The sequence below is a fragment of the Litchfieldia salsa genome, assembly GCF_900104555.1.
Lineage (GTDB): Bacteria > Bacillota > Bacilli > Bacillales > Bacillaceae_L > Litchfieldia > Litchfieldia salsa.
In genome coordinates this window covers 40,513-137,236 of the sequence record NZ_FNJU01000008.1, presented here as the reverse complement: position 1 = coordinate 137,236, position 96,724 = coordinate 40,513, and the positions used below count along the sequence as shown (strand labels likewise).

General features: G+C 36.2%; 72 protein-coding genes, 1 pseudogene and 1 riboswitch. Of the genes and pseudogenes, 54 read left to right on the top strand and 19 right to left on the bottom strand.

The features are described from left to right. Window positions 1-172: 172 nt before the first annotated feature. Window positions 173-2,170 (bottom strand): S9 family peptidase, encoded by a 1,998-nt coding sequence (locus BLQ56_RS15645; RefSeq protein WP_090856317.1) that lies wholly within the window; start codon window positions 2,168-2,170, stop codon window positions 173-175. 224 nt (window positions 2,171-2,394) lie between these two features. On the opposite strand from BLQ56_RS15645, the gene BLQ56_RS15640 reads away from it, so the two are divergent. The 3 genes from BLQ56_RS15640 (at window position 2,395) to sstT (ending at window position 5,250) form a co-directional block, all read left to right on the top strand. Beyond that, the gene (locus tag BLQ56_RS15640) at window positions 2,395-2,910 is read left to right on the top strand and encodes a YehS family protein (RefSeq protein WP_090856314.1); all 516 of its coding nucleotides are present in this window, start codon (window positions 2,395-2,397) and stop codon (window positions 2,908-2,910) included. Window positions 2,911-2,939: 29 nt separating this feature from the next. Next, window positions 2,940-3,647: a M48 family metallopeptidase gene (locus BLQ56_RS15635; RefSeq protein ID WP_090856312.1), complete on the top strand. Its 708-nt coding sequence runs from the start codon at window positions 2,940-2,942 to the stop codon at window positions 3,645-3,647. A 364-nt stretch (window positions 3,648-4,011) separates the two neighbouring features. Further along, window positions 4,012-5,250: a serine/threonine transporter SstT gene (sstT, locus tag BLQ56_RS15630; protein ID WP_090856309.1), complete on the top strand. Its 1,239-nt coding sequence runs from the start codon at window positions 4,012-4,014 to the stop codon at window positions 5,248-5,250. A gap of 204 nt (window positions 5,251-5,454) precedes the next feature. On the opposite strand, the gene BLQ56_RS15625 is transcribed toward sstT, so the two are convergent. Together BLQ56_RS15625 and BLQ56_RS15620 are read right to left on the bottom strand one after the other, a co-directional pair. Then, window positions 5,455-7,641, bottom strand: a complete 2,187-nt coding sequence (locus tag BLQ56_RS15625; RefSeq protein WP_090856306.1) for an N-acetylmuramoyl-L-alanine amidase — start codon at window positions 7,639-7,641, stop codon at window positions 5,455-5,457. 152 nt (window positions 7,642-7,793) lie between these two features. Further along, window positions 7,794-8,711 (bottom strand): phosphatidate cytidylyltransferase, encoded by a 918-nt coding sequence (locus BLQ56_RS15620; protein ID WP_090856303.1) that lies wholly within the window; start codon window positions 8,709-8,711, stop codon window positions 7,794-7,796. Between the two features lie 91 nt (window positions 8,712-8,802). Between BLQ56_RS15620 and BLQ56_RS15615 the strand changes: the two genes are divergently transcribed. Then, a complete protein-coding gene (locus BLQ56_RS15615; protein WP_090856301.1) occupies window positions 8,803-9,357 on the top strand; it encodes a C40 family peptidase in 555 nt (184 codons plus the stop codon). 141 nt (window positions 9,358-9,498) lie between these two features. After that, complete coding sequence (locus BLQ56_RS15610) at window positions 9,499-10,803, top strand: sensor histidine kinase (RefSeq protein ID WP_090856298.1); 1,305 nt, start codon at window positions 9,499-9,501, stop codon at window positions 10,801-10,803. 333 nt (window positions 10,804-11,136) lie between these two features. Here the strand turns inward: BLQ56_RS15610 and BLQ56_RS15605 are convergent, their stop codons facing one another. Further along, complete coding sequence (locus BLQ56_RS15605; protein WP_090856295.1) at window positions 11,137-12,546, bottom strand: sodium/glutamate symporter; 1,410 nt, start codon at window positions 12,544-12,546, stop codon at window positions 11,137-11,139. Window positions 12,547-12,758: 212 nt separating this feature from the next. Between BLQ56_RS15605 and BLQ56_RS15600 the strand changes: the two genes are divergently transcribed. The 4 genes from BLQ56_RS15600 (at window position 12,759) to BLQ56_RS15585 (ending at window position 18,032) form a co-directional block, all read left to right on the top strand. Then, window positions 12,759-13,814, top strand: a complete 1,056-nt coding sequence (locus tag BLQ56_RS15600; RefSeq protein ID WP_090856292.1) for an LLM class flavin-dependent oxidoreductase — start codon at window positions 12,759-12,761, stop codon at window positions 13,812-13,814. A 375-nt stretch (window positions 13,815-14,189) separates the two neighbouring features. Next, window positions 14,190-15,563, top strand: coding sequence for an MATE family efflux transporter (locus BLQ56_RS15595; RefSeq protein ID WP_090856289.1), 1,374 nt, complete (start codon window positions 14,190-14,192; stop codon window positions 15,561-15,563). Between the two features lie 346 nt (window positions 15,564-15,909). Further along, the gene (locus BLQ56_RS15590; protein ID WP_090856286.1) at window positions 15,910-17,376 is read left to right on the top strand and encodes a protein adenylyltransferase SelO; all 1,467 of its coding nucleotides are present in this window, start codon (window positions 15,910-15,912) and stop codon (window positions 17,374-17,376) included. 263 nt (window positions 17,377-17,639) lie between these two features. Next, on the top strand, window positions 17,640-18,032 hold the full coding sequence (locus BLQ56_RS15585) for a hypothetical protein (protein WP_090856283.1): 393 nt from the start codon (window positions 17,640-17,642) through the stop codon (window positions 18,030-18,032). Between the two features lie 157 nt (window positions 18,033-18,189). On the opposite strand, the gene thiC is transcribed toward BLQ56_RS15585, so the two are convergent. Continuing rightward, on the bottom strand, window positions 18,190-19,980 hold the full coding sequence (thiC, locus tag BLQ56_RS15580) for a phosphomethylpyrimidine synthase ThiC (protein ID WP_090856280.1): 1,791 nt from the start codon (window positions 19,978-19,980) through the stop codon (window positions 18,190-18,192). A gap of 136 nt (window positions 19,981-20,116) precedes the next feature. Continuing rightward, window positions 20,117-20,231: riboswitch (TPP riboswitch) on the bottom strand. A gap of 265 nt (window positions 20,232-20,496) precedes the next feature. Between thiC and BLQ56_RS15575 the strand changes: the two genes are divergently transcribed. The 4 genes from BLQ56_RS15575 to truA all read left to right on the top strand — a co-directional run bounded on the left by BLQ56_RS15575 (window position 20,497) and on the right by truA (window position 26,718). Next, a complete protein-coding gene (locus BLQ56_RS15575; protein ID WP_090856277.1) occupies window positions 20,497-22,866 on the top strand; it encodes a polyprenyl synthetase family protein in 2,370 nt (789 codons plus the stop codon). A gap of 248 nt (window positions 22,867-23,114) precedes the next feature. Next, entirely contained in the window at window positions 23,115-24,074 is a 960-nt protein-coding gene (locus BLQ56_RS15570) for a phosphoglycerate dehydrogenase (RefSeq protein ID WP_090856274.1), read from the top strand. Between the two features lie 364 nt (window positions 24,075-24,438). Continuing rightward, complete coding sequence (locus tag BLQ56_RS15565) at window positions 24,439-25,866, top strand: sensor histidine kinase (RefSeq protein ID WP_090856271.1); 1,428 nt, start codon at window positions 24,439-24,441, stop codon at window positions 25,864-25,866. Between the two features lie 114 nt (window positions 25,867-25,980). Next, window positions 25,981-26,718 (top strand): tRNA pseudouridine(38-40) synthase TruA, encoded by a 738-nt coding sequence (truA, locus tag BLQ56_RS15560; protein WP_090856268.1) that lies wholly within the window; start codon window positions 25,981-25,983, stop codon window positions 26,716-26,718. 133 nt (window positions 26,719-26,851) lie between these two features. Here truA and BLQ56_RS15555 read toward each other — a convergent pair whose 3' ends face one another. Beyond that, window positions 26,852-27,364 (bottom strand): acyl-CoA thioesterase, encoded by a 513-nt coding sequence (locus tag BLQ56_RS15555; RefSeq protein WP_090856265.1) that lies wholly within the window; start codon window positions 27,362-27,364, stop codon window positions 26,852-26,854. Between the two features lie 170 nt (window positions 27,365-27,534). Here BLQ56_RS15555 and BLQ56_RS15550 point away from each other — a divergent pair, with 170 nt between their 5' ends. From BLQ56_RS15550 to BLQ56_RS15500, 13 genes are all read left to right on the top strand, one after another. Next, window positions 27,535-29,085, top strand: a complete 1,551-nt coding sequence (locus BLQ56_RS15550; RefSeq protein WP_338011855.1) for a spore germination protein — start codon at window positions 27,535-27,537, stop codon at window positions 29,083-29,085. Between the two features lie 4 nt (window positions 29,086-29,089). Beyond that, complete coding sequence (locus tag BLQ56_RS15545) at window positions 29,090-30,199, top strand: GerAB/ArcD/ProY family transporter (RefSeq protein WP_090856263.1); 1,110 nt, start codon at window positions 29,090-29,092, stop codon at window positions 30,197-30,199. Then, window positions 30,186-31,358: a Ger(x)C family spore germination protein gene (locus BLQ56_RS15540; RefSeq protein ID WP_090856260.1), complete on the top strand. Its 1,173-nt coding sequence runs from the start codon at window positions 30,186-30,188 to the stop codon at window positions 31,356-31,358. Before BLQ56_RS15545 ends, BLQ56_RS15540 begins: the two co-directional genes overlap by 14 nt. Window positions 31,359-31,373: 15 nt before the next feature. Then, window positions 31,374-31,535 (top strand): hypothetical protein, encoded by a 162-nt coding sequence (locus tag BLQ56_RS23605; RefSeq protein WP_175490329.1) that lies wholly within the window; start codon window positions 31,374-31,376, stop codon window positions 31,533-31,535. 94 nt (window positions 31,536-31,629) lie between these two features. Beyond that, window positions 31,630-31,779, top strand: coding sequence for a hypothetical protein (locus BLQ56_RS23600; RefSeq protein WP_175490328.1), 150 nt, complete (start codon window positions 31,630-31,632; stop codon window positions 31,777-31,779). Window positions 31,780-31,934: 155 nt separating this feature from the next. After that, window positions 31,935-32,315 carry a YbaN family protein gene (locus BLQ56_RS15535; RefSeq protein WP_204381085.1) on the top strand — a complete coding sequence of 127 codons (381 nt, stop codon included), beginning with the start codon at window positions 31,935-31,937 and terminating at the stop codon, window positions 32,313-32,315. A gap of 73 nt (window positions 32,316-32,388) precedes the next feature. Next, window positions 32,389-33,174: a Cof-type HAD-IIB family hydrolase gene (locus tag BLQ56_RS15530; protein ID WP_090856479.1), complete on the top strand. Its 786-nt coding sequence runs from the start codon at window positions 32,389-32,391 to the stop codon at window positions 33,172-33,174. Window positions 33,175-33,701: 527 nt separating this feature from the next. Then, entirely contained in the window at window positions 33,702-35,039 is a 1,338-nt protein-coding gene (locus tag BLQ56_RS15525; RefSeq protein WP_090856257.1) for a glycoside hydrolase family 68 protein, read from the top strand. A gap of 26 nt (window positions 35,040-35,065) precedes the next feature. Next, window positions 35,066-36,403: a glycoside hydrolase family 68 protein gene (locus BLQ56_RS15520; RefSeq protein ID WP_090856254.1), complete on the top strand. Its 1,338-nt coding sequence runs from the start codon at window positions 35,066-35,068 to the stop codon at window positions 36,401-36,403. A gap of 178 nt (window positions 36,404-36,581) precedes the next feature. Next, on the top strand, window positions 36,582-37,901 hold the full coding sequence (locus tag BLQ56_RS15515) for a glycoside hydrolase family 68 protein (RefSeq protein WP_090856251.1): 1,320 nt from the start codon (window positions 36,582-36,584) through the stop codon (window positions 37,899-37,901). A gap of 245 nt (window positions 37,902-38,146) precedes the next feature. Further along, entirely contained in the window at window positions 38,147-39,529 is a 1,383-nt protein-coding gene (locus BLQ56_RS15510) for a sucrose-specific PTS transporter subunit IIBC (protein ID WP_090856476.1), read from the top strand. A gap of 171 nt (window positions 39,530-39,700) precedes the next feature. After that, window positions 39,701-40,543, top strand: coding sequence for a PRD domain-containing protein (locus BLQ56_RS15505; RefSeq protein ID WP_090856248.1), 843 nt, complete (start codon window positions 39,701-39,703; stop codon window positions 40,541-40,543). 266 nt (window positions 40,544-40,809) lie between these two features. Beyond that, on the top strand, window positions 40,810-43,194 hold the full coding sequence (locus tag BLQ56_RS15500; RefSeq protein ID WP_090856245.1) for a GH32 C-terminal domain-containing protein: 2,385 nt from the start codon (window positions 40,810-40,812) through the stop codon (window positions 43,192-43,194). 146 nt (window positions 43,195-43,340) lie between these two features. On the opposite strand, the gene BLQ56_RS23905 is transcribed toward BLQ56_RS15500, so the two are convergent. Together BLQ56_RS23905 and BLQ56_RS15495 are read right to left on the bottom strand one after the other, a co-directional pair. Beyond that, window positions 43,341-43,784, bottom strand: a complete 444-nt coding sequence (locus BLQ56_RS23905) for an RICIN domain-containing protein (protein WP_238457289.1) — start codon at window positions 43,782-43,784, stop codon at window positions 43,341-43,343. Between the two features lie 3 nt (window positions 43,785-43,787). Then, a pseudogene (locus tag BLQ56_RS15495) lies at window positions 43,788-44,720 on the bottom strand (glycoside hydrolase family 43 protein); the annotation flags it as partial. Window positions 44,721-45,072: 352 nt separating this feature from the next. On the opposite strand from BLQ56_RS15495, the gene BLQ56_RS15490 reads away from it, so the two are divergent. The 6 genes from BLQ56_RS15490 (at window position 45,073) to BLQ56_RS15465 (ending at window position 52,207) form a co-directional block, all read left to right on the top strand. Continuing rightward, window positions 45,073-46,968 (top strand): anaerobic ribonucleoside triphosphate reductase, encoded by a 1,896-nt coding sequence (locus BLQ56_RS15490; protein ID WP_090856240.1) that lies wholly within the window; start codon window positions 45,073-45,075, stop codon window positions 46,966-46,968. Beyond that, window positions 46,965-47,411 carry an anaerobic ribonucleoside-triphosphate reductase activating protein gene (gene nrdG, locus BLQ56_RS15485; RefSeq protein ID WP_090856237.1) on the top strand — a complete coding sequence of 149 codons (447 nt, stop codon included), beginning with the start codon at window positions 46,965-46,967 and terminating at the stop codon, window positions 47,409-47,411. The genes BLQ56_RS15490 and nrdG overlap by 4 nt, the downstream gene beginning before the upstream one ends. A gap of 173 nt (window positions 47,412-47,584) precedes the next feature. Beyond that, a complete protein-coding gene (locus BLQ56_RS15480; RefSeq protein ID WP_238457286.1) occupies window positions 47,585-47,959 on the top strand; it encodes a hypothetical protein in 375 nt (124 codons plus the stop codon). Window positions 47,960-48,181: 222 nt separating this feature from the next. Next, on the top strand, window positions 48,182-48,382 hold the full coding sequence (locus BLQ56_RS15475) for a cold-shock protein (protein ID WP_064094055.1): 201 nt from the start codon (window positions 48,182-48,184) through the stop codon (window positions 48,380-48,382). 125 nt (window positions 48,383-48,507) lie between these two features. Further along, a complete protein-coding gene (locus BLQ56_RS15470; protein WP_090856234.1) occupies window positions 48,508-49,953 on the top strand; it encodes a DEAD/DEAH box helicase in 1,446 nt (481 codons plus the stop codon). A gap of 184 nt (window positions 49,954-50,137) precedes the next feature. Further along, window positions 50,138-52,207 (top strand): beta-galactosidase, encoded by a 2,070-nt coding sequence (locus BLQ56_RS15465; RefSeq protein ID WP_090856231.1) that lies wholly within the window; start codon window positions 50,138-50,140, stop codon window positions 52,205-52,207. Between the two features lie 72 nt (window positions 52,208-52,279). Here BLQ56_RS15465 and BLQ56_RS15460 read toward each other — a convergent pair whose 3' ends face one another. Next, entirely contained in the window at window positions 52,280-52,801 is a 522-nt protein-coding gene (locus tag BLQ56_RS15460; RefSeq protein ID WP_090856229.1) for a DoxX family membrane protein, read from the bottom strand. Between the two features lie 322 nt (window positions 52,802-53,123). On the opposite strand from BLQ56_RS15460, the gene BLQ56_RS15455 reads away from it, so the two are divergent. From BLQ56_RS15455 to BLQ56_RS15445, 3 genes are all read left to right on the top strand, one after another. After that, complete coding sequence (locus tag BLQ56_RS15455; RefSeq protein WP_338011854.1) at window positions 53,124-54,101, top strand: TRM11 family SAM-dependent methyltransferase; 978 nt, start codon at window positions 53,124-53,126, stop codon at window positions 54,099-54,101. 59 nt (window positions 54,102-54,160) lie between these two features. Beyond that, window positions 54,161-55,357, top strand: a complete 1,197-nt coding sequence (locus BLQ56_RS15450) for a class I SAM-dependent rRNA methyltransferase (protein WP_090856226.1) — start codon at window positions 54,161-54,163, stop codon at window positions 55,355-55,357. A gap of 236 nt (window positions 55,358-55,593) precedes the next feature. Next, window positions 55,594-56,136: a hypothetical protein gene (locus BLQ56_RS15445; RefSeq protein WP_090856223.1), complete on the top strand. Its 543-nt coding sequence runs from the start codon at window positions 55,594-55,596 to the stop codon at window positions 56,134-56,136. A gap of 236 nt (window positions 56,137-56,372) precedes the next feature. Here the strand turns inward: BLQ56_RS15445 and BLQ56_RS15440 are convergent, their stop codons facing one another. Further along, entirely contained in the window at window positions 56,373-58,484 is a 2,112-nt protein-coding gene (locus tag BLQ56_RS15440) for an RNA degradosome polyphosphate kinase (protein WP_090856220.1), read from the bottom strand. A gap of 170 nt (window positions 58,485-58,654) precedes the next feature. Next, on the bottom strand, window positions 58,655-60,187 hold the full coding sequence (locus tag BLQ56_RS15435; RefSeq protein ID WP_238457285.1) for a Ppx/GppA family phosphatase: 1,533 nt from the start codon (window positions 60,185-60,187) through the stop codon (window positions 58,655-58,657). Between the two features lie 161 nt (window positions 60,188-60,348). Between BLQ56_RS15435 and BLQ56_RS15430 the strand changes: the two genes are divergently transcribed. Continuing rightward, window positions 60,349-61,116 (top strand): NAD-dependent epimerase/dehydratase family protein, encoded by a 768-nt coding sequence (locus BLQ56_RS15430; RefSeq protein ID WP_090856217.1) that lies wholly within the window; start codon window positions 60,349-60,351, stop codon window positions 61,114-61,116. Between the two features lie 195 nt (window positions 61,117-61,311). After that, window positions 61,312-64,659, top strand: a complete 3,348-nt coding sequence (gene pelA / locus BLQ56_RS15425) for a pectate lyase (RefSeq protein WP_090856214.1) — start codon at window positions 61,312-61,314, stop codon at window positions 64,657-64,659. 53 nt (window positions 64,660-64,712) lie between these two features. Here the strand turns inward: pelA and BLQ56_RS15420 are convergent, their stop codons facing one another. Further along, window positions 64,713-65,492, bottom strand: coding sequence for an alpha/beta hydrolase (locus tag BLQ56_RS15420; protein WP_090856211.1), 780 nt, complete (start codon window positions 65,490-65,492; stop codon window positions 64,713-64,715). 235 nt (window positions 65,493-65,727) lie between these two features. On the opposite strand from BLQ56_RS15420, the gene BLQ56_RS15415 reads away from it, so the two are divergent. Further along, entirely contained in the window at window positions 65,728-67,992 is a 2,265-nt protein-coding gene (locus BLQ56_RS15415) for a helix-turn-helix domain-containing protein (protein WP_090856208.1), read from the top strand. 76 nt (window positions 67,993-68,068) lie between these two features. Here BLQ56_RS15415 and BLQ56_RS15410 read toward each other — a convergent pair whose 3' ends face one another. Further along, window positions 68,069-68,938: a carbohydrate ABC transporter permease gene (locus BLQ56_RS15410; protein ID WP_090856205.1), complete on the bottom strand. Its 870-nt coding sequence runs from the start codon at window positions 68,936-68,938 to the stop codon at window positions 68,069-68,071. Window positions 68,939-69,355: 417 nt separating this feature from the next. Between BLQ56_RS15410 and BLQ56_RS15405 the strand changes: the two genes are divergently transcribed. From BLQ56_RS15405 to BLQ56_RS23900, 8 genes are all read left to right on the top strand, one after another. Further along, a complete protein-coding gene (locus tag BLQ56_RS15405; RefSeq protein WP_090856465.1) occupies window positions 69,356-70,249 on the top strand; it encodes an ABC transporter permease in 894 nt (297 codons plus the stop codon). 39 nt (window positions 70,250-70,288) lie between these two features. Next, window positions 70,289-70,942: a YesL family protein gene (locus BLQ56_RS15400; protein ID WP_090856202.1), complete on the top strand. Its 654-nt coding sequence runs from the start codon at window positions 70,289-70,291 to the stop codon at window positions 70,940-70,942. Window positions 70,943-71,000: 58 nt separating this feature from the next. Beyond that, window positions 71,001-72,515, top strand: a complete 1,515-nt coding sequence (locus BLQ56_RS15395) for an extracellular solute-binding protein (protein WP_090856199.1) — start codon at window positions 71,001-71,003, stop codon at window positions 72,513-72,515. 112 nt (window positions 72,516-72,627) lie between these two features. Next, a complete protein-coding gene (locus BLQ56_RS15390) occupies window positions 72,628-74,196 on the top strand; it encodes a glycoside hydrolase family 43 protein (RefSeq protein ID WP_090856196.1) in 1,569 nt (522 codons plus the stop codon). 15 nt (window positions 74,197-74,211) lie between these two features. Further along, window positions 74,212-75,342, top strand: coding sequence for a glycoside hydrolase family 88/105 protein (locus tag BLQ56_RS15385; RefSeq protein WP_090856193.1), 1,131 nt, complete (start codon window positions 74,212-74,214; stop codon window positions 75,340-75,342). A 3-nt stretch (window positions 75,343-75,345) separates the two neighbouring features. Next, window positions 75,346-76,707 (top strand): glycoside hydrolase family 28 protein, encoded by a 1,362-nt coding sequence (locus BLQ56_RS15380; protein WP_090856188.1) that lies wholly within the window; start codon window positions 75,346-75,348, stop codon window positions 76,705-76,707. Between the two features lie 30 nt (window positions 76,708-76,737). After that, the gene (locus tag BLQ56_RS15375) at window positions 76,738-77,646 is read left to right on the top strand and encodes a dienelactone hydrolase family protein (RefSeq protein ID WP_090856187.1); all 909 of its coding nucleotides are present in this window, start codon (window positions 76,738-76,740) and stop codon (window positions 77,644-77,646) included. 11 nt (window positions 77,647-77,657) lie between these two features. Continuing rightward, the gene (locus BLQ56_RS23900) at window positions 77,658-79,349 is read left to right on the top strand and encodes a pectinesterase family protein (protein ID WP_090856185.1); all 1,692 of its coding nucleotides are present in this window, start codon (window positions 77,658-77,660) and stop codon (window positions 79,347-79,349) included. Between the two features lie 51 nt (window positions 79,350-79,400). Here BLQ56_RS23900 and BLQ56_RS15365 read toward each other — a convergent pair whose 3' ends face one another. Then, window positions 79,401-80,306, bottom strand: a complete 906-nt coding sequence (locus BLQ56_RS15365; protein ID WP_090856184.1) for a TetR/AcrR family transcriptional regulator — start codon at window positions 80,304-80,306, stop codon at window positions 79,401-79,403. Between the two features lie 183 nt (window positions 80,307-80,489). Here BLQ56_RS15365 and BLQ56_RS15360 point away from each other — a divergent pair, with 183 nt between their 5' ends. Next, window positions 80,490-82,028, top strand: coding sequence for a DHA2 family efflux MFS transporter permease subunit (locus BLQ56_RS15360; protein ID WP_090856183.1), 1,539 nt, complete (start codon window positions 80,490-80,492; stop codon window positions 82,026-82,028). Between the two features lie 48 nt (window positions 82,029-82,076). Here BLQ56_RS15360 and BLQ56_RS15355 read toward each other — a convergent pair whose 3' ends face one another. From BLQ56_RS15355 to BLQ56_RS15345, 3 genes are all read right to left on the bottom strand, one after another. Beyond that, a complete protein-coding gene (locus BLQ56_RS15355; RefSeq protein ID WP_090856463.1) occupies window positions 82,077-82,508 on the bottom strand; it encodes a MarR family winged helix-turn-helix transcriptional regulator in 432 nt (143 codons plus the stop codon). Window positions 82,509-82,519: 11 nt separating this feature from the next. Then, entirely contained in the window at window positions 82,520-83,008 is a 489-nt protein-coding gene (locus tag BLQ56_RS15350) for a glutathione peroxidase (protein ID WP_090856181.1), read from the bottom strand. Window positions 83,009-83,124: 116 nt separating this feature from the next. Continuing rightward, window positions 83,125-84,297, bottom strand: a complete 1,173-nt coding sequence (locus BLQ56_RS15345; RefSeq protein WP_090856179.1) for an MFS transporter — start codon at window positions 84,295-84,297, stop codon at window positions 83,125-83,127. A gap of 384 nt (window positions 84,298-84,681) precedes the next feature. Between BLQ56_RS15345 and BLQ56_RS15340 the strand changes: the two genes are divergently transcribed. The 5 genes from BLQ56_RS15340 (at window position 84,682) to BLQ56_RS15320 (ending at window position 92,964) form a co-directional block, all read left to right on the top strand. After that, window positions 84,682-86,586 (top strand): beta-glucoside-specific PTS transporter subunit IIABC, encoded by a 1,905-nt coding sequence (locus tag BLQ56_RS15340; RefSeq protein ID WP_090856176.1) that lies wholly within the window; start codon window positions 84,682-84,684, stop codon window positions 86,584-86,586. A gap of 68 nt (window positions 86,587-86,654) precedes the next feature. Then, window positions 86,655-88,082 (top strand): 6-phospho-beta-glucosidase, encoded by a 1,428-nt coding sequence (locus BLQ56_RS15335; RefSeq protein WP_090856173.1) that lies wholly within the window; start codon window positions 86,655-86,657, stop codon window positions 88,080-88,082. Between the two features lie 52 nt (window positions 88,083-88,134). Next, entirely contained in the window at window positions 88,135-89,547 is a 1,413-nt protein-coding gene (locus BLQ56_RS15330) for an aryl-phospho-beta-d-glucosidase (RefSeq protein ID WP_175490327.1), read from the top strand. A 642-nt stretch (window positions 89,548-90,189) separates the two neighbouring features. Further along, window positions 90,190-91,896 (top strand): methyl-accepting chemotaxis protein, encoded by a 1,707-nt coding sequence (locus BLQ56_RS15325; RefSeq protein ID WP_238457284.1) that lies wholly within the window; start codon window positions 90,190-90,192, stop codon window positions 91,894-91,896. Between the two features lie 45 nt (window positions 91,897-91,941). Next, complete coding sequence (locus BLQ56_RS15320; RefSeq protein ID WP_090856455.1) at window positions 91,942-92,964, top strand: sugar ABC transporter substrate-binding protein; 1,023 nt, start codon at window positions 91,942-91,944, stop codon at window positions 92,962-92,964. 51 nt (window positions 92,965-93,015) lie between these two features. Here the strand turns inward: BLQ56_RS15320 and BLQ56_RS15315 are convergent, their stop codons facing one another. Further along, window positions 93,016-93,303: a YxcD family protein gene (locus tag BLQ56_RS15315; protein WP_090856169.1), complete on the bottom strand. Its 288-nt coding sequence runs from the start codon at window positions 93,301-93,303 to the stop codon at window positions 93,016-93,018. Beyond that, window positions 93,291-93,734: a hypothetical protein gene (locus tag BLQ56_RS15310; protein WP_090856166.1), complete on the bottom strand. Its 444-nt coding sequence runs from the start codon at window positions 93,732-93,734 to the stop codon at window positions 93,291-93,293. Before BLQ56_RS15310 ends, BLQ56_RS15315 begins: the two co-directional genes overlap by 13 nt. Before the next feature lie 614 nt (window positions 93,735-94,348). On the opposite strand from BLQ56_RS15310, the gene BLQ56_RS15305 reads away from it, so the two are divergent. Together BLQ56_RS15305 and BLQ56_RS15300 are read left to right on the top strand one after the other, a co-directional pair. Further along, a complete protein-coding gene (locus BLQ56_RS15305; RefSeq protein ID WP_090856165.1) occupies window positions 94,349-94,957 on the top strand; it encodes a class I SAM-dependent methyltransferase in 609 nt (202 codons plus the stop codon). Window positions 94,958-95,088: 131 nt separating this feature from the next. Further along, window positions 95,089-96,525 (top strand): carbon starvation CstA family protein, encoded by a 1,437-nt coding sequence (locus tag BLQ56_RS15300; RefSeq protein WP_090856164.1) that lies wholly within the window; start codon window positions 95,089-95,091, stop codon window positions 96,523-96,525. Window positions 96,526-96,724: the final 199 nt, after the last annotated feature.

Genomic DNA, 96,724 nt, shown 5'->3' with positions numbered 1-96,724 from the left:
TGGACAAAACGGTCGGATTGGGAAAAGAGTTTGTTCGATAGGAGGTCTCTATTAGACAAAACATCTGGATCAAATTACATATATCAACATCATTCAAAGAACAGCCAAATGATTAAAAAAAGAGTAAGAATTCATTAGAATTCTTACTCCCATCAATCTATCTACTTGCCTCTTACTTACGTCGATCCTCAAACCAATCAATCAAATGCTTTAAACGTTCTAAGCGGTGTTTAGGTTTACCAGAACGAGAGAGGTCATGATTTTCGTCCGGAAAACGAACAAACTTGGTCTCCACTCCAAGGCGCTTAAGGGCAATATACCATTGCTCTGCTTGCTCCATTGGACAACGTAAATCTTGCTCGCTGTGCAGAATAAGTGTTGGTGTTTTCACATTACGTGCATAAGTTAATGGAGAAATCTTTAATAGCTTTTCAACATCGTCCCAAAGGTCAGCATGTCCATGCTGCCATTCAGTAAAGAAGAAGCCAATATCACTAGTTCCGTAGAAACTATGCCAGTTACAAATACTTCGTTGAGTTACGGCTGCTTTAAATCGGTTAGTACGAGTCACGATCACATTGGTCATATATCCACCATAGCTTCCACCAGTGACAAATAGTTGATCATGATCAATATAGTTATAGTTAGCTAGGGCATGATCTAAGCCGGCCATAATATCCTCATAATCCATACCACCATAATCACCAATAACAGCATTTACAAAATCATGTCCATATCCATGGCTTCCTCTAGGGTTTGTGTAAAGGACAACGTACCCTTTAGAGGCCATTAATTGCATTTCATGGTGTAGACCATTTCCATAAGCTGTAGCCGGACCACCATGAATTTGAAGAATTAGTGGATATTTTTCACCTTCTTGATAACCATAAGGCTTCATAATCCATCCCTCAATATCCAAGCCATCTGTGCTTTTATAATGGAAATTTTCCGGAGAGCTTAAATGAACCTCACTATATAACTCTTTGTTCCAATCAGTTAGCTTAACAACGTTCTTCACGTTATTAAGATCTTGAGTTAGTAAATCTCCAGTAGAATATGGAGTAGCTAGAACAAGGACCGCTTGATCATCATTAACAAGATCATAAGAAGTGATAGAAGCGTCTGAAGGTGATAAGGATTTGGAAACTTCACCTTCTATACTCACTGTAAAGAGCTGACAATCTCCACCAATAGTTGCGCTGAAATAAATAGTAGAACTAGTAGAGTTCCATATTAATTGAAGCTCTGCAGGATCATACTTTGCATCAACACCTACAAGGTTTCCAACTGTGTAATCAAAGCTTTCGGTTAAGTTTGTTAGTTTTCCTGATTCTATAGAAAACAGGAGAACATTGGCATTACCTTGACTTCTTTCACCACGTGTATGACCTGCAACTGCTAACCATTTCCCATCTGGGGAAATTGAAGGTGACATCATATATCCATTTCCTTGATAAAACAGGCTTTCTGATTTTGAAGCTAGATCGAATTTCCAAATTGCAGGGAGATAGCCCCACTCTTTATCTTCTGCCTTTGTCCCAAGATAGAATAATGTTTTCCCATCTGGTGTAAAACGAGGCTGAGAAAAGTCATGCTCCCCTTCAGTAATTTGCGTATATGACTTTGTCTCAAGGTCATATAAATACACATGCTTACGATGATCATTATAAATACCAACTCCATCACCTTTATAACGAAGTCTTGTAATCACCTTTACATCACTTTTATCTTCTGTTTCTTCAGTTTCTTTTTCAGAAGTAAGCTTGAATTCACCACTAATCGTAAGAGCAAGCTGTTTTCCATCTGGGGACCAAACGAAATCACTAATTCCTTGCTTTACGTCTGTTAATTGAACTGCTTCACCACCATCTATATGTAAAAGCCAAACTTGGTTTTTTCCGGTGCGATTTGAACGAAATGCGAGTGTGTTTCCATCAGGTGACCAATTTGGTGAAGTGTCTTTTATTAAAAGGTCTTTTGAATAATGAGAAGTAAACTGTCGCCCCTCTCCTTTTAAATCAGTTATAAAAATTGAAGAATAGTAGCCATCTTTCTCTTTATCCATGTGTGTTAAGACATAGGCTGCTTTATCTTTCGTAGGTGAAACGGTAGGATCACCTACAAACTTAAACCTACATAAATCTTCTGCTGTAATAGGACGTTTCGTCATTTTAATAACCCCTCCATGATAATATTTCTATAAAGTCTATCTTAACATTTCGAAAAACGAAATAAAATAAAATTTTCTGTATTTTACTTAATATAGAAGACATTACTTTTTTGTGCTGCTTTTTTGAGGATTATTGGCGTGAACCTTTTTAATGTTTTATAATAATTGATATTGTAGAGAAAAACTAACTACAAATTCTTCGCAGAAAAGATAGGAGATTTTAAATGACGAATAACGATATACTAATTCGGTTGAGATATGCTTTAGATATAAAAAACAATGATATGGTTGAAATATTTAAGCTTGGTGGTGTTGAGGTAACAAAGGAAGATGTTTTAAAAATTCTTTCCAAGCCAACTGAAGATTATGATGATGAAGATGATTTCGATGATATTGTTGAAGATGAAAACCATATCAAATGTAATAATGCGATGTTAGAGAAATTTTTGAATGGCTTTATTATTTTTAAAAGAGGAAAACAAGAACCAAAACCTGGGCAACCAGAAATTCCAGCTCTATCAAATGAAAGTGTGAATAATCTTGTTCTAAAGAAATTAAAGATTGCCTTATCATTAACAAGTGATGATATGCTAGTACTATTAGATGAAGCGGGAGTAAGCGTAACAAAAGGTGAGATAAGTGCGATACTAAGGAAAAAAGGGCATAAGAATTATAAAGTGTGTGGGGATAGATATGCGAGAAATTTCTTAAAAGGATTAGCATTAAAATACAGAGGGTAAGGTTTTGAACCCATAATACAGGTGATTGTATGATACATACTTATTCAGGTGAAACAATCAATTATGAAATTCATTATAGAAAAAAATCATCACATGGAATTGCAATCGATACCTATGGAAATCTTGTAGTTCAGGTTCCTAAGGGGACAACTGATGAAAGTGTGATGTCATTATTAGAGGGTAACTGGGGCTTGATTCAGCAAAAGATTAAAGAAATGAAGGATCGGTTAGATGGTCCACAGGAAAAGGTATATGAACATGGTGAGAGTTTTTTATACTTAGGGAACAGCTATCCGATCCAAATCCACCAAGACAAAAGTAGAGAGCAAGACCATGTTGTTTTTGAAAAGGATATCTTACATATTTATGTGAGGCAACTAGAAGATGAAAAAATCAAGCAAGCTTTAAAGCGATTTTACTATAAGCAATGTAAGGCTTTAGTAGAAAAAAGTATTAAATCTCATCAAAGTTACTTTAAAGTGAAACCACGCTCGATTCGTATTACAGATAACAACACCAATTGGGGAACTTGTGACTCCAACCTTCAATTAACCTTTAACTGGAAGCTAGCAATGGCACCACTTCAGGTGATAGACTATGTAGTCGTTCATGAGATGTGCCATATGGTTCATCTGAATCATGATCGATCTTTCTGGCGCCTTGTAGGGAAGATTATGCCTGATTACAAGGAAAAGGAAAATTGGCTAGCTTATTCAAATTGGAAAATGAGTGTTTAGCAATTGGTAACATTGATATAGAAGGGAGTACTTTGAATGTTAAAGTACTCCCTTTTTTGTGTGTCACTAAATCTATTAATTTGAAAAGTTTTAATATTTGAAAAAAACAATAATATTGAAAAATAACAATAAAACATTATAATGGTATTTATCGAGAGGACATTTGTTTATTTGAGGTGGAATTTTACAGAAATATCTATGATTTAGTAGGATTTATATCTTAAATAGAGGAATTTAGAAGGATTCTTTTAAAAATATGCTATTCATAAACGAATTAATTCTATTAAAAGTGTCTATTGTTTGAACGTTACTATTGAGGCTTGAATGTTTTTGTAATATATCTTGAATAAGTGGGGGAAATTGTATGAAAAGTATACTGAAAAAGTGGAATCAATTAAGTTTAGTAAAACAAATCGTAATAGGCTTAGTTCTTGGTATTATACTAGCTTTGACAATTCCAAAAACAGCAGCTTTTGTTGTGATTTTTGGATCATTGTTTGTAGGAGCCTTGAAAGCTATCGCGCCTGTGTTGGTGCTATTCTTGGTTATGTCGGCTATCGCTCAACATAAAAAAGGTCATCAAACGAATATGAGATCGGTTATCTCTCTCTATTTAATAGGAACTTTTTTAGCTAGTTTGATTGCTGTTGTTGTTAGTTTCATTTTCCCGGTAAATATAGCACTTGTAAAGGGTGCTGAGGATTTGGTCGCTCCTGGTGGTGTGGTAGAGGTTCTTAAGTCATTGCTCTTAAATGTTGTTGATAACCCATTTAAAGCGATATATAATGCGAACTACATTGGGATATTAGCTTGGGCGGTTGTGCTTGGGCTTGCTTTAAGAAATGCTAGTGATGTAACAAAGACAGTGATTTCTAACTTTTCAGATGCTATTAGTAAACTGGTTAGTTGGGTGATTAAATTTGCTCCATTAGGCATTATGGGACTAGTGTTTGAATCTATTAGCACAAATGGAATTGAGTCTTTATTAAGCTATGGGAAGCTACTTGCAGTATTGCTTGGATGTATGATCTTTGTAGCTTTAGTAGTAAACCCGTTAATCGTGTATGGAGCAATTAGGCAAAATCCATATCCACTTGTCATTAAGTGTATTAAAGAAAGTGGGATGACAGCATTTTTTACACGTAGTTCAGCGTCAAATATTCCAGTAAATATGAATCTATGTGAAAAGTTAGGCTTAAATAAGGATAGTTATTCAGTATCAATTCCGTTAGGTGCAACAATAAATATGGCTGGTGCAGCCGTTACAATCTCTGTTCTGACACTTGCAACAGTTCATACCCTTGGTATTCAAGTGGACGTCCCAACAGCTATTATTCTAAGTGTATTGGCAGCGGTTAGTGCTTGTGGTGCTTCTGGTGTTGCTGGAGGATCTTTATTATTAATTCCTTTAGCTTGTAACTTGTTTGGAATCCCAGCTGATGTTGCAATGCAGGTTGTTGGTGTAGGCTTCATTATTGGTGTATTACAAGACTCGTTTGAAACAGCACTTAATTCTTCAACTGATGTCATCTTTACAGCTGCGGCTGAGTTTAAAGAATGGCGTAAAGAAGGGAAAGTAATAAACATTAATAAAGTAGCATAAGAAAGGATTGTCTTATGTGAAATTCAAATACACCCCAAAATTATTGGGGTGTATTTTTATAAGAAAAACAGTGGAGAGGTCTTCTGTTGATGGGGAATGAAAAGAGAATGAGAATGCTCTTTCAAGGTCCTTTAAATTGTTCAATTTGTAGGCATGAATGAAACATAAGAACCGTCCCTGTGTACAGGGACGGTTCTTATGTGATTATTTAGTATAGTAGGAAGTTATTCCGTCTGCAATTGCTTTGGCTAAACGATTTTGATATGAGTCTGTTGTGACTTTTTTGAGTTCACTTGAATTGTTCATATAGCCAAGCTCCAGTAATGTTGCAGGCATTTTCACTTCACGTATAACTGAGAAGGATTGTCCGGCAGTACCACGGTCTTTTGCACCGGTATAAGTAACCATATTTTTGTGAATTAAGTTTGTTAGTTTAACACTCTTAAGAATTCTATCAGGGTTATTGTGCATCTCACTATTAATTTTAGATGGATGATTTGGATTGTATTTATAATAGTATGATTCAATTCCATGAACGGAACTCATATTTGTTCCTGAGGAATTGTGATGTATACTGATAAAAATATCTGGATTTAATTGGTTGGCCATTTTAGAACGGTCCAACAGCGAAATATAAGAATCACCTTGACGAGACATATGGACCTTATAGCCTTGTTTTAATAGTAATGTTTTAACTTTGTTTGCAATAGTTAAGTTTAAGTTAGATTCTTTATGGCCACCAAACGTTGCTCCCGGATCATATCCTCCGTGCCCTGGATCTAAAAATACGACTAATGGTTCTTTATAGGCTGCTTTCTCGTTCACTGCTTCTCCTAGTCCTTTAGGTACTAGTTTGATTTCTATCGCTTCTAAACGTTTTGAAAGGCCTTCTGATCCAGCCCTCATTCCATTTTTTGCCCAACCTAACCAGCCAAAGGATTGCGTATGGACGCGATAATAAACATCGTAATAAAGTGCTATTTCACCAGTTAAACTAATCTTTATCGCTTCTAACCTTTTACTTTGACCATACGTTCCAGATAGGGCGCCATCTGATGCATTACTTAGCCAGCCGTAACTTTGTACATGTGTGGAGTAGGTAATACCACCACTATAACCTACATTAGGTAACTGGATTTTAATCGCTTCTAGTCTCTTTGCTTCACCTTGTGTTCCGCTTTGTACTCCATCTTTAACAAAACCTAACCAGCCATAGGTTTCAACGTGTGTTGAATAAGTGACAGAGGGCTTCGTAAGAAACGCTGATTTTTCTGAATTAGGAGCTTGTCCGCCTTTTTTGACTAACACAATTTCTATGGCTTCCAATCTCTTAGAAAGACCTTCTGTTCCAGCAGATTCTCCATTTTTTGCCCATCCTAACCATCCAAAAGTTTCGGAGTGAACTCGATAATAAACATCAAAGTAATTTGCTATCTCTCCACTTAGTGCTATTTTAATAGCTTCCAATCTTTTACTTTGTCCTGATGTACCTGACTGTGCTCCATTTGATACGTTATTTAACCAGCCATAACTTTGTACATGGGTCGTATAAGTAATACCTCCACTAAAAGTTGAGTTTGGAAGGTTGATTGTAATGGCTTCTAAACGTTTTGATTGTCCATGTGTTCCACTAACCGCTCCATCAGTAACAAGGCCCATCCAACCATAGGATTGAACATGAGTTGAATAAGCAACAGATGGCTTTTTAAGAAGTGGTTTATCTGTAGCACCAGGAGGTTGTCCATTTTTTTGGACTAATACCATTTCAACTGCTTCTAAAGGTTCAGATAATCCTTCCGTCCCAGCAGATTGTCCATTTTTTGCCCAGCTTAACCAACCATATTGTTGTGAATGTACACGATAATAAACATCATAATGGTTTAACATTTCCCCATAAAGGTTGATTTGTATGGCTTCAATAAAGCCTTCACCAATTTTACCGCTAGGTTCACCATCTGAAACAAAGGGCAACCAATTATTTTGTACAAGGGACTTGTATGAAATTCCCCCTGTATGTGGTGCGTTTTCTAAGGAAATCTGTATCGCTTCTAGTGGTTTCTGTTGTCCGATGATTCCAGCTGTTGCTCCATTAGAAACACTATCTTGCAATCCAATCCCGTTAGAATAGACGGAATACTTAATAGAAGGCGTAGTAAGTGAAAGTGAGTTTACTTCATTTACCTGGACCTCTTGATCTATAGATTGATCTATAGGGTTTTCGGAAGTCGCTGCCTCAGGGGTACTCTCACTATGCTCAGTTGTTGTAGTATCTTCGGTGGATTCTGTGTTAATTGTAGCAGTTGTTTCTACTTCGTTAGCAAAACTGACCTTTAATGGTAAAGCGAAACTCAACAAAAGTAACCCTATTACTAAAAACCTTATTTTTTTCATGATGATAGCTCCCTGTAGATAAAATTATCACTACTATTAAAAAATTGAAATCCGTATTTATTCTAGCATAAAAATAGATAGATAGTTTGATAAAATTATGTGGTTATTTTTGGGTGTGAACAAGCCACTAAGAATAGCCTTAGTGGCCTAGTTTACATAAAGTCATAAAAGTACCGAATGACATGGAAAAAGATTGGTGCGGTATAGGTTAGGCTATCAACACGACTAAGGTAACTTTCTTTCATATTAGTTGATTTTTCATCATCTCCAATTAGTAAGTCTCGTTTGAGGACTGATATCGTAAGGGCTCCACAAAAACCTCCAATTGCAATAAGTAATCCTGATATTATGCCAAATGTTACATCAAAAGGTGTTAAATATGGATAAACTAGGTATGCAACCAGTGTGGTTATAAGGATTGAGCCTAAAAAGCCTTCCCAAGAGATATTCGGGTTTGATGTAGGAGCCACTTTTCTTTTTCCGAAATAAAGAGAAATTAAAAAGTGGATGACGTCATTAAGTTGTGTTAGCAATACTAGGAATAATACGAGATTGGGGCCGTATTTTGGGCTGGCAAATTGGAAGTATGCAAGATGACTTAACCCAAAGACCATGAGCATTAATCCCCATTGTGTAGAGCTTACAGATCTTAAAAATCCAACTGTCCCTTTTTTTCCAAGAATTCGAGGTAAGGGTAAGAATAGGAATACATAAATAGGAATAAAGACAATAAACATCCCATACCATTCAATATAAATCCAGTAAAATTGGACAGGAATTGATAGATAGGCCCACAAAAAAGCCCTTCGATCAACCTTTCTCGTTTTGATCATTGAATAATATTCTTTTAATGCAAAAAAGCATAGAATCATTAACGAGAGGAGGGATACAATTGGATTGAATAGTGTCGCAAATGCAAAAATGACAAACATTCCCCACCACGTTTTTACACGAAATGAAAGAGAAGAGAAGTCCTTGTTTGGCTGAGTTCTTTTCACAAGAAAAACTAATAAACTAGCAGTTAGAAGGCTGATGAAAATGACTAACTGTGTCCAAAGTGCGCTGTTCAATCTTTACACCAACTTTTTATCGATATTTTTTTTTAGAGTCATGTATAATTAATATAGGTTAAAAATGTCAATTTTAAAAGAGGGTAAACGAATGGAATTGAATAGAAGTGTCTATATTATGCTAACCGACACAGGAACCTTATTTACAAAATCGATACAAAAATATACAAAAGCTCCCTATAACCATGCCTCAATTGCCTTTGACCAAGATTTAAAAGAATTATATAGTTTCGGTCGAAAAAAACCAAATAACCCTATCAATGGTGGTTTTGTGAAGGAAGATATATTTAAAGGAACCTATAGTAAGTACCCAAATACAACATGTGTTATTTATAGGTTGGAAGTTTCTGAGCGTGATGTTGAAAAGATGAAGCGAGTGCTAAACGTTTTCCAAAAAAATCAACGAAAATTCCTATATAACATACTTGGACTTATCGGAGTTTCATTAAATGCACCAGTTGAATTTAGCAATTCTTATTTCTGTTCACAGTTTGTTGCTGAAATCCTCCATCGCTCGGGAATTAGGCTGTGGGATAAATTACCGGCTCTCGTAACCCCGGATGACTTCCGCAATAATCCTAGACTTCACCAAGAATATGAAGGGAAATTATTTGAATATGAGCCAATTAAGAGAAGGTTTGTCTAACATAAGATCATAGTTATTCTATGATAACCCCCTGTTTTAGAGGAAAAAACTTAGTGTATCCTATATAATGAGAGGGTGATAGGATGGGATATGGAAAGCTAGTTCTTTAATTCTAAAGTAGGAAGGTACGTAGGATTTAAAATGAAGAGAAGTAAATTAAAGTTAATATTTGTGTTATCTATCCTTTTGTTGTTGTTTTTAACAAGTTTAAATGTTTTTACTTCATATATAAAAATTGAAAAGACAGTTGAGGAATCAATTGCAAATCAAAGTATACAGTCAGCAATGTCCATTGCATCTTCTATTGACACGGAACAATACAAGAGTTTTTTAGCTAATCCTGTAAAAAGCGAAGACTACTGGGAAATCAGAAATTACTTAAATGACGCACGAGAAAAGATTGGTGCTTTATATGTATATACTTTGAAGGTTGATAATCCAAAAGTATCTAGAGGTATGATTATTGGAATGCCAGAGGATGATGAGATGGATTATCCAATAGGGGAGATTTGTACTGTTCCTGAAGAGCAAGTGAGAAAAGCGTATGAGGGACAGACCTATAAAACAGGCGTGCTTAATGATACATTTTTAAAAACTAGTTATATTTCAGTGGGTGCGCCAATTATTGATAATGAAGGTACAATTATTGGGTATATAGGAATCGACATAGGAACAGATATGGTCAATGAGGTTGGGAGTAAAATTTTGAAAGATAGTGTGTCTATGTTTGTTTTTAATATTCTGTTTGTATTTCTTGTTCTGATCTCTTTCATTATAATACAAAGGTGGTATGTAAAAGAAAGGAAGAGGGAGCTTGAGGATACAGAGGATACGTACCAAACAGAATTTAAATCTCTAATAAGTTCTGTTCAGTCGTTAAGACATGATTTTACAAACCATCTCCAAGTAATACATGGCCTTCTGAAGTTGGGAGAGCAAGGCAAAGCCCTTGAGTATTCATCCTCATTAGTTAACGAAGTCCGGACTGTTTCAGATGTAAAGCTTAGGATTGACAATCCAGGGCTATCAGTTTTATTACAGACCAAGAAGCTTGCTGCTCTGAACCATAGCATTGATTTATCGTTTGATGTATCCAATGGTTCTTTTAATAAATTGAAGACTATAGACTTAATTAAAATATTATCAAATTTAATTGATAATGCGATTGAAGCAGCGATAGAATTGCCTGAGGGTCAACGGAAGATGAGCATTGTCATTAAAGAAGATATTGATCATTATCTGTTTGAAATATCAAATACAGGAACGAAAATCGAAGATACTGACACTGTTTTTAAAAGGGGTTTCACAACGAAAAAGACAGAAATGGGTAAGATTAGGGGACAGGGATTATTTATTGTAAAGGACGTAACGAAAAAGTATGGTGGTAAAATCACAATAAGATCGACCAAAAAAGAAACCACAGTACTTGTGGTCATACCTTTGTGAAACAGGGGACGGTTCTCATCTCTCATTTGAGAAGTTATACTGTCTCCTTAAATTTTACATAAATCACATATTGATCACCTTACCATATGGTTGGTCTTCTTTCGCAAATATTTATTAGGGATGCGTACTTAAACACAGCGGTAAATCTTCCACTCACCGCTGTATCTTTATTGCATATAGGTAATGTCTTTCATTTCAAAGATTTTATCAGTTATTCCGAATCTCTGTGATGGGTTTGATTTACTTTATCTTTCGTTGTTAAGGCAGACAAAAGTTAAAGGTTCCTTTATTTTTGAATGTGGGTGTGACACGAGAACCGTCCCCGCGCACCACTTATTTTTTTCCAAAGTAGAATATGCCAATTCCCATCCAGCTGAGCATGATGATTAGGCAAAGTAATAGGATTGGGAGAGGTCCAAATTGGTAGATTAGTGGTACAGAAGCGGCGGTGAACAATCCACCTCCAACGAATGGTTCAAACATGAGTTGTTTATAGCCAAATGCTTCGAGTGCTCGAGTGTCTCCTTTTGAGTCTGTGATGCGAATTAACATTAAACCTGCGGCAGTCATCCCCATGGATTGTCCAAAGTCACCAATTCCTCGTTCAAACCAATCTTTTGGAATCATTCGTGGTGCTAAAAATATAAATGCGACAAGATTCCAAGCGATGCCTGTTAATGCTAAAAGTAAAAATGGTAAGAAGTTCTCAGCAATAACGGTTAAAGATAAAGTGGCTATAGCACTTACGATTAGAAAATCTAGAGCTAGACCTTGAATACGTAAAATCATTTTTCTATTCACTAGTTTGAATTTATCCATTTTATCAAGGAAAATTTGCAATAAAACCCCCCCGACCATAGCTAAGGGGAATAATGGAACATGGGTAATAATATGTATATCAGTCCAGTTCCCCCAAGTAATTTTTTCTAAGTATGTAAATGCTTCTAATACACCCTTTCCAATTAGAATAGCTATACCTACGAATGCTATGTGAAACGCAAGTGGTTCTATTGACTCAGGTTCAGTTGTCATTGTTCCTGCTGACGGTCGGTCCTCAGGTTCAATAATTCCTCGTAGTTTATTTTTCGGTAGGTTAGAAGGATCTTTTAGTATAGTTGTCTTCTTTTGTTTAACACCCCAATTAATTAAAATAATTCCAAGTAGAACCCCAGAAACGACACCTACAGTTGCAAGGCCAATGGCCAAATCTGCTCCGTCCGCAAATCCCAATTTATGAAATGTCTCACTTAATCCAGCGCTTGTACCGTGGCCTCCTTCAAAGCCTATTTCAATTAGCGCCCCAGCCATGGGATTTAGTCCGAAAAGTGGTGTCAAAATAATGATTGTTAATAGAAGGCCAACAACATATTGTCCCCATGCAACTGATTGACCAAATGAAACTTGTGGCCCTGCTGTTAACCAAATATCTTTTATATTGGGAATCTTTTTGCCTAAAAATAGAGTAGCAAAGATGACACTGATTAATAGTCCCGGTAGTGTTGTCCAAACGTTAAGAACGTCCTGGTGTATAACGCCGTTTGAGATAATTGAGTTTTCACCTTGAAATCTAGTAAACAATGAACCTACAATTTCTGGTCCTAATATTAATGCAATAAAGCCAGCAATGATTGAGCTTGGAAGGAAGTATTTTTGAAAGATCGAAAATTTAACCCGAATAAATTTTCCGATTAATAGGAGTATTCCAATTAAAATTATGCTTAATCCAACCATTTCAGCATTCATAGTTATCCCCCTTTTTAAGTTAACAAAAGTGGATATCCACTCTTAAAATATGTATATTAACTTATTCCCTACGGCGAAAATATTAAACTAGTGTGATACAGGGACGGTTCTCGTGTCTCAAGTGATAAATCCAATTTATTGAGAAAAGATTGTCTGTTCGTTTATGATTAGGTTTATGAAAGATGAGAACCGTCTCTAGAAAGGTGTTGGATATGGAAAAGTATCGGATTGATCAAAGTAAAGGATTAGAGTTTGGAATTTATACATTAGGTGACCATTTACCTAATCCATTATCAGGCGAGAGAATGTCTGTGGGTGATCGCATACATGAAATTATAGATTATGCAAGGCTAGCGGAGCAGGCAGGCGTTGATTTCTTTAGTGTAGGGGAAAGCCATCAGGAGTATTTTGCGACACAGGCACATACAGTCGTGTTGTCGGCTATCGCTCAGGCTACGAGCAAAATGAAAATTGCAAGCTCATCAACAATTATTAGTACATCTGATCCAGTACGTGTATACGAGGATTTTGCAACAATTGATTTAATTTCAAAAGGGCGTGCGGAGATAGTAGCAGGACGTGCATCGAGAATTGGATTATTTGAATTATTAGGGTATGACGTTAACAATTATGAAGAGTTATTTGAAGAAAAATTCGACCTGTTACGTCTAATTAACGAGCAGGAGGTTGTTAATTGGAATGGTAAGTTCCGTGCTCCATTAAAAAATGCAACAATTCTACCCCGTCCCCAAAACGGTTCAATGCCAATTTGGCGGGCTGTTGGAGGTTCGCCAGATAGTGCAATTAAGGCAGGTTTTGCAGGTGTACCGATGTTCCTTGCCCATTTGGGTGGTCATGTACTAAGCTTTAAACGGTCAATTGATGCTTATCGCGAAGCAGCGAAACAAGGAGGTTTTGACCCGAAGCAGCTTCCAGTAGCAACCGCTGGATTCTTTTACGCAGCAGAAACATCACAGCAGGCGATTGAAGACACATATCCTCATATAAATGAAGGAATGAAACGAACGAATGGTCGTGGTTTCCCTAAGGAAGCTTATGAACAAGGTATCGATCCGCAAAATGTAATGAATATTGGAAGTCCACAAGAAATTATCGAAAAAATACTCTATCAGCATGAAGTTTATGGTCATCAACGTTATATTGCTCAAATTGATTTCGGGGGTGTTCCTTTTAAAAGACTACAGAAGAATCTTGAGTTAATCGGAACAGAAATCCTCCCTGCCATAAAAAAATATACAGCAAAATAGAGACAAGAGGCTATGCCAAAAGCAATGTGTCACTTACCCTTATCTGAGATCTGGTTATTGTTAATACCTTTGTTATCATTAACAAGATTTTGAGAGCTTGGGTAAGTGTCAGATGCCTTTTAGCAAGGCCTCTTTTTAATTTCCAGTAGTTTTTCTTTATTTTTTAAAGTAAGTTTAGTAATATATTAATTATATTATTCATATTTATTAACTATTTAATAAAAACATTAACTAATATTAACCAATTGTATTCTGATATGGTTGATGGTGAAATTAAATTTTATTTATATGGAATTGTTTATTAGAGAAAAGAGTGATCATAAATAGAGATCTCTCTTTCTTTTTTTCAAAATTCTTAAGTTTGGATGGGATTTTATGTCGATATCACCTGAGGTAAAGAAGTTATCACTTATTGCAGTGACATGGCCTATTTTTATTGAATCACTTTTACATTTTTCGTTAAGAACAGCTGACGTATTTATGTTAAGTAAGGTTTCTGATGAAGCAGTTGCATCAGTTGGAGTGGCAAATCAATTGATTATGTTTATGTTTTTTTTGTTTCAATTTGTAGCCACTGGCACTTCTGTTGTCGTCGCCCAATATTTAGGGGCAAGAAAGTATGATGAAATCAAAAAGTACACAGGGAATGGGATTCTAATTAATTTCCTATTTGGGCTTGTAGTAGCAACGGTAATTATTGTATTTAGTAGACAGTTATTGGGCTTATTTGATTTAGAGCCAGAATTATTTAACCAAGCGAGAAGCTTTCTAATAATTGTAGGTGGGGCGCTTGTTTTTCAAGCGATGAGTATAACGATGTCTGTCATTATTCAAACGCACGGTTTTACAAAAGAGACCATGTTTGTCAGTGGCGGTATGAATATTATAAACATAATCGGGAACTTTCTGTTTATCTATGGTGCGTTTGGTTTTCCGAAATTAGGAGTCACAGGTGTAGCAATTTCTACTGCATTTAGTCAATTTGTAGCGCTTATTGCGTTTGCACTTGTTCTGTACTACCGAGTAAATCTTAAATTAACATGGAATGATTTTTTTGATATACAGAAAGATCGTCTGAAGAAGGTTTTAGGTATTGGTATTCCATCATCAATGACGATCATTTCATATTCTAGTAGTCAGATTGTTACTACATCGATTATTACAATGTTAGGGACTCAAATGCTGGCTACGAGAATTTATACAATTAATGTTCTGTTTTTTATTATGATATTAGGAATTTCTCTTGGTAGAGGATCACAAATTATGACTGGTCATTTAATCGGAGCCGGTAAAATGGAGGAAGCTTTCAAGCAAGGAGTGCGTAACGTACGTTGGAGTATTGTTATGGCTTTAGTGATGACTGCTATTATTGTTTTAGTAAGAGAACCCTTACTTGGGTTATTTACTAATGATCCAGAGATTATTCAAATGGGAGCTACATTACTCATCATGGGCTTTTTATTAGAACCGGGTAGGTGTTTAAATCTTGTTTATGGTGCTACTTTGCAGGCTGCAGGTGATGCAAGGTATATGATGATTATTTCAGTTTTAACGATTTGGGGCTTTAGTGTTCCATTGTATTATCTATTAGGTATTCACTTTGGCTTGGGGCTAATTGGGATTTGGATTGCCTTCATTGCAGATGAGTGGGTTCGTGGAATTGCTTTATGGATTAGATGGAATAGTAGGAAATGGGAGCAGAAGGCACTTGTTAAAAGTGAGAAATCAGTGAGTGTAGAATCGGCGTAGGAATTTGAACACTTAGTGAGTAGATATAAAATTTAATGGAACAGTCACTAAGCGTTATGAGTGACTGTTTTTTTGTATTCAAGCCGTATTCTACAACCTTCTTTGTGAATAATAGTATAATTAAGAGAAGGAAATAAATACTAAAATCAAGCTGATAATCTTAAGGTTACCGAGACAACACAGCCGTAGGGGAAGAATGATAACTTATCCGAAGGTAGGTGCCTGTGTTCGATTTGGTTGCGGTAGAAATGGTAATCAATCCGGAGATAAGTGACCGAACCGCACAGCCAGAGGGTATGAAACGAAAAACAAGGCTACATAAATTTATAAAAGAAAAGGTGTAAAGATGAAGACTGAAAAAACAGGAACAGGCTGGAATATGGATAACAGTTATACGCGTCTACCAGAGAAGTTTTTCTCTAATAACAGCCCAAACCCGGTGAACTCGCCGAAGTTGGTTGTGTTAAATGAAGCGGTTGCAGATCTTCTTGGGTTAGATGCTAAAAAATTAGAAGATGATGATAATGTCGCTGTGTTTGGAGGAAATCAAATTCCTGAAGGATCTACTCCTATTGCCCAAGCATATGCGGGACATCAATTCGGACATTTTAATATGCTAGGGGATGGAAGGGCCGTGCTCCTTGGAGAGCAAATTACACCTGAAGAAGAAAGGTTAGATATTCAACTTAAGGGTTCAGGGCGAACAGCGTATTCTAGAGGTGGCGATGGTCGAGCTGCACTAGGACCAATGCTACGTGAATATATCATCAGTGAGGCCATGCACGCCCTTAAGATTCCTACAACTCGAAGTTTGGCGGTGGTCACCACAGGGGAATCCATTCTGCGTGAAACGGAATTACCAGGAGCGATATTAACCCGAGTAGCAGCAAGTCATATACGTGTGGGGACATTCGAGTATGCTGCAGAATTTGCATCTGTTGAGGAATTAAAAGGACTTGCAGACTATACCATCAAACGTCATTATCCAGAAAATGAATCTAGTGAAAATCCATATCTTTCATTATTAAAGGAAGTCATCAAGCGGCAGGCAGATCTTATTGCAAAATGGCAACTGGTCGGTTTTATTCACGGTGTAATGAACACTGATAACATGACGATAAGTGGGGAAACCATTGATTATGGTCCTTGTGCTTTTATGAATGAATATGATCCATCAACTGTATTCAGTTCTATTGATAGGCAAGGGCGTTATGCTTATGGAAATCAACCATATATCGGTGGGTGGAATCTCGCGAGATTAGCTGAAGCACTATTGCCTCTTTTGCATGAAGACCAAGAAAAAGCACTTGAACTTGCTCAAGATGCAGTTGCCGAATACTCTAATTTGTATAAGAGTAGATGGTTTTCAGGTATGAGAGCAAAGCTTGGAATCATCAATGAAGAAGAAGAGGATGAAACGCTAATTGAGGATCTCCTAAGCATCATGCAAAAACATAAAGCGGACTTCACTAACACGTTTCGTTCATTAACTTATGATGCCACTAAAATCACGAATTTATCTGGAACTCCAGAGTTTTCTCCTTGGCTAGAGCGGTGGGAAAAGAGAATTGAAGGGCAAAAAGAATCAAGGGAATCTTCCTATGAGTTAATGAGAAGTAGTAATCCTGTGGTAATCCCTCGAAACCATAAGGTAGAAGAGGCTCTTAAGGCTGCCAATGAAGGTGACTATAGCGTAATGAAGAGCTTGCTAAGAGTCCTTTCGAGCCCTTACGATAATTCTATCGAAAATACTGATTACTGTTCACCACCAGCATCCACAGATCAACCTTACCAAACCTTCTGTGGTACTTGATAATATTCTGATGGTTAACTGGTCTTATTAGGCAGTTAAGAAAATCCTACTTTTTTGATACTGCCTATATTCTTTTTTTAGAAGATGTCTTCGTTATTCAGCAAAAATATGTATCCAAGATGAACGTGTTTATTCTGTTTATCATAGTTGGTGAGTTGTTATTATTTGGGCAGACGGTATGAGGTATGAATGTCGCTGGGGGTATCATAATACATATTGTTGTATTGAAAGTACAACCAAACATCTAAGGGAGGCATTCTATCATGCATACACAAACTCACAGTATTCAACAAATTAACCAATGTAAACAAACGGCGCAACACTTAATTACTCAAACACAACAAAGTAGTCAACAGTACCGTCAAATGCTACATCAAGAACAACAAAACATTCAAATGCTTCAACAATTGCTTTCACATGAGCAACATGCTGCACAGACAATTCAACAGGCTCTACAAGGCCATGAGTCTGCAATTCAACAATGTCAGCAAGTAATTAATATTTGTAACCAAATGCAAAGTGAATTAACAAATCAAGGCCAATTAACAAACCAAAATCAATCAGCTATGTTTTCATCACATAATCAACAACAATTACCTTTTTCACAAATGACACCTTTTACAGGGTCACATATGAACCAAAATAACTTTCAATAATTGGTGATTGGCTATTTCTCATGCCTCAATCGTCAAAAAAGTTTGAGGACTCCTTTAGGTTAATAAAGGGGGAAGAGGCTACCAGGGCTATTACTTGTAGTATCTCTTCCCTTTTGAGTTTAGTCTTTATTACGGAAACATGAGAAGCCCTTGTTTCTTACTGATAAATGTTACCACCAGATTCCTTAAATTCTTCGGCTTTTTCCTTCATACCTCTTTCTATTGCTTCTTCTGTTTCAAGTTTGTTTTCTTTTGCGAACTGTCGAATATCTTGGGAAATTCTCATACTACAAAATTTAGGTCCACACATTGAACAGAAATGTGCTGTTTTCGCACCTTCAGCAGGTAAGATTTCATCATGATATTCAATTGCACGTTCAGGATCAAGAGATAAATTAAACTGATCTCTCCAACGGAATTCAAAACGAGCCTTTGATAAGGCATCATCTCTTACTTGTGCTCCTGGGTGTCCTTTTGCAAGATCTGCAGCGTGTGCGGCAATTTTATACGTAATAACGCCCTCGCGAACATCATTTTTATTAGGTAGACCTAAATGTTCCTTTGGTGTAACATAACATAGCATAGCTGTGCCATACCAGCCAATCATCGCAGCACCAATTGCGGATGTAATGTGATCATAACCAGGCGCAATATCTGTTGTAAGGGGACCAAGTGTATAAAATGGTGCTTCTTTACAAATCTCTAGTTGTTTATCCATATTTTCTTTTATAAGATGCATTGGTACATGCCCTGGTCCTTCTACCATAACTTGTACATCATGTTCCCAAGCAATTTTCGTTAACTCACCAAGGGTTTCTAACTCAGCGAACTGTGCTTCGTCGTTCGCATCTGCAATAGATCCTGGACGTAAACCATCTCCTAAGGAAAAAGAAATATCATAAGATTTCATAATTTCACAGATTTCTTCAAAGTGAGTATATAAAAAGCTTTCTTTATGATGATACAGGCACCATTGTGCCATGATTGAGCCACCGCGAGAGACAATACCTGTTAGACGTTTAGCTGTTAACGGGATATATCGTAACAGAACACCGGCATGAATAGTAAAGTAATCTACACCCTGCTCTGCTTGTTCAATTAAGGTGTCTCGGTATACTTCCCATGTTAAATCCTCAGCAACACCATTTACTTTCTCGAGAGCTTGATAGATTGGAACAGTACCAACAGGAACCGGTGAATTCCGAATAATCCACTCTCTTGTTGTATGGATGTTCTTCCCGGTTGATAAATCCATAATATTATCAGCACCCCAGCGTGTCGCCCATGTCATTTTTTCAACCTCTTCTTCAATCGAAGAAGAAACAGCAGAGTTCCCGATATTCGCATTTATTTTAACGTGAAAGTTACGTCCAATTATCATAGGTTCTGCTTCTGGATGATTGATATTAGATGGAATAATGGCTCTTCCACTTGCAACTTCATCACGTACGAATTCAGGTTTCATATTTTCTCTAATCGCAATAAATTCCATTTCTGGTGTGATTATTCCCTTTCTTGCATAATGGAGCTGTGTTACATTACGTCCTTTTTTTGCACGCAATGGTTTTCGTTTTAACCCAGTAAAAATGTTGTGATTAGCACGAGGATCGTTCTTATCATTATATCCATTATCCTCAGGCTTGATTTCACGGCCAACATACTCCTCGACATCTCCGCGTTCGTGAATCCATGAACTTCGAAGGGCAGGAAGCCCATTTGTAATATCTACTGAGTAAGTAGAATCAGTATAAGGTCCACTAGTATCATACACTCGTACTGGAGAATTTTCAGCTTCTCCAAACGTGCCAGTAGTCGGCTCTAACTGAATTTCACGCATCGGCACTTTAATGTCAGCTCTAGAGCCCTGGACATACACCTTTTTGCTACCTGGGAAATTCGACATACTCGAAATGCTTTGTTCAGTTGTTGATAGTGTTGACTTTGACATAGTAAATCTCTCCTTTTAATTGAAATAAAGGACAGAAATAGAGCATACAGTTGATGGAAAAGATGATGTAAATAAAAAAGCCGGTGTCCATAAAAAAATGGACCCGGCTATTATGTATACAGAAGTAGTAAAGCTTCTATAATTATTCTAACTTCCCCACGCTGGTATGAGCCAGATCAGGTCCCAAGAGTCAAGAAACTTCAACGTGTTTCTTTCTCAGCCCAACTTTTTGGACTCCCCTAGTTATTACTATTCAGTTTGATATTAGTATATATGAGACTATAAGAAAGTAAAGGTAAATTTAGGAAAATGGTAAAATAAGACTAGCTTTTTTTAGCGGTTAATATTAATTATAAACGTTAAATATCTTGAAATTGGTTATAAGGATGTTATCTTAAGGTATATTTAAGGGTAAATTGGTAGTCTTAAAAATAAATTAAGAAAATGTTTGGATTAATTATGTCTTTATGAAATATATTGTATGTAAGAGAAAAATAAGTAGAGGTAATGAAAAGTATGAATGAAGAGTTATTGAGAAATGCCAATACATCTTATCGATTAGCAGAGCAGAGGGCTACTGATTATTTTAGGTTGCTCAATGTGGAGGTAAGGCAAAAGAACTTTGTCTCTACCCTCACGAAAGATATCCAAGTGTGGAAACACAACCATATTCATCATAGATCAGTCTTTTCTCTTTTTACGCGAGGCAAGGAGAAATCTAATTCAAAGGGGTATTACAGTTATATTCAATGGCTTAAATACACTGGTAAACTAGATAATTACCTAGATCGAAGTATCTCCTATATTTTTTTGCGTGATCTAGGAAAAAAGCTGAATGCACCTGATACGCAGAAAAAGATTAAAAGTGTAGTTGAAAGTTTAAAAGATCACCTGAATCATTCGGATGCTACTGAACAGGGATTTAATATGGCAGGCTTGTATAGGATGGCCCAAAAGGAGAGAGTTGAATCGGCAGTAATTTGGGTTTCCGAAAAGCTGAAGATTGTATCCTCATCTATTCCTGAGGAAATGGATGCTGAACAAGCCCAGAGAAAACTGATTAAGATTATCGTTGGTGTGCTCATGCATGTGGTTGAAGAGATGGATGAGGATGTATCTCCCGAGGAACGCAGGCAGAAACTAGATGAAGCAATTAGATTAGGATATTCATATGGTTTAACCTATCCGTTCATTGATGATTTACTAGATTCTACTGTTTTGAGCAGGGAAGAGAAAAAACAATATTCTGATCTAATTCGTAGCACACTTATCACTAAGTCAGTACCGCCAATTGGGAAATGGGAGGGTAAAAACATAGATTTAATAGAATATATTCACGCTGAGCTCCAAGAAGCTTTTGAGTATATTAAATCTCATCAGAAGGCGGAGACATCAAAGTCGTTTTTTGAGGAGTCCTATGTATTCTTTCATTCACAAGAAGTGGACCGAGTAAAAGATTTATCTAATTCAACTTACAGTAATGAAGAAATCTATGTCCCGATTATCTTAAAATCTTCTTCTTCCCGATTAATTGCCCGTTCGGTATTAAGTGTTTCTGAGAATGAGAGTTTTGATAACAGGACATTTTTATATGGGATTTATAACCAGCTTGCAGATGATTTTGCTGATATGTTTGATGATATGAACGTTGGTGCAGTTACACCTTATACTTATTATATGAAGTATCATGACAAGCGTTCAGATTTAATAAATCCCTTTGAATTGTATTGGGCGGTCATTGCAAATTTGATTCATAATGTGTATCAATCTGATGAAAAGACTTGTGAAGTAATATTGGATCGGGCAATAAATGGTCTAAAGCGTTCAAAAGAGAGACTAGGAACAAAAAAATATAAGGAAGTAATGGCATTATTTACTTCTCAAATGCCTGAGTTCAATAGTCTTATACAGAAAATGGTTCAAAAAGCAGATGATGTGGATTTCTTCGATAAACTGCTTCGTGATCATATGATTAGTAATCTCAGAAAAGATCGTCAGGAGCGGGAGGATTTTTCACATACAATTAAAACCGTACGAAGTGAACTAAATAATGTTTTGATGATTCAAATAAAAGATCCTGATCCCTTATTGAAAAGTGTCGTTAATGAGGCTGCTAATCTCAGTCTCAAGGGTGATGCAAAGCGACTGAGACCCGTAGTCGCTTGGGCTATGGGGGTGAACGCATATGAACTTAATCAGTCGGCAATCATGCCACTTTTGAAATCATTAGAATATATGCACACAGCATCACTTATCTTTGATGACTTACCGTCTCAGGATAATGCATCAATTCGGAGGGGATGTCCGACCCTCCATCAGGTTTATAACATTGCGACTGCTGAATTAACAGGCCTTTTTCTAACTCAAAAGGCGATTGAAGAACAAGCATCCCTTGATCAGTTTGATGCAAAGACTGTTCTTAAACTGATTCAATATTCTGCCCAGAAGACTGAGGAAATGTGCAATGGGCAGGCGATGGACCTGAATTCAAAAGGAAAACCCTTAACCATAGAACAACTAAATTTAATGTGCTTTTATAAAACTGGAATTGGATTTGAAGCCTCTCTCGTCATGCCTGCCATTCTGGCTAAAGCAGAGGAATTTGAAATCGATGCACTGAAAAAGTTCGCCTATCATGCAGGGATTGCGTTTCAGATTAAGGATGATCTTCTGGATGTTGAAGGAAATAAAGAATTACTTGGAAAGTCAGTGGGAAAAGATGCTGAGAATAATAATTCGACATTCGTATCCATTCTAGGTCAGGAAAGCTCCAGAAAAGAAATGTGGGAACATTACTGTAATGCTATCGAAACCTTACAAAAAGTGCCACGCAACACGGTTTTCCTTAAACACTTGATGAATTATATTGTAAATCGGGATTATTAAACAGGGGGGGCGGTTCTCCTGTATCAAATGATGCTATGCCTTACTTCAGAATTGAGGTAAGGTTTTTTTAGTCAATAAAATTGGGACCAGATTTAGGATTGACTGAATACCTTTGAAAGTAGCATGTTATCCATTTACAAATCCATGTCAGTGTTATATTATGTTACATAAAATGTAAGAACTATGTATTAAATGTATGGGGACTTATAAAGTTAAAGGTTAAGTTCTTCTTGAAATTGGAGGTAAGTATGAAGATTTTATTAATGTTAAGAGATACATTTTATGAGGCAAACCCAAAACTCATAGATGATGCAAAACAAATTGGTCATGTAAGGATATTATATACGGATCATGGTATTGATAAAGAACAACTAAAGAATGAAGTGAAGGATGTAGATATTATCATTGTTGCAGTTGTTAAAATCGATAAAGAAGTGATTGATGCAGCTCCAAGGTTAAAATATATTCTTAAATATGGTGCTGGTTATGACAATATTGATGTTGATTATGCAAATAGGAAAGGAATCCCTGTCACTAACGCACCTGGAATGAATGCGCAATCTGCTGCAGACCATGCTTTTGGATTGATGCTATCAGCTGCCAGAAATATTCCCAAGAAAGATCAGGAGCTAAAATCCGGGTATTGGGATTTATCAATGGGAAATGAAATATATCAAAAGAAACTAGGAATCATTGGGTTTGGATCGATAGCAAAAGCAATTGCTAAACGCGCTATAGGATTTGATATGGAAACATTGGTTTATACAAATTATCAAAATAGTGAGGAAGCAGAGAAATTGAATGTCAGCTTTGTGGACAAAGAAAAGCTATTTGAAATTGCTGATTATATTATTATTGCTACATCGCTAAATGAGAAAAATAGATATTTGATTGATAAAGACGCTTTGAGTTTAATGAAATCAACGGCTTTCATCATTAATGTATCACGAGGTCCTCTCATCAAAGAATTAGATCTGATAAGCGCTTTAAATAATGGCCAAATTAAGGGTGCGGCCCTAGATGTGTTTGAAATAGAGCCACCAATCAATGAATTACCTAAAATGGATAAAATAATTGCTACACCTCATATTGGGGGGGCGACCTATGAATCTATTAGTCGGATTGGGAACGTGTCTATATCTAATATTAAAAAGTTTCTCAATGGTGAAGAACTGGATTATGTGGTGATACCGAAGATTCCCCTCTAAAAGACTTTAATTTAAGGCAACATAATTAGATGTTGTCTTTTTTTATGGCTTTTTGCTCAAAAGTTTGTTGTTTTAGACAGCATAAAAATGGTGTATTCAGCCTGCGTGTTTAAAATAAACTATCGATACGAATACAGATTTTTTTAACAATTAGGTCCTACGTATGCAAAAATAGGATTTTTATACAAAATTTACTAGTAATACATGTATTTCGCTCTAATTACCATATATAATAAAAGCATTAATAGTAGCTTTGTACTACGAAGAAGAGGCTGGTAAGCAGATGAGTATAAATCTTGTAAATGCAATGGGCGGAAAAACTAATATGCCATATATAAACCGGTATGAATAGGGGAGAAACGTAATGATTATTGCATTATTCATATTTTCAATAGGTTTACTCCCTTTGGTTTTAGCCTTAAATGTAATCAAAATGTACAAAGGGTCAGAATTAGGGATTGCTCTATTACTTTTTATGATATCAATTACTCTTTGGCAAATTGATATTGGTGTACTATATCTCAAGGATATTCTATCAAAGGATCTGATTCTTTTTATATTTCGTTTTTTTAGGATAGGATCCACTTTGGTGGTCCCATTGACCTTCTATATCGTTTATATCATTCTAAAGAAACATTCACCAAATATTAAAAATTCATTCTTACATCATTTATTATTGTTATTATTTAACCCGAAAATAATCTGGCTACTTTCTATATGGGGATTAATTGTTTATTTTATTAATTGGACTAAATGGGGTATTGAAGGTCTGACACCAGTTAGAATTATGAATACAGATACTCAGCTGTACTTTCCTATTTATGGAGAACTTCATTTTCTATATATACTTCATACAGGCAGCATGCTATTTCTATTAATTACTGTAGTGGTTGTTTCAAAAGGGATTCAACACAATACTTTAATATCCTTTTTAAGAACATTCTCATTTTGTGCTCTGTTACTCTTAATTACTGGTTTTTTAAATTTTATACCAGGAACAGGGGCAGTTTTAAGTAGTATTGGTGTAATTATTTTCACGTCGATCATCATTTTTTCATTTGTAAAGTTAAATAACTTAATGACGATTAATTATAATTTGCTAAGTGAAAGGCAAAAAAAGCTCGATTTTTTAGGTGACGTTTCAGCAAGTTTAGTTCACGAGGTTAAAAATAACCTCCAAATTATCAAGGCATATTCACAAATGCTACCTGAATCTACACCTTTACCAAAAGATAGCGAGCATATGGTTAAAATGATCCAACTTGCAACAAAGCAGTTAGAAGATCTTACGTTTAACTACACCGACTACTTAAATAAAAAATCAATCAACTTCAAGAATGTTGATTTGAATGAAATTATTTCAGAGTCAATGACAATAGTTAATGAAATTATAAATGAAAGAAGAGTAGGGATCAATTTTGAAAAAAAGTATAAACCCCTGATTGTTTATGCGAATTCTACATACCTGAAACAGGTTTTTATTAATTTAATAAAAAACAGTTGTGAAGCAATTACTGATGAAAATGAGAGTAGGAAAATAGATATTAGTACAGATATAGTTGGAGAGAAAATTATCATTGATATATCTGATAGTGGACATGGAATACCAGTGGCCCAATGGGAGAGTATCTTCGATCCTTTTATTTCCTCGAAAGAGATAGGAATGGGTATAGGTCTCCCATTTGTTAGAAAAATTATTTTTGAACATCGTGGCGAAATATTTGTGCTTTCTAGTAGTAGGGAAGGAACTACTTTTCGAATGTTATTACCTCAATATGAGTTTAGTAAATAGCAAGTTTCGAACTTCAAAGATCTATTGGAGCTTTTACGTGTTAATTCGTATAAATTGACCAATAATGAGATAATAGATTGAAATCGAAAAGGATCTATACATAAGGAGAATCTAATGAATAATTTTAAATTGAACATTCAATATGATGGTGGAAGGTATAAAGGCTGGCAAAGGCTTGGTGGTGGTGATCAATCTATTCAAGGGAAGATTGAGAATGTATTAACAGAATTAACAGGGGAAAAGATAGAAATCATTGGGTGTAGTCGAACAGATGCAGGTGTACATGCTTTTGATCAAATCGCCAATTTCAAAACAAGCAAGAATCTATCTGAATCTGAAGTGTTAAATTATTTGAATCGCTATTTACCTAATGATATCAGCGTGGTGGACGTTACTTTAGAGAGTGATCGATTTCATGCTCGTTATAATGCCAAAGACAAAACGTACTTGTATAAGATTTGGAACGAAAGCTATACAAATCCTTTCATGCGAAAATACAGCATGCATATAGATAAAAAGTTAAACGTATTACAAATGAAAAATGCAAGTGAATATTTTATTGGCAAGCATGATTTCACTTCCTATTCTAATGCGAAATCTAAGAAGAAGTCGATGGTGAGAGAAATCTATTCTATTGAAATAGAACAAGATGGAAGCTTTATTAATATCAGGGTTCGTGGAGATGGGTTTCTGTATAATATGGTAAGAAAGATTGTTGGAACACTGATCGAGGTTGGATTGGGTGAAATTAACGCTGATCGAATCCCGAGTATATTAGAAGCAAAGGAACGAATTCAAACAGGTAGAATGGCAGATGCAGAAGGATTGTACTTAGAGAAGGTTACTTTCTGAGTAGGACATATCAAAATAGTAAAGAAATAAAAAGTCGACATATGCAAAAGGCATAAGTCGACTTTTATAATTTTTAAAAAATTATATAGTTTGAACTCAGTTTTGGTTTCTAGCTATATACCTTGTGCTTTGCTTATTCCCATGGTTTCTTTGTTGTAAAATAGTTTGCTAGTTCTTTACTCTTTTTTCTATGCTCTTTCCGTTTAGCAGCTCTCTCTTTTCCTGTATCATGCAATTTCTTTTCCTCTTCTGTTTGAGGAATGACTCCAGGCACTTTTGCTGGTTTTCCGTTTTCGTCTAATGCGACAAATGTGACGAAGGCTGTGGCAGCAATTTTTCGTTCACCACTGATCAAATTTTCTGCGATGACCTTCACAAATATTTCCATCGAGCTTGTGCCAGTCCATGTAACAAAAGATTCAAAGCATACCGAGTCATTTGGGGTAATCGGGTTCAAGAAGTCGACCGAGTCAGTGGATGCTGTTACACATTCTTTACGCGAGTGTCTAGAGGCAGAGATAGATGCAATCATATCCATGTCACTCATCAATTTCCCCCCAAATAATGTGTTATGGTTATTAACATCATTTGGAAAGATCCTACTTGTTCTTACCACTCTGGATTCATTAATATATTTCGCTTCCATAATCGCCCTCTATTCCAATGGTTTGATTCCTCATTTTTACACTCTGATATGAAAATAGTCAACTATATTGATTAAATCAATCACTCTTCAAACGAGCAAGAGATGTATAACACTTCATCTGTTGGTAAATAAATGAAGTAACAAGTATAAAAGCTTTGAGGTGTTTTAAATTGTTTGGTTTTTTTAGAAGAAGATATTATACAGAACGAAAGCAGACCACAGTGGAAAAAACTGAGAATTTTACACCGAACTTAGTTTTGGATCTCGATACGAATATAAAGAATATAACAAAAATGCTAGATGCTCCTAATGACTTAGTGATTAGACGGTTAAGTGTTGGGGGATATCAAATGGCACTCCTGTTTTTTGATGGATTGATTGATAAAGACCTAGTTAATAATTTCATTATTAAAAATATCCAATCACAAAAGGATCACATCAATGAAGAAGAAGTTGATAAGAAATCTTTGTTAGAAAAATTACAGAATGAAACATTATCAATATCAGAAGTAGTAACAGTCACTACATTAGATGACCTTACGTTAGCGATCTTATCTGGGGATACGGCCTTAATGATTGATGGTTTAGAAGAACTATTAATCATTGGCTCAAAAGGATGGGCAAGTCGTGGGGTTGAAGAACCCATCACAGAAGCGGTAGTTAGAGGACCGAGAGATGGATTTACTGAAAATATTCGAACGAATACAGTTCATATAAGAAGAAGAGTAAGAGACCCTAACTTGCGTTTTGAGTTATTTAAGGTTGGTAGACGTTCTAAGAAAGATCTCATTGTTTCATACATTGACGGTATCGCACACCCTCAGATTGTAGAAGAAATAAAGAGACGGGTGAAAACAATTGATATGGATGATGTGCCAGAATCAGGGTATGTTGAGCAGTGGCTTGAAGATGATTTTATGTCCCCTTTTCCACAGTTACTTAATACAGAGAGGCCAGATAAGGTATCTGCTGGGTTAATGGAGGGGAAGGTAGCCATTTTTCTGGATGGAACTCCTTTTGTTCTTCTTGCCCCATTAACTTTTGGCGAAAATTTGCAATCTCCAGAGGATTATTATGAACGGTGGTATATAGGGTCATTAATCAGAATACTAAGATATTTCTGTGCGTTTGTGGCCTTATTTTTACCATCATTATATGTAGCGTTAGTATCATTTCACCCAGGAATGATTCCATCGAAACTTGCTTTTTCTATTTCTTCTACTCGTGAAGGTGTTCCGTTTCCATCTTTAATTGAAGCGTTATTTATGGAACTAACGATGGAAATCTTAAGGGAAGCGGGGGTAAGACTTCCAAAGCCAATTGGTCAAACGGTCGGAATTGTAGGTGGCTTAGTTATTGGTGAGGCTGCTGTTTCTGCAGGAATAGTGAGTCCAATTATGGTTATTGTTGTAGCTGTAACAGCGATTGCGACATTTGTAATCCCCTCTTATTCTTTCGCCATTTCTATTAGGATGTTACGCTTTGTATTTTTAATAGTAGCAGGGATATTTGGATTTTATGGAATCATTTTGGTTTACATTATGGTCAATATTCATCTGGCTAACTTGAAATCGGTCGGAGTACCTTATACAGTTCCATTTGCACCTAGTTTCTACAAGGATTGGAAGGATCTTGTTATTCGAGCTCCACTAACATTTTTTAGTAAAAGACCTACATATATGGAGACGGTTGATAAGAAGCGTATGAAAAGGGAGGAGTAATAGTATGAAAACCTTTGAATATGCAGATCAAGAAATTGGAAGTAAGGATCTAGCTTACATTGTTGCTTCGATGATGATTGGTGTAGGAGTATTAACTCTACCTCGTTTGGTGGCAAATCATACTAAAGCCTTTGATGGTTGGATTTCAATTTTAATGGCTGGGCTTTTTTTTCTATCTTTTGGTTGGTTTTTAGCTAAAATTATTTCGAGCTATCCTAAAAAAACATTTTATGAGTATACGACACTTATCATGTCTAAGCCAGCAGCTGTTATTCTAACGATTACATTAAGTGTAGCATTTCTTTTAACATGTTCGTTGGAAGCTAGAGTAATTGCTAATATTTCAAAGTTGTATATGTTTGATCAAACACCAATTGAGGCAGTGGCGCTGGTTTTTTTATTAGTTGTCATTTATGCAGTTTCAGGCTCAAGGGTTGCATTATTAAGGCTGAATTTAATGTTTTTGCCGATTGTAATTGTGATAACTTTACTCGTACAAGCATTTAATGTGACTTTGTTTCAAATTGAAAATCTACGGCCGACTTTTACAACCACGATCACTGGTTATTTTAATGGTGCGGTAGAAACGACTTTTTCTTTTATTGGATATGTTGTCATTCTTGTTTATATTTCTTTAATGAACAATCCTAAGGATGCCCCTAAAATGACAATAGTTGGCATGAGTATTCCGATTGTCCTTTACTTAATTATATTTACAGTGGCTATAGGAGTATTTGGGTCATTGGCAACAGCACAAATTACGTATCCAACCATTGAGATTGCAAAAGAAATTGAAGCGCCGGGTGGATTTGTTGAACGATTTGAATCAATCTTTTTTACGGTATGGATTATGACTGTTTTTAATACAACTTCAATGGCCATGGATATTACTATTCACTTGTTTAGGTCGGTATTTAATTTAAGTAGGAAAACACTGATTTTAATCCTATCACCAATCATTTATTTAATTGGAATGATGCCTGAAAATACCCATCAAATACAGCTTCTTGGGAAGATAATTGCAGCTCTTGGATTTTTCTTTGGGGTGATTTTTCCTCTAATCTTATTTCTGATAATCAAAATAAGAGGGGTGAAAAATCATGCAAAAAATTAAAGTGATTATGATTGTTACCTGTTTATTAATAACGACTGGATGTTGGGATTCAATTGAAATCGAACAACGTGGGTTTGTCATTGGAGCTGCGATTGATTTAAAGGACAAAAAACAAGTTGAAAAGGGATTAACCTTAACACAACAGTTTGTTGTTCCTGGTGCTATGAGTACAGGGGCAGGTGGCTCAAGTGGAACAGGAGAAGGAGAAGCGTTTCAAAATATTGAATCTGAAGGTGATACAATTTTTGAAACTGTTAGAAGGGTAGCCGCAACAACAAGTCGTTCCCCGTTTTATGAGCATATAAAACTATTAGTCATATCTGAGGGACTAGCCCGGTCCGATTATTTCCCTGATGTTCTAGACTATTTTATCCGATATCCTGAGATGCGTAGAGGGACTCAGGTGATGATTACGCCTGAGAAAGCTAAAGAAATACTAGAATTCAAACCAAAGAATGAAAAGTTGCCGGTCATGTTTATTCAGTCTATTTCAAAGAATAATTTCAAAAATGCGAGAATGGTACCACCTACGAGAATAGGGGATGTGCATGAGAATTTACTCGGACAAGAAAGTTTTATGATACAGATGATTTCTAAACGAAGTGAGGATGAAGTTAAAATTTCTGGACATGCTGTTATAAATGGAAATACGGATAAACTTGCAGGTTTCATAGGGGAAGAGGCAACCGAAGGTGTGAATTTCATTACGGGTGAGATAGAAGGTGGACTCCTTGAGGCTGAGTTAAAAGGTGATATCATTGTATATGAGATGGACATCGTTAATTCTAAGATAAAGCCCGAATATATATCTAAAGATAATATTAAATTCAATGTTGAAATAACTACATCAGGATCGATCCCGGAAACTTATGTAGCCATGGATTTATTAGAAGCCAAAGAAATCGAACAAATTGAAGATGCTGTCGAAAAGTCTGTTAGAGGGTTTACTGAACTGGCTATTCAAGAAGTCCAGAAAGAACTGAAATTAGACATTTTTGGTTTTGGTAAACTCCTAAGTATTAAATTCCCAGATGAATGGGAAAAAATTAAAGATGACTGGGATTATGGTGAAAATTACTTTGAACATAGTCAAATAACAGTGACTATTAATTCTGTGGTTAGTAGAAACGGAGCGATTATTCGTTCTACATTACAATAAAAGGTGAGAGATTTTATGAGGGAAATATTTAATCTAATTACACCGACAGGTCCAGTTCTTCTTGGTGCATTCCTTATCTTTTTCATCCCTTTTATGACTTTTAAAATAAAGCAAAAAGTGTATGAGATGGGAAATCAAACTTGGAAGAAACACGAAGAAAAGCAAGGGGAAGAGTGAATCAAAAATGAGCTTCCAAAAATATATCTTTGAATAAGCTAACTTGGTTTTGAAAAAGCTAAAATGTATGACAACTGTGAAGGAGGAACCAATTATGGGACGCGGTAAAAGCTTTGATCATAAGAAAAAGGATCACCCTGGTAAATTCCCTAAAAGTAGTGAAATGAAAGAGCCAAAGAATGTTGAACATGAAGAAGAGTTTTTGGTAACGAAAGAAGCGTTTAAGAATCGTATTGAAGAGTAATAAAATTTCTATAAGTAATGTGAAAAGCTCATTAATCATTTTAATGAGCTTTTCACTATGTCTATTTTAGAAAATTGAGTGAAATATCGAATGTCTCTTACCTTTTGTTAAGGCAAATTGATATACTGTTAACTACACGAGGAAATTTAGGGAGCGTGAATACGATCCAAACAATAAAAAAAGCAGTTTATCTAGTTGTAGGTTTTATATTTCTAGGCTTGGGGGTAGTTGGAATTATCTTACCTCTTTTACCTACCACTCCTTTTCTTCTTTTAGCTTCAGTATGCTTTATAAGAGGGTCAGAGAAGTTTGATATTTGGTTTAAAGGAACGAGTTTATATAAGAATCATGTGGAAGAATTTATAAAGACCAGATCAATGACCCTAAAGCGAAAATTGATCATAACACTATTTGCTACTAGTGTTATTGCAGCATCATTTGTGTTGGTTGATTATCTAGGGGTAAGGATTCTACTCGTCATGCTCGTGCTGTATATCTATTATTATTTCACTTATAAAATAAAGACGATAAGGTAATTTGACATGAAAAGCGTTTCATATGTTACACTCAGATAAAATTGAAACTAAAGGTCAGAAAGTTGGTATGAATATGACGGAAAAAAGTGTTATTTTTTTTGATATAGATGGCACACTTCTTAACCATGACAAGCAATTGCCGCTATCTACAAGGGAAGCTATTTTCAAACTAAAGGAACTTGGGCATATTGTTGCAATTGCGACAGGAAGAGCCCCTTTTATGTACGAGGATTTACGCGAAGAATTAGGTATTAATACATATGTTAGTTATAACGGTCAGTACGTTGTGCTAAATGGAGAAGTGTTACATACAAATCCGTTAAATATTCCTTCCCTGGAAAAGTTAACAGAGGTGGCTCTATCAAATAATTATCCAGTTGTTTTTATGGATCATGAGGATATGAAAGCGAATGTTCCTGAGCATGACTTTATTAGCGAGAGTATTGCTTCACTAAAAATTGAACACTTTCCATCACATGATCCAAACTATTATAAAGGTCGTGAGCTATACCAAACTCTGTTTTTCTGTCCTGAGGGAGAAGAAAAGCCATATGAACAGGAGTTTAAGGATTTTGATTTTGTAAGATGGCATCCTCTTTCGGTTGATATCCTCCCAAAAGGTGGGTCAAAGGCTAAAGGGATTGAAAAAATTGTAGAAAAATTGAGGATTCCAGCAGAGCGTCAATTTGCGTTTGGGGATGGCTTGAATGATTTAGAGATGCTTTCAAGTGTCCAAAATAGTGTAGCAATGGGAAATGCAGAAGACACGGTAAAGGCTGTTGCTAAATACGTAACAAAATCAGTTGAAGAAGATGGTATTTTGAATGGTCTACAAATGGTTGGACTGTTAGAACCGTAATCTTAGTTAGGTGTGGAAAGTATTATTCTCTTACTAGATAATAATCAGTCGCTAGTTTTTCTTATGGGTATATTTCTCTGTTTCATGCTATATAAATTTTTCAAATGTATAGGATATTTGAATCAGTTTAGATTTAATTTTTAGTCCGTAATCAAGTCTACTATATAGAGCGCTATACTAGGATAGACAGTGGATAGAAAGTTTCTAATAATCAGAAAAATGGACTAGGGGAAATGTCCCGGTTGGTCATCCGAAAATAAATACGATGAAAAATATAGATATTTCCTACCATTGATAACGATTGTCGAATGGAATAGAATGAGGGGGTAAAATTAAAAACCGTAGGATTGTGACTGCTTAGCAGGCAAGACCTAAAAAGTGTTAAGGACAAGCTGTACCTTTTGTGTACACCTCCTTACCCTTTTTAGGTCTTTTTTGTTGTCTGTAACAGGGGAGCATCAGGATAAGGTTCTCAAAGTTATGGTAATCATCACTTTTCTACGAAAAAAATGGAGGTATCAGGGGAAATGAACAAGAGCAACAGATTCCGATTTAAAAAACTAGTTTTAACTGCAACAGTGGCTGCAAACTTATTGGGTGTAGCTATCTCACCGGCTATGGCAGCAGATGTTAGCGTTGGTGATGATAACACTTCAGTTTGGTCACGTCAGGATGCAGAAAAAGTAACACTTACGAAAGAAAATACAGCACCAAAAATTGATCTTGAGTTCGATCTTGTAGCACCTGATCTATGGGTATGGGATACTTGGCCATTACAAAATAGAGATGGTTCACTTGCGATTATTAATGGCTATCGAGTTGCTTTCGCATTGGTAGCACCTCGTGATTTAGGATGGGGTGATCGTCATACTGAAGCAAGAATCGGGATGTTCTATTCCAAAAATGGTAAAGATTGGACATATGCAGGAATCCCATATGATTATGATAGAGCATTAGGTTATATGCAGTGGGCTGGTACATCTATGATCGATGAGGATGGTAAAGTGCATTTATTCTATACTGCTACTGGAGATAGAGAGAACTGGGATTACAATGGATGGGATAAAAGAGCAGTACAGCGTCTTGCTAAAACTACCTTTGATATCAGTGCTAATAAAAACGGAGTACATCTGACAAATGAAGGAAAACATGAAATCATTCTTGAAGCAGACGGCAAACATTATGAAACAATCGAACAAGCGAATAGTCCGATCATTACTGCATTCCGTGATCCATTCTTCTTACAAGATCCGAATACAGGAAAAGAGTATATTATCTTCGAAGGACAAGCTGGAAGTAATAGAGATTTTATCAAACCGGAAAATATCGGGGATGAAGAATACCGTAAAACGCATTCAGTTCCTGAAGGAGCAGAATTGTATAACGGTAATATCGGTATCGCAGAAGTACTTGATGAGGATGTAAGTGAATTGAAGCTACTACCGCCATTGCTTGAATCAGTTGGAACAAATCATCAGCTGGAACGTCCACACGTTGTAGTAAATGGAGATGACTATTATCTATTTACAATTAGCCATACATTTACTTATGCTCCTGGCTTAACGGGTCCTGATGGTGTATATGGTTTTGTAGGGAATAGTCTGTTTGGCGACTATAAACCAATGAACGAAAGTGGTCTTGTTATTGCAAATCCAAAGGAAAATCCGTACCAAGCTTATTCTTGGATGGTACTTCCAGACCATCAGGTAATCAGCTTTATTAACGAGCCTTTAGATGAGAACGGTGAAGTGAAATTTGGAGGTACGTTTGCACCAACTCTAAAACTGCAGTTGGATGGAGAAACATCTAAAGTTACAAAAGAAGGTAAACATGGAGAAATTAAACCATTTGGAGCAAATCGCTAAATTAAAGTACGAAAGGAGAAATTAGAATGATCCTTAATAAAAAGAAAACAGTATCTGCAATTGTATTAGCAACGAGTGTTGTTGTAGCAAGCTTTTCTGGATTAGCTGTCAAAGCAGATGATACAGAGGTAACGACAAATTGGACTCGAGAACAAGTGTCAAAAATTGAACTAAATCAAGATAATACTTTACCTTATACAGATATAAGTGAATTAGAGAAATTCACTCCAGATCATCATGTTTGGGACTCATGGCCACTGACTGACCGCGATGGAAATATTGCTTCAATAAAGGGATGGAAGGTGTTGTTTGCACTCTCTGCTCCTAACGATGTGCTACCAGGTAAAGTACATGACATCGCAACAATCCGTTATTTTTACTCAAAAAACGGTAAAGATTGGACGCTTGGTGGGACACTTTTCCCAGAAGGAGCATCATTAGGTTCTCGTGAATGGGCTGGATCTGCAATGACCGATGACGGAAAAATTCATGCATTTTATACAGCAACTGGCCATAGAGGAGAAGCTCCTTTGACATTTGAACAACGATTGGCGATGGCAACAGGTGATATCATAGCTGACAGTAATGGCGTCCGTTTTGAAAACTGGGGTGACCATAAGGTCATTTTAGAGCCAGACGGAAACTATTATCAGACGAAAGAACAAGCTCAGCAAGGTGAAGGTGGAGGTTATGCTTTCCGTGACCCTATGTGGTTTAAAGATCCGATAACTGAAAAAGAATATATTTTATTTGAGGGAAATTCAGGCGGTGCTGTTGGAGACCGCACATTTAAACAAGAATATGCTGGAAGTTCTAAGTATGCTAGTGAAAACCCAGTGCCTGCAGGAGCAGTTCATGCTAATGGGAACATTGGTATCGCAGAGGTAGTTGATGGTGATCCTTCAAATCTTAAAATGCTAGCCCCTTTAATGGAAGCAAATTATGTAAATGAGGAATTGGAGCGCCCACATATTATTGTAAAGGATAAAAAATATTATTTATTTACAGACACCCATATTAATAAGTATGCTGAAGGACTGCAAGGACCTGAAGGTTTGTATGGATTTGTTTCTGATACATTAATCGGTGGTTATGAACCATTAAATGAAAGTGGTTTGGTTCTAGCTAATCCGCCAGAAAATCCATACCAAGCGTATTCATGGCTTGTACTTCCTAATTTAAATGTGGTAGGATTTGCTCATTTTGGTGATTTAGGTGACATGTCAATTGGTGATGTTGGAAATCAATCACCAGAATTCCAATTTAGCCATTTTGGAGGCACTTTGCCACCTACTGTAAAGCTATCAATCAAAGGCGACACAACCAAAATTGTGAAAGAATTCAGCCCTGGTTGGATTAAGTAATAAGTAACTGTTTTGAGATTAATAGGAATGACCAGCCAATAGCTATGCTATTGGTTTGTTATTTTATTTAGTTCTCAGTCGCCAAGATTATACCGTTTAGAAGATGAATGTCATCTTCAGGATTAATGCGATCAACTTTCATTTTTAAGTATGGCTGTATATTTAGGGGGATCAATTTATGGTGAATTGGAATAAAGAAAAATTAAAAAGTTCATTTTTAGTAACTTTGATAGCAGTAGCTATCATTTGTACATCACTTGTTAGTATAAGGGTGTCTGCACAAGAAAATAGCGATACGTTCAACTGGACACGTGAAGATGTAAGTAAACTAACTACAAGTATAAATAATACAGCGCCTACCATTAATAAAGAGGAACTGGTTGAGATTACTTCAGATTCTTATATTTGGGATACTTGGCCTTTACAATATAAGAATGGGCTTCCAGCTGTTGTAAATGGCTATAAAATTATTTTTGCCTTATCAGTGCCGAAGGATGTGCTCCCAGGTAAACGGCACGATTCAGCTGAAATTCATTATTTTTACTCTAAAGATGGTAAGAGTTGGGTATCTGGGGGGCCAATTTTTAAGGATGGAGAAGCATTAGGATCTAGACAATGGGCTGGTTCTGCCCTTATAAATAAAGATGGAAAAGTTCATATTTTCTATACGGCAACAGGGCAAAAAGGTGAAGAGACTATTACTTATGAACAACGTTTGGCAACAGCCAATGCTGAAATCCTAACAACAAACTCTTCGGTTACCTTTACGAATTGGTCAGATCATAAAGTTTTCCTTGAGCCTGATGGAAAATATTATCAAACAGTTGAGCAGACAAGTAGAGAAGAGTCATCGTACTCTTTCCGAGATCCATATTTTTTCCAAGACCCTAAGACTGCAGAGGAATACATCGTGTTCGAAGCCAATTCTGCTGGAGCACTAGAAGAGAGAACTTGTCAAAGCGTTTCTGGAAACGTGGAAAATGCTAAGTCTTACAATGGGAGCATAGGAATTGTAAAAGTGGTCAATGATCGTTTTACCGAATTTGAACTACTTTCTCCTTTGCTTGAAGCAAATTGTGTGAATGACGAACTTGAGAGACCAAGCATCATGGTAAAAGGTAATCATTATTACCTTTTTCTAAAGACACATAGCGATAAATTCACCCCGGGACTTGAGGCACCTGAAGGATTATACGGGTTTGCTTCTAGTACTTTAGTCGGTGGTTACAAACCGTTAAATGGGAGCGGTCTTGTTATTGGGAACCCAAAATCCAATCCCTATCAAGCCTATTCCTGGATGGTTATGTCAAACGGAACAGTGATTAGCTTTGTTAATTATGTGGATGTGGATGGGAAAACAATTGAGGAAATTGGCCAACAAGCACCAGACTATCAAGTGGAGCATTTTGGCGGAATGCTTGCTCCTTCTTTGAAGCTCTCAATTACCGGTGAAAAGACGAAGATTATTCATGAAAAGAAACAAGGTGTTTTTAAATAAGTATTTATTGAACATCGTTGGGCTGAAATAATTGCCAATTATGGTTATTTATAAAGTATTTCCTGTGGAAAGTCACTCAGCTTGTAATTGTCAGCATGGTTCATTAATATAAAATCAAATAAGAGATAGAAGCCTTTTTAACGTTCAGTAGTTGCTGAACGTTTTTGTACTTCAGTTTTTATAGGAAAAAAGGCATCCTAAAGAGAGATAGTAAAAACAAGGAGGAATTGAAAATAGCTAATCGGATAAATTCAAAAGAAATTGTAAATGAATTATTGCCGTTAGTTGGTGGAAAAGAGAATATTTCTAGAGCTAGTCATTGTGCATCTCGCCTTCGACTAGTCCTTCAAAAGGAAGAAATTGTTGATCTACCTTCTATTGAGAAAATGGAGAGTGTTGAAGGGGTTTATATGAGATCAGGCCAGATCCAAATTATCTTTGGGGGAGGTCGGGTAAATAGGATATATAAGGAATTGATGGAAAAAAAAGAAACCAAATCTTTAGACCTTCAACAGAAGATTGAAGAGAATAAGGGGCAAACAAATCGATTTTCTCGGCTTGTTAAGCTTTTAACTAATATCTTTATACCCATTATCCCTGCGATTGTGGCTAGTGGTTTACTTATGGGGTTTATCGGTATGGTTAAAGCTTTTGATATGATTCCACTCGATAGTGCCTGGATGAGAATGCTTGATATTTTTTCAAGTGCAGCCTTTATTATTTTACCAATATTAATAGGTTTCAGTTCAGCTAAAGAATTTGGAAGCAATCCCTTTTTAGGTGCTGTAATGGGAGGCATCCTAACACATCCATCTCTTATGAACCCTAGGGAACTCGGAAACGGTACTCCAGAGTTTATGGACATTATTGGTATTCAGATCCCTTTAATCGGTTACCAGGGGACTGTAATCCCTATTTTGTTATCAGTTTATGTCATGAGTAAAATTGAAAAAGGTTTAAGAAGGTGGGTGCCCAACACCTTAGATTTATTTTTAATTCCATTCTTAACTATTACTTTAACAGGTTTTATCTCTCTTTTAGTGATGGGTCCTTTAGGAATGTGGATAAGCAATTTGGTTACTAACAGCCTTGAATTCTTTATACACTATGGTGGATTTATGGCAGGATTTCTTTTCGGTGGACTATACACCTTTATTGTTATTACCGGTCTACACCATGGGATTCATGCTATTGAGGCAGGATTGCTTGCAGATCCTGAAGTGGGAATCAACTTTCTGCTACCCATATGGTCAATGGCGAATGTTGCCCAAGGGGGAGCTGCTTTAGCTGTTTTTATCCTAACGAAAAATAAGAAGTTAAAGGAGATTGCAATTCCTGCTGCAATTTCAGCCTTTTTAGGTATCGTTGAACCGGTGATTTTTGGTATTAACCTTCGATTAGTAAAGCCCTTTATTGGTGCAGCAATAGGTGGAGCATTGGGCGGTGCGTATGTTGTATCTACTGAAGTTGTTGCGAATTCATATGGGTTAACAGCTATTCCGATGATTGCCATTGTAGCGCCAATGGGTATAACTAATCTTATTCATTATCTTATTGGTTTCGTCATTGCTGTTGCTTCGGCGTTTGTTGTCACCCTTATTATCGGAATAAAGGAAGAAAAATTGTAATAGAAACAAGTGGGATCTATTAGCTAAAAACAAAGCTATTTCTTAAACTAGGCCGGTTACAATTTCAATTGAAGATATAGTAAACCAAGAAATTGATTACTGGGTGCGAAATTCTCTTTAAGATCATCATTAATATAAACCGAGATAGGAAGATAGAGAAGGAGGAACACCATGAAAATCAAAAAAATCTTAAATAATAATACAGTTGTAGTTAATGACCGGGGAGAGGAAAAAATAGTTACTGGATTAGGAATTGCATACCAAAGAAAAAAGAACGATCCTGTACCTAAAACTAAAATTGAGAACATCTTTGTGATGAAAGACAGGTCAAAATATGAACAATTTGAAGAGATTGTAAAAACCCTACCTGAGGAGCATATTCAGGTAGCGGAAAAGATTATAGCTTATACAGAAAAAGAATTAGATCTTTCATTGAACGAGCATATTCATGTTGCACTTACTGATCATCTATCGTTTGCGTTTGAACGCTTAAATGATGGAATGCTTATTAAGAATACCTTACTAAACGAAATCAAAATTTTGTATCCAAAGGAATTTCAAATTGGCCTTTGGGCTAAAGAGTTTATCAAAGAAAAGCTAGACATAGAGATACCGGAGGATGAGGTTGGTTATATTGCTCTCCATATTCACACTGCAAAGATGAATGCGGGAGATATGCAGAGAACACTGGATATCACGACGATGATCGTAGACATGATTGAAATAATAGAAGCTTGTTTTAATATCGAAATACCAGTAGAAACGGTTTCTTATGAAAGACTTGTTACTCATTTGCGCTTTGCTGTTCAGCGTTCAGAATTCGGCGAATCGTTTCTTGACCTTGAGCCAGAGATGATCCAAATTATCAAAGAAAAATATCAAGAAGCTTATTCTTGTGCCCGAAAAGTGGGTCAATTTGTAAAGAGAGAGTATGAATTTGAACTGCCTGAAATGGAGCTAGTTTACATTACAATGCAAATTCAACGGATTTATGATCGACTAGTCTTGGCATAGGACAGTTTTCCTTTCAAAGGTACTTCCTTTATTTAAAAGACTGGTTGGGTTTATACTAAGCTTTCTAAAACATTGTTGTATCAACTCATGTAGGCAGTTCGGATTCCCTACATAAAATACCTTGAAATAGGTCATATCAACATCAGTAATTAACGAAGCCATTTTTTTCAAAAAATATGGATGTCGAAGCTTATAGCATAACTTTCTTTTGTGCGAGTGTTTGATTAACTCGCATTTATTGTGAGGACCTAGATAAGGAGTTTAATATGATCAAGCAAAAAATATGGATAGGGCTAATTGTGTTAGCAATATGTCTTAGTACAAGTTTTTTAATGTTCACAAAAACGAAGCAAGCTGAAGTTACTTCAACTAATAATATAAGCAACACTCAACTAGCACTAGCACTAAGTGATCAAGCATTACATCAATGGGGATTTGATGAAGGCAATGGAAATGTTACTACTGATCTTTCCCAATTGGAAGGATCAAATATTCATTATACATTTAAATCAGATCCAGAATGGAAAGACGGCATTAGCGGTACATCACTTTTATTTGATGGATATTCAAACTGGCTGGAAATAGCCCCGGATAAGGTTCAAAAAACAGAAGAATCTTTTGCTATTGAAGCGTGGGTTGCACCGAGAGCGTATGAATGGGGAGACGAAGGTAAAGCATCCGTCATTATTAATCAACATGATAAAGAAAAAAATCAGGGGTTTGTCCTAGGTATGGGACGACATGGTTATATAACGTTTCAACTAGCACTTAACGGTGAATGGTATGAAATATGGTCGCCTAAAGGACAAGTTTTGCCAAAAAATCAATGGTCTTATGTTGTGGCACAATTTAATAAAGAAAATCATAAGTTGACCCTTTATTTAAATGGTAAAATCGTAGAAGAAATAGAAGTGCCCGAAAATAGTTTGTTTACACCTGCTGATACTCAACCGTTGCTGGTGGGTAAACATAATCAGGCAGTTGCAGTTTCCGATATTTTCCAAGCTAATATGTTTAATGGGTTAATGGATAATGTTTCACTGTACAATAAGGTATTCAGCGATGAAACTGTTAAGGGGCATTATAAAGAAGTCCTTAACTATTTTCACAATGAATTACCAAAACCAAGTACCTCTTTTGATAGAACGGTTTATAAAGGAGATCGCTATCGCCCCAACTACCATTTTACTGCTCCACAGCATTGGATGAATGAACCACATGCGCCGATTTACTATAAAGGGAACTATCATTTATTTTATCAGTTTAACCCAGCGGGTCCTTTTTGGCATCAAATTCATTGGGGACATGCTACAAGTAACGATATGATTCATTGGGAAGACCGACCTATTGCCCTGAGTCCAACAGAGGATACGGTTGCTCGTGATGGGGTATGGTCAGGTAGTGCAACATTCGATCAAAATGGAATCCCGGTGTTATTTTACACAGCAGGACACGATGAAATGACGCCTAATCAAATGACAGGAATTGCTCGTCCGGTTGATGCAAATGATGTCCATTTGAATAATTGGAATATGAACCCTAGTCCTATTACTATTCAACAAGAAAATATTGATACACCGAAAGGAAAAGTTATGTTTGGGCAATTCCGTGATCCATATGTATGGAAAGATGGGGATAAATGGTATCAACTTGTTGGATCAGGTGTAGAGGAATCAGGTGGAACAGCTCTACTCTATACATCAGATGATATGGAACACTGGAATTACGAAAAACCATTCATGATTGGCGATAAAGTGAGATTCCCGCGTACAGGAGATGTATGGGAGTTGCCTTTTTTAGTGCCAATAAAAAATGATCAGACAGGCCAGCAAAAATATGTTTTTATGATAAGTCCCTATTTTATGTCTAGTAGTCCATATGCATCTAGATTTACGTTTTATTGGATTGGAACATGGGATTCTAATACACTCGAATTTATTCCAGACATTGAGGAGCCAAAAATGTTTGATTATGGAGAACATTTTACAGGAGCACAAGGATTTGCAGACGAAAAAGGTCGTACTATCGTTACAAGTCTTTTACAAGACCGCCGTTCAGAAATAGAAAAATATGAATCAGGATGGGCACATGGCGCTGGGCTACCTCTTGAGATTTATTTGAATCATAAACAAGAGCTAGGAATTCGCCCAATTGATGAAGTTCAATCACTTCGTAGTGAAGAGTTGGTATCTATTGAAAATGCCACGATGGAAGAAGCGAATATACAGCTTGAAAAGATTCAAAGCGATCAAGTCGAAATAGAGCTGGAATTGGATGTATCTTCTACGAAAGATGCAGGTTTGAAAATATTAAAAGAACGAAATTATGAGGAAGAAACATTTATTTTTTATAAGAATGAAACGAATACTATTAATATTGATCGGGGGCGATCTAGTAAAAATCCTACAATTGAAAAGGGGATTCAAGGTGGAGAAATAGTGCTTGAAGACAATAACTTAAAGCTACACATATTTATAGATAAATCAATTGTGGAAGCATATGTGAATAATGAAATAAGTATCTCCTCCCGTGTATTTCCAATGTTAGAACAATCAAAAGGATTAGAAGTATATGGGATTGATGGAGAGCCATTTGTACGATCCTTAAGGGTATGGAGTTTAGAAACAGCGATAATAAAAGAAAGAGATTAAGGTAATGATGTAATTGGAAAGAGGCTGTCCCAAAAGGAAGTGCCAGGCACTACTCTCACAGTATCTAGTTATTGAACAAAGTTTAGATCGACTAGATATTGATGGTAGTACCAGGCATTTATGGGGAAGCCTCACCTATTTATCGTTTAGTATACCCTCACAAGCTGCCACTGTTGATTAGTTCCATCAAGGTAATCATACTGTATAATATCTGACCCGTTAGCTGTGCCAAAACCATCGAGAGCTTTACCGGAATGACGGTTTATTATTTTATAGTAGCCATTTCCTATAGGGACTAAGCTCCATTGTTGATTGTTACCACCAAGATCTGAATATTGTACAGCGTCACCGCCATTTGTTGTATCCCAACTATATATTTCTAATGCTTTTTTACTATTTACATTCACTAGTTTAGAATAACCATTTGTAAGATTTGTTATGGTCCAATGCTGATTTGTTCCACCGTTATCTGACCATTGAACGACATCTGCTCCATCTGCAGTACTTTTAGCTGTTACTTCAGCTACTTTACCAGAAGCACGGTTAACTAGCTTATATTTGGAACCGCTTAAAACTCCTGCTGCGTTAATATCGTATGTTGGCCATCCATTAGAATCCCAATAAAGGTCATTGATTAGCAATCTAGGGAGGCCGTTATTTTGAGCATCATATGCATGGCGAACAATGATATTGTTATTATAGACATCTTGATGACCAGGTCCAATAAATCTATCATTTCCTGCATCTAATATAGTACCACCACCATTAAGCATATTTACTCCATTTTTATCTAAATATGGACCTGTTATGCTAGTTGAACGGCCATATGCAATTTTATATGTACTGTCTAGGCCTTGGCAGCATTTATCAAATGAGACAAAAAGATAGTAGTATCCGTCTTTGTAAGAAATGTTAGGTGCTTCAATAGCATGCTCAGGATGATTCGGTCTAGCAGCAATAGAATAAAGTTGTCCTGTTGGTTTCATCGTGTTTTTATCTAATCTAGTTAACTTGATACCTGACCAGAAAGATCCAAAAGATAACCATGGGTCTCCATTTGCATCAATTACTAAATCGCCATCAATGGCATTATAGTTATTAGATGAATTGGAACTTATCACTAAACCATCATCTCTCCAATTTCCAGAGCTTATACTTTCTGTGGAAGTAAGACCTATCATGGAAGTATTAGTCCCGAATTTCGATACAGAATAATAAACCCAGTATCGCCCATTGTAGAATTGTACATCTGGGGCCCATTGATTAGTTTCATGTTGTGGAACATAGTTACTCCACCATGATAAAGGTTGTGGGAAAATAACTGGTGTTGCAGACCAATTAGTACCATTGTCAGAACGCAAAACACGAAGTCCATTTTTATCAACCTCACCTGTTCCTAAAGCCCACCAAGTATTACCTTCTTTGATCATTGAAGGATCATGAAGCATGGCATCACCAGATAATTCCCAAAAATCGGCAGATGAAGTTTGAGTAAGTGCGAATACCATGAGGACTGCCAAAAGCATCGTTTTTGCGTTCAATCGTTTCTTTTTTCTCATCGAAAATCTCCTCCGTTTCTTGTAAAATTAGATAACATACTAATTAATGAAAGTGTAAATCAATAATTAAAATGTTACCTTATCTTCATTAGTTAATCATCATTTTGAAAGCGTTGTCAATGGATAAGTGAGATTAAGAGAAAAGTATTTTCTAAAACAAGCAAATATTTTTAAATTTCGTTTCTTTGTGACGCATTTATGACTTTTCTATTAAGCTCCCTGACAAGTGGTTTATTTTTGTTATAATACAACATGTGGATTATTTGTATTTTAACGATACTATATGTAGTCTAAAAAGTGAGGGCAAAAGGGGACTAATATGAAACAATTAACGATATCTCATTCGAAGGATCAAGATGTGTTACAAGAGTTATACCAATCCTTTCATGAAATTGTGAACGGAACGAATCAAGAGTTACTTCAGGAAAATGCTAATGTTGATGGACGTAGCCCTTGTGGACTAATGAGTAAGTTTGCAAGTGAAAGTGCAAAGTTTTACGTGCGTGAATATTTGTTAACAACTGAAACGAAACAGGCGATGGAGGAAAACATTATTTATCCACATGACCTTGATTATTACTCAAGTGGAACAACAACTTGTTGCCAAATCCCACTAGGGAAATTACTTGAAAGAGGATTTAATACAGGTCATGGATATATGCGTTCACCAAGTGATATTACGAGTGCTATGGCGTTGGCTACGATTATTTTTCAAGCGAACCAGAACATGCAGCATGGAGGTCAATCTATGCCGACATTTGATGTTGATTTAGCACCTTATGTAAAGAAAACCTTCAATAAAATATACGGCCGTTTAAAGAGTTACTCTACTAATTGGTCAAATGAAATGCTAGAGGCACAGGCATGGACTGAAACTGAGCAGACTACATATCAAGCATGTGAGGCATTTATACATAATTTAAATAGTATGCATAGCCGTGGTGGTGGACAAATTCCGTTTACCTCTATTAATTATGGAACAGATCTATCAAAGGAAGGAAGGCTTTTAGTCAAAAATCTTTTACTTGCAACTCAGGCAGGACTAGGTAACGGGGAAACTCCTGTTTTTCCGATTCAAATCTTTAAGTTAAAAAAAGGTGTTAATTTTGATGAACAAGATCCTAATTTTGACTTGTATCAGCTAGCCTTAGAAACGACAGCACAACGATTATTCCCTAACTTCTCATTTATCGATTCACCTTTCAATCTAGAGTATTACAAAGAAGGTAACCCACAATCAGAAGTTGCTTATATGGGGTGTCGTACTAGAGTGATGGGCAATTGCCACGGTGTTCAAAATAGTGTTGGTAGGGGAAATTTATCTTTTACAAGTATTAATCTAGTAAAGCTCGCACTAATCTCAGAAAATAGAGATATGTTCTTTTTCCACCTTAATCATTATATAGATATCATCATTCAGCAATTGTTCGATCGTTATCTATTTCAAGCTAATAAACAGGCAGGAGATTTTTCTTTTTTGTATTCACAAGGAATATGGAATGGTGGAGAAGAGCTTAATTCGGGAAGTTCATTAGAGGAAATCTTAAAGCAAGGAACTTTGTCCTTAGGGTTTATTGGGCTTGCTGAATGTCTTAAAAGTCTTACGGGTAATCATCATGGAGAATGTGATGAAGCATGGGAACTTGGAAAATCGATTGTTTCCTTTATGAGAGATAAAATGGACCAAGCAAGTGAGGAATATGATATGAACTTCACATTGATTGCAACCCCCGCAGAGGGCCTTAGTGGTAAGTTCACAAGGAAAGATCAAGCAGAGTTTGGATATATAGAGGGTGTAACAGATCGATTGTATTACACGAACTCCTTTCATATTCCGGTTTACTACCCGATTCGAGCATTTGATAAGATCCGAAAGGAAGGGCCATTTCATCAATTATGTAATGCTGGCCATATCACATATATCGAAGTAGACGGGAATGTGCGGAATAATATTTCTGCAATGGATACAATTGTTAGAGCTATGGCCAAATATAATATTGGGTATGGTAGCATTAATCATCCTGTAGACCAGTGCAAATTGTGTGGTTATTCAGGGGTTATTGAAAACGAATGTCCAAGTTGTGGGGGAACAAATGAAAAGAATTTTAACCGAATTAGGCGTATAACGGGCTATCTTGTAGGAGATATGAGTAAATGGAATCATGCGAAAGTAAATGAAGAGCGTCACAGAGTTCGCCATGGAGTTCAGGGATGAAGGTTATGAATATTCTTCATGATTCAGTTGTTGATGGGGAGGGACTGCGTACCGTCCTCTTTTTCTCAGGATGCCCACATCGTTGCCGGGGGTGTCATAATCCATCAAGTTGGAGGATCGAGAATGGCATTGAGATGTGTGTTGAGGAAGTCGTAGCAGCGGCATTAAATCCACTAACTAACATAACTTTAAGTGGAGGTGAACCGTTTTTACAAGCAATGGAAGTGGCGGAGGTAGCAAAAAGGTTAAAACGGGAAGGGAAAAATATCTGGGCTTATACAGGATTTACATTAGAAGAAATTCGGAAAAGTGGAGATATTCATAAGCTCGAACTTCTGTCTTTTTGCGATGTTTTAGTAGATGGCCAATTTATTCTTTCTGAGCGGGATTTAACATTGAAATTTCGTGGGAGTCGTAATCAACAAATTCATTATCTTACTTAGGGTTTAAAACTGGATTATTAGAGCCTTTAATCTTTTTGATACAAATTTTCCTTCTAATTGGTAGGTATTGGTTTTTTAGGGTATACTAGTTAGAAGGGAATAACCCGAAGGTCTTCTGGTGCTCATTCTCATTGGCAGAAGGCGAGACCACTAAGGAAGGATGACCAAACAATATGGCAATAACTAGTATGGTATACCAAGCTCAAGCAGGAGATGGAGTGAAGAAAAAGCGTCTAAAAAGGCCTAATTCATTCTTTAATACACCTGAGGAAGCTGTCTCAGAAGCGCTAGGGTTGAAGGAAAAGATGGATTCAACCTACAAGAACGAAATCGAATGGGACTACAAGTGGAAGATGACAGGATCATCTGATAAAATGAAGATTTTAAAAGGATATCTTGGTGGAGATAAAGAATCAATAGCATTTTATCTTCAAATTACTTCTTTAGAATTACAAGCTGACTATAAAATGGGTACACCTATCAAACCCAAAAAAGTTACAGCGAAGGATAAAAAGGTAATAACAAAAGTTTCGAAGTTATATGTTTAACTATATACAATAGAAAACCTAGAATGCTTTTACAAAGCAAAAAGGTGTAAGAATTAAATAAAATTTTATACTTATTTGCTTTTCCCGAGGATATCTGCTATGCTTAAGGAGCATTATTGTTCGGTCTGTAGGTAATAAGTATTTAAACTTTTCGCCTTTGATATCTAATTGAGCAATTCTAGTAATAAAACGTGGATTAGATCCACACAGGAGGAAACACACATGCAACAAGGTACAGTAAAATGGTTTAACGCAGAAAAAGGTTTCGGTTTCATTGAAATTGAAGGTGGAGAAGACGTATTCGTACATTTCTCAGCTATCCAAGGCGAAGGATTTAAATCTTTAGACGAAGGCCAAAAAGTGACTTTTGACACTGAGCAAGGTCAACGTGGACTTCAAGCTACTAACGTTAACAAAGCATAATTGTTTAAAGGACTCTATTTATTTAGAGTCCTTTTTGTTTTGTAAAAAGAAATCAAAAATTGAATACGATTTATAGGAGAGAGAATCCTATAGATAATCAATCATATAAAAAATGAGGTTACTACATGAGTATAAAAAATTTCGAAGAGTATCAGTTAAGTGAAGAAATTAACAGAGCCTTGGAGGTATTAAAATATGAGACTCCAACTGAAGTTCAAACTGAGGTTATTCCCAAGGCTTTAAAAAACGAAGATCTTGTCGTTAAATCACAAACAGGAAGTGGAAAGACAGCATCATTTGGAATCCCAATTTGTGAAATGGTTGAGTGGGAGGAAAAAGATCCACAAGTATTGATTCTTACACCAACTAGAGAGCTTGCAGCCCAAGTGCGTGACGACTTGACAAACATCGGGAGATTTAAACGGATTAAAGCGTTGGCTGTCTACGGAAAAGAGCCTTTTTCAAAACAAAAAGAAGAATTATCGCAAAAAACACATATTGTTGTGGGGACTCCTGGTCGTGTAATGGACCATATTGAAAGAGGAACACTTCGTTTAGATAAAATAAAATACTTAATTATTGATGAAGCAGATGAAATGCTGAATATGGGATTTATAGATACAGTAGAGTCAATTATTAAGGAACTTCCTTCCGATAGAGTTACCATGGTATTTTCGGCTACTTTGCCCGAGGATGTTGAAAAGCTTTGTCATAAGTATATGAAAGATCCTAGCCATATTGAGATTGTTTCCAGTGGAATAACAACCTCAACCATTGAGCATCGTTTAGTGAAAGTAAAAGAAGAAGATAAGATTGCACTACTTAAAGATATAACGGTTGTTGAGAACCCAGATAGCTGTATAATCTTTTGTAGAACAAAAGAACATGTTGACCAAGTATACAATGAGTTAAATAATGCTAATTATTCGTGTGAAAGACTACATGGTGGGCTGGAACAAGAGGACCGTTTCGCGGTTATGGATGGTTTTAAAATGGGGAATTTCCGATATTTGATTGCAACGGATGTAGCCGCAAGAGGAATCGATATTGATAATGTCACAATCGTGATAAACTACGATGTCCCAATGGAAAAAGAAAGTTATGTTCATCGAACTGGTCGGACTGGGCGTGCTGGGAATAAGGGAAAAGCGATTATGTTTGAAACCCCTTATGAAGAAAAATTCAGGAGGGCAATTGAGAGATATGTGGGCTTCGAACTCCCGGTTATGGAAGCACCTACACAACAAGAAGTTGCTCGAGAAATGGCAGCCTTTGAAGAAAAAATTAATGGACGCCGTGTCGTAAGAAATAATAAAACTGCACGTATAAACAAAGATATTTTAAAACTTCATTTTAGTGGTGGGAAAAATAAGAAGATACGTGCTGTAGATTTCGTCGGAACCATTGCAAAAATTCCTGGTGTTACCGCAGATGATATTGGCATTATTACGATCAAGGAAAATTTATCATATGTGGATATCCTAAATGGTAAAGGATCACTTGTTTTACAAGCGATGGAAAATACAACAATCAAAGGAAAGAAGCTTAAGGTTAGTCCGGCGATTAAATAATATGGTAATTAAGGAGACGATTATGAAAACCATAATTGTCTTTTTTTTGTATTTCTTGGATAATTAACTTTGTACATAAGATTGATTCGACAACAGGGAAACAACATTGCTTTAAGTTAATTTGAGGTGGTTTGGCCGTGTGAGATAGTTGTAACAGAAATTTTAAGCGTTAGGAGGAGGAAGTATGTCAAATCTTAATAAAAGCCATGTGACAAAAGCGGATTTTATGCTTCATGGAGGAGACTATAATCCTGATCAATGGTTGGACCGACCAGATATTTTAGCTGACGATATCAAATTAATGCAGCTTGCAAACACAAATACCTTTTCCGTTGGTATCTTTGCATGGAGTGCGCTTGAGCCAGAAGAGGGCATTTACCATTTCGAATGGCTTGATTCTATCATAGACAATATTTATAAAATCGATGGTCGAGTCATTTTAGCCACTCCAAGTGGAGCTCGTCCTGCTTGGATGTCACAAAAATATCCTGAAGTTCTACGTGTTAATGCTTCAAGGGTTAAGCAGCATCATGGTGGAAGACATAATCACTGTTTTACATCAGACGTATATCGTGACAAGACTCAAACTATCAACCGGTTATTGGCAGAGAGATATGGAAATCACCCAGCTATCCTTATGTGGCATATATCGAATGAATATGGTGGAGAGTGCCATTGTGATAAGTGTCAATGTGCTTTCAGGGAATGGTTGAAAGAGAGATATAATCATAGTCTTAAAGAGTTGAATGATGCCTGGTGGGGACCATTTTGGAGCCATACGATTAGTGATTGGTCACAAGTGGAATCACCGTCTCCCATTGGAGAAAGCATGGTTCACGGTTTAAATCTAGATTGGCGAAGATTTATTACGGACCAAACGATTTCTTTTTATAAAAATGAAATTGTGCCACTAAGAGAGTTAACACCTGAGATACCGATTACGACGAATTTTATGGCGGATACTCATGACCTAATTCCATTCCAGGCGTTAGACTATAGCAAGTTTGCGAAACATCTGGATGTAATTAGCTGGGATGCATACCCTGCTTGGCACAATGATTGGGAAAGTACAACTGAGTTAGCGTCAAAGGTAGGCTTTATTAATGATCTATATCGCAGTCTTAAACAACAACCATTTTTATTAATGGAATCGACTCCAAGTCTCGTCAATTGGCATAATGTGAATAAAGCGAAACGTCCAGGAATGCATCTTCTTTCATCTATGCAAATGATCTCACATGGGTCTGATAGTGTTCTGTATTTCCAGTGGCGAAAATCACGTGGATCATCGGAGAAATTCCACGGTGCAGTTGTTGATCATGATAACAGTACGGAAAACCGTGTGTTCAAAGATGTGGCGATAGTGGGGGAAACCTTAGGGAAGTTATCTGAGGTAATTGGTACAAATCGCCCTGCAGATGTAGCTGTTCTCTATGATTGGGAAAGCAATTGGGCACTTAATGACGCACAAGGGTTTGGACTTAAGACTAAGCTTTATCCACAAACTTTGCAGAAACATTATAAAGCATTTTGGGAAAAGGATATTCCAGTTGATGTCATTACGAAGGAGCAAGATTTTTCATCTTATAAATTATTGATTGTTCCAATGCTTTATTTAGTCAGTGAAGAAACGATTGCTAGGTTGAAAACATACGTTGCTAGTGGTGGTACGTTAATTATGACTTACATTAGTGGGTTAGTAAATGAGCATGATTTAACGTATCTTGGGGGCTGGCACAAGGATCTACAGGAAATTTTCGGTATGAAGCCTGTTGAAACTGATACTTTATATCCAAAGGATAAAAACTCAGTCAAATATAAAGGTGAAACATATGTGTTAAAGGATTATGCCACGATTATTGAAGTGGATTCTGCGAATGTTGAAGCTGTCTATGAGGATGACTTTTATGCAGAATCACCTGCTGTTACCAGTAATAAATATAAGAATGGAAACGCTTATTATATTGGAGGTCGTTTAGAGCATTCATTCCAACAAGCATTCTATCAGAAATTAATGAATGAACTAACGCTTGAGCCAGTTGCAAAGATAAAACATGGGCAAGGAGTTTCAGTGCAAGTTCGACAATCTCCAGAAAGTGACTATATGTTTGTCATGAATTTTACTGAGGAAAAGCAACCGGTAGTGTTTGATTCAGTTGTAAAAGATTTATTGACTGGAGAAGAACTTCATGGGGAGGTCACCTTCGAGGAATATGGTGTTAGAATTGTGGAAAAGAGAAGAAATAATAAATAATAAATTAAAAACACAAAAGCTGAAGATTTGAATCTTCAGCTTTTGTGTTTTTAATTATATCAGATAACTTTATTAAGCTACATTTGTGTTCGTGTCTTTGCTAATATCTAATTTCATCACTTTTCTTAAATATGGTAGCACATAATAGTCAGCTCCGAATTTACCTGCATTTGCACCAGCTGCTAATATAATGACGCTTAGTAATACCATCCAAGGATTTGTGCTCACTGTTCCAGCAAACATGAACATGAAGTTCATCATCAGTCCAAAGAACATTGCTGCAGTCGTTAAGCAGCCTAAAAGCAAGCCTACACCTACTAAGAATTCACCCCAAGGGATTAAGAAGTTAATGAGTCCGACGTTTGGTAATGCTATTCCTTCAATAAATGCGTTGTATGTTGGATAAAGCGCTGCTCCTGTTGCTTTATCAGCTACCGGATTTGCAAGTGCACCATTTAAATATCCAGCAGCATCAAATCCACCACCTGTAATTTTGCCCCATCCACCAGTCATCCAAGTCCATCCTAGATACAATCTAATCACTGTTAAAATGCCTGCTGCAATCTTATTTTCTCTTAAAAATGTGTTAATCATCTTGAATCCTCTCCTTATTTCTTATAATTTTTTATTTATCTCTATGTCTGTATCTTACAACCTTGTGAATGTTTTCACAATAGTTATGTGAATAACTTCACAATTCATTCAAGAAGTTGTGAACTTTTTATTACAGTCATAGTGTTAATGTAGCAAAACAGTCTTTTTAGATAGTGACAGGCATCACCCCATGAAAAGTGCTATACTTGGTTGATATGTGAGGATGAATTAAAAAAAGAATTTACTCACTCAGAATGGGGTTGTAGAGCCGTTCCAGAGTAACTAAAAATAATACAGTGTAGAAGTGAAAGGAATTGAATCAATGAATGGAATGAATGGAGAGCATAAGACTTATATTTATAATTATGCTTGCACAAAAGATGAAATTGAGTTGTGTGCTTTAGAAATGCGCTCTCTTTTTGGTAAAGACTCAAAAACCAACATTTTGGAAAGTTCAGTCAAAATTGATCCGAGTAGAAGTCCGTTTATTCGAGAAAGAATTGATGTGATTTTCGAGGGTGAACATATAGAAGAAATATATGAGAAAGTGAAAAATTTACAAATAGCCGAAATGACGTTTAAAGTGATCCTTGTTCAGAATAGCAACCATCATGAAGTTGAGAAAGTCCGACATAAAGATCGTCGCAAGATAGAGCGAGAAATAGGATTACTAATCCAGGGAGAGCCAGACTTGCTTAATCCTGAAATGATATATGGAATCATGGATTTTAATGGACGTTGGGTATTTGGTGAGTATAACAAAAATATGGCAGTTTGGTTACAGCATCAAAAAAAACCGCACAGTTATTCTACATCTCTTAGTACTAGGGTAGCAAGGTCTGTAGCAAATATTGCTGTCCCTAATCCAGAAGGAATTAAAGCAATTGATCCATGCTGTGGAATTGGGACTGTCGTAGTTGAGGCACTCTCAATGGGAATAAACATTGTAGCTAGTGATATTAATTATCTAATCATTCCTGGAGTTCGAGAAAATATAGAGCATTTTGGTTACGAAACTGAAGTATCTCACAAGGACGTTCGAGAGATTACTGGAGATTATGATGTAGCCATCATTGATATGCCATACAATCTATGTTCTGTTATAACTGCTGAGGAACAGCTTGAAATGCTTCAAAATACGAGAACATTTGCTAACAAGGTAGTAATTGTCACGATCGAACCAATTGATCACATTATTACAAGTGCAGGCTTTGATATTGTAGACCGCTGTATCGTCAAAAAAGGGGCGTCATTTGCTAGAGAGATCATTGTTTGTGAAAAGTCTCAAAAAAGTGAGTAGTCTCATTTTAAGAAGAATGTAGAAAGTTTATTATTGTAGATTGTAGGAAGGATGACAATATGAACAAAATAATATCCTTAAAGGTAAAATCAGCTCATATAAAGAGTTTGAGGGCTGGTGTTCCATTAATTAAGAAAGAGGCCATCGTTAATCATAATGATGTGAAAGTAGAAGGTACCATTATTGAACTTGTCGATGAGAAAAATAAGTTTCTAGCAAAAGGGTATTATGGGAAACAAAACAAAGGAATCGGTTGGGTTTTAAGTAGAGAACAAAAGGAAGTCATTGACCAACCATTTTTTGAAAAGAAGCTTAAAACTGCGCTTGAAAATCGTCGTTCACTTTTTAATGCCAATGATACGACTGCCTTCAGAGTATTTAACGGAGAAGGAGATGGGATAGGCGGTTTTACGATTGATTACTTTGATGGCTATTATTTAATCAGTTGGTATAGTGAAGGTATTTATTGTTTTAAAGACTATGTACTTAAATCTCTCTCAAACCTAGTGGATTATAAAGGTCTCTATGAAAAAAAACGCTTTGCAGAAAAAGGCACCTATATAGAAGATGATGACTTTATTGGTGGAGAAAGAGCCGAATTTCCTCTTATTGTGAAAGAAAATGGCATTAACTTCGCTATCTACTTAAATGAAAGTGCGATGGTTGGTGTATTCCTAGATCAAAGAGATGTAAGAAAAACCATTAGAGACAAGTATTCAAAAGGAAAACGAGTGTTAAATACATTTTCATACACGGGAGCGTTCTCAGTTGCTGCTGCATTAGGAGGAGCTATAAAAACAACAAGTGTTGATTTAGCAAATCGTAGTAAAAGTAAAACGATTGAGCAATTTAGTGTTAATGGGATTGACTATGAATCACATGACATTATTGTGGAAGATGTATTTAACTATTTTAAATATGCGGTCAGAACTAAAGCCACATTTGATATGGTTATTTTAGATCCACCTAGTTTTGCGCGTTCAAAAAAGAATACCTTCAGTGCTGGAAAAGATTATCCTGACTTACTGGAGAAGGCAATCACGATAACTGAGAAGGATGGAATCATTGTAGCCTCCTCGAATTGTAGTACCTTTGGTATGGAGAAGTTCAAGAGCTTTATTGAAAAAGCCTTTGATCAAACAGGGGATAAATATAAAGTACTTGAAGAATTTGGTCTTCCTAGAGATTTTAAGACGATCAAAGAATTCAAAGAAGGTAACTACCTTAAGGTTGTGTTTATACAAAAAATTACATAAATAAGTGGTAGGATATGTAGAATCATAATTGTGACACGGCCATCTCTCTATCAAGAAGGCGCTTTTAGTAAAACGCTCTGGTAAAGAGATTCGCACATCTTCGGCTACATTCAATCATTTATAATTAGCTGTGACTAGTCAAAAACACAAAATCTTTTTAGGGATGGAAAAAAAACAATTTATCTGGGTGGCGAATTCATAATGAGTGCATAAGGTATTCATGTAGGAGGGAAAACATGAAGCCTAAAACTTATTATAACAATGGATACAATCTAAATATGACATTGCCAAGATATCAGCAACAAAATATCACCGGACCGATTTTTGGAGGGGGGTGGATTAACCCATACCCACCGAATTTTGAGGGCCCATTACCAGGCCCAAATGGAGGAGGTTGGAATTTCCCATATCCACCGAATTTTGAGGGCCCATTACCAGGCCCAAATGGAGGAGGTTGGAACTTCCCATATCCACCGAATTTTGAGGGCCCATTACCAGGCCCAAATGGAGGAGGTTGGAATTTCCCATATCCACCGAATTTTGAGGGCCCATTACCAGGCCCAAATGGAGGAGGTTGGAATTTCCCATATCCACCGAATTTTGAGGGCCCATTACCAGGCCCAAATGGAGGAGGTTGGAATTTCCCATACCCACCGAATTTTGAGGGCCCACTACCAGGTCCAAATGGAGGAGAGTGGAACTTTCCGTATCCCCCTAATTTCGGTAGAGTTAGCGAAGTTAGACGAGGCGGGTTTTATCCAATCCCCAACCAATTCTAAAAAACTAATTGTGGATAGGAAACCGAATGAAGGGGTTTCCTATCCTATTTTGTATTCATTTTCTAACACAGGAACAATAAGAGTCTTTAAGATTTATAGGACGGTTCTCGCGCTTCATTTCAAGATAACCTCTGAGAAACATTGATATTAACCAAAAACCCTAAGGTATTCCCCTTAGCGTTGACTTTTATAATTTCTATTAGAACTTGAAAAGGGTTATTGATGAGGAATCTTCTTTATTCCTCATCTTCCTTTACCTGATAGGCTTGATTAAACAAGAACTGTTGGCTATCAAAAAATTGATCAACATCGGTTCGTGATACATAATGATAGACACCCTCCTCGTCTTGCTCACGAGCTTTTACGTTATCAGCTAATTGGGCATCAAGAATTTGACTTATACGTAATTTAATATGTCCTTCGAAAATGGGAAACAAGATTTCAACTCTTTTTTCCATATTCCTAGTCATCAAATCAGCAGAGGAGAGAAACGTTTTCTTCTCTCCATTGTGATGGAAATAATAAATCCGACTATGTTCTAAGAAACGCCCAACAATACTTCGGACTTTGATATTCTCGCTTACTCCACGTATTCCCGGACGCAAACAACAAATCCCTCTAATAATAAGATCAATTTTTACACCAACAGCAGAAGCTTCATACAATTTCATAATAATATCTTTATCAGTCAAAGAATTCATCTTGGCAATAATACGCCCATTGCGAAATCTTTTGTGGAAATTTATTTCTTCAGAAATTAGGTTGATAAAGTCCTGCTTTATATCAAAAGGCGCAAGTGACAAATGATGAAATTCAGGTTTCTCTGTATAGCCGCTTAGATAGTTGAAGAAATTAGTTGCGTCAATCCCGAATTTGCGTTTGGAAGTAAACAATCCCATATCAGTATATACTTTTGCTGTTTGATCATTATAGTTTCCGGTACCAAGATGAACATATCGTTCTATCCGATTGCTTTTTCTTCTAATAACAAGTGTGATTTTGCTATGTGTTTTCAAGTAGGTCATTCCATAAATCACATGACATCCAGATTGTTCAAGGTCTTTGGCCCATTGGACATTGTTTTCCTCATCAAATCTAGCTTTTAGTTCAACTAGTACCGTGACTTGCTTGCCGTTAGCTGCAGCCCTTTTTAATGCGTCAATAATAGGGGAGTCTCCACTAACTCGGTACAAGGTTTGCTTAATGGCTAGTACATCTTTGTCATCTGCGGCCTTTGATATGAATTCAACAACAGGCTCAAAAGATTCATAGGGATGATGTAATAACACATCGCGCTTTGAAACTACATCAAAAATATCGTCTTCTGATTTAAGATTCATTGGTGGTTGTGGAATAAGTGTTTGATATGTGAGATGCTCCATCGTTATTGATACTTCTTTATAAAAATCAAAAAGGATTGTCAGATCAATTGGACCATTAACCTCATAAACATCATCTTTATGAATCTCAAGCTCCTCTAATAAATAATTAATAATATTTTCATCATAGTTCTGTTGTTGGATTTCAAGTCTGACTTCTGAACCCCATTTGCGTTTTTTTAGTTCCTCTTCAATTTCTTTTAATAAATCGCGAGCACCTTCTTCATGAATGGTTAGATCTGCATTTCTTGTAATTCGGAACATAGTGATTGATTCAATAGTGAATCCTTTAAATAACTTTTTGATAAAGTAACTTATCACTTCTTCCAATAATACAAATTGAATCTTGCTTGAGGAGGAAGTAAGACGTACAAAGCGATTTAACACAGCTGGTACTTGTACGATCGCCGTTTTTCGACAAGTTTCTTCCGGAACTTTTGGATCGCTAATGACAATGGCTAGATTTAAGCTCTTGTTAAGTAGTTTGGGGAAGGGACGGTATGCATCAATCGCCATTGGTGTCAAAACCGGGAATATTTCTTCATCAAAGTAATATTCAAGTTGATGAAGTTGAGATTGAGATAAGTTGTCCATTTTCAATATTTCAATATTTTCATCATGAAGTTTTGGTAAAAGAACATTGTTGAATGTTTCATATTGCAACTGGACTAACTTGTGAGTTTTAGTTGAGATTTCATTTAATTGTTGCTTTGGTGTCAAACCTGCTTTGTTATCAGGTTTGTTAAACCTTGCTTCTACTTGATCTTTAAGACCAGCTACACGGACCATGAAAAACTCGTCAAGATTTGAGCTAAAAATAGCTAAGAATTTCAGTCTTTCTAATAGAGGATTGCATTTGTCAAGTGCCTCTTCCAACACGCGTTCGTTAAAAGCAAGCCAACTTAATTCTCGATTATTATAATACTTAGGTTTACTAAGTTCTCTAGTATCTTTTTGCACCGTAATCATCTAGCAGTCACCCTTTTTCGACAATTCTCTAACAATTTCCAGTTTATCACATGAATGTAAAGCTATTGTAAATTTTTAGGTAAATTGTAAATTTAGCGTTAAATTGTAAAAGCATTTGATCATAATTAAATCGCTAATTTCGCATATTAAATAAAGTGACAGGGTTGTATTTAATCTTGTTCTTTAAAGTTAACTGTTATTAATTTCTTTAAATGTTTTTCTAAATGTTTTTTTTGTTTTTCAATCTGATATTGTTCAGGAGTCCAATTTTTGTTAGAAGTTATTGAAAAAATAAGCTCATCATTATCTATTGAAAGATCGATATAATGGACAATTTTTCTTTTAGTAGCGTTGAGACTATGTGCAAATTTTAAAATTGCTCCTATTAGCCGGTAAGTAGTAAGTTCTTCTTTGCTAAACCAATGCTCGAAAAGGGTCACATATCTCTTGAAAACAGCTTTACTCTTAAATGAAGCAATTAAAGCAATCGCTACCCGTTCTTTATGTGATAAACCATCAATTGTACGGTTAGCCAATAAATAAAAGGTATGTTGACTACTTGACTCCGAATCAATGTAATCACCAAGGTTAAACACGAGTGCAGCGCGCTTCATTCTATCTATATCATGGTCATTTAGGTTAGTTATACCGAAACTATTCAGCAATTCTGTTATTTTAATTGCGTTTTTTGACACTGCTAAATTATGTTCGACATCAATGTCGTATTCTCTTGAAAGTTCTAAGAAGCTTTCTTCAAGGACATTTGGGAAGCCTATTTCACCTGCTGGTGTTACCTTCTCATTGTAGAATATTCCATCTCTTAGGCCTTTTCTACTTAAAATGAATTGGTTGGAATGAACAAGTTCTAGTAAGCATTTAAATACTTCAACTGCTGGAAGAATAATATCCGCTCGGTCTCTAGACAAGCCTTCCACTCGTTGTAGTTCTGGAAAAGTAAGATTAGCTAAGAATTGTTGCATTTCATCCACTTCTTGCTTGGTCATTGTGTATTGATGTGCACCTGAGATAGGGTACCCAATACACTCTTGGTGAATTTGAGCGAGATTTCTGGCACTACCACCAATACCGATAATAGGTAATTCCTTCTCTAAAAGCCAGTCCAAAGAGGAGAATTGTTCAGTAATATATTCCTTTAGTTTATGAAGTTCTTCTAAAGTAGGCTTACTTCCACTTATGAACTGTCGCTTGAGTGATAAAGCCCCGAAAGGAAAGCTATGGTAATTAATTAATTTCCGGTCATGAAAGTATGTAAGTTCTGTACTTCCCCCACCAATATCAACTGTAATTCCTGAATTGAATGAGGTCGAGTTAATAACTGCCAGGTAACCATAAAATGCTTCCTGATACTCTGAGAGGATTTCTATGTTAAAGCCTGTTTGCTCTTTAACAGTTTTCAGTATTTCGTCTTGATTTTGAGCGATTCTAATCGTAGCTGTAGCTACACATTTCATCTCTGTTAGTTGATGATGTTTGATTACTTCTAAAAAACTTTGTAAGGTTTTTATTAGAGTAGTTATTCCATCCTTGTGAAGTATGAATTCATTAGATAAGTAATTTCTTAAACGTGACACAGATTTAACATTTTCAAGCTCTTTGTATCTTCCACTATTATTTCGCTTATAAATAACCAGTCTCATTGTGTTTGAACCAATATCAATAATTCCATACTTATCTTTAGTCACCCGGTAGCACCACCCTTAATTAATATGCACATTATATCAAAATCAGCACAGGAATGATATGTGGGGACGGTTCTCGCGTCTCATGGAAATTTACCAGAGCGTTTAATGTGTATTTTTTAGAAGCTCTTTGGAAATTTTAGTTAGTAATTAATGACTGGAGGATGCATATGAAGAAAAAAGTAACCATCATTGGTGGGGCAGGAACAATAGGAAATATTTTAACAAAAGGGCTACATGATAAATATGACTTTACCATTCTTGATAAAACTCCTAACCAGGGTCAAAATTATGTGCAAGTTGATGCAACAAACCCTGATTTATTGATAGAGAGCATTCCAAAAGATTGTGAATGTCTAATAAATTTATTAACCATTAAATCGGATAACGATTTAGAAAATGTGGATGAGTTTCATAAAATGACAGATATTCATTTTATGTCATCTTTCTATATTTTTCATGCAGCAATTACATTAGGGATTCCGAAGGTGGTCTATGCAAGTAGCAATCATACAACTGATTATTACGAATCAAATGGGATCTCGAAATTAGGTAGGGAGATCAACATAAGTGATTATCCATATTCACGTGGACTTTATGGGGTGTTAAAGCTCGCTTCGGAAAACATAGGTCATATTCTAGCAAGAGAGGAAAGTAATAATCTATCCATTATTAACTTACGGATAGGGAGTGTTCACCCTGATGAGCATCAAACGGTGAGGGAGGATGAACGATTACACCATACGTTGTTATCGCATGATGATACGATACGACTATTTGATTTAGCAATACAATCTAATGTTAAGTATGGGACCTATTACGGGGTGTCTGATAACCCTAAGAAACCATGGTCAACAGAAAATGCATGGAAGGAGCTAGGTTTTGTTTCAAAAGTGAATTCACTAGATTTATTAGACAATGGTGAATCGTGAGAACCGTCCCCGCGTCTCTTTAGTCCTGGTGAAAAGGTCATGCTCATCCTTTCATTTGATGCTCATCTGCTAATATTATTGAGGATTTGCTAGTCCTTTATGCTTAGCTCTAAGAAGATGATTATATTTATAATCCCTTCCCAATTTTATAATTTGGGATGTTAGAAAAATTATTAAGAATTTGGAGGGGAGTAAATGAAGACGGGTATAAGTTTAAAAAAATGGAATTTATTTAAGATTTCAGTATTACTTGTATTAACAATTACTTTTAGCTTGTTTCAAAATGAAAGGGCTTTCTTTGTGGGTGCTGAAGAAGGATTCGATTTGATTTATGAAGCAGAAGATGCCGTTATTGTAGATGCAATAATTGATTCACAGCATCTAGGTTATACGGGTACAGGGTTCGTTGATTACAAGCCGAATGCACCGGGTGGGACGATTACTTGGACAATTTCGGATGTTCCAGCCGATGGTGAGTATACACTAGTATTCAGGTATGCCAATGGTGCAACAGATAATAGACCTGCTGAGATAAAGGTGAATAATACGGTTGTTGAAGTTGAACTTGCATTTCCTTCTACGGGGGAATGGATGTCATGGAAAACCGCTTCTACAAAGACTACTCTTAAGGCCGGTGAAAATGTAATCATTGCTACTGGAAAGGGCCTTAGTGGGGGTGCCAATATTGATCATCTACGGATACACAATTTAAAAACCGAACCAGAAGATAATGGTCCAAAACCTGTAGATGTGAAACAAGTATCAATGGAAGAACTTGTAAATGGGGTAACCTTAAAGAAGTTAAAAGAAGCTGGGATTGTGTCAGTAGCAGAGCCAATTAAAGATGCTGAAATGACAAAGGTAGAATTGTTTGCATTAATTAATAGAGTAATGGGCTTTAGTCATCAAGAAATCTATAAAAATATTAGTCCAGAGACTAATGTATGGGAAGTACCTAAAGACAATTGGTGGAGTTATGTACTTCAAGCAGCAAAACAAGAAGGTTATGTTTCTGCAGATAACGATGGTCAAATTCATCCCAATGATCAAGTGACTCGAAGAGAAGCGGCTGAAATGATTGTTGCACTACTAGACCTTAAACCAGGCAAAGCGAAGAATAACGAAAAAGTAAATAGTGAGGCTGCTGTTGGTGCGGTTGTATCAAATGGTTATATGTCAGCAAAACCTGGATTTGGAGATCATAATCGTTTGACCTTTGGTGAGGCGGAGGCGATCTTTGCAAAAGTAGCTGATAAAGTAGATCATTCAGAAAAACAAGTGCATGTTGTTAATGCACAAGCAGTATCAAGCAAATTAGTAGCTGTGATGTTAAATGGAAAATTTGATGATTTTGATGTGCAAGCATTAGCGATAAAGGCTGCAAGTGGTAGTTTTAAAAGTTTAAATCCATCCTTGAGTAATATGTATCCTACGCGTGCTGCAGTAGGAGAAAATAAATTTGGTGACACTGTTATTATTTATGAGGTCCAAAATACCTTAGAAAAAGGTAAAGTGGTAAACAATGTTGAAAATGAATTCTCGGGTAATCTCGATGAATTGAAAAAACAGGCTGAGAATCTTATATCATGGCAGATGGACCATGGTGGTTGGACAAAAAGCATGGAAAATGAATATAGCCGTCCTTGGGATGGACAGGAAAAACGTTCAAAACAATTTGGTCCAAATGGAGAAGAATTAGGAACGATTGATAATAATGCAACCATTAATCAAATCCGCCTTATTTCTCAAGTGTATCAGGAAACAAAGGACGAGAAGCTGAAAGTAAGTGTACTAAAGGGAATTGACTTTTTATTAAATATGCAATATGACACTGGAGGTTGGCCTCAAGTATATCCACAGCGTGGAAAGTCTCCACAGGATTCAGTGTATTATTCAAACTATGTTACGTTTAATGATAATGCGATGATCAATGTTTTGGAACTATTTGATGACCTGTTAACTGAATCTTACCCATTTGATGAAAGCATGATTAGTGACCAATATAGGGAGAAACTTACAGAGTCTATGGAAAAAGGGATTGGATATATATTGAAGTCTCAAATTAAGGTGGATGGAAAATTAACAGCATGGTGTGCTCAACATGATCCTGTTACGTATGAACCACAGCATGCAAGAGCCTATGAGCATCCTTCCATCTCTGGAAGTGAATCTGTTGGTATTGTTAAGTTTCTTATGTCACGCCCGAACCAAACTCCCGAAATTCAAGTAGCAATTGAAGGGGCTTTGAAATGGTTTGATGAAGTAAAACTTGAAGGGATTAGGTATGTAAGTAGAGATCCAAATGGTGTGTACTTTGTGGAAGATGAAAAGGCAGTGACTTGGTACCGTTTCTATGAGATTGGAACCAATAAACCGATTTTCTCCGGTAGGGACGGTGTTATCAAGCATTCCATTCAAGAAATAGAGGAAGAAAGACGTAACGGTTATTCATGGGGAGGTAGTTATGCTAAGCAACTTTTAGAAATAGCTAAGACTACTGGATACTTCCAGGACCATGTTTTTGTGGAAGTTTTAGAGAATCAATTGGTTGATTCATATGGTCATAAACTAGTAGAAGGGGGATTGAAGAGAGTGGGAGATGCTACAGAAGAGTTGAAGGCTATTACTGTCAAACTGGTTGTTTCCAAGGATGCTAGTGGTGATTATCATACTGTTCAGGAAGCCATTAATGCTGTACCAGCAAATAATACAGAACCAGTGGAAATATTCATAAAAAATGGTATTTACAAAGAGGTTGTAAAGGTGCCAGCAGATAAACGGTTTATTACAATGGTCGGAGAAAGCGCCGAGAAGACGATCCTTACGTATGATAACTATGCAAAAAAAGAAAAACCAGAAGGTGGTACATACGGAACAAGTGGTAGTGCAAGTGTGTATCTCTATGCAAGTGATTTTACGGCTAAAAACGTAACGATGGAAAATACTTTCGATGAAAGCTTGGTCGAAGGAGGATCACAGGCGGTAGCGGTGTATACAAGAGGTGAACGTATGGCATTTGATAATGTCCGCTTTATTGGTAACCAGGACACTTTATACGCAAATGCTGGCTCCCAATATTTCAGTAATTGTTATATCGAAGGAGATGTTGACTTTATTTTCGGAGGAGCGAGAGCGGTTTTCGATAATTGTGATATCGTTTCAGTTGACAGAGGGTCTTCAACCAATAATGGGTACATCACGGCTGCAAGTACAAATATAAGTGAACCATATGGCTTCTTGTTTTTAAATAGTAGGCTAAAAAGTGAAGCAGCTGACGGTACAGTGTACCTAGGAAGACCATGGCATCCAGGTGGTGATCCAAACGCAATAGCGAGTGTTGTATTTAAGAATTGTGAATTAGGCTCCCACATCCATCAGGAAGGTTGGACAGATATGTCAGGTTTCAGTGCAAAAGATGCTAGGTTTTTTGAATATCAGAATACTGGTCCTGGAGCTGATCTAACACGTCCTCAGTTAACAGATGAGGAAGCTAAGCTTTATACGATTGAGAATGTGTTAAAAGGATGGAATCCAAAACAATAGAATTATAGTAAGCAGGGATGTCAGAAAAATGGCATCCCTGTTTTTTGCTCATTCTAAAAACCTTGTTTTACTAACCATCTTTTACATAACTCAGTCCATTCACTTACGTTGTCATCTTGACCTGCAAGTCCTAGACCATGACGACCATGTGGGAAAATGTGTAATTCCAATGGTATTTCCTGTTCTCGTAAGGCAAGGGCGTATAACAAACTATTTTCAACCGGAACAGCAGCATCATCTGCTGTATGCCACAGGAAAGTAGGTGGTGTACTTTTAGAGACATTTTGTTCAAGGGACATTAATGCTCTAAGTTCATCAGTAGGGTCTTCTCCTAGAAGATTGTGCATGGAGCCTTGATGATAATGTTTTATAAAAGAAATGACTGGATAACATAGGATTGCTAGGTCAGGTCTACTACTCTCTTGATCGATTTGGTCAATAGCATCATAGAAGTTAATGTGGTCGAGTGTTGACGCTGAGGCAGCCAAGTGGCCTCCTGCTGAAAATCCTAGTATCCCAATTTTCTCTTTATCCAAATTCCATTCATTGGCATGGTAGCGTACGTAACGAATGGCACGCTGACAATCTGCCAATGGGGATGGATGCTTAGACGGGGAAACACGGTAATTTAATACAAATGCCGATATGCCAAAAGAGTTCAACCATTTTGCCACTGGTTCTCCTTCATGATGTGCACGATGCCCATACCCTCCGCCAGGGCAAATAATGACTGCAGCATGTTTATCATTCCGATCGACTAAATATGGACTTATGGTAGGTGTGAATTCGTGTTCTATCGTATTTTTCATCTCTGGCCATAGCAGTGCAGTCATATTTTAAAGCCTCCTAAAAAATAATAATTTCATAGCTTTGATTATATAGGTATGAGGTGTACAAATGTATAATCAATTTCTTATATGGTAGTCATTACATCACTTTTTCATAACTGATTACTAGTGTTTTAATGATTATATGAGATTGGCCTTATTGACAAAAAATAACATAGACTTATAATTTAAAATAATGTAAGCGTTTTACTATACTTTCAAAGAGGGGAGGGCCATTCTTATGAAGCATAAGCCAAGGTATTTTTATCGTTTATTTATCCCTTTTGTTTTAGTTGGTACATTGGCGATGTTATTGTTTAATGGATTTGCTTTTTTGTTTACAAAAGATTCACTTGAAGAAAAAATAATCTATGAAAAACAAGAAAATGTCGTTCAGACGATGAATACACTTGAACAAAAATTACAAGCGCTCGACTATACATTTAATTCATATATACACGATAGTTCTTATAAAAATTATATTAGCAATCCATTAACTCCAAGCCAGTTTGATACCTATCAATTAATTGATAAACAACTAAACTATATTTCGTCTTTTGGTCCGAGTCGGACAACTGTAGAATTAGTAAGTTTAGAGGGGAACTGGATGATAAACGAGGACGGATTGAAACAACTTACGACAGAACAAGAGGATGAAATTACTGCTAAATATCTCTCCCTTCCTAATTCTTCAACATGGTTCAAAGACGAGCAAGATAATAGAATTAAGTTGGTGAAAAAGACTCCTTTTTACCAAACACTCAAAAGTGGTCTACTTATTATTGATATTCCAATTAAATCATTATCAAATGTAATTTATAAACATTCAGAAACGAGTCCAATTTATATATATAACCAAGACGGTATGTTGGTTTATCAAAGTAATTCAGATATGGAAGATACGATAAACGAAAAAACGATTTCCGATTTAATAAATGGAAATAAACAAGCTGGGGTTATAGATGTTGATCTCAAAGGGAAAGAAAGGTATAAGGTAGCCTTTTCAAAGTCAGGATATAATGGCTGGATTTACATATCCAAAATCAGTGATTCAGAGTTTACCCAAGCCATGAAGCCAACGATTATTGGTGTTGTGTTAATGAGTGTATTCATGTTAGTGGTGATGATCATTATCGCTTATGTTAGTTCCGATTATTTTTCAAAACCAATTCGAGAATTACAGAAGTTCATCCCTAAAATGCAAAAAGATGGGGTTAAGGACGAATTTGAGATGATTAGCAAATCGATTCGAGATGTCATTGAAAAAAATCAATCTCTAGAAAATATTGTGACTAGTCAGCATGAACAATTAAAGACTTTATTTATGCATAACCTGTTTCATGGACGTATGAATGAAAGGGAAATATCAGAAGGATTATATGACTTCAATTATCCAAGACACTGGTCATGCTTATATGTATTAGTGATTCAATTTGATAGTATAGACAATTGCGAGTATACAAGGAAGGATAAAGACTTACTTTTGTTTTCAGTGAATCAGATTGTTTCTGAGATGATTGACAAAGAAGAGCAGCTATCTCCTACAGTTATAGATTCGAACACACAAGCTACCATCTTTATTTGTAAAGATAAAGAGTATGATAAACATGTGTTATTAATCAATCAATTTGCAGAAAAAATTCAAGAAACTGTAAGGAAAATATTCAATCTTTCCGTAAGTGTGGGGATAAGTAGTCCTTTTGAGGTGTTGACTGAAAGTGAATTAGCACTTGAACAAGCTGTTGAATCATTAAAATACCGTCTGAAAGTTGGAAAAGAATCAATCATCTACTATGAAAGTGTTTCTGCCATTATTAATAATAATCAAATCAACACTTATTTTCCTAAAATGCTAGAGAACCAATTATTTGATAACATCAAATTAGGGGAGAGTGACAAAGCAAAAGAAACGTTGCACCAGTTACTTGCTGACCTTTTCAAATTAAATAAAAATCCTCATGAACTTGAAGTAAATATCATGCGATTTCTGAATGATTTAATGAGTCTAATGCAAATCATGGGTATGGATACTTTAGTGATTGAAGATCATAAGTCTCTCTACCATGCAATTTCTGAAATGAAAACATCTGAGGAGATTGAGCTTTTTGTAAAAAATAAGATTGTGTATCCAATGATCGATACAATCTCTGAAAGAACCGATTCACAATATAAATCTATTTCAGATAAGATCATTCATATTATCCAAAGTGAATATGATACTGAACTATCGTTAGAGATTATTGCATCCCGTCTTCATTACAATAAAAATTATTTAAGTAGCATTTTTAAAAAGGAATTTAAACAATCATTTAGTGAATATTTAGCTCTCTACCGATTTGATATGGCGAAAAAGTGGTTAAAGGAGACAAACCTATCTGTTAGGGTTATATCTGAAAAACTTCAGTATAATAACTCACAAAACTTTATTCGTTCATTCCGAAAAATAGAGGGTACAACTCCAGGGAAATATCGTGAACTACATAGAGAGGATAGCCTTTCTTGCTAGAGGTCATATAAAATATGAAAAGAAAAGAAGCAGCCAATATGGCTGCTTCTTTTCTTTGTAATCGCTTCCTTTTCACTTACGCTTTTACAGAACCGACAAACGCGCCTTTTACAAAGTATTTTTGCAGGAATGGATACAAGATTAACATTGGAATAGTGGCGACGGTGATAACCGCCATCTTAATCGTTTGGGCAGGTGGGACAACTTCAACAACTGATGCGTCTGCTTGCATTCCACTCGATACGATCACGATTTGGCGAAGCAATACCTGAATGGGCCATTTACCTGAGTCATTTAAGTACAGGATAGCGTTCGTATACTCATTCCAGTAAGCAACCGCGTAGAATAAGGAGATGGTTGCTATTGAAGGAAGGGACAACGGAAGGATAATCTTAAAGAATATCATCAGATCATTGCATCCATCCACTTTTGCGGATTCCTCTAGGCTATCAGGAATCGCTTGGAAGAAGTTCCTCATAATAATTAGGTTAAACGCACTAATGGCTACAGGGAGAATCAATGCCCAATATGTATTGATTAACCCAAAGTTCTTGACTACTAGATAAGTAGGAATCATACCACCGCTAAATAACATCGTAAAAACAACCACGAAGTTAATTGTTCTTCTACCATGTAAGTACCTACGTGATAGCGAATATGCCATAAACGATGTAAGTACCATACTCACAAATGTGCCAATACCAGTTACACCAATCGAAACTGCAAAACTCTTGAAAATAGTTGGTGTTGAAAAAATATACTCATAAGCACTTAAAGTAAAGGTAGTCGGAAAAATGATGAAATCTTTCTCAATCACTTCTTGTGTCGTTGCAAAGGAGCTAGATATGACGTTAAGAAATGGGATGAGACAGGCTAAGGAAATAAGCAGTAAGATTGAAAGATTGATAAAGTTAAAGATACGATTTCCTATCGAATTTTCATGCATAGAATAATTCCCTCCAGATATAGAATGTTTAAATCTTACTTTCAATATATCAATGTGCCAAAAGGTACGTCTATAATCATTTATCCATTATATTACAAGCTGTTTTAATTGAAGATTATGCAATTGAATGAGACTTATTAAGGTAACATAATTGAAATACTCATTTAAAGAAAAGTGTAATCATTAAATTAGATAACAATAGGAAAACGCTTACTTAATGCCTGCGATTCGGCATTCTAACAGGATGATTGTAGACGTTATACATTAATTTCATTACCTTTAGAGTGTACAGAAAATTCGTGAACAAAATTGAAAGGGGTAATAGTGGTGAGAGAAACCGTTGTTGTTACGGAAGATCCGAAATCAGTACAGCCATCTCTTGACAGAAAAGCCATCAAACAAACCAGGAAAAAGAAGATGGATCGAATATTAAAGAATAAGTATTTGTATTTTATGTTGATGCCAGGGCTTATGTACTTTATCATTTTCAAGTACTTTCCTATGGGAGGATTAATAATTGCCTTCCAAGATTACCAACCTTTTTTAGGGATTACTGAAAGTCCTTGGGTGGGATTCAAACATTTCATTAGATTATTTACAGAGCCCACTTTCTTTATGTTGTTATCAAATACTCTCTTTCTATTTGCTTTAAATCTATTTATTTTTTTCCCAATTCCGATTATTTTAGCGTTGATGTTAAATGAAGTAAGAATCAAAATGTTTAAAAATCTAGTGCAAACAGTTATTTATATCCCACATTTTATGTCATGGGTAATCATTGTCTCTATTTCATTTGTGTTTTTGACAGTAGATGGTGGTGTCATAAATGAATTGATTGCCAAAGCTGGCGGAGAAAAAATGAATTTCATGACCGATGGTAATTGGACCCGTGCAATTTATATTCTTCAAATTATTTGGAAAGAAATGGGTTGGTCAACAATTATTTATTTAGCCGCAGTAACTGCTGTTGATCCCCAATTATATGAGGCAGCTAAAATGGATGGTGCGAATAGATTAAAACAAATCTGGCATGTTACATTACCTGCAATTCGACCGGTTATCATTATCTTATTAATCTTGAAAATTGGTCAAACCTTAGACTTAGGGTTCGAGCATGTATACCTTCTATTAAACTCATTAAACCGAGAAGCAGTAGAAATCTTTGATACCTATGTGTATACGGCAGGTCTGAAAAATGGACAATTAAGCTATAGTACCGCTGTAGGGTTATTCAAAGGACTTGTAGGATTAATTTTAGTTATTGGTGCGAATAAACTAGCGAAAAAGTTTGGTGAAGATGGTTTATATTAACTGTTGCAAACGTTAACATTGGAAGGTGGCCAGAATGTAATGGATAAGATTAGAGAGCGAATTAATGACTTTTGTAGCATGACAATTAAACTCGTTTATATTCAATTGCTGTGGCTAACATTTACCTTATTGGGAGTAGTGATAATTGGAATCGGTCCAGCAACTTATGCAATGTTTACCGTGATGAGGCAATGGATCAGAGGAAACAAAGAGATTTCCATTTTTAAGACTTTTTTTCATAGTTTTCGTTCTGAATTTAAAGAATCATTCTTTTTTGGCATCATCTATTTGGTTGGTGGAATCATTTTATTTGTCGACCTTATCTATGTTCAATCACCACTACTCAAAGGATTCTTAATCATTATCAGTTTTCTTTATACAGTTTCATTACTCTATATATATCCAATACTCGTACACTATGAATGGCAAAGTATGATTCAAAAATTAAAGTGCTCCATTCTATTTGGCCTTTCCTATTTACAATATACATTAATGCTAATTGTCGCTCTAGCTGTCGTTTATTTTGTTCTATTCATGTATCCGGGTGTATTGACTTTCTTTGGTATCAGTATTGGAAGTTATATGATCATGTTTATGGCTAACCAAGTATTCAAAAGAATTGAAATGGAAGCTGGGGTTAACAAAGGTGTACAATTAAATGAACCCCTCATTAAAGGGGGTGATCAAGCTTAAGCGCCTTTTTTACAAGAGTTGGTTTTCATATAAAAAACTAATCAAAGGGGATAGAGAAATGAAAAAGAAGAAATATGGTAGATTATTAGCAGTAAATGTGTTAGTTGCTTCTCAACTTTTGCTTGCAGCCTGTAATAATGATAGTGAGAAAACGAGTGGAGAAAATGCAGAATACGATCCGAATTCTAAACTGGATGTTAGTTGGACTACCATGCTACATACAGCATCTACACCAACAGATGTGGTGCTAGAGAAAATTGAGGAAGCAACCAACTCTAATATAGAGTTTAACTGGGTACCAGATGCGTCAAAGGATGAAAGGATTACTGCTGCACTTGCTTCAGGTGAGCTAACGGATATCGTTTCATTGACGGTGCTAACCAATTCATCTGTTAGACAATCATTAAAGTCAGGGATGTTCTGGGATGTTGGTGAATATTTAGATGAATATGATAATTTGAAAAATATTTCTGAAGATATGCGAACAGCTGCGTCTATTGAAGGGAAATTATACGGAGTTCCATACCAGAAGAACTTAGGACGTTCGGGTCTATTACTTCGTCAAGATTGGCTCGATAATCTTGGTTTAAAGGCACCAACCAATTTAGATGAACTTTATGAAATTGCTAGAGCGTTTACTGAGGATGATCCAGATGGTAATGGGAAAGATGATACGATCGGCTTTTCAGATCGAAATGAGTTAAGATATGGGAACTTTAAAACGCTAAGTTCTTACTTTGGGACACCAAACGGATGGGCAGTAGATAGTGATGGTAAGTTTACTGCGGAATTTGAAACACAAGCATATAAAGATACGATGGAGTACTCAAAGAAATTATATGATAATGGCTATTCAGATAGAGATTTTGCTGTTACGCCTAAAAACACTCAGATGGAGAAGTTCGCACAAGGAAAAGCTGGGATTTATACAGGATTAATAAGTATTACTCAATTGGAAAATATGGCTGAAGGTATTCAAAATGAGATGGAAATCGTTCCTGTTAATAAAATTGAAAGTCCTGATGGAGAATATCATATCTGGTCTGAAAATAGTGGAATTGGTGGATTAATGGCATTCCCGAAATCAGAAGTGGAAACAGAAGCAGAATTAAAACGTCTTCTTCAGTTTGTAAATGATTTAATGGATAAAGAAGTATTCATGCTAATGACTGGTGGAATTGAAGGAACTCATTATGAGATTGATGAAAATGGGGCATTTCAAATATTGGATTCTGAACTATGGCAAAAAGATGTTCAACCATTCTCAAGTTCAAGACCGAGTGAAGTTACTCACTCTATTATAGACGGAAACCCTCGTAAGCAATTAGTAAATGAGCAAATCGATGAAAATGCAGGATTTGCTGTGCTTGATCCAACTGTTCCACTTGAATCACCAACAGCTAGTGAGAGAGGAACTGAGCTTGAAAAACTAATTATCGATGCTACCTTTAAATTCATTATGGGTGATATAGATGAAAAAGGATTTGATGCAGAGGTAGAGAAGTGGAGAAATTCAGGTGGGGATGATATGAGAAAAGAATATGAAGAAGCATATAAAATAGCGAATGAATAATTACTAGTTTAATAGAAGGTCCTATCTTTATCAGTTAAAAAGATGAGAAGAAGGACCTTTTATTCTTTTAATATGTTGTTAGTACGTAGTGAAATTGGAAAGGTGATGTACTATGAATGAAGAACACATGATAAAGAATCCAATATTAACTGGTTTTAATCCAGACCCCTGTATAATCCGTACAGGAGATGATTATTATATTGTTACTTCAACGTTTGAATGGTTCCCTGGTGCCCCTGTGTATCATTCCAAAGATCTAATCAACTGGACGCATCTTACAAATATTTTGACCAATGTGAATTTTGCTGGTAACCCTGATTCATGTAGTGTATGGGCACCTGCGTTGAGCCATCATGAGGGAGTATTTTATTTTGTTTATACAGATGTTTTGAGAAGTAAATATCCTTTTAAAGATGCACATAATTACCTAATGACATCAACAGATATTTTAGGACCGTGGTCTGATTCAATTTTTCTAAACAGTGGAAGCTTTGATCCATCATTGTTTCACGATGATGATGGGAGGAAATGGATACTAAACGTTGAATGGGATTACCGTGTAGAGGGACGGAACAAATCAACGGGAATTTTGATGCAGGAATATTCAAATGAAGACAATAGACTTGTTGGTCCCATTTATAAAATTTTCGAAGGGACAGAATTAAGAAAAACAGAAGCACCCCATATTTATAAGGTAAACGGTTACTATTACTTGGTAACAGCAGAAGGTGGGACCGGCTCGACACATGCAGTTACTGTTGCAAGATCAAGGGATATTAAAGGACCATATGAGGTCGATCCACAAAATCCGATGATGACTTCTGCACACAATGAAGAGCTTATCCTACAAAAAGCAGGCCATGCAAGTCTGGTTTCTACGCAAACAGGTGAATGGTATATAGCACACTTATGCAGCCGACCGGTCAATGGGAAATATTCAATATTGGGCCGTGAAACAGCCCTGCAGCGTGTTAAATTTACGGACGATGGATGGTTGCGATTGGCTGATGGAGGAAATGAGGCTCAAACAGAAGTAAAAGCTCCATCTTTACCATACCATCCCTTTGTAGTTGATCACAATGAACATGATGATTTTTTAGGTGAAAGTCTACACAAAACATGGAATACACTTCGTTGTGCTCCAGATGAATCATGGTGCTCATTAGTGGAACGGAAAGGATATCTGCGAATTAGAGGAGGAGAGTCTATTCACTCAATTCATAATCAACATCTAATTGCAAGAAGACAACAACATCTTGACTGTGAAGTTGAAACATCTATTGAATTTGAACCACAAAATTTTTCTCAAATGGCAGGACTTGTTCTTTATTACAATACTGAAAACTATGTATATCTTTATATATCACATGATGAAAATAGCGGAAAGTGTCTATCAATGATGAGTAGTACTTGGGGTGAGTTTCAACATAAAGACCTACTGATTTCAATTGAGGGAGCGAAGGTTTGCAAGTTAAAGGCAATCTTAGAAGGTGAAAACGCATCTTTTGCATATGCATGTGATGATGATGACTGGAAAGACTTGAGTGGTCCAATAAGCATTGCACATCTATCAGATGAAGGAAATGGATTTACTGGCAACTTTGTCGGTATTTGCGTGCAAGACTTACAAGGAACGAAAAGATATGCTGATTTTGATTATTTTACTTATGTGGGTAAATAAAGGAGGAACAGTTATATGGTTGAAACAAAAACAATTAAATGGTCTCAAAGAATGGTAGATTCTTTAATGGAACGTAGGCCATTATTATCAGCTGGTGTGCGAAATGATAAATGGTCATATGATTATGGTGTCGTCCTAAAAGGTACTGAACTCGTATGGAGACAGACTGGTGATCAAAAATACTTAGATTATATGAAAAAAAATATGGATGCATTTGTAAACGATGATGGAGATATCCGTGAATATAACGTTGAAACCTTCAATATAGATCATATCAATAACGGAAAAGTATTGCTTACTTTATACAAGGAAACTGGGGAATTGAAATATAAAAAGGCTGCAGACCTTTTACGTAGCCAGCTTCGATCTCACCCTCGTACGTCTGAAGGAGCTTTTTGGCATAAGAAAATCTATCCGTACCAAATCTGGTTAGATGGACTGTATATGGGAGCTCCCTTTTATGCTGAGTATGTAAAAGAATATGGGAATCAAGAAGAGTTTGACGATATTACAAAGCAATTTCTCTTATGTGCTAAGAATACAAAAGACCATGAAACAGGTTTGCTTTATCATGCATTTGATGAAAAGAAGGTTCAGCCATGGGCTGATCCTGAAACAGGTCTTTCTAAGAATTTTTGGGGACGATCGATGGGTTGGTTTGTAATGGCGATTGTCGATACACTACCCTTCATACCAGAAGACCATAAAGATCGAAATCGATTAATCTCTATGCTCCAAGAAATCATGCAAGCATTAAAAAGTGTTCAAGATCAAGATTCCCATGTGTGGTATCAGGTCCTTAATAAAAGTGAGAAAAAAGGGAACTATTTGGAGGCTTCTGCTTCTTGCATGATTTTATATGCGATGGCAAAAGGATTGCGATTAAAAATCATAGGTGATGAGTGGCGTGAACAAGCAAATAAGGTCTATGAGGGTATTCTAGCTGAATTTATTACTGTGACAAGTGAGGGATATGTCAATTTAAATAAAAATTGTGAGGTTGCTGGACTAGGTGGACCTGATAATCGAGATGGTACATTTGAATATTATATAAGTGAACCGATAATCACCAATGATTTAAAAGGAGTCGGTGCGTTTATTTTAGCAGCAGCAGAAATGGAAATGTTGAGAGAAGGAGGTCTTTGAAAAATGCAAACGACAATCACATCTAGTACTTACGATATTACGCGCTATGGAGCTGTAAAGGATGGTAAGACCGTTAATACGCTGGCGATATCTCAAGCAATTGAAGATTGTGCTGAGTCAGGTGGAGGCACTGTGTATGTGCCGGCAGGTCGCTTTCTAACGGGTGCTGTCATTTTGAAAAGTAATGTGAATTTGTTTTTAGAAGCGGGTGCAATCCTTTCCTTTAGTAATGATATTAATGAATACCCTGTAGTTGAGTCACGCTGGGAAGGTGTTAAAAGGGAGGTATACGCTTCATGCATTTATGCTGAAGAAGCAGAAAATATATCGGTAACAGGATACGGAACGTTAGAAGGTAATGGTCAATATTGGTGGGATCTATTCCGAAACAAGAAAAATTTATATCCACGACCTAAACTAGTAAGCTTTGATACTTGTAAGCATGTGTTAATTTCAGGAGTGAAAATGGTAAATTCCCCAAGTTGGACTGTCAATCCAATTTGCTGTGAAGATGTAACCATTCATAATATCTCGATTTTGAACCCAGCAAATTCTCCAAATACAGATGGAATTGATCCAGAGTCTTGCCGAAATGTTCGGATTTCGGATTGTCATATTGATGTCGGTGATGATTGTATTGCTATAAAAGCTGGGACAGAGGATACAATTGAGCGAGTACCTTGTGAAAATATAACGATAACAAACTGCACCATGATCCACGGTCATGGCGGTGTTGTATTGGGAAGTGAAATGAGCGGGGATATCCGTAATGTCACAGTCAGTAACTGTGTGTTTGAAGGAACAGATCGAGGAATCCGTTTGAAATCTAGACGAGGTCGTGGTGGAGTTATTGAGGATATTAGGATAACTAATATCGTCATGAAAGGAGTCATTTGTCCTTTTATTGCAAATTTATATTACTTCTGTGGTCCGAGAGGGAAAGACAAATATGTTTATGATAAAAATCCATATCCTATCACAGAAGAAACACCTGCATTCAGACGTATTCATTTTTCAAATATTACTGCTAGGGAAGTTAGTGCTTCTGCTGGATTTTTATATGGGTTGGCAGAGATGTATATCGAGGATATTACCTTTGATCAAGTCTCGGTTTCGATGGCAGATGATGCGGAACCAGGTATGCCAGCGATGATGTCAGAGCTTGAACCAATGAAACAACGTGGTTTTTATTGTAGTAATGTAACAGATATTCGTTTTAATAGAGTAACAGTTAGTAATCATGAAGGACCAGCATTTTATGTTGAGAATGGAAGAGACATTGAAGTGTCTAACTGCCGTTCAAAAAATCCTCGTACACAAGAGGAATCACTTGTTGTATTCAAAAATGTAACAGTAACGAGGTAGTTTTAATGCTCGTTTCAAGGAGGTGAATGAATGCAAACTCAAGAAGCCAAGCGTCAAAAACTATTTTCATTATTGGGAGATTTGCCAAATAGGAACGAGCAAATTTCTGTAAAAAGAATAAAAGAACTAGATAAAGGTGATTACATTCTCGAGGTTTTATTACTGGACAAAAGTGGGAGTGAGATGATCCCTGCTTATTTTGCACGACCAAAAGAAACTGGAGAGAAGATGCCAGTTGTACTATTCAACCATTCGCATGGTGGCAATTATGTATTAGGTAAAACTGAGTTAATTCAAAGCAGCGTCTACCTTCAGCAGCCCTCATATGCAGAGCAATTAACCTCCATGGGTTATGGTGTGTTATGCATTGATATGATTGGATTTGGGGAGAGGAGAGGCAAGGCTGAAAGTGAGATCTTCAAAGAAATGCTTTGGAGGGGCCAAGTGATGTGGGGCAGGATGGTTTTTGATAATATAAGGGCACTTGATTACCTATTGACTAGAGAAGATGTGGATTCTTCTAGGATAGCTACATTGGGAATGTCGATGGGAGGGCTAATGGCTTGGTGGCTTTCTGCTCTTGATCAGAGAATCAAGGTGTGTGTGGATATCACAGCGCAAGTAGATGCTGAAACACTGATTGAAAATCATGGACTAGATTCTCATGGGTTTTACTCGTATGTTCCAAGTCTATTAAAATATTTTAGTACATCTGATATTCAAAAGTTAATCGTCCCACGTCACCATCTTAGTGCTGTAGGTATTCATGATAAGCTTACACCGCTTGCGGGTTTAAACATAATTGATAAAGAACTTACAGAAGAATATACAAGAGTAGGAGTACCTGAGCGTTGGAAAATGGTACGGAATGATTGTGGGCATATAGAAACTGCCTGTATGAGAGCGGAAGTCTGTGAATTTCTTCAAAAAAACTTATAGGGTGATAAATAATGATCGTTGCGCAAGATGGAAGTGGACAATTTCAGACCATTCAAGAGGCAATCGATCGTATACCGGTCGATAATGAAGAGAGAGTGAGTATCTATATTAAAGATGGTGTATATAGAGAAAAGTTAACCATAGATAAGCCGTTTATCTCTTTAATAGGAACACATAAAGATAAAGTGAAGGTAACCTTTAGTGATTATGCACGTAAGATTCTTTCAAATGGTGAAAAAATGGGGACCTTTTCTTCCTACAGTACAATCATTACGGGTGACAGTTTCCTAGCGAAAAACATAACCTTTGAGAATAGTGCTGGCAGTGGAATGGAAGTTGGGCAAGCTGTTGCCGTTTATGTTGATGCAGATCAATTGGAATTTCATCACTGTTCATTTCTAGGAAGTCAAGATACCTTATTTACCGGTCCTCTACCTCCAAAACCAATAGAAGGTGATCGATTTGGTGGTCCAAGAGACGGTCTAGAAAGAAAAAAGGGTAAAAGTTATTTTAAAGATTGTTATCTCGAGGGAGATGTCGATTTTATTTTCGGATCGGCAACCACAATTTTTGATCATTGCGAGATTCACAGTTTAGACCAGTCTAAGGAAATTAATGGGTATATCACAGCTGCTTCAACACCAATTAATCAAGAATTTGGCTATGTCTTCTTGAATTGCCATTTAACAAGTAAAGCGGCAGCTCGCACAGTCTATTTGGGAAGACCATGGAGAGATTATGCAAAAACGGTCTTTATCAATTGTTGGATGGGCGAGCATATTAAAGAAGAAGGCTGGCATAATTGGGATAAACAACATGCCCAGAAGAGCATCTTCTATGCAGAGTATAACAGCCGTGGACCTGGTGGTTGTATGGAGAGGCGAGTAGATTGGGCATATCTATTAACAGATGAAGAGGTAAAAAAATATAACACTAAATCGATTCTAGGGCGAGATGAAGGTTGGCCAACAATTAGTGAAGGATCTGATGTGCCAATAAGAATCTATTTAGCTGGAGATTCAACTGTCGAGGACGTTTCGCTAGAGCAAGGAAATAAAAAGGGCTGGGGAGAATATATTTCCCCATACTTTACAAACAATGTACAAATTGTTAACAAAGCAGTGGGTGGGCGTAGCACAAAAAGTTTTATTAACGAAGGACGATTACAAATGATATTCGAGGAAATAAAAAGAAATGATTTTTTATTTATCCAATTTGGACACAATGATCAAAAGGTTGAAGACGAATTAAGAGGAACTGACCCTTTTACTTCTTATCAAGAATATTTAACTCAATACATTAAAGGGGCAAGAGAAAAAGGAGCAATTCCAATTCTCTTAACACCTGTGAACCGAAGAACATTTGATCAACAAGGTAAGCTAGTAAATTCATTAGACGAATATCCAGAGGCGATGCGTCAATTAGCAGACAAGGAGAAAGTTTTGCTAATTGACCTGTGGGATAAATCAAGGCTTCTCTATGAAAGATTAGGAGTAGAAGAAACTAAGAAACTATTCTCTTGGTATGAACTAGAACAAACGGATTTACCAAAAGATGATACTCATTTTAGTGCTTATGGAGCAATGAAGATTGCTGAGTTAGTGATAGAAGGTATTCAAGAATTGGGTCTTTCAGTTAGTAACCACCTTATTCGAAATTGTATGAATGAACACTCTGAAAATACCTGTATTTTGAAAGATTAAAAAAAATGAGGATGTCCCCAATGCTGGACTTGTGGGATATCCTCATTTTTATTATTTCAAGTTATAATGCTCGAGTTTATTAAAAAACTCTTCAATAAGTTGCGTGAGTTTTTTGAAATGCTCCAAATCAACTACTGGCTTTTCGTTCTTCAATGAAGTTAATACACTCTCAACCAAGTGTTGACGATGATGTTTTGATTGAATAAGGTCATCATGGATAAAATCTAGCAGTTCAGTGTATTTAACCGAATCCTTGCTAGTAGACAGCTCTTTTTTTAATAAAAAAACGGTTTGAGTAATTTCCTTTAGAACGTTTTGCTGACTATTTATTGCTTCTGGTAACCATATTTGTAGAAGCTCAGGTTTAAATAATTGCTGCTCAGATTTTCCAAGGTCTTCTACGATCGTAACAACTCGATTGACACTATATCTTACAATCTGTTTTAGGCCAGCGTTGGTGTTATTTAACATCTTATAATACTTAATATTATGGTGCAAAATTCCTAGAAACATGATGCTGCTATCTAATAAATATGGTGATTTACTATCATCAAAAAGATCCTGTAAACGTCCATGAATCCAATGAATCATTCTCAATTGACCTTGTTTAAGATAGTCTTTTAAGTCTTCATCGTGTGAAACTAATACTTCCTCAAATAGGGGGAGTAACTTGTTTTTCTTATTGGTAATGAGTTGAGTTTCGATTTGTTTAATAAAAACCTCAATATCTGAAGGGTCTTGACCAATCAATAGTTCATTTCGTTTTGCTTCTATTTCTAAAAAAATCGATTTAAATAATTCGATTAATAGCTCATTTTTAGAAGAGAAGTAGTTATAAAAGGTTCCTTTTGCAATCCCACTATAATCCAAAATATCTTGGATAGACGTAGACTGAAACCCTTTTTCAATAAATAACTGATGGGCTTTTTGAATAACATGCTGTTTGCGATCGTTCATTATATCACCTGCTTATTATTAGACTACCTGTATAAATTCATAGTACCTTATTTACAATGATTAGACAAACCATTCATATAACAAGAACAATTCCATTGCAAAAAATGTACAATTGGTATAATATATATTCCTGGATAGAATCAAAGTTCAAAAAAGTGAACTTAATGTACAGGAGGTAAATGAATGGAACAACCTTTAAAAAATAATGTTCGTCCGCAATATGGAATTCTTGCAATACTGATGATTGGTGCTTTTATTGCATTTTTAAATAATACATTATTAAATATTGCTCTACCTTCTATTATGACAGACTTGGAAATTGAGGCCCCAACAGTTCAATGGTTAACGACTGGATTTATGCTAGTAAACGGGATCTTAATACCTGCGACAGCGTTCTTAATCCAAAAATACTCAGTGCGTCGGTTGTTCTTAGTGGCAATGGGTTTATTTACACTAGGGACTGTTCTTGCTGGTGTTGCCCATTTTTTTCCGGTTTTATTAACAGGGCGTATGATTCAAGCTTCAGGTTCTGCAATTATGATGCCATTATTAATGAATGTAATGTTAGTAAGCTTTCCTGTTGAGAAAAGAGGAGCTGCTATGGGGGTTTTTGGTCTAATCTTGATGTCTGCTCCAGCTATAGGTCCAACATTATCTGGCTGGATTATAGAACATTATGACTGGAGAATGCTGTTTCATTTTGTTACACCGATTGCTGTTACAGTACTATTAATTGGTTTCTTCCTACTGAAAGATAAAAAGGAAAAGGTAGATATTCGTCTGGACTTAGTATCACTTATATTATCGAGCTTGGGCTTTGGTGGTTTGCTATATGGATTTAGTTCGGCTGGAAGCAAAGGCTGGGACAGTCTGCATGTATATGGGACCATTATTATCGGGATTATATCTTTAATTACTTTTATTATCCGTCAGTCTAAATTAGACAGACCGATGCTCAATTTTAATGTGTTCCAATACCCAATGTTTGCATTGTCATCAGCTATTACGATGGTATTAAATATGGCTTTATTCTCTGGAATGTTGTTAATTCCGATTTATGTTCAAACAATTAGAGGAATATCACCAATGGATGCCGGTTTAATGATGTTACCAGGGGCATTATTAATGGCTGTGATGTCACCAATTACAGGGAAATTATTTGATAAATTCGGTGGTCGTGTCTTAGCGGTCTCAGGTTTATTGATTACAACAGTCACTACTTATTACTTTAGCAAATTAACGCTAGATACAACATATTCTAACTTAGTTATTTTAAATTCCATTCGGATGTTCGGAATTTCAATGGTGATGATGCCTGTTTCGACAAATGGGTTGAATCAGTTGCCTACTCGCTTTTATCCACATGGGACCGCTATGAACAATACGTTGAATCAAGTATCTGGTGCAATTGGAACAGCGCTACTTGTAACACTAATGTCGACTCGAACTGAAACCCATGCTGAAACAATTGGTCGGGATGCCATGACAAATTTGCAAGGGCAGCCTACAGAAGCGGCACTCGCAGAGTTACAACAGCAAGTTGGGATGCAAGCCATGTTACAGGGAATCAACGATGCATTCTTAGTGGCTACTTTTATTGCTGCTGTTGCATTAGTACTATCAATGTTTATTAAACGTGCAAAGCAAGAAGATGAAGCACTTGGTGTGAATGTTAAACCAACAGAGCAACCGATGGTGAAGGATGTCGTTGGCGAAAACTAAAAGTAAAAGGGTAGAAGCAACATCATTTTGATGTTGTCTCTACCCTTTTTAACGTTCCTTCAACTTCATTTGCAACTTATTTAATCTTTGTACTAATTGTTCATATTCCTCTAATTCTATTTGGCATGCTTGAATTTCTTTAGCAACTTTGCTAGTGATTGCTGATTTCTCCTTTAGTGCTTTTTCCTGTAAGTGGATAAATACATTTCTTTCGTCAACCTTGGACCGTTCCTTACTTATCCAGCCGTTTGCTTGCATCCTTGTTACCATCGGGGTTAGTGTACCAGTACCTAGATTTAATTTCTCACCAAGCTCCTTAAGTGTTATTTGATCTTTTTCCCATAATGCAAGTAAGACTAAGTATTGAGGGTAGGTTAGGCCAAATGTCTGAAGTACACTTGTGTAAAGTCTAGTAAATTCCCCAGATGTTTCATAGATGGCAAAGCATAGCTGCTTTTCTAACGTTAAAAAGTCTTTCAAAATCATCATCCTTATTTATTTATAACATTTAGTTTTAGCAAATCCTCTTCAATTTTTTCAGGTTGAGTTGTTGGGGAATACCTTTCAATCACCTGTCCATTCTCATCAATTAAAAATTTCGTGAAGTTCCACTTGATGGCTTTTGCCAATAATCCTTTTTTTTGGTCTTTTAAGTAGGCGAATAACGGATCTGCATTATTTCCATTCACATCTACTTTTGCGAATATCGGAAAAGTTACGCCATAGTTCATCTGACAAAATTGAGTTGTTTCTTCAATGTTATCAAACTCTTGATTATTGAACTGGTCGCATGGAAACCCTAGTATCTCTAAGCCTTGATCATTGTATTTTTCATATAAGTCCTGTAGACCTTTGAATTGAGGCGTCAACCCGCATTTACTCGCAGTATTTACAATAATTAATGGTTTACCTTCATATTCCTTTAATGATTGTTCCTGACCATTTTTTAACTTTACAGTAAAATCGTAAACTGTTTTCATTGTTTATCCTCCTTTAATTATCAAATAACTCGTATACGATTTAATCTTACGCGATTTAAATTAAAAAAGCAAAAAACCTGGTTCCACCCGTAGAAAAAGGGTGGTGCCAGGCACCACTAATATGTACTAGGTATAGAGTTCTTTGATTTCTGATGATAGACCTGATATAAGAGAAATGCAATCAAGGATAATATAACTCCCGAAATATAAGGTAATCCAATAGAGACCGAATAAAGAATTCCCCCTAGTGGAGGGCCAATGATTCTTCCAAGTGAATCAAAGGAGGATAATAATCCTGTCGTGCTACCATGGCCTGTTGTAGACCTTTTGGTAAGTAAAGAAGAAACACTTGGGCGTATGAATCCGTTACCTACACCAAAAATGGTTAAATATATGGCTGCGGTTATAAAACTATCGGTAAGTAATATTAATGAGAATCCAATCATTGAGATAATGATTCCTAGCTGAATAACCTTTCCTTCACCATATTTCTTTGTTAATCTGCCAACAAGGCCACCTTGAACGAGTGCTCCAGCAAATCCCATAATCATAAAAATATAACCAAGCTCTACTGAACCTAAGTTAGCTCTTTCAAAAGCGAAGTAAGCAAATGTCGCTTCTAAACCTGATAATGACAAAGAAACAAATAATTGGAGAATATATAAGGTTGAAACAGGACCTTGTAAACCTTTTAATAGAGAAACCCTCTTTTTCGACTGACTGCTTCGTTGTTCAAGGGTTAGCGACTCTTTTAAGAAAAGCATGACGATAAAAAATGTTAAAAGTGCTGAAGTTCCTGCTAAAAGGAAGGGGGTTTGCAAGCTTCCTTGTGAAAAGATTCCACCAATAGCTGGTCCAAAAATAAATCCTAAACCAACTGATGCACCAATAATCCCCATCCCTTTTCCACGGTCCTCTTCTGAAGTAACATCTGCAACATAAGCCATAACAGTTGGCATATTCGCTGACGAGAAGAAGCCACCGACTATTCTTGCGGCAAAAAGCATCCAAAGCGTGGATGAAAATGCCATAAGAAAAAAGGAAAGTGCTAGTCCAAATATACCTACCATAATGATAGGCCTTCGTCCAATACGATCAGATATTCGTCCCCACATTGGAGCAAATATAAGTTGCATTAATGAATATACAGCCATCAATAATCCCAATTGTGTGGGTGAGGCTCCAATTTGTTCCGCATAAAAAGGCATCACAGGAATAATAATTCCGAAACCTACCATTACTAAGAACATGACTGCAAATAAGATAGATAAAGATTTTTTTGTATTCAATATAAGTCACTCCAGTATTTGAGCATAGAGATGTAATAATTTTGTCCTATATAATTATACCTCTTATATTTAAGATAAAGTAATAGATGATGAAGTTTTTTAAGAGTTCCTATTTAGTGTACCGATATTTTTTGCATGATGCTAGTAATAGATTAAAATTTAAATGAATAAAAAATAGAAAAGAAAGCGTTGACATGGAATGAGTAGTCATGTTAAATTACTTTTAACAAACAAAAACTAAATATATTCCGCTGAAGGAATGTTACCTTAATAGGGCATAACCTGGACTGATTTGAACAACACTATACATGTGTTTGTTTAGATACAGCTCAGGTTATTTTTGTTTGTAAAAACCAATATTTTCCAAAGAAGGAAGGGAAATCTATGAAATACAATCAGCTAGCAAAAGACATTATCGAAAATGTCGGTGGGAATGAAAACGTTATCAGTGTTGTGCATTGTATTACGCGCTTACGCTTTAAGTTAAGAGATGAAGGAAAAGCAAACACAGATGCTCTTAAAAATATGGATGATGTGATCACAGTTATGAAAAGTGGTGGTCAATATCAAGTAGTTATTGGAAATCATGTACCAGATGTATACAAAGCAGTATTGGAAACAGGAGGATTTCAATCCCAAGCCCCTGTTGATGAAGATGGTAAGAAAGAAAAAGCTAGTTTAATCGACATCATTGCAAGCATATTTACACCAGTACTTGGAGTATTAGCAGCAACAGGGATGATTAAAGGGTTCAATGCTCTTTTCGTTGCACTAGGTTGGTTAGATAATACATCAGGCACTTATCAAATATTAAATGCAATCGGAGATTCATTATTTTACTTCTTCCCAATTTTCTTAGGATATACAGCAATTAAGAAGTTTGGTGGGAGTCCATTTATTGGTATGGCAATAGGGGGATCTTTAGTTTATCCGACATTGTCGGGATTAACAGCAGGTGAACCGTTATATACTCTATTTGCTGGAACGATGTTTGAATCACCAATTTTCATTACATTTTTAGGGATACCAGTTATCTTAATGAGTTATGCTTCATCAGTTATTCCGATTATTTTAGCTGCTTACTTTGCATCAATAGTTGAGAAGTGGTTAAGAACAGTTATTCCAGATGTAATTAAAGCTTTCATTGTACCTTTCTTTACATTATTAATAGTGGTACCGATTACATTTATTGTGATTGGACCAATTGCAACATGGGCAGGTAATTTACTAGGTATGGCAACACTATTTATCTACAATTTAAGTCCAATATTAGCAGGGATTTTTGTTGGTGGATTATGGCAGTTATTAGTTATCTTTGGACTTCATTGGGGCCTTGTACCAATTGCAATTAACAACTTAACAACAATGGGTGCTGATCCAGTTTTAGCAACAACATTTGCCGCTTCATTTGCGCAAATCGGTGCTGTTCTTGCAGTTTGGATGAAGACGAAACAACAAAAGTTAAAAACATTAAGTATTCCAGCATTTATCTCAGGTATCTTCGGTGTTACTGAACCAGCAATTTATGGTATTACATTACCACTTAAGAAACCATTCATTATGAGTTGTATCGCTGCTGGTGTCGGCGGAGGGATTATCGGAGCAGCTGGTTCACAGCTTTATATGATCGGTGGTCTTGGGATTTTCGGTATACCATCATTTATTAGTCCAACTGAAGGAATTACCTTTGGGGTATGGGGATTAATTATCTCGTTCGTAGTTGCATTTGCACTTGGATTTATCCTTACGTATTTGTTTGGAATGGGTAAAGATAAAAATCAAACAGCTGAAAATACTGATACTACAACTACTACAACTACTACAAAAGGTCAAAAAGAAGAAGTTGTAAGTCCATTAAAAGGTGAAATACTCACACTATCAGAAGTAAAAGATGATGCCTTTTCTTCAGGAGCACTTGGACAGGGTATTGCAATTGAACCGTCTGAAGGTAAATTAGTAGCACCTGTATCAGGAACAGTTTCAGCTTTATTTCCAACAAATCATGCGATTGGAATTACGACTGACCAAGGTGCAGATATTTTGATTCATATCGGAATGGATACTGTTCAGCTTGATGGAAAGTTCTTTACTTCTCATATCGTGCAGGGAGCACGTGTGGAAAAAGGGCAATTATTAATCGAGTTTGATATCGAGCAAATTAAAGCAGCTGGTTTTTTAGTTACAACTCCTGTAGTTGTAACAAACTACAAACAATATAAAGTTGAAACAACATCAGAAAAACAAGCAATAATTGGATCATCAAAGATAATGACGATTGAATCGATCTAGATATAAGGTGGAAGGAAAGTACTATAATTGGCTTTCCTTCTAACCTTTTTATGAAAGGAAGTTTTGTTATGGCATTTCCAAAAGGTTTTTTATGGGGCGGTGCAATTGCTGCCAATCAAGCTGAAGGGGCTTATTTAGAGGATGGTAAAGGATTAACAACTGTCGATTTATTGCCTACTGGGTCAAAACGTTGGGATATTATGTTTGGCAAACTTGAATCATTTACACCTCTTGAAGGCGAATTCTATCCTTCTCATGAGGCGATTGATTTTTATCACCGATACAAAGAAGACATTGCGCTTTTTAAAGAAATGGGTTTTAAATCATTGCGACTATCAATTTCTTGGGCAAGAATTTTTCCAACTGGGGAAGAAGATCAGCCGAATGAAGCTGGATTGAAGTTTTACGATGATTTATTTGATGAGTTGGTTAAAAATGACATAGAACCAGTTGTTACAATTGCTCATTTTGATGTTCCTGTACACTTAGTCGAAAAATACGGTAGTTGGAGAGACCGGAAATTGGTAGGTCTTTTTGAAAAATATGCAACTACTTTGTTTAAACGTTATAAAGGTAAAGTAAAGTATTGGATGACCTTTAATGAAATCAATATGCTATTGCATCTGCCATATGTTGGGGCAGGGCTTGTTTTCAAAGAAGGAGATAATAAAAAACAAATTCAATACCAAGCGGCACACCATCAGCTTGTTGCAAGTGCACTAGCTGTAAAAGCATGTCATGAAATCAGTCCAGACGCCAAAATTGGATGTATGCTTGCAGCAGGGATGACATATTCGTATACATGTAATCCTGAGGATGTTTGGGATGCGATGGAAAAAGATCGTGAGTCATTCTTCTTCATTGATGTGCAATCACGTGGCGAATATCCTGGTTATGCAAAAAGATATTTTAGAGATCATAACTTGTCCATTGAAATGGAAGAAGCTGACGAAGCTCTATTAAAGGATAATACGGTTGATTATATTGGATTTAGTTATTATGCAAGTAGGGCAACTAGTACTGATCCGAATGTGAAGGATATGACGTCAGGGAATGTGTTTGGTTCGATTGAGAATCCATATCTTGAAAAGTCTGAATGGGGTTGGACAATTGATCCTAAAGGGTTCAGAATTACAGCAAATCAATTATATGATCGCTATCAGAAGCCATTATTTGTGGTAGAAAACGGACTTGGCGCAGTGGATGTAGTGGCAGAAGATGGGGTTGTTCATGATGACTACCGTATTGACTATCTAAAAAAACATCTGGCTGAAATGTCTGAAGCTATTGAAGATGGGGTAGAAATTATTGGTTATACTAGTTGGGGACCAATAGATATAGTAAGTGCATCTTCTGGTGAAATGAAGAAACGTTATGGCTATATTTATGTTGATAAAGATAATAAAGGTAATGGAACGCTTAATAGATCTAAAAAGAAGAGCTTCGATTGGTATAAAAAAGTGATTGAAACAAATGGTGAAAATTTAGAAGATTAAATAGCCACCTTTGTTCGTTACATAAGATTAAATATATTTCAGAGGTGATATGATGAATACTGAAAATAGAAAATTTCCAGAAGGCTTTTTATGGGGCGGAGCAGTTGCGGCTAATCAATTAGAAGGTGCTTATCAAGAGGATGGAAAAGGCCTTTCAACAGCAGATATTTCACCAAACGGGATAATGAGTCCCCCAGATTTTTCAATGGAGCAATTTAACTTATATCATAATGCAATCGATTTTTACCATACGTACAAAGAGGATATTGCATTATTTGCTGAAATGGGTTTTAAAGCTTTCCGTTTCTCTATTTCTTGGCCTCGTATATTTCCAAATGGTGATGAATTAGAGCCAAATGAAAAAGGACTACAATTTTATGAAAATGTTGTTGACGAGCTAAAGAAGTATAATATTGAGCCTGTTATCACGATTTCTCACTATGAAATGCCACTTGGTCTTGTGAAAAATTACGGAGGCTGGAAAAACCGTAAGTTAGTTGAGTTCTATGAGCGCCTGGCTAAAACAATTTTCACAAGGTTTAAGGATAAAGTAAAATACTATATGACATTCAATGAAATTAATGTCCTTTTACATGCACCATTTACTGGTGGGGGACTATTGTTCGAAGATGGACAAAAAAATGAACAGGATATTTACCAAGCTGCACATCACCAATTTGTGGCAAGTGCACTTGCGGTAAAAGCAGGTCATGAAATTAATCCAAACTCTCAAATTGGCTGTATGATTGCATCCATGATTACTTATCCATATACCTCTAAACCAGAAGATATGTTTGCAGCTCTTTCACAAGATCGCAAAACATTATTTTTCTCAGATGTTCAATCAAGAGGTTATTATCCAACTTATATGATTAATTATTTTAAGGAGCATAATATCAACATAGAAATGGCTGATGGAGATACTGATTTACTGCAGAATAATACAGTTGATTATATCGGTTTCAGTTATTATATGTCATTTGTAGCAAGTACTGCTCCAGAGCACAATGATGCAACAACAGCTGGCAATCTGTTAGCTGGGGTGAAAAATCCTTATCTAGAAGCATCTGAGTGGGGATGGCAAATTGATCCTGTTGGATTGAGAACGGTTTGTAACCAATTGTATGATCGTTACCAAAAGCCATTATTCATCGTTGAAAATGGACTTGGTGCAGTCGATAAAGTTGAAGAAGATGGATCGATTCAAGATGATTATCGTATTAATTATTTAGACGCTCATATTAAAGAGATGAAGAATGCAATTGGTGATGGTGTTGAGATCATGGGGTATACATCTTGGGGTCCAATCGATCTTGTAAGTGCATCAACTGCAGAACTTAAGAAAAGATACGGATTCATTTATGTGGATCTTGATAGTGAAGGAAAAGGAACAAACAAGCGTTTCAAAAAGAAAAGCTTTGATTGGTATAAAAATGTGATCTCTACAAATGGAGAGAACTTCTAAGTAGAAATATTTATAATGTCTCATAAATGTTAATCATTTATGAGGCATTTTTTTTTATTTATTAGGCTCTTTTCGTATAAAGTGTTGCTTTAAAAGCCGCAGGCTGAACACACTCCGCGTCCATCAGGTGACCAGTTGAGACCAGAGAGCCTCGTCGCTAATGCTCCTGTGGGGTGACTATGACCACTAATCCCGCAGGAGTTGTATTCAGCCTGCTTGTCACAACTATTTCAATGACGGTACGGTAATCAAAGCGTGGATAGGTACTTGACATCATGGTGAAGGAAAAGGTAATCAATCAAAGGAGAGATAGGTGCCCGAAAACATGGTGGAGAATGAAAAATGGTAATCAAAGCGGAGATAGGTGCTCGAAATCATGGTGGAGAATGAAAAACGGTAATCAAAGTGGAGATAAGTGCCCGAAAACATGGTGAAGGATTAAATGCGGTAATCAAAGGGATTTTATGTCTAAAAAAACAAATTTTGTGAATGCAGTTATTTATTAACAAACCCAAAAAGTAAATGGGTGTATGTAATAAATTGGACAAGTAAAGGCCTTAATCATTTTACTTCAAATACCGATATTAAATAGAGTAAATCAATAGTTTCACTTAATAAATAGGTGAGTAGGAGGGGATACCTTTGGTAAAGAACATTAAATGGAGAAATATAAATATTGGAGGAAAATACTTAGTTGCCTTCATGATCATGGCAATAGCTTTTCTTATCTCTATATTTATCACATTTTTATTCTTGAAGAATACTAGTAGCACAATGGAAGAAACGATTACAAAGAATGAGGTAGCTACTTTTGCAGGAGATTTAGACCGCTTATTTCTTGAAAAATATAATCTAATTCCAGAATACCTATTGTTAGCTAATGATGAAAAGCTAAATGAATATCTAGATTATAGTAAAGAATTTGCGATAACTGCAAAAGCGTTGAAAAAGGACCTTAGTCAGGATCAACTTCAATTATTTAATCAATTGATTGAAAACAATCATGAATTAGATCAATACTTTTTTAGTACTGTTGTTCCTAATGTACAACAAATCAATACAAATGACTTTCAAGAAATTCAGAGTTCTGTCCAGGTACTGAAGGTGGATACATCTAAGATTAGTCAACAATTAAAAACAACTGCGATAGAATTTAATGTAGATGCGATACATTCATCACAAGCAAATTTAAGTAAGGTAAATTTAATTCTTATTATATCTTCAGCAGTATCAATTATTATCTCATTCTTATTTCTTTATTTTATTAGTAAAGGGATTAGAAAAAATTTAAGAAACATTGTAAATCAAAGTAAAGCTATTGCAAATGGTCAATTAAACAATAGCAATTTAGATTATAAAGGCAAGGATGAAATAGGCCAGTTATCCGAATCTATGAATGAAATGGGTCATAGCCTCAAGGAGATGATTTCCAACATATCTCAACTATCAACAAATGTAGATCAACAAAGTACGATTCTCTTAAACTCTTCTGAAGAAGTGAAACATGGTACAGATCAAGTAGCGATTACGATTGAGGAAATGGCAAAAGGAGCAACCTCACAGGCGGATAATGCGACTGTTATTTCAGAGAGAACTAGAGATTTCAGTGAAGACATTGTTACAGCTAGTGAGCATACAGATAAGCTAGTCATGTTTTCTAAGCAAGTGTTAGATGTTTCCATCATAGGGAATAGTCAAATGGTTGAATCTTTAAGTCAAATGGGACGAGTTAACGATGTCGTCAAATCGTCTGTAACAAAAGTAAAAAGCTTAGAAGCCAAGACACAATCGATTACAGAGATTGTACAAGTCATAAAAAGTATAGCTGAACAAACAAATCTACTTGCATTGAATGCTTCAATTGAGGCAGCAAGAGCTGGTGAAGCTGGTAAAGGATTTGCTGTTGTTGCGTCAGAGGTAAGAAAGCTAGCTGAAGAAGTACGTCACTCTGTGGAAAATATAACAGGTATTGTGGTAGCGATTAAGGAAGAAACCACAATGATATCTGAAGAGCTTAACATTGGTTATGCAGAAGTTCATAAAGGTACAGACCTAATTGAACAGACAGGGAAACAATTTGTTCATATTAAAGACCAGGTCGAGGAAATGTCCGAAAAGGTGACTGAAATCTCCACAGTATTTACAAAGATAGAGACATCAAGTAGGGAAATCAATGAATCTGTCGAAAGTATTGCAGCAAGTTCTGAAGAGTCAGCAGCAGGTTCAGAAGAGATTACAGCAACTGTATATGATCAAAGTCAGTCTGTGGAATCGATTACAAACAGTGCCAGAACATTAACAGAAATGGTTGAACAAATGAATTCAATGATTAAAAAGTTTCAACTGTAGGATAAGGAGGTATGAGAATTGAATAACTATAAAACAATTGGATGTATGATTCTTGCGTTCTTGTTGGTTGTAACAGGATGTTCCAATAATGCGGAGAATACTGCACAAGTAGATGATAAACTAATCTCTGATCCAAATAAGGTGTTTATTGGCTTCTTACTAGATACCCTTCAAGAAGAGCGTTGGTATAAGGATAAGGAGTTATTTGAAGGAGAAGTAGATAAGCTTGGTGGAAGAGTAAAGACTCTTGCAGCAAACGGTTTAGATGACGTCCAGTTTAAGCAGGCGGAGCTCCTAATTGAAGAAGGAGTAGATGTATTAGTAGTTGTTCCACACGATGCAGAGGTATCCGCAGCAATTGTGGACTTAGCACATGAAGCAGGTGTTAAAGTCATCTCTTATGATCGATTAATTAAGAATGCTCAGGTTGACTACTATGTTTCTTTTGATAATGTAAAGGTAGGGGAGCTACAAGCAGCCGAGATTGTAAAGAATAAATCAGTTGGACAATTTGCATACATTGGTGGGGCAGAGTCTGATAATAATGCTGTACTATTTCGTCAAGGTGCAATGAATGTTCTACAACCACTCATAGATAACGGTGATATTAGGTTAGTATTTGACCAATATACGGATGGTTGGGACCCGGCTATTGCTGAGCAAAACATGGTTCAGGCTCTTAAAGCAAACGGTAATCAAATTGATGCAGTTGTAGCAGCGAACGATGGTACAGCTGGTGGAGTTATAAATGCTTTATCTACAGTTGGGTTAGCTGGTAAAATCCCGGTTTCTGGACAAGATGCTGAATTAGCTGGTGTTCAAAGAGTAGTTGAAGGTACTCAAACAATGACAATCTATAAATCAATTAACCAATTGGCAGCACAGGCAGCAGAAATGGCTGTAAAAGTTGCAAAGGGTGAAGATATAGCAACTGATGGTGCGGTTAATAATGGAGAAGTAGATGTTCCTTCGATACTTCTAGCTCCAATTGCAGTAACAAAAGATAATGTACGTGAAACAGTAATTAAAGATGGGTATTTAAAAGAAGAAGAAGTTTATAAAAAATAACAATAAAAGGCTGTCCCTTAAGATACATGGGACAGCCTTTTATTATGATCTCTATTTGATGATTGCAATAATACCTTCTTCATCATCTAACACTAAATTTATTCCAGCGAAAGGATCTCTATTTAAAAACTCTTCAAGCCATAAACGAAGGGCTTCAATGATGTTAGCGGTGATTAATACTTGCTTTCGACCATCCACATATACTTCAGCAGAGAAACCATAATCGTCGTCAAACATAAGTTCAACTTCAACCTGTTCAGGTTTTACCTGCTTTTTACGTGAAATATAAACACAGATGCTATTAATAATATCTTGTTCAGATATAATTAATTTCTCCATGTATTCATATCCTCTTTTTTCTTCTTATCTTTGAAAAATGTAAAGATCTTACGGATTACAGAGATCAGTACAACGATTGCAATGACATTAATCATAAATCCAAGAATAGAACCAAGGATGCCCATGTTAGCAAAAAGTCCACCAAATAATAAACCAGCAAGTCCACCTAACATTAAACCTTTCATTAAACCGCCTGAGAAAAATCCACCTTTGTTTGCAGTACTAGTCGATTTAGTTGTAGAATTTGTTTCGGTTTTCTTGTTCTGGAAAAGAGAGTTATTATTAGTAGAATTACTGTTAGAGTTAAAGCTCTTCTTACCTGATTTATATCCTTTAGCTTCTACGGTAGTTGAATGATCTTGGAAAACAATGTTCCCAACCGGTGAAAATACAAGTGCTGCTGTTAAAAATACGGCTAATAACTTTTTCATTTAATGATCCCCTTTGTATGTTTTTTTTTTTGCACTTTTCGCAAACTTTGTTGCTATTTGACTAGGTTAGGTTGATTTGCACTCCAGGTATGTGCTTTCCGCGGGGCAGGTGATGAGCCTCCTCGTCGTTCACTCCTGCGGGGTCTCATCCTTCCTGCGCATCCCGCAGGAGTCACATACCTTCCGTTCCAATCAACGAGCTCTGCCACATTAAATAAGTCTTAAAACAAAAATTTAGAAAAGAGCTTTTTTTGATTTAAACTACGATTTGTTAAGAACGCCTTCTCCTCCTTGTATTTCGCAAAAAAACCTTTACCAGTCTGAACTGATAAAGGTTTTAAATATCATATTTATCCCTTTACCATTTTTGGCAAAGGTCTCGCAAACAACATAGGTTGCCAGTTAAGCCGGTGATGAGAAAAATCACGTATTGACGACGTAACTGTTAGCTACTCCCCTTTGGAGTATATTAAGTTTTGTTCTTACAGTTTTAAACTGTATTATAATATTAATCATTTTATAGATAATAGTCAACTACAGAGAGAGAAGTGGAAGACTATAATAAAAAAGTATAAGGATCATTATATAAAAATTAAGAACGGGAGCTAGTTGAAATGATTGAACACTCTTATGACAAACTACTTAACATCAAAACAACAGGCGATCAAAAAGGATTCAACCAATCATTGCACTACCATAAGTATGAGCCAACACCGTATCGTGCATTAGAACTCTTGTTTAAACAATATGAATTGAACAGTAGTGATCGAGTTGTTGATTTTGGCTGTGGAAAAGGTAGGTTGAACTTCTATATTAATTATGTCTTTAATTCAGAGGTTATAGGGATTGAGATGAACGAGATTTTTTATAGAGAAGCCATTATTAATAGGAATAATTATTTGAAAAAGTATAGTAAAAATGTCGATAAACTTCATTTTATTTGCTGGCCAGCCGAGGAGTATACGATTGATCAATTAGACAATCGTTTTTACTTTTTTAACCCCTTTTCTGTGCAAATTTTCATGAAAGTCATTAATAATATAATAGGTTCGATCGAACAATATCCGCGAAATGTCGAACTAATCTTATATTATCCATCTGAGGATTATATTTATTATTTAGAAACGAATACTTCTTTTGAATTAAAAAAGGAAATTACCTTATCAGAGTTGTATGAAAATAATCTGAATGAGAGATTTTTAATTTATAAATTGGCTTATTGAAATTTCAATGGTATTGAATAGTAAAATTGGTATAAAAATTATTATTTTTTTCTGAAAAATCTATTTACTTTCTCGAGATTCGTGTTAACATGGTTCATATTCTGTATTTTTCATCAGGAGGGAACATTCATATGGTAACATTCTTTGGAGCAATTATTTTACTTTTATGTGGGTATGTATTTTATTCGAAATTTGTAGAGCGTGTTTTTGTTGTAAATGACAATACGCCTACTCCAGCATATGCAAAAAGAGACAACTTGGATTTCGTGCCAATGAGTTGGTGGAAAGGTAACTTAATTCAATTATTGAATATCGCTGGCCTTGGACCTATTTATGGGGCTGTGGCTGGGGCTTTATATGGACCTGTTGCATTTGTGTGGATTGTCTTTGGCTGTATTTTTGCAGGAGCTGTTCATGACTACTTCTCAGGAATGATGTCAATCCGCCATCAAGGCGCACAATTCCCGACACTTGTTGGTCACTATCTAGGAAAATCTGTTAAGGTATTTATCAATGTAATTTCACTTGTATTAATGATATTAGTTGCTGCAGCATTTACTGCTGGACCAGCCCAATTGATCGCCCAAATAACACCATTAAGCTTTATGGCAGCATTGTTAATTATTTTTGGTTATTTTGTTTTAGCAACGATTTTACCAATCAACAGAATAATTGGTAGAATTTACCCTCTTTTAGGAGGAATACTACTAATCATGGCAATTGCTATAGGAATTTCTTTAATCTTTTCTGATAAACAAATTCCTAATCTAACATTTGAAAATCTTCATCCAGGTGAATTACCAATCTGGCCATTACTTATGGTAACAATCTCATGTGGTGCTATTTCCGGTTTTCATAGTACACAAAGCCCAATTGTTGCTTGCACCATGAAGAAAGAAACAGACGGGCGTAAGATTTTCTATGGAGCAATGGTTATTGAAGGAGTCATCGCACTTATTTGGGCAGCTGCAGGGATGACGTTCTTTAATGGGACAAGTGGCTTGCAGGAGGCTCTTGCTGCCGGAGGACCATCTGGGGTTGTCAATGAAATATCTACTACTCTACTTGGTACGATTGGTGGGATTCTAGCAATATTCGGAGTGATAATCTTACCAATCACCACTGGAGATACGGCACTTAGGTCTTCTAGAATGATTTTAACGGATGTTCTTGCAAAGTTCTTTAAGATGGATAATAAGTGGAAGATTTTATTGGTAACAATCCCGGTATCGATACCTGCTTTATTTTTAGCTACAATTGATTACACATTTTTATGGAGATATGTTGGATGGACAAACCAAGTTGTGGCTTCTGTGATGTTATGGACAGCAACGATGTACCTATTAAAGAGTCATAAGTTTCATTGGATTTGTGGTATTCCAGCTCTGTTTATGACAGGAGTTGTATGCACATATATTTTCTTTGCTCCTGAAGGGTTAAGTATGCCTTACCAACAATCAATGGTAATTGGCTTTTCATTAACATTACTCGTTACTTTCTGGTATATTAAACAAATTATTAAGTATCGTCGTCTTAAGATAGATGAACCTAAGGAACATGTAGCATAATGGTGCCTTAATAATAAATTAGAAAAAACTCACCTCTATTTGAATAGGGGTGAGTTTTTGTGGGTCTATGCTAGTTGCTTATATCTTTTTATACAATAATATTTCAAAGGTAAATATATTAATAAAGGGGTACATTCCTATATCCATATTTTGTCTAATAGAGAGCTTCTATCGAACAAATTCTTTGCATAGGCTATGG

Excerpts from the sequence above, each read along its gene's own strand:
- BLQ56_RS15645 (WP_090856317.1), bottom strand. The coding sequence starts at position 2,170 with ATGACGAAACGTCCTATTACAGCAGAAGATTTATGTAGGTTTAAGTTT.
- BLQ56_RS15640 (WP_090856314.1), top strand. The coding sequence starts at position 2,395 with ATGACGAATAACGATATACTAATTCGGTTGAGATATGCTTTAGATATA.
- BLQ56_RS15635 (WP_090856312.1), top strand. The coding sequence starts at position 2,940 with ATGATACATACTTATTCAGGTGAAACAATCAATTATGAAATTCATTAT.
- sstT (WP_090856309.1), top strand. The coding sequence starts at position 4,012 with ATGAAAAGTATACTGAAAAAGTGGAATCAATTAAGTTTAGTAAAACAA.
- BLQ56_RS15625 (WP_090856306.1), bottom strand. The coding sequence starts at position 7,641 with ATGAAAAAAATAAGGTTTTTAGTAATAGGGTTACTTTTGTTGAGTTTC.
- BLQ56_RS15615 (WP_090856301.1), top strand. The coding sequence starts at position 8,803 with ATGGAATTGAATAGAAGTGTCTATATTATGCTAACCGACACAGGAACC.
- BLQ56_RS15610 (WP_090856298.1), top strand. The coding sequence starts at position 9,499 with ATGAAGAGAAGTAAATTAAAGTTAATATTTGTGTTATCTATCCTTTTG.
- BLQ56_RS15605 (WP_090856295.1), bottom strand. The coding sequence starts at position 12,546 with ATGAATGCTGAAATGGTTGGATTAAGCATAATTTTAATTGGAATACTC.
- BLQ56_RS15600 (WP_090856292.1), top strand. The coding sequence starts at position 12,759 with ATGGAAAAGTATCGGATTGATCAAAGTAAAGGATTAGAGTTTGGAATT.
- BLQ56_RS15595 (WP_090856289.1), top strand. The coding sequence starts at position 14,190 with ATGTCGATATCACCTGAGGTAAAGAAGTTATCACTTATTGCAGTGACA.
- BLQ56_RS15590 (WP_090856286.1), top strand. The coding sequence starts at position 15,910 with ATGAAGACTGAAAAAACAGGAACAGGCTGGAATATGGATAACAGTTAT.
- BLQ56_RS15585 (WP_090856283.1), top strand. The coding sequence starts at position 17,640 with ATGCATACACAAACTCACAGTATTCAACAAATTAACCAATGTAAACAA.
- thiC (WP_090856280.1), bottom strand. The coding sequence starts at position 19,980 with ATGTCAAAGTCAACACTATCAACAACTGAACAAAGCATTTCGAGTATG.
- BLQ56_RS15575 (WP_090856277.1), top strand. The coding sequence starts at position 20,497 with ATGAATGAAGAGTTATTGAGAAATGCCAATACATCTTATCGATTAGCA.
- BLQ56_RS15570 (WP_090856274.1), top strand. The coding sequence starts at position 23,115 with ATGAAGATTTTATTAATGTTAAGAGATACATTTTATGAGGCAAACCCA.
- BLQ56_RS15565 (WP_090856271.1), top strand. The coding sequence starts at position 24,439 with ATGATTATTGCATTATTCATATTTTCAATAGGTTTACTCCCTTTGGTT.
- truA (WP_090856268.1), top strand. The coding sequence starts at position 25,981 with ATGAATAATTTTAAATTGAACATTCAATATGATGGTGGAAGGTATAAA.
- BLQ56_RS15555 (WP_090856265.1), bottom strand. The coding sequence starts at position 27,364 with ATGGAAGCGAAATATATTAATGAATCCAGAGTGGTAAGAACAAGTAGG.
- BLQ56_RS15545 (WP_090856263.1), top strand. The coding sequence starts at position 29,090 with ATGAAAACCTTTGAATATGCAGATCAAGAAATTGGAAGTAAGGATCTA.
- BLQ56_RS15540 (WP_090856260.1), top strand. The coding sequence starts at position 30,186 with ATGCAAAAAATTAAAGTGATTATGATTGTTACCTGTTTATTAATAACG.
- BLQ56_RS23605 (WP_175490329.1), top strand. The coding sequence starts at position 31,374 with ATGAGGGAAATATTTAATCTAATTACACCGACAGGTCCAGTTCTTCTT.
- BLQ56_RS23600 (WP_175490328.1), top strand. The coding sequence starts at position 31,630 with ATGGGACGCGGTAAAAGCTTTGATCATAAGAAAAAGGATCACCCTGGT.
- BLQ56_RS15530 (WP_090856479.1), top strand. The coding sequence starts at position 32,389 with ATGACGGAAAAAAGTGTTATTTTTTTTGATATAGATGGCACACTTCTT.
- BLQ56_RS15525 (WP_090856257.1), top strand. The coding sequence starts at position 33,702 with ATGAACAAGAGCAACAGATTCCGATTTAAAAAACTAGTTTTAACTGCA.
- BLQ56_RS15520 (WP_090856254.1), top strand. The coding sequence starts at position 35,066 with ATGATCCTTAATAAAAAGAAAACAGTATCTGCAATTGTATTAGCAACG.
- BLQ56_RS15515 (WP_090856251.1), top strand. The coding sequence starts at position 36,582 with ATGGTGAATTGGAATAAAGAAAAATTAAAAAGTTCATTTTTAGTAACT.
- BLQ56_RS15505 (WP_090856248.1), top strand. The coding sequence starts at position 39,701 with ATGAAAATCAAAAAAATCTTAAATAATAATACAGTTGTAGTTAATGAC.
- BLQ56_RS15500 (WP_090856245.1), top strand. The coding sequence starts at position 40,810 with ATGATCAAGCAAAAAATATGGATAGGGCTAATTGTGTTAGCAATATGT.
- BLQ56_RS15490 (WP_090856240.1), top strand. The coding sequence starts at position 45,073 with ATGAAACAATTAACGATATCTCATTCGAAGGATCAAGATGTGTTACAA.
- nrdG (WP_090856237.1), top strand. The coding sequence starts at position 46,965 with ATGAAGGTTATGAATATTCTTCATGATTCAGTTGTTGATGGGGAGGGA.
- BLQ56_RS15480 (WP_238457286.1), top strand. The coding sequence starts at position 47,585 with ATGGCAATAACTAGTATGGTATACCAAGCTCAAGCAGGAGATGGAGTG.
- BLQ56_RS15475 (WP_064094055.1), top strand. The coding sequence starts at position 48,182 with ATGCAACAAGGTACAGTAAAATGGTTTAACGCAGAAAAAGGTTTCGGT.
- BLQ56_RS15470 (WP_090856234.1), top strand. The coding sequence starts at position 48,508 with ATGAGTATAAAAAATTTCGAAGAGTATCAGTTAAGTGAAGAAATTAAC.
- BLQ56_RS15465 (WP_090856231.1), top strand. The coding sequence starts at position 50,138 with ATGTCAAATCTTAATAAAAGCCATGTGACAAAAGCGGATTTTATGCTT.
- BLQ56_RS15460 (WP_090856229.1), bottom strand. The coding sequence starts at position 52,801 with ATGATTAACACATTTTTAAGAGAAAATAAGATTGCAGCAGGCATTTTA.
- BLQ56_RS15455 (WP_338011854.1), top strand. The coding sequence starts at position 53,124 with ATGAATGGAATGAATGGAGAGCATAAGACTTATATTTATAATTATGCT.
- BLQ56_RS15450 (WP_090856226.1), top strand. The coding sequence starts at position 54,161 with ATGAACAAAATAATATCCTTAAAGGTAAAATCAGCTCATATAAAGAGT.
- BLQ56_RS15445 (WP_090856223.1), top strand. The coding sequence starts at position 55,594 with ATGAAGCCTAAAACTTATTATAACAATGGATACAATCTAAATATGACA.
- BLQ56_RS15440 (WP_090856220.1), bottom strand. The coding sequence starts at position 58,484 with ATGATTACGGTGCAAAAAGATACTAGAGAACTTAGTAAACCTAAGTAT.
- BLQ56_RS15430 (WP_090856217.1), top strand. The coding sequence starts at position 60,349 with ATGCATATGAAGAAAAAAGTAACCATCATTGGTGGGGCAGGAACAATA.
- pelA (WP_090856214.1), top strand. The coding sequence starts at position 61,312 with ATGAAGACGGGTATAAGTTTAAAAAAATGGAATTTATTTAAGATTTCA.
- BLQ56_RS15420 (WP_090856211.1), bottom strand. The coding sequence starts at position 65,492 with ATGACTGCACTGCTATGGCCAGAGATGAAAAATACGATAGAACACGAA.
- BLQ56_RS15415 (WP_090856208.1), top strand. The coding sequence starts at position 65,728 with ATGAAGCATAAGCCAAGGTATTTTTATCGTTTATTTATCCCTTTTGTT.
- BLQ56_RS15410 (WP_090856205.1), bottom strand. The coding sequence starts at position 68,938 with ATGCATGAAAATTCGATAGGAAATCGTATCTTTAACTTTATCAATCTT.
- BLQ56_RS15405 (WP_090856465.1), top strand. The coding sequence starts at position 69,356 with ATGGATCGAATATTAAAGAATAAGTATTTGTATTTTATGTTGATGCCA.
- BLQ56_RS15400 (WP_090856202.1), top strand. The coding sequence starts at position 70,289 with ATGGATAAGATTAGAGAGCGAATTAATGACTTTTGTAGCATGACAATT.
- BLQ56_RS15395 (WP_090856199.1), top strand. The coding sequence starts at position 71,001 with ATGAAAAAGAAGAAATATGGTAGATTATTAGCAGTAAATGTGTTAGTT.
- BLQ56_RS15390 (WP_090856196.1), top strand. The coding sequence starts at position 72,628 with ATGAATGAAGAACACATGATAAAGAATCCAATATTAACTGGTTTTAAT.
- BLQ56_RS15385 (WP_090856193.1), top strand. The coding sequence starts at position 74,212 with ATGGTTGAAACAAAAACAATTAAATGGTCTCAAAGAATGGTAGATTCT.
- BLQ56_RS15380 (WP_090856188.1), top strand. The coding sequence starts at position 75,346 with ATGCAAACGACAATCACATCTAGTACTTACGATATTACGCGCTATGGA.
- BLQ56_RS15375 (WP_090856187.1), top strand. The coding sequence starts at position 76,738 with ATGCAAACTCAAGAAGCCAAGCGTCAAAAACTATTTTCATTATTGGGA.
- BLQ56_RS23900 (WP_090856185.1), top strand. The coding sequence starts at position 77,658 with ATGATCGTTGCGCAAGATGGAAGTGGACAATTTCAGACCATTCAAGAG.
- BLQ56_RS15365 (WP_090856184.1), bottom strand. The coding sequence starts at position 80,306 with ATGAACGATCGCAAACAGCATGTTATTCAAAAAGCCCATCAGTTATTT.
- BLQ56_RS15360 (WP_090856183.1), top strand. The coding sequence starts at position 80,490 with ATGGAACAACCTTTAAAAAATAATGTTCGTCCGCAATATGGAATTCTT.
- BLQ56_RS15350 (WP_090856181.1), bottom strand. The coding sequence starts at position 83,008 with ATGAAAACAGTTTACGATTTTACTGTAAAGTTAAAAAATGGTCAGGAA.
- BLQ56_RS15340 (WP_090856176.1), top strand. The coding sequence starts at position 84,682 with ATGAAATACAATCAGCTAGCAAAAGACATTATCGAAAATGTCGGTGGG.
- BLQ56_RS15335 (WP_090856173.1), top strand. The coding sequence starts at position 86,655 with ATGGCATTTCCAAAAGGTTTTTTATGGGGCGGTGCAATTGCTGCCAAT.
- BLQ56_RS15330 (WP_175490327.1), top strand. The coding sequence starts at position 88,135 with ATGAATACTGAAAATAGAAAATTTCCAGAAGGCTTTTTATGGGGCGGA.
- BLQ56_RS15320 (WP_090856455.1), top strand. The coding sequence starts at position 91,942 with ATGATTCTTGCGTTCTTGTTGGTTGTAACAGGATGTTCCAATAATGCG.
- BLQ56_RS15315 (WP_090856169.1), bottom strand. The coding sequence starts at position 93,303 with ATGGAGAAATTAATTATATCTGAACAAGATATTATTAATAGCATCTGT.
- BLQ56_RS15310 (WP_090856166.1), bottom strand. The coding sequence starts at position 93,734 with ATGAAAAAGTTATTAGCCGTATTTTTAACAGCAGCACTTGTATTTTCA.
- BLQ56_RS15305 (WP_090856165.1), top strand. The coding sequence starts at position 94,349 with ATGATTGAACACTCTTATGACAAACTACTTAACATCAAAACAACAGGC.
- BLQ56_RS15300 (WP_090856164.1), top strand. The coding sequence starts at position 95,089 with ATGGTAACATTCTTTGGAGCAATTATTTTACTTTTATGTGGGTATGTA.